The 111,824-nt window shown below is 70.3% G+C and carries 106 protein-coding genes, 1 tRNA gene and 3 pseudogenes (1 of these 110 running past the window's edge); 28 read left to right on the top strand and 82 right to left on the bottom strand.

What is annotated here, in order from left to right; all coding sequences use genetic code 11:
- The 5 genes from FVE25_RS26455 to FVE25_RS26435 form a co-directional block, all read right to left on the bottom strand.
- Positions 1-1,029: the 5' portion of an erythromycin esterase family protein gene (locus FVE25_RS26455; RefSeq protein ID WP_157249778.1), read on the bottom strand. The gene continues 198 nt to the left of window position 1, outside the view; 1,029 of the gene's 1,227 nt are visible here — the first part of the coding sequence; the start codon lies at positions 1,027-1,029; its stop codon lies beyond the left edge, outside the window.
- A 101-nt stretch (positions 1,030-1,130) separates the two neighbouring features.
- Positions 1,131-3,173: a M14 family metallopeptidase gene (locus FVE25_RS26450; protein WP_157249777.1), complete on the bottom strand. Its 2,043-nt coding sequence runs from the start codon at positions 3,171-3,173 to the stop codon at positions 1,131-1,133.
- A gap of 41 nt (positions 3,174-3,214) precedes the next feature.
- Complete coding sequence (locus FVE25_RS26445; protein WP_157249776.1) at positions 3,215-5,206, bottom strand: family 10 glycosylhydrolase; 1,992 nt, start codon at positions 5,204-5,206, stop codon at positions 3,215-3,217.
- Positions 5,172-6,854, bottom strand: coding sequence for a glycosyl hydrolase family 28-related protein (locus FVE25_RS26440; RefSeq protein ID WP_157249775.1), 1,683 nt, complete (start codon positions 6,852-6,854; stop codon positions 5,172-5,174). The genes FVE25_RS26445 and FVE25_RS26440 overlap by 35 nt, the downstream gene beginning before the upstream one ends.
- Before the next feature lie 17 nt (positions 6,855-6,871).
- The gene (locus FVE25_RS26435; RefSeq protein WP_157249774.1) at positions 6,872-9,697 is read right to left on the bottom strand and encodes an alpha-L-fucosidase; all 2,826 of its coding nucleotides are present in this window, start codon (positions 9,695-9,697) and stop codon (positions 6,872-6,874) included.
- Between the two features lie 116 nt (positions 9,698-9,813).
- Between FVE25_RS26435 and FVE25_RS26430 the strand changes: the two genes are divergently transcribed.
- Genes FVE25_RS26430 through FVE25_RS26420 form a run of 3 tightly spaced genes read left to right on the top strand, consistent with a single transcriptional unit; the run spans position 9,814 to position 12,080 of the window.
- A complete protein-coding gene (locus FVE25_RS26430) occupies positions 9,814-10,482 on the top strand; it encodes a TetR/AcrR family transcriptional regulator (RefSeq protein WP_181019723.1) in 669 nt (222 codons plus the stop codon).
- Positions 10,472-11,266, top strand: a complete 795-nt coding sequence (locus tag FVE25_RS26425; RefSeq protein ID WP_219825650.1) for a class I SAM-dependent methyltransferase — start codon at positions 10,472-10,474, stop codon at positions 11,264-11,266. Before FVE25_RS26430 ends, FVE25_RS26425 begins: the two co-directional genes overlap by 11 nt.
- A complete protein-coding gene (locus FVE25_RS26420; protein ID WP_157249771.1) occupies positions 11,259-12,080 on the top strand; it encodes an oxidoreductase in 822 nt (273 codons plus the stop codon). The genes FVE25_RS26425 and FVE25_RS26420 overlap by 8 nt, the downstream gene beginning before the upstream one ends.
- Here the strand turns inward: FVE25_RS26420 and FVE25_RS26415 are convergent.
- Complete coding sequence (locus FVE25_RS26415; protein ID WP_157249770.1) at positions 12,077-12,853, bottom strand: SDR family oxidoreductase; 777 nt, start codon at positions 12,851-12,853, stop codon at positions 12,077-12,079. The two genes, FVE25_RS26420 and FVE25_RS26415, sit on opposite strands and share 4 nt — an antisense overlap.
- 49 nt (positions 12,854-12,902) lie before the next feature.
- Positions 12,903-13,763: a 3-methyladenine DNA glycosylase gene (locus tag FVE25_RS26410; protein ID WP_157249769.1), complete on the bottom strand. Its 861-nt coding sequence runs from the start codon at positions 13,761-13,763 to the stop codon at positions 12,903-12,905.
- 55 nt (positions 13,764-13,818) lie between these two features.
- Here FVE25_RS26410 and recD2 point away from each other — a divergent pair, with 55 nt between their 5' ends.
- From recD2 to FVE25_RS26395, 3 genes are all read left to right on the top strand, one after another.
- Positions 13,819-15,921: an SF1B family DNA helicase RecD2 gene (recD2, locus tag FVE25_RS26405; protein ID WP_219825649.1), complete on the top strand. Its 2,103-nt coding sequence runs from the start codon at positions 13,819-13,821 to the stop codon at positions 15,919-15,921.
- Positions 15,922-16,138: 217 nt separating this feature from the next.
- Positions 16,139-17,734: an MFS transporter gene (locus FVE25_RS26400; protein WP_181019722.1), complete on the top strand. Its 1,596-nt coding sequence runs from the start codon at positions 16,139-16,141 to the stop codon at positions 17,732-17,734.
- A 90-nt stretch (positions 17,735-17,824) separates the two neighbouring features.
- On the top strand, positions 17,825-18,343 hold the full coding sequence (locus tag FVE25_RS26395) for a pyridoxamine 5'-phosphate oxidase family protein (RefSeq protein WP_157249767.1): 519 nt from the start codon (positions 17,825-17,827) through the stop codon (positions 18,341-18,343).
- Here the strand turns inward: FVE25_RS26395 and FVE25_RS26390 are convergent.
- From FVE25_RS26390 to FVE25_RS26350, 9 genes are all read right to left on the bottom strand, one after another.
- A complete protein-coding gene (locus tag FVE25_RS26390; protein WP_157249766.1) occupies positions 18,340-18,771 on the bottom strand; it encodes a hypothetical protein in 432 nt (143 codons plus the stop codon). The genes FVE25_RS26395 and FVE25_RS26390 overlap by 4 nt on opposite strands.
- Positions 18,772-18,869: 98 nt before the next feature.
- Positions 18,870-19,223: a nucleotide pyrophosphohydrolase gene (locus tag FVE25_RS26385; protein ID WP_157249765.1), complete on the bottom strand. Its 354-nt coding sequence runs from the start codon at positions 19,221-19,223 to the stop codon at positions 18,870-18,872.
- A complete protein-coding gene (locus FVE25_RS26380) occupies positions 19,220-19,657 on the bottom strand; it encodes a hemerythrin domain-containing protein (RefSeq protein ID WP_157249764.1) in 438 nt (145 codons plus the stop codon). Before FVE25_RS26380 ends, FVE25_RS26385 begins: the two co-directional genes overlap by 4 nt.
- A 19-nt stretch (positions 19,658-19,676) precedes the next feature.
- Positions 19,677-21,140, bottom strand: a complete 1,464-nt coding sequence (locus FVE25_RS26375) for an alpha/beta fold hydrolase (RefSeq protein WP_157249763.1) — start codon at positions 21,138-21,140, stop codon at positions 19,677-19,679.
- A gap of 141 nt (positions 21,141-21,281) precedes the next feature.
- Positions 21,282-22,610 carry a family 2B encapsulin nanocompartment shell protein gene (locus FVE25_RS26370; protein WP_157249762.1) on the bottom strand — a complete coding sequence of 443 codons (1,329 nt, stop codon included), beginning with the start codon at positions 22,608-22,610 and terminating at the stop codon, positions 21,282-21,284.
- Entirely contained in the window at positions 22,607-24,748 is a 2,142-nt protein-coding gene (locus FVE25_RS26365; protein WP_157249761.1) for a terpene synthase family protein, read from the bottom strand. The genes FVE25_RS26370 and FVE25_RS26365 overlap by 4 nt, the downstream gene beginning before the upstream one ends.
- A complete protein-coding gene (locus FVE25_RS26360; RefSeq protein ID WP_246267473.1) occupies positions 24,748-26,136 on the bottom strand; it encodes a family 2B encapsulin nanocompartment shell protein in 1,389 nt (462 codons plus the stop codon). The genes FVE25_RS26365 and FVE25_RS26360 overlap by 1 nt, the downstream gene beginning before the upstream one ends.
- Positions 26,133-27,077, bottom strand: coding sequence for a 4-hydroxy-3-methylbut-2-enyl diphosphate reductase (locus FVE25_RS26355; RefSeq protein ID WP_246267472.1), 945 nt, complete (start codon positions 27,075-27,077; stop codon positions 26,133-26,135). The genes FVE25_RS26360 and FVE25_RS26355 overlap by 4 nt, the downstream gene beginning before the upstream one ends.
- Positions 27,074-28,162 (bottom strand): polyprenyl synthetase family protein, encoded by a 1,089-nt coding sequence (locus FVE25_RS26350; RefSeq protein ID WP_219825648.1) that lies wholly within the window; start codon positions 28,160-28,162, stop codon positions 27,074-27,076. Before FVE25_RS26350 ends, FVE25_RS26355 begins: the two co-directional genes overlap by 4 nt.
- A 131-nt stretch (positions 28,163-28,293) precedes the next feature.
- On the opposite strand from FVE25_RS26350, the gene FVE25_RS26345 reads away from it, so the two are divergent.
- Together FVE25_RS26345 and ispG are read left to right on the top strand one after the other, a co-directional pair.
- Positions 28,294-30,030 carry a 1-deoxy-D-xylulose-5-phosphate synthase gene (locus tag FVE25_RS26345; RefSeq protein ID WP_157249759.1) on the top strand — a complete coding sequence of 579 codons (1,737 nt, stop codon included), beginning with the start codon at positions 28,294-28,296 and terminating at the stop codon, positions 30,028-30,030.
- Entirely contained in the window at positions 30,027-31,133 is a 1,107-nt protein-coding gene (gene ispG, locus FVE25_RS26340) for a flavodoxin-dependent (E)-4-hydroxy-3-methylbut-2-enyl-diphosphate synthase (RefSeq protein WP_157249758.1), read from the top strand. Before FVE25_RS26345 ends, ispG begins: the two co-directional genes overlap by 4 nt.
- On the opposite strand, the gene FVE25_RS53955 is transcribed toward ispG, so the two are convergent.
- Positions 31,127-31,285: a hypothetical protein gene (locus FVE25_RS53955; RefSeq protein ID WP_181019721.1), complete on the bottom strand. Its 159-nt coding sequence runs from the start codon at positions 31,283-31,285 to the stop codon at positions 31,127-31,129. The two genes, ispG and FVE25_RS53955, sit on opposite strands and share 7 nt — an antisense overlap.
- 172 nt (positions 31,286-31,457) lie before the next feature.
- Between FVE25_RS53955 and FVE25_RS26335 the strand changes: the two genes are divergently transcribed.
- On the top strand, positions 31,458-32,768 hold the full coding sequence (locus FVE25_RS26335) for a sulfatase family protein (RefSeq protein WP_157249757.1): 1,311 nt from the start codon (positions 31,458-31,460) through the stop codon (positions 32,766-32,768).
- On the opposite strand, the gene FVE25_RS26330 is transcribed toward FVE25_RS26335, so the two are convergent.
- From FVE25_RS26330 to FVE25_RS26310, 5 genes are all read right to left on the bottom strand, one after another.
- A complete protein-coding gene (locus tag FVE25_RS26330) occupies positions 32,703-33,137 on the bottom strand; it encodes a VOC family protein (protein WP_157249756.1) in 435 nt (144 codons plus the stop codon). The genes FVE25_RS26335 and FVE25_RS26330 overlap by 66 nt on opposite strands.
- Complete coding sequence (locus FVE25_RS26325; RefSeq protein WP_157249755.1) at positions 33,121-34,434, bottom strand: HAMP domain-containing sensor histidine kinase; 1,314 nt, start codon at positions 34,432-34,434, stop codon at positions 33,121-33,123. The genes FVE25_RS26330 and FVE25_RS26325 overlap by 17 nt, the downstream gene beginning before the upstream one ends.
- A complete protein-coding gene (locus FVE25_RS26320; protein ID WP_157249754.1) occupies positions 34,431-35,105 on the bottom strand; it encodes a response regulator transcription factor in 675 nt (224 codons plus the stop codon). The genes FVE25_RS26325 and FVE25_RS26320 overlap by 4 nt, the downstream gene beginning before the upstream one ends.
- Positions 35,106-35,157: 52 nt before the next feature.
- Entirely contained in the window at positions 35,158-38,337 is a 3,180-nt protein-coding gene (locus FVE25_RS26315; RefSeq protein ID WP_219825647.1) for a bifunctional cytochrome P450/NADPH--P450 reductase, read from the bottom strand.
- A gap of 74 nt (positions 38,338-38,411) precedes the next feature.
- A complete protein-coding gene (locus FVE25_RS26310; RefSeq protein ID WP_157249753.1) occupies positions 38,412-39,317 on the bottom strand; it encodes an NAD-dependent epimerase/dehydratase family protein in 906 nt (301 codons plus the stop codon).
- 104 nt (positions 39,318-39,421) lie between these two features.
- Here FVE25_RS26310 and FVE25_RS26305 point away from each other — a divergent pair, with 104 nt between their 5' ends.
- Genes FVE25_RS26305 through FVE25_RS26300 form a run of 3 tightly spaced genes read left to right on the top strand, consistent with a single transcriptional unit; the run spans position 39,422 to position 41,716 of the window.
- Positions 39,422-40,024 carry a TetR/AcrR family transcriptional regulator gene (locus FVE25_RS26305; RefSeq protein ID WP_157249752.1) on the top strand — a complete coding sequence of 201 codons (603 nt, stop codon included), beginning with the start codon at positions 39,422-39,424 and terminating at the stop codon, positions 40,022-40,024.
- A complete protein-coding gene (locus FVE25_RS53950; RefSeq protein WP_181019720.1) occupies positions 40,025-40,444 on the top strand; it encodes an NUDIX hydrolase in 420 nt (139 codons plus the stop codon).
- A gap of 18 nt (positions 40,445-40,462) precedes the next feature.
- Positions 40,463-41,716, top strand: coding sequence for a D-arabinono-1,4-lactone oxidase (locus tag FVE25_RS26300; protein ID WP_181019719.1), 1,254 nt, complete (start codon positions 40,463-40,465; stop codon positions 41,714-41,716).
- Between the two features lie 4 nt (positions 41,717-41,720).
- On the opposite strand, the gene FVE25_RS26295 is transcribed toward FVE25_RS26300, so the two are convergent.
- The 9 genes from FVE25_RS26295 to FVE25_RS26255 all read right to left on the bottom strand — a co-directional run bounded on the left by FVE25_RS26295 (position 41,721) and on the right by FVE25_RS26255 (position 56,194).
- Positions 41,721-44,621 carry an AfsR/SARP family transcriptional regulator gene (locus tag FVE25_RS26295; RefSeq protein WP_157249751.1) on the bottom strand — a complete coding sequence of 967 codons (2,901 nt, stop codon included), beginning with the start codon at positions 44,619-44,621 and terminating at the stop codon, positions 41,721-41,723.
- A gap of 194 nt (positions 44,622-44,815) precedes the next feature.
- Entirely contained in the window at positions 44,816-47,170 is a 2,355-nt protein-coding gene (locus tag FVE25_RS26290; protein WP_157249750.1) for a serine hydrolase, read from the bottom strand.
- Positions 47,167-48,537, bottom strand: a complete 1,371-nt coding sequence (locus FVE25_RS26285; protein ID WP_157249749.1) for an amino acid adenylation domain-containing protein — start codon at positions 48,535-48,537, stop codon at positions 47,167-47,169. The genes FVE25_RS26290 and FVE25_RS26285 overlap by 4 nt, the downstream gene beginning before the upstream one ends.
- Entirely contained in the window at positions 48,534-50,210 is a 1,677-nt protein-coding gene (locus tag FVE25_RS26280; RefSeq protein WP_181019718.1) for an amino acid adenylation domain-containing protein, read from the bottom strand. Before FVE25_RS26280 ends, FVE25_RS26285 begins: the two co-directional genes overlap by 4 nt.
- Before the next feature lie 60 nt (positions 50,211-50,270).
- On the bottom strand, positions 50,271-51,434 hold the full coding sequence (locus FVE25_RS26275) for an ATP-grasp domain-containing protein (protein WP_157249747.1): 1,164 nt from the start codon (positions 51,432-51,434) through the stop codon (positions 50,271-50,273).
- A complete protein-coding gene (locus tag FVE25_RS26270) occupies positions 51,431-52,555 on the bottom strand; it encodes a lyase family protein (protein ID WP_157249746.1) in 1,125 nt (374 codons plus the stop codon). The genes FVE25_RS26275 and FVE25_RS26270 overlap by 4 nt, the downstream gene beginning before the upstream one ends.
- Positions 52,556-52,811: 256 nt before the next feature.
- Positions 52,812-53,330 carry a CGNR zinc finger domain-containing protein gene (locus FVE25_RS26265; RefSeq protein ID WP_157249745.1) on the bottom strand — a complete coding sequence of 173 codons (519 nt, stop codon included), beginning with the start codon at positions 53,328-53,330 and terminating at the stop codon, positions 52,812-52,814.
- Positions 53,331-53,426: 96 nt separating this feature from the next.
- Positions 53,427-54,524, bottom strand: coding sequence for a GntG family PLP-dependent aldolase (locus FVE25_RS26260; RefSeq protein WP_219825646.1), 1,098 nt, complete (start codon positions 54,522-54,524; stop codon positions 53,427-53,429).
- A gap of 275 nt (positions 54,525-54,799) precedes the next feature.
- On the bottom strand, positions 54,800-56,194 hold the full coding sequence (locus tag FVE25_RS26255) for an MFS transporter (protein WP_281367894.1): 1,395 nt from the start codon (positions 56,192-56,194) through the stop codon (positions 54,800-54,802).
- Between the two features lie 130 nt (positions 56,195-56,324).
- Between FVE25_RS26255 and FVE25_RS26250 the strand changes: the two genes are divergently transcribed.
- Together FVE25_RS26250 and FVE25_RS26245 are read left to right on the top strand one after the other, a co-directional pair.
- Positions 56,325-57,299, top strand: coding sequence for a Dyp-type peroxidase (locus FVE25_RS26250; protein WP_246267470.1), 975 nt, complete (start codon positions 56,325-56,327; stop codon positions 57,297-57,299).
- Positions 57,296-58,090: a family 1 encapsulin nanocompartment shell protein gene (locus FVE25_RS26245; RefSeq protein WP_157249742.1), complete on the top strand. Its 795-nt coding sequence runs from the start codon at positions 57,296-57,298 to the stop codon at positions 58,088-58,090. Before FVE25_RS26250 ends, FVE25_RS26245 begins: the two co-directional genes overlap by 4 nt.
- On the opposite strand, the gene FVE25_RS26240 is transcribed toward FVE25_RS26245, so the two are convergent.
- Positions 58,033-58,710 carry a TetR/AcrR family transcriptional regulator gene (locus FVE25_RS26240; RefSeq protein WP_157249741.1) on the bottom strand — a complete coding sequence of 226 codons (678 nt, stop codon included), beginning with the start codon at positions 58,708-58,710 and terminating at the stop codon, positions 58,033-58,035. The two genes, FVE25_RS26245 and FVE25_RS26240, sit on opposite strands and share 58 nt — an antisense overlap.
- 79 nt (positions 58,711-58,789) lie before the next feature.
- On the opposite strand from FVE25_RS26240, the gene FVE25_RS26235 reads away from it, so the two are divergent.
- The 3 genes and pseudogenes from FVE25_RS26235 to FVE25_RS26225 form a co-directional block, all read left to right on the top strand.
- Positions 58,790-59,587 carry an alpha/beta fold hydrolase gene (locus FVE25_RS26235; protein ID WP_157249740.1) on the top strand — a complete coding sequence of 266 codons (798 nt, stop codon included), beginning with the start codon at positions 58,790-58,792 and terminating at the stop codon, positions 59,585-59,587.
- Positions 59,588-59,656: 69 nt separating this feature from the next.
- Positions 59,657-60,631: a M4 family metallopeptidase gene (locus FVE25_RS26230; RefSeq protein WP_181019717.1), complete on the top strand. Its 975-nt coding sequence runs from the start codon at positions 59,657-59,659 to the stop codon at positions 60,629-60,631.
- A gap of 257 nt (positions 60,632-60,888) precedes the next feature.
- Positions 60,889-61,389, top strand: a pseudogene (locus FVE25_RS26225) (histidine kinase dimerization/phospho-acceptor domain-containing protein); the annotation flags it as partial.
- 335 nt (positions 61,390-61,724) lie between these two features.
- On the opposite strand, the gene FVE25_RS26210 reads toward FVE25_RS26225, so the two are convergent.
- From FVE25_RS26210 to FVE25_RS26180, 7 genes are all read right to left on the bottom strand, one after another.
- Positions 61,725-62,234, bottom strand: a complete 510-nt coding sequence (locus FVE25_RS26210; RefSeq protein WP_246267572.1) for an energy-coupling factor transporter transmembrane component T family protein — start codon at positions 62,232-62,234, stop codon at positions 61,725-61,727.
- Positions 62,235-62,272: 38 nt separating this feature from the next.
- Positions 62,273-62,947, bottom strand: coding sequence for an energy-coupling factor ABC transporter ATP-binding protein (locus FVE25_RS26205; protein ID WP_157249735.1), 675 nt, complete (start codon positions 62,945-62,947; stop codon positions 62,273-62,275).
- Positions 62,948-64,036: a thiolase family protein gene (locus FVE25_RS26200; protein WP_157249734.1), complete on the bottom strand. Its 1,089-nt coding sequence runs from the start codon at positions 64,034-64,036 to the stop codon at positions 62,948-62,950. It abuts the gene before it with no gap.
- A gap of 13 nt (positions 64,037-64,049) precedes the next feature.
- Positions 64,050-65,249, bottom strand: a complete 1,200-nt coding sequence (locus FVE25_RS26195; protein WP_157249733.1) for a class I adenylate-forming enzyme family protein — start codon at positions 65,247-65,249, stop codon at positions 64,050-64,052.
- Complete coding sequence (locus FVE25_RS26190; RefSeq protein ID WP_157249732.1) at positions 65,246-65,815, bottom strand: biotin transporter BioY; 570 nt, start codon at positions 65,813-65,815, stop codon at positions 65,246-65,248. The genes FVE25_RS26195 and FVE25_RS26190 overlap by 4 nt, the downstream gene beginning before the upstream one ends.
- A 97-nt stretch (positions 65,816-65,912) precedes the next feature.
- Positions 65,913-67,052 carry a family 2 encapsulin nanocompartment cargo protein terpene cyclase gene (locus FVE25_RS26185; RefSeq protein WP_157249731.1) on the bottom strand — a complete coding sequence of 380 codons (1,140 nt, stop codon included), beginning with the start codon at positions 67,050-67,052 and terminating at the stop codon, positions 65,913-65,915.
- 32 nt (positions 67,053-67,084) lie between these two features.
- Positions 67,085-67,924 (bottom strand): geranyl diphosphate 2-C-methyltransferase, encoded by an 840-nt coding sequence (locus FVE25_RS26180; RefSeq protein WP_157249730.1) that lies wholly within the window; start codon positions 67,922-67,924, stop codon positions 67,085-67,087.
- 144 nt (positions 67,925-68,068) lie between these two features.
- On the opposite strand from FVE25_RS26180, the gene FVE25_RS26175 reads away from it, so the two are divergent.
- From FVE25_RS26175 to FVE25_RS26165, 3 genes are all read left to right on the top strand, one after another.
- Positions 68,069-68,620, top strand: a complete 552-nt coding sequence (locus FVE25_RS26175) for a TetR/AcrR family transcriptional regulator (RefSeq protein WP_157249729.1) — start codon at positions 68,069-68,071, stop codon at positions 68,618-68,620.
- A gap of 5 nt (positions 68,621-68,625) precedes the next feature.
- Positions 68,626-69,801 (top strand): FAD-dependent oxidoreductase, encoded by a 1,176-nt coding sequence (locus FVE25_RS26170; protein WP_246267468.1) that lies wholly within the window; start codon positions 68,626-68,628, stop codon positions 69,799-69,801.
- Positions 69,802-69,873: 72 nt separating this feature from the next.
- Positions 69,874-70,698, top strand: coding sequence for an ion transporter (locus tag FVE25_RS26165; protein ID WP_246267466.1), 825 nt, complete (start codon positions 69,874-69,876; stop codon positions 70,696-70,698).
- Here the strand turns inward: FVE25_RS26165 and FVE25_RS26160 are convergent.
- The 7 genes from FVE25_RS26160 to FVE25_RS26130 all read right to left on the bottom strand — a co-directional run bounded on the left by FVE25_RS26160 (position 70,652) and on the right by FVE25_RS26130 (position 77,247).
- Positions 70,652-71,281: a S1 family peptidase gene (locus FVE25_RS26160; RefSeq protein WP_157249726.1), complete on the bottom strand. Its 630-nt coding sequence runs from the start codon at positions 71,279-71,281 to the stop codon at positions 70,652-70,654. The two genes, FVE25_RS26165 and FVE25_RS26160, sit on opposite strands and share 47 nt — an antisense overlap.
- Before the next feature lie 196 nt (positions 71,282-71,477).
- On the bottom strand, positions 71,478-71,690 hold the full coding sequence (locus tag FVE25_RS54430) for a hypothetical protein (RefSeq protein ID WP_219825644.1): 213 nt from the start codon (positions 71,688-71,690) through the stop codon (positions 71,478-71,480).
- A 38-nt stretch (positions 71,691-71,728) separates the two neighbouring features.
- Positions 71,729-72,265 carry a dihydrofolate reductase family protein gene (locus FVE25_RS26150; protein WP_157249725.1) on the bottom strand — a complete coding sequence of 179 codons (537 nt, stop codon included), beginning with the start codon at positions 72,263-72,265 and terminating at the stop codon, positions 71,729-71,731.
- A gap of 84 nt (positions 72,266-72,349) precedes the next feature.
- Positions 72,350-73,342 (bottom strand): glycerophosphodiester phosphodiesterase, encoded by a 993-nt coding sequence (locus FVE25_RS26145; protein ID WP_157249724.1) that lies wholly within the window; start codon positions 73,340-73,342, stop codon positions 72,350-72,352.
- Between the two features lie 38 nt (positions 73,343-73,380).
- Positions 73,381-75,609 carry a xanthine dehydrogenase family protein molybdopterin-binding subunit gene (locus FVE25_RS26140; protein WP_157249723.1) on the bottom strand — a complete coding sequence of 743 codons (2,229 nt, stop codon included), beginning with the start codon at positions 75,607-75,609 and terminating at the stop codon, positions 73,381-73,383.
- Positions 75,606-76,766 carry an FAD binding domain-containing protein gene (locus FVE25_RS55405; protein WP_157249722.1) on the bottom strand — a complete coding sequence of 387 codons (1,161 nt, stop codon included), beginning with the start codon at positions 76,764-76,766 and terminating at the stop codon, positions 75,606-75,608. The genes FVE25_RS26140 and FVE25_RS55405 overlap by 4 nt, the downstream gene beginning before the upstream one ends.
- Positions 76,753-77,247, bottom strand: coding sequence for a (2Fe-2S)-binding protein (locus tag FVE25_RS26130; RefSeq protein WP_181019716.1), 495 nt, complete (start codon positions 77,245-77,247; stop codon positions 76,753-76,755). Before FVE25_RS26130 ends, FVE25_RS55405 begins: the two co-directional genes overlap by 14 nt.
- Positions 77,248-77,708: 461 nt before the next feature.
- On the opposite strand from FVE25_RS26130, the gene FVE25_RS56400 reads away from it, so the two are divergent.
- Entirely contained in the window at positions 77,709-80,450 is a 2,742-nt protein-coding gene (locus FVE25_RS56400) for an ATP-binding protein (protein ID WP_157249720.1), read from the top strand.
- On the opposite strand, the gene FVE25_RS26120 is transcribed toward FVE25_RS56400, so the two are convergent.
- Positions 80,447-80,842, bottom strand: a complete 396-nt coding sequence (locus FVE25_RS26120; protein WP_246267460.1) for a response regulator transcription factor — start codon at positions 80,840-80,842, stop codon at positions 80,447-80,449. The genes FVE25_RS56400 and FVE25_RS26120 overlap by 4 nt on opposite strands.
- Positions 80,843-80,959: 117 nt before the next feature.
- Here FVE25_RS26120 and FVE25_RS26115 point away from each other — a divergent pair.
- Positions 80,960-81,031: transfer RNA gene (locus FVE25_RS26115), tRNA-Arg, on the top strand.
- A gap of 146 nt (positions 81,032-81,177) precedes the next feature.
- On the opposite strand, the gene FVE25_RS26110 is transcribed toward FVE25_RS26115, so the two are convergent.
- From FVE25_RS26110 to FVE25_RS25980, 27 genes are all read right to left on the bottom strand, one after another.
- On the bottom strand, positions 81,178-82,542 hold the full coding sequence (locus tag FVE25_RS26110; RefSeq protein ID WP_157249719.1) for a tyrosine-type recombinase/integrase: 1,365 nt from the start codon (positions 82,540-82,542) through the stop codon (positions 81,178-81,180).
- Positions 82,543-82,552: 10 nt separating this feature from the next.
- Positions 82,553-82,747: a helix-turn-helix transcriptional regulator gene (locus FVE25_RS26105; protein WP_157249718.1), complete on the bottom strand. Its 195-nt coding sequence runs from the start codon at positions 82,745-82,747 to the stop codon at positions 82,553-82,555.
- Between the two features lie 190 nt (positions 82,748-82,937).
- The gene (locus tag FVE25_RS26100) at positions 82,938-84,095 is read right to left on the bottom strand and encodes a DUF3631 domain-containing protein (protein ID WP_157249717.1); all 1,158 of its coding nucleotides are present in this window, start codon (positions 84,093-84,095) and stop codon (positions 82,938-82,940) included.
- 23 nt (positions 84,096-84,118) lie between these two features.
- On the bottom strand, positions 84,119-84,934 hold the full coding sequence (locus tag FVE25_RS26095) for a bifunctional DNA primase/polymerase (RefSeq protein ID WP_157249716.1): 816 nt from the start codon (positions 84,932-84,934) through the stop codon (positions 84,119-84,121).
- On the bottom strand, positions 84,931-85,866 hold the full coding sequence (locus FVE25_RS26090; protein WP_157249715.1) for a hypothetical protein: 936 nt from the start codon (positions 85,864-85,866) through the stop codon (positions 84,931-84,933). The genes FVE25_RS26095 and FVE25_RS26090 overlap by 4 nt, the downstream gene beginning before the upstream one ends.
- Entirely contained in the window at positions 85,863-86,696 is an 834-nt protein-coding gene (locus FVE25_RS26085; protein ID WP_157249714.1) for a deazapurine DNA modification protein DpdA family protein, read from the bottom strand. Before FVE25_RS26085 ends, FVE25_RS26090 begins: the two co-directional genes overlap by 4 nt.
- A complete protein-coding gene (locus FVE25_RS26080; protein ID WP_157249713.1) occupies positions 86,683-87,051 on the bottom strand; it encodes a hypothetical protein in 369 nt (122 codons plus the stop codon). The genes FVE25_RS26085 and FVE25_RS26080 overlap by 14 nt, the downstream gene beginning before the upstream one ends.
- Positions 87,052-87,139: 88 nt before the next feature.
- Positions 87,140-87,754, bottom strand: a complete 615-nt coding sequence (locus FVE25_RS26075) for a hypothetical protein (RefSeq protein ID WP_157249712.1) — start codon at positions 87,752-87,754, stop codon at positions 87,140-87,142.
- 121 nt (positions 87,755-87,875) lie between these two features.
- Positions 87,876-88,319, bottom strand: a complete 444-nt coding sequence (gene ssb, locus FVE25_RS26070; protein ID WP_157249711.1) for a single-stranded DNA-binding protein — start codon at positions 88,317-88,319, stop codon at positions 87,876-87,878.
- 77 nt (positions 88,320-88,396) lie between these two features.
- Entirely contained in the window at positions 88,397-88,654 is a 258-nt protein-coding gene (locus FVE25_RS26065) for a hypothetical protein (protein ID WP_157249710.1), read from the bottom strand.
- On the bottom strand, positions 88,651-89,340 hold the full coding sequence (locus tag FVE25_RS26060) for a hypothetical protein (RefSeq protein ID WP_157249709.1): 690 nt from the start codon (positions 89,338-89,340) through the stop codon (positions 88,651-88,653). Before FVE25_RS26060 ends, FVE25_RS26065 begins: the two co-directional genes overlap by 4 nt.
- 284 nt (positions 89,341-89,624) lie before the next feature.
- Positions 89,625-89,903 (bottom strand): hypothetical protein, encoded by a 279-nt coding sequence (locus tag FVE25_RS26055; protein WP_157249708.1) that lies wholly within the window; start codon positions 89,901-89,903, stop codon positions 89,625-89,627.
- 16 nt (positions 89,904-89,919) lie between these two features.
- Positions 89,920-91,992, bottom strand: coding sequence for a P-loop NTPase family protein (locus FVE25_RS26050; RefSeq protein WP_157249707.1), 2,073 nt, complete (start codon positions 91,990-91,992; stop codon positions 89,920-89,922).
- Positions 91,992-92,390 carry a hypothetical protein gene (locus tag FVE25_RS26045; protein WP_157249706.1) on the bottom strand — a complete coding sequence of 133 codons (399 nt, stop codon included), beginning with the start codon at positions 92,388-92,390 and terminating at the stop codon, positions 91,992-91,994. Before FVE25_RS26045 ends, FVE25_RS26050 begins: the two co-directional genes overlap by 1 nt.
- Entirely contained in the window at positions 92,387-92,812 is a 426-nt protein-coding gene (locus tag FVE25_RS26040) for a hypothetical protein (RefSeq protein WP_157249705.1), read from the bottom strand. The genes FVE25_RS26045 and FVE25_RS26040 overlap by 4 nt, the downstream gene beginning before the upstream one ends.
- A gap of 6 nt (positions 92,813-92,818) precedes the next feature.
- Positions 92,819-93,082 (bottom strand): hypothetical protein, encoded by a 264-nt coding sequence (locus tag FVE25_RS26035; RefSeq protein WP_157249704.1) that lies wholly within the window; start codon positions 93,080-93,082, stop codon positions 92,819-92,821.
- The gene (locus tag FVE25_RS26030; protein WP_157249703.1) at positions 93,079-93,330 is read right to left on the bottom strand and encodes a hypothetical protein; all 252 of its coding nucleotides are present in this window, start codon (positions 93,328-93,330) and stop codon (positions 93,079-93,081) included. The genes FVE25_RS26035 and FVE25_RS26030 overlap by 4 nt, the downstream gene beginning before the upstream one ends.
- Positions 93,327-94,640, bottom strand: a complete 1,314-nt coding sequence (locus tag FVE25_RS26025) for a DUF2637 domain-containing protein (protein WP_157249702.1) — start codon at positions 94,638-94,640, stop codon at positions 93,327-93,329. Before FVE25_RS26025 ends, FVE25_RS26030 begins: the two co-directional genes overlap by 4 nt.
- Complete coding sequence (locus FVE25_RS26020; protein WP_157249701.1) at positions 94,640-94,900, bottom strand: hypothetical protein; 261 nt, start codon at positions 94,898-94,900, stop codon at positions 94,640-94,642. Before FVE25_RS26020 ends, FVE25_RS26025 begins: the two co-directional genes overlap by 1 nt.
- On the bottom strand, positions 94,887-95,594 hold the full coding sequence (locus tag FVE25_RS26015; protein WP_157249700.1) for a hypothetical protein: 708 nt from the start codon (positions 95,592-95,594) through the stop codon (positions 94,887-94,889). Before FVE25_RS26015 ends, FVE25_RS26020 begins: the two co-directional genes overlap by 14 nt.
- A 197-nt stretch (positions 95,595-95,791) precedes the next feature.
- Positions 95,792-96,082 (bottom strand): hypothetical protein, encoded by a 291-nt coding sequence (locus FVE25_RS26010; RefSeq protein WP_157249699.1) that lies wholly within the window; start codon positions 96,080-96,082, stop codon positions 95,792-95,794.
- Complete coding sequence (locus FVE25_RS26005) at positions 96,082-96,453, bottom strand: WhiB family transcriptional regulator (RefSeq protein WP_157249698.1); 372 nt, start codon at positions 96,451-96,453, stop codon at positions 96,082-96,084. The genes FVE25_RS26010 and FVE25_RS26005 overlap by 1 nt, the downstream gene beginning before the upstream one ends.
- A gap of 104 nt (positions 96,454-96,557) precedes the next feature.
- Positions 96,558-96,956 (bottom strand): hypothetical protein, encoded by a 399-nt coding sequence (locus tag FVE25_RS26000; RefSeq protein ID WP_157249697.1) that lies wholly within the window; start codon positions 96,954-96,956, stop codon positions 96,558-96,560.
- Positions 96,953-97,126, bottom strand: a complete 174-nt coding sequence (locus tag FVE25_RS25995) for a hypothetical protein (protein ID WP_157249696.1) — start codon at positions 97,124-97,126, stop codon at positions 96,953-96,955. Before FVE25_RS25995 ends, FVE25_RS26000 begins: the two co-directional genes overlap by 4 nt.
- A gap of 203 nt (positions 97,127-97,329) precedes the next feature.
- Positions 97,330-97,488: a hypothetical protein gene (locus FVE25_RS25990; RefSeq protein ID WP_157249695.1), complete on the bottom strand. Its 159-nt coding sequence runs from the start codon at positions 97,486-97,488 to the stop codon at positions 97,330-97,332.
- A gap of 49 nt (positions 97,489-97,537) precedes the next feature.
- Positions 97,538-97,702: a hypothetical protein gene (locus tag FVE25_RS25985; protein ID WP_157249694.1), complete on the bottom strand. Its 165-nt coding sequence runs from the start codon at positions 97,700-97,702 to the stop codon at positions 97,538-97,540.
- 93 nt (positions 97,703-97,795) lie between these two features.
- The gene (locus FVE25_RS25980; RefSeq protein ID WP_157249693.1) at positions 97,796-97,969 is read right to left on the bottom strand and encodes a hypothetical protein; all 174 of its coding nucleotides are present in this window, start codon (positions 97,967-97,969) and stop codon (positions 97,796-97,798) included.
- Positions 97,970-98,543: 574 nt separating this feature from the next.
- Between FVE25_RS25980 and FVE25_RS25975 the strand changes: the two genes are divergently transcribed.
- The gene (locus FVE25_RS25975) at positions 98,544-99,926 is read left to right on the top strand and encodes an NsdA family TPR-like regulatory protein (protein ID WP_157249692.1); all 1,383 of its coding nucleotides are present in this window, start codon (positions 98,544-98,546) and stop codon (positions 99,924-99,926) included.
- A gap of 4 nt (positions 99,927-99,930) precedes the next feature.
- Here the strand turns inward: FVE25_RS25975 and FVE25_RS25970 are convergent, their stop codons facing one another.
- From FVE25_RS25970 to FVE25_RS25955, 4 genes are all read right to left on the bottom strand, one after another.
- A complete protein-coding gene (locus tag FVE25_RS25970) occupies positions 99,931-100,839 on the bottom strand; it encodes a phosphotransferase enzyme family protein (protein ID WP_157249691.1) in 909 nt (302 codons plus the stop codon).
- 4 nt (positions 100,840-100,843) lie between these two features.
- Positions 100,844-101,323, bottom strand: a complete 480-nt coding sequence (locus tag FVE25_RS57075; RefSeq protein WP_157249690.1) for a GntR family transcriptional regulator — start codon at positions 101,321-101,323, stop codon at positions 100,844-100,846.
- A 105-nt stretch (positions 101,324-101,428) separates the two neighbouring features.
- Positions 101,429-101,581 (bottom strand): hypothetical protein, encoded by a 153-nt coding sequence (locus tag FVE25_RS25960; protein WP_157249689.1) that lies wholly within the window; start codon positions 101,579-101,581, stop codon positions 101,429-101,431.
- Positions 101,582-101,639: 58 nt separating this feature from the next.
- Entirely contained in the window at positions 101,640-101,816 is a 177-nt protein-coding gene (locus FVE25_RS25955) for a hypothetical protein (protein WP_157249688.1), read from the bottom strand.
- Between the two features lie 353 nt (positions 101,817-102,169).
- Between FVE25_RS25955 and FVE25_RS25950 the strand changes: the two are divergent.
- The 3 genes and pseudogenes from FVE25_RS25950 to FVE25_RS25940 all read left to right on the top strand — a co-directional run bounded on the left by FVE25_RS25950 (position 102,170) and on the right by FVE25_RS25940 (position 105,568).
- Positions 102,170-103,011, top strand: a pseudogene (locus FVE25_RS25950) (IS5 family transposase).
- Between the two features lie 450 nt (positions 103,012-103,461).
- Positions 103,462-104,340 (top strand): NAD-dependent epimerase/dehydratase family protein, encoded by an 879-nt coding sequence (locus FVE25_RS57070; protein WP_157249687.1) that lies wholly within the window; start codon positions 103,462-103,464, stop codon positions 104,338-104,340.
- Positions 104,341-104,356: 16 nt separating this feature from the next.
- Positions 104,357-105,568, top strand: coding sequence for a hypothetical protein (locus FVE25_RS25940; RefSeq protein WP_157249686.1), 1,212 nt, complete (start codon positions 104,357-104,359; stop codon positions 105,566-105,568).
- A gap of 835 nt (positions 105,569-106,403) precedes the next feature.
- Here the strand turns inward: FVE25_RS25940 and FVE25_RS25935 are convergent.
- The 3 genes and pseudogenes from FVE25_RS25935 to FVE25_RS57065 form a co-directional block, all read right to left on the bottom strand.
- On the bottom strand, positions 106,404-107,303 hold the full coding sequence (locus tag FVE25_RS25935) for a tyrosine-type recombinase/integrase (protein ID WP_157249685.1): 900 nt from the start codon (positions 107,301-107,303) through the stop codon (positions 106,404-106,406).
- A gap of 466 nt (positions 107,304-107,769) precedes the next feature.
- Positions 107,770-107,970 (bottom strand): helix-turn-helix transcriptional regulator, encoded by a 201-nt coding sequence (locus tag FVE25_RS55390; RefSeq protein WP_246267459.1) that lies wholly within the window; start codon positions 107,968-107,970, stop codon positions 107,770-107,772.
- Positions 107,971-108,591: 621 nt separating this feature from the next.
- Positions 108,592-108,978, bottom strand: a pseudogene (locus FVE25_RS57065) (bifunctional DNA primase/polymerase); the annotation flags it as partial.
- 245 nt (positions 108,979-109,223) lie between these two features.
- On the opposite strand from FVE25_RS57065, the gene FVE25_RS25925 reads away from it, so the two are divergent.
- On the top strand, positions 109,224-109,919 hold the full coding sequence (locus FVE25_RS25925; protein ID WP_157249683.1) for a Clp protease N-terminal domain-containing protein: 696 nt from the start codon (positions 109,224-109,226) through the stop codon (positions 109,917-109,919).
- 85 nt (positions 109,920-110,004) lie between these two features.
- Here FVE25_RS25925 and FVE25_RS25920 read toward each other — a convergent pair whose 3' ends face one another.
- Entirely contained in the window at positions 110,005-110,496 is a 492-nt protein-coding gene (locus FVE25_RS25920) for a hypothetical protein (protein WP_157249682.1), read from the bottom strand.
- Between the two features lie 631 nt (positions 110,497-111,127).
- On the opposite strand from FVE25_RS25920, the gene FVE25_RS25915 reads away from it, so the two are divergent.
- The coding region (locus FVE25_RS25915; RefSeq protein WP_157249681.1) for a helix-turn-helix domain-containing protein at positions 111,128-111,824 on the top strand (697 nt) is incomplete at its 3' end.

The raw sequence follows: 111,824 nt of genomic DNA, 5'->3' as shown, positions 1-111,824 counted from the left end.
GTCCCCGAGCGGCCGGTCGTACCAGTCGCGCGGCGGTCTGGGGACCTTGCCGGCCTTCAGGGTGCCGTGGTCGAAGGTGAACCCCATGGACAGGTACTGCCGGCCGTACCAGCGGCGCAGGTGCGAGCCGGCGGTGGCGAAGCGCAGCTCGGGCATGGGCGGCAGGGACACGCGCAGGTCGGGGGCGTTGGCGGTGTGGGCGCTGGCGGCCCAGTAGGCGACCTTGTCCCCGGAGTGGCGCTGCCACCAGCGCAGGTTGCGTGAGGACTGCTGGTCGCGGTAGCCGGTGTCGCCCTTGCGGTGAATGTACTCGTGGAACGAGACGATCTGGCGGGCGTTGTGCAGGGCCAGTTGCTGGGCGCGGGTCTCCGGCAGGCTCTTGACGGCGTTGTAGGCGGCGCGGGCGTGGGCGATGTAGGGCTTCATGTCGCGCCCGCTCTCGAACAGTTCACGGAAGTAGGGGCCGATCTCGTCCGACGGCGGCCGGATGGCGTCCAGGTGGGCCTTGACCTCGTCGAGCTTGGCGGGGGCGGCCTTGGCCACGTAGCGGGCGACGGCGTCGTAGGCGGCGGGACGGGTGGCGTAGAACTCGACGCCGACGAAGCGGACCTTGTCCTTGTGGGTGGCGTTGTAGCCGCGCAGCCAGCGCAGCACGTCCCGGACCTCCTCGGCCTGCCAGGTGGTGGTCAGCTGCCGGACCACGGCGTCGAGGTCGCCCTTGCCCTCGGTGATGTAGCGGTCGACGATCTGGCCGGTGGTCCAGTCCTCCTCCCAGGCGATCGTGCGGAAGCCCATCTTCTCCACGAGGTGCCGCAGCACCCGGTGCTTGAGCAGCGCCTCCTCGTGCGCCCCGTGCGTGGACTCGCCCAGGCCGACGACCTTCGCCCCGCCGACCATGCGGGTCATCGGCGCGAGGTCGTCCAAGGGCGCGGCCGGGTCGATGGTGACCAGCGGGACTGCGGTCCTCCTGACCCAGTCGGGGACGGGCGTGAGGACGAGCGTGGCGGCCAGGACGGCTTGCGTGATCATGGTGGTCTCCTTCGGAGGGCGAACGCCACCACCGTCCTCCGTCCCGGCCGCCGTCGCGTCCGCCGGGGAGCGGTCGCGCCGCTACTCCGGCGGACGTACGCTCACTGCTGTGCCGTCCCCGCCGAGCGGTAGTCGGCGGCGACCCCGATCAGGCTGATCAGCCCGGAGGCGAACTCCATCGCCTCCTTGTGCCCCTCCTCGAAGGGCGGCTGGAAGCCGACCGGCTGCCACGTCTTGGTGGCGGGGTCCCACAGGTCGTTGCCGACCTCGAAGTCCCAGCCGAAGACGCCGTAGTCGTACCAGAGCTCGTCGGCGGAGTTCCCGGCGGCCGAGTACAGCACGTCGGTGACCGGGCCGGTCTGCTGCGGCCAGGTGACGGTGCCGCGCTCGGCGGCGATGGCCTGCTCGATCGTGCGCGCCGACCGCAGGAAGTACGCCTCCTCGGCCGGGCTCGGCCGGGGCAGCGTGACCCGGCCGTCGAACTTGTACGCGCCGGGCGGCCACATGAAGTACCCGCCGTAGCTGTGGACGTTGAGCGCGAACCTGATGTTGCGGAACGTCTTGGCCAGCCAGATCACGTTGCCGCTCTCGGCCTCGGAGTGCTCGGCGGGCCCGGCGTAGACGCTGCTCTGGCAGTTGGCCGAGGCGCCGAAGTAGCCGTCGAACAGCGAGCCGGAGGCGTAGTTGCGGTTGATGTCCACGCCCCACGTGTTGCGCAGCGCCGGGTCGGCCTGTGCGGCGGGGCAGTGGTTGACCATGTTCTTCCGCTGGAGGTTGAAGTCGTAGAAGCTGTAGTTCGCGCCGTCGGGGTTGACCGTGGGCACGATGAAGATCTCGGTGCGGTTCAGCAGCCTGCGGGTGGCGGGGTCGCGCTGGTAGTTGCGCAGCAGCCGCTCGGCCGCCTCGAGCGTGACCAGCGGCGTCACCCACTCGCGCGCGTGCTCCTGCGAGTAGGCGATCACGCCGGTGCGCGAGCCGTTGCGCTTGGTCCCGACGCGCAACGCCAGCACGGTCGCGGGTTTGCGCGACACGCTCGCGGGCGCCTTGAGGAAGTCGGTGAGCGGGGTGCGCGCCGCGGCCGCCACCACGCCCGTCCCCGGGTCGTCGCGGTACGGCGTCGCCTTCAGCAGCGTGCCCGCCCCGGCGTTGAGCGCGGCCACGACCTGGGCGGCGGTGCTGGTGAGCTGCCCACCGGAGCCGGTCGCGAGGCTGACCGTGACGCTCTTGCCACGCACGCCGACCTGGAGCGCCCGGTCGGGCGCGCCGGGGTCCACGAACTCGACGGACACGTCGTTGCCGCCCTCGGAGCCGTAGGCCAGCGAGGTCACCACGACGGTCCCGAACTGCGCCTGGGCGTGGCGGCGGTAGCCGTTCGTCTTGTACGGCAGAGCCATGATCTCGGCCAGGTGCGGGTAGCGCTTCGCCAGTGCCCGGACCCGTTCGTTGATCTGGTCGGGCGGCATGTACTGGGTGATGAAGTCCTTCTGGTAGCCGGGCACCGTCCGGTCGGGCCGCTCGCCGTCCGGCCATTCCCTGACCCGGGCCTGCGTGCTGCCGCCGCCCGCGGAGGTGACCGTCACCCACTGCGGGCGCCGATCGGCCGGGGCCGGGGTGGTGAACTGGTGCCCGAGATAGGCGCCCGCGTCCACGTACGGAACCATGGCGACCGTGCCGCCGCTCCCGTGGGAGCCGCGCCAGGCCGCGGTGAGCGCGGCGGTGCCGCCCGCGCTGCTGGTGGCCTCGACGGACAGGAAGTAGCCGTCGCGGGACTTGAACCAGACCGCCCGCTCGATCACGATCTGGTCGGCTTGGGCGCTGCCCTTCTGCTGGGGCGGCGCGGGCGCGGTCGTGTCCGCCCTGGCGATGCCGAGCGGCTGGAGCGCGGCGAGCTGGCTCGGGGTGAGCACCGCGTCGACCTGGATGCTGCCGTCGGGCTGCGGGCGGACCCGCTCGGTGAGGTCGGCCCCCTGCGCGACCAGGCGGTCGAACGCCGCCCGGCCGGGCACGGAGATCGTCATGAGGGAGGCGGGCTCGGGTTCGGCGGGCGGCGCCGCGGTGACGGCGGCGGGCACCGCCGTGGTGGGTAACAGGGCGAGGGAGAGGGTTATCGCGAGGACACTTGCTGACGCACGTAAGCCACGCATGGCTCCTCCTAGATCAGCCTAGGAGGTCATTGAAACACGGCTCACACCTTCGTGATCCGTACCGCGTCGGCTATCACATAGCCGGTGGCCGAGGTCCATCTGCTGACGCCCACCACGTTCCCGGTCCCGGCTTGCAGGGTGAAGGTGCCGAGGCTGCGCCACGCGCCGCCGCCGCTGCGCTGGTCCACCTTGATCGTCTGCCCGGCCACCAGGTACGGCGTGGCGCTGTTGTAGCCGGGGTCGGCCGGATACCAGACCTCGACCCGGTAGCTGCCGGTGGCGGGAATGGCGGCGCTGAACCAGGCGGGGTCGCTGGCGGCGACCGGCGCGGCGAAGCGGTAGTCGGCGCCGTGTCGCTGCCCGGAGAAGGCGGAGGTGCCCCAGGTGGCGGTGGCGGCGAAGCCGGGGTCCTGGTTGTCGACGACGACGCTGAAGGTCTCGCCGCCGCCTCCGGTGACGACCCGGCCGGCGCTGGGCCCGCTCTCCTGGTGGGTGCGGGTGAGCGCGCTCACGTAGTAGGTGTACGTGCTGCCCGCGGCGGCGCCGGCGTCGGTGAAGGAGGTGGCGCGGGTGGTGGTGAGCAGGTTGCGGGCATCGGCGAAGAAGCACGGGTCGGTGGCGGGCGAGCCGTCCACCCGGTAGACGGCGTAGGCGGCGCCCTGGCCCTGCCAGCTCAGGCTGACGCCGCCGGCGCCGCGGGTGGCCGCGGTGATCGCCGGGGCGCCCGGTGCGGCGGCGGTGCCGTACTCGGGGATGAGGGCGGGTCTGGTGTAGTGGGCGGCCGTCATCGTGGAGATGCTGTTGATGCGGTTGGCCTTGACGTCCTTGGCGCTGAAGAAGATGTCGCCGCGGACCTCGGGGTGCTGGCGGTTGTAGGTGAGGTGGTCGGAGAGTTCGGCGGTGCGCTGCCAGTTGGCGTCGACTCCGGCGCGGTAGGCGGCCTGGCCGACGTACAGCTGGACGCGGGTGCCCTTGACCACGTCGGCCCACCAGGCGGTGAGGACCTTGTAGTCGGCCACGCTGTAGCCGATGTGCCAGTAGAGCTGGGGCGTGATGTAGTCGATCCAGCCCTGTTTGACCCAGCGGCGGGTGTCGGCGTAGATCGCGTCGTAGGACTGCAGGCCGGAGGTGGCCGAGCCGAGCGGGTCGGCGCTCTGGTTGCGCCAGATGCCGAACGGGCTGACGCCGAACTTCACGTGGGCCTTGGCGGCGTGGATGCGCTGGCCGAGCTCCTGGATGAGCAGGTTGACGTTGTTGCGCCGCCAGTCGTTGACGTCGGTGAAGCCGCCCGGGTACTGGGCGAACGTGGCGGCGTCGGGGATCGCCTGACCGCTGACCGGATAGGGGTAGAAGTAGTCGTCCAGGTGCACGCCGTCGATGTCGTACCTGGTGACCGCGTCCATCATGGCGTCCTGGATGAACGAGCGTACCGCCGGGATGCCCGGGTTGTAGTAGAGCTTGCCACCGTAGGCGAAGCGCCAGCCGGGGTTGCGCCGGGCCGGGTGTGAGGAGATCAGCCGGTTGGGGTCGTCGTGGTTGGCGATCCGGTAGGGGTTGAACCAGGCGTGGAACTCCAGGTTGCGGGCGTGTGCCTCGGCGACCATGAAGGCCAGCGGGTCGTAGCCGGGGTTGCCGCCCTGGGTGCCGGTCAGCCACTGCGACCACGGCTCGTGCGGCGAGGGCCAGAACGCGTCGGCCGTGGGCCGGATCTGCACCACGACCGCGTTCATCCGCTTCTGCACGGCCAGGTCCAGCCAGGAGCGGAACTCCGCCTGCTGGGCGGCGGCGCTGAGCCCGGTGGCGCTGGGCCAGTCGATGTTGGCGACACTGGCCACCCACATGGCCCGCAACTGCCGCTTGGGCGTGGCGGGGTTGGTGGCACAGGCGGCGGAGGCGGTGGCGGCCGCCTGCGCCGGGTTGAGGAGGTACGTGAGGAGAAGGGCTAGGACGGCTAAGACACCACGACCTGTCGTCACGAAAGAAAGCTTCTTCGGATGATCAGTGCCTGTCAATAATCTCCCGCTGGGCGGCATAGAGGTCGGCGACCGAGGGCTTGGCGCCGTGCAGGGCGGTGAAGGACTCCAGGTCGCCGGCGAAGTCCGGGGTGAGCTCGCTGCCGGTGCCGTTCGCGCCCTGGATGCCGACCGACACGCTGCGCGGGGCCACGTCGCCGATGGTCAGCGCGTACGGGCTGCCGCTCGTGATGCGGACGTTCCAGTGCGCGATCCGGGCCCCGAACAACGGCCCCGAGGCGCCGGACCCGCCCACCCGGCCGTTGTTGACCAGCGTGATGTCGGTGCGCACGTTCTCGAACGGCAGCGCCCGGTGGGTGTCGAAGGTGCCCTCGGCCATCGTGCCCCGGCGCCAGACGTTGCCCGAGGACAGGCCCTCCAGGTTGAGGCCGTGGTGCACCGCGCCCGCCGGGACGGGCACCGTGAACGCCTCGATCTCGAAGTCCTCGACGAGGTTGTCGTGCGACTGCATCCGGCAGGCGAAGCTGTGGTGGGCGGCCCGGCCGCCGACGCTCACCCGGCTCAGCGTGTTGGACTTGGCCGTGGTGAAGCCGAAGCCGAGATCGCAGTTCTCCACCCGCACGTCGAAGGCCCAGCAGTCGTGGACCGCCTGGAAGCAGACGCCGTTGGCGCCCGGGTGCTTGTTGTGCGCGGTCATCGGGGCCAGGGCGTTGCGGACGGTCAGCCGCTCGAGGCCGCTGTCGTGGACGACCGGGCCGATCGCGCGCAGCCTGGCCGGCCACTCGGGACGCAGGTCGTAGCGGATCGGCTGGGCCAGCCTGACCAGCCGGGGACCGAGGACTTCCTGCACCCGCACGGGCCACTGGAAGCTCGCGTACTGGATGTACTGCCCGCCCGATCCGGTCACCAACTGCGGGGCGCGGCGGGGCCAGTCGTAGGCGGCGGCGCCGGGGACGTCGCCGGAGACGTGCTTCAGCAGCCCCGCGTCGGGGCGGTTCTCGGTCTCCAGGATCACCATGTCGCCGGGACGCAGGCCGGCGGTGCCGGAGACCATGAGCGTGCGGGCGCCCCTGGTGGCCGCGGCGACCGTGGCCAGGGTCTCGCCCACCAGCCAGTTCTCGGTGCCGGCGAAGTCCTCGGCCTCCGACAGCGCCCGGCGCTCCGGCGAGATGAACCAGACCTGGCCGCCGGTCCACGACCAGCGGCTGTTGCCGTTGGACTGGCGGGCCTGGCGGTAGCCGTCGTCCAGGGGCCTGGCGAAGTGCAGGATCGTGGCCTCGCGGCCCGATCCGCGCAGGACCACGTTCGACCAGTGCATGAAGACGGGCGCGTTCAGCAGGTACGTGCCGGGCGGCACCAGCACGACCCCGCCGCCGCGTTGCCCGGCCGCCTTCAGCGCGGCGTTGAAGGCGGGGGCGCAGTCGGTGACGCCGTCGGCCCGCGCGCCGTGGTCGGTCACCCGCGTCACCACCCGGCCCCCGCGCGGGAGCCGGGCGCCCAGCCGGTACCCGGCCCGGGAGACGTCGGGGACGAGCGGGTGGGCGCCGGGCGCCTGGGCCCACTGGCCGAGGAGCACGGCGGAGTCGTCTTGGGGCCGTCCGCGGTCGCGGCCGCCATCTGGGGAATCCGCCCTGGCCGCGGTGCCGGTCAGGACGGCGGTGGCCGCCGCCGCGCCCAGTAAGGCGCGGCGGGTGACGGTCTCGTGCATGGGTGCTCCTCAGGTGCTCAGGACAGCGACAGCCGGTCCAGGTCGGGGGCGGACCCGGTGTCGTTGTGGATCTTCACGGTGTTCGGCCCGGCGCCGAGCGTGATCGGGACGGTGGTGGTGTAGGGCGTGTTGTTGCCGACGCCGTCCACCTTCACCTCGACCGGCGCGCCGCCGTTGACGGTGACGAAGAACGACCGGGGGCCGTTGACGGTGTAGTCCACGACCAGCGTGTACGTCCCTGCCGACGGCACGGTGACGTTCCCGAACTCCACGTACGCCCCGGGCCCGCCGCCGAGGTTGCGGACCTTCTGCCCGCCCGAGCACGCGCCGCAGCCGGTGATGCCCGCGTCGCCGAGCCGGTTGGCCGAGTCCTCCGCCTCGCGCATCCACACCCGGTCGGCCGGGCGCAGCCGTACCCTGAGCTGCTTGGCCGCCTGGGCCGAGCGGCCGAGCACCTGGAAGGCGGCGGTGACGGGGATGTCGGCGGCGCCGACGTCCTGGCCGGGCGGTGAGGTGAGGGTCCAGGTGGCGCCGAGCGTCTGGCCGAGGCGCAGCGAGGCGGCGGTGGCCGGGCCGCCCTGGACCGTCCAGCCGGGCGGGAGCTGGGGCGCCAGCGTGACCTGGTCGAGCTGGTCGTCCACGTCGAGCCGGAGCGTGGCCGACACCTTGAGCGACTGCTGACCGGGGCCGGTCCACTGCAGGCCGCCCGGTTCGACCGTGAGCGTGGTGGCCGGGACGTACCCGTCGGGCGGCAGGGGCGAGACGGCGATGCGGTCGATGCCCGCGCGGGCGACCTCCAGCGTGACAGTGTTCGTGCCCTTCTTGAGCGGTACGGCCAGCGCCGTCGGCACGGGGACGTCCCGGTTGCCCGCCCTGATGGGCACCTCGGCGGCCGGGGCGTCGTTCACGGTGACCTTGACCGAGGTGGCCCGCGCCGCCGTGTGGTCGATCTGGAGGCGGTAGGTGCCGTCCTCGGGGGCGGTCACGTTGGTGAAGGCCAGGGTGCCGGGGCCGGTGACCTGGAGGTTGCCGGAGCAGGTCCGGCACGGCTCGGGGCGGGCGCCGCGCGAGCGGTTCGCGTGCTCGGCCTCCAGGGGCGCGGCCGGGCCGAGGGAGAACGGGTGCGCGTAGGCGACCTTGATCTCGTCGATCTGGAGGCGGCGGTGGTAGCGCGGGGCCTGCGGGCCGCCCCAGGTGTCGAGGACCTCCAGCTTGACGTGGCGGGCGCGGCGCTCGCCGAGGTCGATGAACTGCACGCCTCTGGCGCTGCGCAGGGCGCCTTCGCGGATCGGGCTGCCCCAGTTCCTGCCGTCGTCGCTCAGGTAGACGCGGTAGTCCTTGATGCGGGCGGAGTCCTCGGGGCGGCCGAAGCTCTCGCGGGCGTAGGTGGGCGACCATTCGCGCTGGTTGATCGCCAGGGAGGTGAGGACGCGGCGGTGGCCCAGGTCGAGGGTGACGTCGGCCGGGAGCCTGCCCTGGTTATCCCAGTAAGTCGAGAAATTTCCGTCGACGAGCTCGGGGCTGGAGGCGGTGATCTTGTCGTGGTAGAAGTGCCGGCCCCTGGTCTCGACCTTGAAGACGGTGTCGTAGGGGTCCCAGTCGGTGATGCCGAGGATGGTCAGGTATCCGGCCGACTGGTGGAAGGCCAGGCTCCTGCCGGTGCGCACATCGGTGACCCGGGTGACCCAGTAGCCGTTGTCGCGCAGCCGTACCCGATCGGTGCTCGGGCGGGTCACGACGTGGACGTACTGGGTGCGCGCTCCCGGCTCGACGGTGATCACGCCGTGGGCACCGTCGTTCCAGAAGCCGGGCTGCATGCCGCCGTACACGTAGCCGCCGCCCTCGGTGCCGTAGAGCGAGGAGCGGATGGGCGGGACCCAGCGGGACATGAAGGCGTTGAACGCCTCCTGCTTCGGCGGGAACCTGCCGTTGACCATCGGGGTCTCGGCCATGAGGGACTTCATCGACGAGCCGGCGTTGGTGATGTAGCGGCCGGTGCTGAGGCGGGTGTCGACGGCGTGGTCGCCGCCGTCGTACCACCACTGGCCGGTGGAGGGCAGCTTGTAGTCGGCCTCGACCAGGCGCGGCATCGGCGTCCAGGCGGCCTGCGGGTAGTCGTAGGACGGGATCATGCCGGTCTTCTGCTCGTTGCTGACCGTGTCCATGATCGGCGTGTCCTCGTTGTTGTTGCTCAGCAGCCAGCCTGGACGCCGTTCCCTGATCTGCTCGTAGAGGTTGTTGCGCTCCCAGTAGGCGTTGTCGTTGTCGATCCAGAAGCCGGCCAGGTCCGCGTAGTTCTCCATGACCTCGAAGAACAGGTCGTAGGAGTACATGCCGAAGCCGTCGCGGGTGGTCAGGTCCACCGGCCGGCCCTTGTAGGCGGAGTAGGCGGCCGAGTCGAGCGTCTGCACGCCCTGTTCGCTGTGCCACTGCGGGTCGTCGGTCATGTAGAGGATGATCCGCACGTCCTTGGCCTTGCCCGCGGCGACCAGTTCGCCGAGCAGGTCCCGCTTGGTCGAGCAGCTTCCGGGGATCGCGGACGGCCAGGGCCGGGCGTAGCCGAGGCGGCTGTGGAAGGTGGCCAGGACGATGTAGGAGGCGCCGAGTTTGCGTGCCTCGTCCACCCAGTAGTCGGCGCTCCAGCCGCCCTCGGTGACGTCGCGCTCCCAGGCTGCGCAGTCGAGGTGGCGGGGCGCGGTGAACATGCCCCAGTGCAGGAAGAGGCCGGCGGTGGACGCCCGCAGCCACTGCTGCCGGGGATGCTCCACCTCGGCCCGCGCGGGCGGCGCCCACAGCAGGCCGGATAACAGGATCAGGACGAGGACGAGCGCGCGGGATCGCATGGGCACCTCCAGACATCCGATGATTACAAGCGGTTGCAGGGTGGTCAAGCGTCCTTTCGAGGCGTAGTCTTTTGACCAGATTTGAAATCTGGTCATCCAGTCACAAGGGAGTCCTCGTGCGGGAACGCGCCGATCGCATCCTCGACGCCGCCACCGAACTGCTCGTCCAGCTCGGCTTCAAGAAGGTGACGATCGAGGACGTCGCCCAGCGGGCCGCCATCGGCAAGGGCACGGTCTACCTGCACTGGCGCACCAAGAAGGAGCTCTTCCAGGCCGTGTTCCTGCGGGCGGCCGTCGCCTACACCGACGGCCTGCGCGAGGCCCTGCGCCGCGACCCGGCCACCGTGCGGCCGCACCGGCTGCTGGCCGAGTCCTACCGCCTGGTCGTGACCAATCCGGTGCTGTTCGGGATGGTCGCCGCCGACTCACGCGCCACTCGCGACGCCCTCGCCGACATCGCCGCGCGCAGCTGGGAGCTCATGGCCACCACGCACTTCTTCGAGGTGCTGGGACGCCACAAGCTGCTGCGCGCGGACGTGCCCGACCTGCCCTACGCCATGGCCGCCGTCGGCGCCGGCTTCTACATGATCGACGCCATCGACCCCGTCACCGCCGCCCGCGACCTGCGGGAAAAGGCCGCCTCCCTGTCGTTCGTCGTCCGGCACGCCTTCGAGCCGCCCGCCGAACCCGGCCCGGAGGTCCTGGAGCGGGCGGCGGCCGACCTGCTCACGGCCTTCGACGAGCTCGTCCCGCCCTATGAGAAGTGGATCTACGGTGAAGACTGAACATCTGCACGGCGTGAAGGAGACCCTCCTGTTCACGCTCTACTTCCGCGCCCTCGACTACGCCGGCAAAGATCCGATCGTTGGCGACAAGTGGGCCGCCGACATCCTCCGCCGGATCTCCTACCGCCGCTGGAAGGTCGTCATGGCCTCCGGCGACCGCTACCTCGGCCTGATGCGCGCCAGGAAGATGGACGACTGGACCACCGCGTTCCTCGCCGCCCATCCCGGCGCCACGGTCGTGCACCTGGGCTGCGGCCTCGACAGCCGCGCCTTCCGCCTCGACGTGCCACCGGGCGTGCGCTGGTACGACGTCGACTACCCCGAGGTCATCGAGCTGCGCGAGCGCCTCTACCCCGAGCGCGACGGCTACACGACCATCGCCACCTCCGTCACCGCGCCCGGATGGCTGGAGCGGATCCCCGCCGGCGACGGCCGCCCCGTGCTCGTCATCGCCGAGGGCCTGCTGATGTACCTGCGCGAAGCCGACGTCTACCCGCTTCTGCGGCGCATCACCGGCCACTTCCCCCACGGCGAGCTGATCTTCGACTCGATCTCCCCCTGGCTGGCCGCCACCGCCCGCCCGCTCGGCTACCGCCTGTGGGGCCTGAAGCACCCGGCCGTGGTGCAGCAGCGCAACGTCCGGCTCACCCTCCTGGAACACATGCCGACGATCTGGGACGTCAGCCGCATCCCCGAACCCTTCTTCCGCGCCTTCTACCGCATCCCCGCCTTCCGCGACACCCTGCACCTCCAGCGCTTCCGCATAGGAGCCGACCATGCCTAAGGTCTGCCTGGTCACCGGAGCCTCCTCCGGCATCGGCGAAGCCACCGCCCTCGAACTCGCCCGCGCCGGGCACATCGTGTACGGCGTGGCCAGACGCGCCGAGCGGATGGAACCCCTGCGCCGGGCCGGCGGCCACCCGCTGGCCATGGACATCACCCGCGCCGACGACGTCGAACGCGTCATCAGGACGATCACCGACGAACGGCACCGGATCGACGTGCTGGTCAACAACGCCGGGATCGGGCTCCACGGCTCGATCGAGGAGGCGCCGCTGGAGCGGGCCCGTGCGCTGTTCGAGGTCAACCTCTTCGGCCCGGCGCGGCTGGTGCAGCTGGCCCTGCCGTACATGCGGAGGCAGCGGTCGGGGCGGATCGTCAACGTCTCGTCGATCGGCGGCGAGATCGCGCTGCCGCTCGGCGCCTGGTACTACGCCTCGAAGCACGCGCTGGAGGCGTTCTCCGACTCGCTGCGGCAGGAGGTCGGGCGGTTCGGCGTGGACGTGGTGGTCGTGCAGCCGGGCATCATCAAGACCGAGTTCGAGCAGGACACGCCCCGCGAGCTGCGGGAGATCTCCGGCCGGGGCGCCTACGCCGAGCTGGCGCTGCCGATGGCCGCCCAGGCCGAGGGCGCCTTCGGCCCGGGCAGCAAGGCGTCGGACCCGGTCGTGGTGGCCAGGGCGATCCGCCGCTCGATCGAGACCGGGCAGCCACGGGCCCGCTACGCCACGGGGTATCTGGCCAAGCTGCTGCTGCGCATGAACCGCCTGCTTCCCGACCGGACCTGGGACCGGATCGTCACCCGATCACGCGCCTAAAGGGCTTCCACGAAGCGCGACATGCCGGCCAGCCAGCGGTCTGGGTCCTCGACCTTGCGCCGGTGGTACTCGGGCACCTCGGGGTGCGGGAAGATGAAGAACCGCTCGGCCGCGACGCCGTCCACGACCGCGGCGGCCACGTCGTCCGGCTCCAGGATCGCGCCGGAGGAGCCGACGGCGCGGGCGGTGAGGTGGTCCTCCTCCAGGCCGCGCGCCAGCATCGCGGTGCGCACGCCCTGCGGGCACAGGACGCTGACCTTAATGCCCTGCGCGGCGTGGTGGATGGCGACCCACTCGGCGAAGGAGATCGCCGCCGCCTTGGTCACCGCGTACGGCGCGTCGCCGGGGCAGCTGATCAGGCCGGCCGCCGAGCAGGTGTTGACCAGGTAGCCGCCACCGCGCTCGGCCATCCCCGGCACCACCGCCCGCGCCGCGTACACGTGGGCCATGACATTGACGTCGAACAACGAGCGCCACTCCCGATCGGTGGCGTCGAGGCCGTGCCCCGCGATCACTCCGGCGTTGGAGCAGAACAGGTCGACGGGCCCGAACGGGGTCTCGGCCAGGGCCGCCACGTCGCTCTCGACGGACACGTCGGCGCGGACGCCCACCGCCCGCTCCCCGATCCGCGCGGCGACGGCGGCTGCGCCGTCACCGTCGAGGTCGGCCACCACGACGCCCGCGGCGCCCTCGGCGGCGAAGCGCAGGGCCATCGCCCGCCCGATGCCGCTCGCCGCGCCGGTGACCACGGCGACCTTGCCCTTGATCCGCATACGCCCTCGCTTCTGTACCGACCAGCCGGTATCCAGAAGGTAGTTCTCCTCAGACCCGGGCGTCAATCTCCATCAAAACCTCACAGACCTCCAGCAACCGGGCGCGCAGCGGCGCCGCCCGCTCCGCGAAGCGCTTCTGCAGCCCCGCATACTCCGTCCGCCCCGCCGCCGTCTCGATCGCGATCGGCCGATACCCCAGCTCACGCAGGTCGTACGGGCTGGCGCGCATGTCCACCTCGCGGATCTCCCTGGCCAGCTCGAAACAGTCGGCGATCAGCTCACTCGGCACCAGCGGCGAGAGCTTGTAGGCCCACTTGTAGAGGTCCATGTTGGCGTGCAGGCACCCCGGCTGCTCCATCTCGGCCTGCCGCTCCCGGGTGGGCTCCAGCTGGTTGAGCGGCCGGGCCGCCTCGGTGAAGAACCGGAAGGCGTCGAAGTGGCTGCAGCGCACCCCGCGCGCCTCCACCACCCGGGCGATCTCCGCCGGCGCCATCCGCAGAGGCTGTCCGCCGTGCCGTACGGCATCGGTCCTGTAGACCATCGCCCACTCGTGCATCCCGAAACAGCCGAATTGACCACCGCGCCCCGCGGTCGCCTTCAGCAGCCGGGCCGTCCACTCGACCATGGCCATCCGCCGCTCCAGCAGCGCCGCGTGGTCGAGACGCTGCCCGCCGGGGACGTCGGCGTACTCGGGGCCGAAGCCGCTCGCACCGGCCAGCACCACCCCGGCGCCGGGATGCCAGCGCCGCAACTTCGCCGGGCGGAAGCTGTAGTAGGTGAACAGGAAGTCCTCCACCGGATGCGCCCGGCGAGCCTGCCGCCTGCCCAGGTGCGGGTCGATCCACGCCCGCACCCGCCGCTCGTGCGCCTCGGCACGGCGGCGCCACTCCTGCTCGTCCAGCGTCTCCACTCCGTCATGGTAGGCGTGCGTTTCCCTGTCGGTGCCATGGCCTAGGGTTCATCGCGTGGAGGTCTCCGTCGAACAGCTCGTGTTCGTGCGCGACGACGCCTACACCGTGGCCAGGATGAGCGCCGACGGCCGGCCCGGATTCGTGGCCGCCGGCCGGGCGCTGGGCGGCGTGCAGCCCGGCGAGACGCTCCACCTGACCGGCGACTGGGAAGAGCACCCCCGCCACGGCCGCCGCCTCGCGGTCACCGCCTGCGAGCGCGTCACCCCCTCCACGATCCGCGCGATCCAGCTCTACCTCGGTTCCGGCCTGATCAGAGGCATCGGCCCCCGGCTCGCCCAGGCCATCGTGGGCCACTTCGGCGAGCGCAGCCTGGCCGTCATCGACACCGAGCCCGCGCGCCTGCGCGAGGTCATCGGCATCGGCCCCATCCGGCAGGGCCAGATCGTCGAGGCGTGGGCCGACCAGAAGGCGATCGCCCACCTGATGGTCCTGCTCCAGGGCTATGGCGTCAGCCCGCTGCTGGCCGCCAAGATCTACCAGGTGTTCGGCGCCGACTCGGCCGAGGTGCTGGCCAAGGACCCCTACCAGCTCATCGGCCGGGTCAGGGGCATCGCCTTCGCCACCGCCGACCGCATCGCGCTGCGCTCCGGGGTGCCGGAGAGCAGCCCCCAGCGCATCCAGGCGGCCCTGCTCGACCGCCTCGACGCGGCCGCCAGCGGCGGCGGTCACTGCTTCCTGTCCCCGACGGCGCTGGTCACCCAGACCATCGACCTCATCGAGCAGGACGAGGAGCTGATCCGCCAGGGGCTCGACGCGCTCACCGCCGCCCGCCGGGTGGCCCGCGAGGCCGACGCCGTCTACCCCAAGGAGCTCCACGCCCGGGAGCTGCGGCTGACCACCGAGCTGACCCGCCTGGCCGGCGCCCGCTCGACGTTGCGGCTGCGCGCCTACCAGGAGGACGACACCCTCAACGACGACCAGCGCGCCGCCGTCACCATGGCGCTGACCAGCACGCTGTCGATCCTCACCGGCGGCCCCGGCTGCGGCAAGAGCCACACCGTCAAGGCGATCGCGGCCACGGTCCGGGCGATGGGCGGCACGGTCACGCTGTGCGCCCCCACGGGCAAGGCGGCCAAGCGGCTGTCGGAGCTGACCGGCCTGCCCGCGATGACCGTCCACCGCATGCTGGCCTACGAACCCGACCCCGAGGCGCTGTTCGACGAACGCCCCGTGCGCGCCGACCTCGTCGTGGTGGACGAAGCCTCCATGCTCGACCTCGGGCTGGCCACCCGGCTCGCCGCCGCCCTGCCGTCCGGCGGCCATCTGCTGCTGGTGGGCGACGGCGACCAGTTGCCCAGCGTGGGCCCGGGCAGCGTGCTGACCGACGTGCTCCGCGTCGAGAGCATCCCCCGGGTCCGGCTCACCCAGGTCTTCCGCCAGGCCGAGGGCAGCGCCATCATCCGCGCCGCCCACCGCATCCGCGCCGGCGAACTGCCCGCGCTGCCGGGTGGCGGCGGCTTCTGGTTCGAGGAGCTGGACGACCCCACGGCCATCGCCGACCGCGTGGTCCACCTGGCCACCGTCGCCATCCCCCGCAAACAGGGCGTCGCCCCCGGCCAGGTGCAGGTGCTGGCCCCCATGCGCAAAGGCACCGCCGGCACCGCCGAGCTCGGCCGCCGCCTCCAGGACGTCCTGAACCCCGCCGCCGACGGCAAGCCCGAGCACTGGTCCGGCTCCACCTGCTTCCGGGTCGGAGACCGGGTGATGCCCATCCGCAACAACTACGACAAGGGCGTCTTCAACGGCGAGACCGGCACGATCACCCGGCTGGTGCCGGAGGAGCGCCAGGTGGACGTGCTCATCGACGACGGCGAAGCGGTCACCTACACCTTCGACGAACTGGACGACCTCACCCACGCCTACGCCATCAGCGTGCACCGGGCCCAGGGCAGCGAGTATCCCTTCGTCGTGGCCCCCTTGGTGGCCGAGTCGGGCGGCATCATGCTCCGCCGCCGCCTGCTGTACACCCTGGTCACCCGGGCCCGCTCCTGGGTCGTCCTGGTCGGCCAGCGCGCCGCCCTCGAGCTCGCCGTCCACCGCCTGGACCGGCGCCGCAACACCAGCCTGACCGCCCGCCTCGAAGCCGCGGGCCTGTGATCGGGGGCCTGTTGTAGGGCGCTGGGTGAGTTGCTAGATTCCCTCTTGGCTTCTCACCGTTGGGCACTTCGCCTCGCCAACCAGCTTCTCCGGGTCCCGATGGCCGCGGAAAAGGTGGAAGTCGCACCGCACCTGGGACAAGGGCGTGCGCAGCATGGCGAGCGGGCCGGTTCTCCGACCCCGTCCGTATGCCCCGGGCTCTCACCACCTTGCCCAGGTGACCGTGTTCATGGAGGTCACCCACGTGACAGAAGCCAAGCCGGTCACGCAGCGGCCGTGGCTGGTCCTCGCCGTCCTCTGCGCCGGATTCTTCATGGCGTTGCTCGACGGAACCATCGTCAACATCGCTGTCCCGACCCTGATCCACAGCATCGACGCCTCCTACAGCCAGGTGCTGTGGGTGCTCGACGCCTACCTGCTGATCTTCTCGGTGCTGCTGGTCACCACCGGGCGCCTCGGGGACATCTTCGGCTACCGCCGCCTGTTCCTGATCGGCGTCACGGTCTTCACCGTGGCCTCGGCCCTGTGCGGCCTGGCCACCTCGGGAAGCCAGTTGCTGGCCGCGCGCGTGCTGCAGGGAGTGGGCACGGCGCTGCTGTTCCCGCAGGTCATCTCGTCGATCCTGACGATCTTCCCGCCGCACCTGCGCGGCCGCGCGTTCGGCCTGTTCGGGGCGATCGCGGGCCTGGCCCCGGTCTGCGGGCCGATCGTCGGCGGCTTCCTCCTGGCCCAGGCCGGCTGGCGCTGGATCTTCTTCATCAACATCCCGATCGGCGTGATCACGATCGTGCTGACCCTGCTCCACGCCCCGGCCATGCGCTCCGGCCGTACCCGCCGCCTCGACCTGACGGGCGTCGCTCTGGCCACCGCCGGGCTGACCGGCGTCGTCTTCGGCCTGATCGAGGGTGGGCGCTACGACTGGGGGACCATCGCCGGCCCGATCACGATCGGCTCCGTCATCGTCACCGGCGTCGTGCTGCTCGTGCTGTTCGTGCTCTGGCAGCGGCGCGAGAAGAACGAGCCCCTCATGCCGCTCGCCCTGTTCGCCACCAGGAACTTCACGATCGGCAACGGGGTCGGGTTCGTCTTCTACGCCGGCATGATGGCGATCCCGTTCGCGCTGGTCCTCTACCTGCAGTCGGCCCGCGGCTACAGCCCGCTGGAAACCGGGCTGGTCCTGCTGCCCAGCGCGATCGTGACCGCGATCGGCTCCGCCTGGACCGGCCGGCTGACCGAGAGGATCGAGGCCAGGCACATCCTGATGTCAGGGCTGGGGCTGCTGGCCGCCGGACTGCTCGTCCTGACCTTCACGACCGGCCCGGACACCGGCGCCTGGGGCCTGCTCCCAGGCCTGATCATCATCGGCCTCGGCAACGGCGCCACCTACACCCCGCTGCAGCAGGTCACCATGCACGGCGTGCCGCCCCACCTGGCCGGCGCCGCCTCCGGCACCGCCAACACCATCCGCCAGATCGGCACCGTCCTCGGCATGGCCGTCCTGGGCGCCCTGCTCTCCGCCCGGCTCAACGCCGCCCTCGCGGAGAACGCCGGACGACAGGCCGCTCAGCTGCCCGCACACCTGCGCGACGCGTTCCTGACCGCCACGGCCGGCGGCGCCGGGCGCTTCCGCCCGCCCAGCCCGCCCACCGGCCTCGGCACCGGCGATGCCGCCCTGTTCCAGCGCCTGGGCCACGAGGCGTTCACCGCGAGCTTCACCACCGCCATGCACGCCACCTTCCTGGCCGCCGCCGCCATCCTCATCGCCGCCACCGCCTGCTGCACCCTGCTGGCGAAACAGCGGAAGACCGGCTGACCACCCTCACCCGCCGGCGGACGGGACCGCGATGAGTTCCGCTCCGCCGGCGGGTCTATCCCTGTGTCCGCCACGCGCTAGGAGGATCCGATGAGCGACCAGACACCCGCCGACGTCACCAACCTCGACCGCTACGGCCACGCCCCGCTGCCGTGGGAGCGCGCGCTCGCCCAGCTCACCGCTTCCACGGGACCCGAGATCAGCTGGTTCCTCGGCACCGTGCGCCCCGACGGCCGGCCGCACGCCACCGGGGTCGGAGCCATCTGGTACGGCGGCGCCGTCCACTTCACCAGCGGCCCGCACGCCCGCAAGACCCACAACCTGGAGGCCAACCCGAACTGCACCTTCTCCGTCCGGCTCGAGGGGATAGACCTGAACCTCGAGGGCACCGCGCACCGGGTCACCGACGCCGCCGAGGTCGCGGGCGTGGCCGCCAGGTACGCCGAGCTGGGCTGGCCCGCGAGCGCCGAGGGCGACGCCATCACCGCCCCCTACAGCGCGCCCAGCGCGGGACCGGCGCCCTGGTACGTCTACCGCTTCTCGATGCGGGTGGCGTTCGGCGTCGCCACGGCCGAGCCGCATGGCGCGACCCGCTGGCGCTTCGCCTAGAACTTCCCGCACACCTTGTCGGTCAGCGCCTCCGACTCGTCGATCTGAGCCTGGACGCCGGAGACCGCCTCCTGCACGTCGCCACCGCCGTCGGTCGCCTTCTTGACCGCGTCGGCGATCTCGATGTTGAGCTGCAGCGCCTTGACCAGGTCGGGGTCCTTGGCCTGCTCGACGAGCTTGGCGCTGGACTCTCCGGCCGCGGCGATCAGCCCGGCGACGTCGGGTTCGCCGCCCTGTTCCATCTCCGCCTTGACCTTCTTCAGCTCCTCGCAGACCGGGTCGGCGGAAGCGGGCGCGGAGGTGTCCGCCGTGGACGGGGCGGACGTGGACGGGGCCGCGGACGGGGCCGCTGCGGGCTTGGCCGTGGCGCCGCATCCGGTCAGGGCGATGGCCGCGGACACGGTCGCGAGCAGAAGCTGGTGACGCATATGTGGTCCCTCCGTAAGTCCTCTGAGATACGGAGGGAGCTTCGCGCAGGCCGATAGACGGCCGATGGACAGCGCGTTTACGCCTCGTTGGCGGCTGATCAGCCGGGCGGCAGGGGCGGGGCCTTGCGTGCCGAGCCGCGGTAGGTGCTCACGTCGTAGCGGGCCTCGCTCTGGTCGAGCTTGGCATGCGCGGCCGCCAGCAGGTCGACGCCCAGCACGTCGGCCAGCCGTACCAGATAGCCGGTGACGTCGCCCAGCTCGGCCACGACGCGCGCCCGCGCCTCGGGGTCGAGGTCCTCGTCGGGGCGCAGCCACTGGAACTCGGCCACCAGTTCCCCCACCTCTCCGGCCAGGGCCATGGCGAGGTTCTTGGGGGTGTGGAACTGGCCCCAGTCGCGGGCCTCGGCGAAGGCGCGCAGGCGGGCGGCCAGGTCGCCGAGTTCGGTGCTCATGGCGTGGGCTCCAGATAGGGGCGCCACTCGGGCAGGTCCAGGGCGTCGAGGGCGGCGACGATCTTCCGCTCCTCGAAGGCGAAGTGGGACTCCATGATGGCCGTCAGGCCGTCCAGCTCCGCCAGAGCGGCCTTCGGGTCGCTGCCGTCCAGGGCGGAGATGCGGCGCAGGATGTCGGCCACCAGCTGGTGGTCCTCCTCCAGCTGGGCCAGGACGGGGCGCAGCTCGGGATGGCGCTCGGCCAGGGCCGGGAAGGCGACGGCGTCCTCACCCGTGTGGTGGCGGGTCAGGGCGGAGCAGAAGGCCAGGCAGTGGGCGCGCAGGTCGGCCGGGCGGCCGCCCGCGCCCAGGTCCTCGCGCAGCCGCGCCAGCTCCTCACGCAGCCATTGGTGGGCCTCGATGAGCTGGGTTCCGAACGCGGCGATCTCGTGCATGGGCCCCGATCCTAGAGGGTCAGGGCGTGGTGGTGACTCCAGGAGGCGTGCTCGTGCAGCGCGGGGTGGCGGGCGGGAGCGTCAAGGAGGTCAGGTAGCCGGCCGCGTAATCCGCCTGGCAGCCTCGGTTGTACAGCTTCATGGCATGCGTCCAGTCGGGCAGCACGGTCAGCCGGGCGCGGTCGCCGAGCTGACGGGCGACGTTCTCGGCCCAGGCCGGCGGGGTGGCGTTGTCGTAGCGGCTCTGCAGGAGCAGCAGCGGCGTCACCGCCTTGCTGACGGCCGGGCGCTGCGGGTTCTTGACCGGCGCCGGCCAGCCCTGGCAGGCCAGCACGGCCTTCAGCGCGTTGGGCGAATACCGCATGGTCGGCGCGACGGCGGCCGCGGCGGCCAGGTCGGCCTTGACCGCGGCGGCGTCCCGGTAGGCCATGGCGTAGTCCTGGCAGAGGATGGGATCGGCGTAGTTCAGCCGCTTGGGCATGGTGTCGTCGGCGTCGGTCTTCCAGGGCTTGCCCTTGTCGAGCGCGTTCAGGAACATGCCCGCCGCCGGCCAGGACGGCGTGAACAACATCGCGTCGATCGTCGCCGTCACCGTGTACGGCGTCCAGGGCCGCCCGGCCTCGTCCTCGCCCAGCTTGCCGCGCTCGGCCTTGGCCAGCACCCGCCGGTAGGCGGCGGCCGGGTCCGCGACGGCGCACTCCTTGTCCTTTGCGCACCACTGCGCGAACTGGCCGAAGGACTCCTCCAGCGCCTTGGCCGCCGAGACGGTGAACGTGCGCCGGTCGATGCTGTGGTCCATCACCCCGTCGAGTACGGCCCCGCGCAGCCGCGAGCCGAACCTGGCGGCGTACTCCTGGGCCAGCAGGGTCCCGTAGGAGTGGCTGTAGACGGTCACCTTGTCCGCGCCGATGGCCTGCCTGACCAGGTCGAAGTCCTTGGCGGCGCCGGCGCTGTCCAGGTGGTCGAAGACCGGGCCGGTGAGCTTCCTGCACGCCTCGGCCAGCCTGGCCGACGACTCCTTCAACGCGGCGAGCCGGGCGTCCGAGGTGGGGACGCGCTGCGGGTCCACGGCCATGACCTGGTCGGACGGGCAGGTCAGCGGGCTGCTTTCGCCGACGCCGCGCGGGTCGAGGCTGACGATGTCGTAGCGCTTCTCCAGCCCGCCGAACTCCTTGCTCGCCTTGAGCGTCTCGACGCCCGACTGCCCGGGGCCGCCGGGCAGGTACACGATCGTGCCCTCGGACTTGGGCGCCTTCCGGCGGGCGATGGCGATCTCGATCTGCGCGCCCGCGGGCCGCTCCCAGTCCAGGGGCACCTTGACGCGCGCGCACTCGGCGCCCTCGCCGCCGGCGCAGGGCCGCCAGGCCGCGGCGGGCGGGCTCGGCTTCGGCTTGGCCGGCTGCCCGGCGGGGGCGGCCGTGGTGCCGCAGGCGGCCACGACTACCAGCGGGGTCAGCAGGGCGAGGGTGGTACGGATGTGCACGGAAGACCTTTCGCTCGTGTTCACGAGCATCCTGCTGCACCACCGCGCGCCCGCGAATCGGCCGAAGTGCTCAACGTCGCAGGTCAGGGGTCGGCCGGATGACCGACCCCCGACGTCATCCCCCAGGCTGACGCGCGAAGATCACACCTCGACGTTCTCCAGCACGCCGAGCGCGTCGGGCACCAGCACGGCCGCCGAGTAGTACGTGGTGACGAGATACCGGGTGATCGCCTTGTCGTCGATGCCCAGCTTGCGCACCGACACCCCCGGCTCGCACTCGTCCGGCAGCCCCGTGCGGGTCAGCCCGATCACCCCTTGCTTCTCCGTCCCGGTGCGCATGACCACAATCGAGCTGAGCCCGGACTCGGTGACCGGGATCTTGTCCGTGGGCAGGATCGGCACCCCGCGCCAGAGCATGACCCTGGCCCCGTTGACCTCGCTCACGTCCGGCACGATGCGCCGCGCCGTGCACTGCCTGCCCAGCGCGGCGATGGCCCGGGGGTGGGCGAAGAAGTAGTGCGAGCTGCGCCGCCGCGACAGCAGCTCGTCCATGTCGTCGGGCGTGGGCGGCCCGCTGCGCGTCTGGAAGCGCTGCTTGAGGTCGGCGTTGTGCAGCAGGCCGAACTCGCGGTTGTTGAACAGCTCGTCCTCCTCCCGCTCGCGCAGCGCCTCGATGGTCAGCCGGAGCTGCTGCTGCGTCTGGTCCATCGGCCCGTTGTACAGATCGGCCACCCGCGTGTGCACGCGCAGCACCGTCTGCGCCACGCTCAGCTCGTACTCGCGCGGCCCCCGGTCGTAGTCCACGAACGTGCCGGGCAGGTTCGGCTCCCCGGAGTGCCCGGCGGCCATCGCGATCTCGGCCTCGCCGTGCTTGTTGCTCGGCCCGGTCCGGAGCGGGCGCTCCAGATGGGCGCGCAGGCTCTCCGAGCGTTCGCGGAGCCGGTCGGCGTCCTCCCGGGAGAGCACCAGCACCGTGCAGGCGGTGACCGCCCTGGCCGGTTGCGCGCCCTCGCCGGTCAGGTCGCCCAGGTGGTCGCCGTCGGCCAGCATGCCGAGCACGGCGGCCCTGCCGTACCCGCTGACCCCGGTTTTGGCGATCTTGCCGTGCGCGACCAGGACGATCTGCCCGTCGGGCACGTCCGCGCCCTCGTCCAGGTCGTGCTGGACGAAGCGGGCGGCGAGCTCCCCCAGCGCCTCCTCGTCGTCGAAGTCGTGCAGCGACGGCAGCTCGCACAGCTCCGCAGGGATCACCTGTACGGCGGCGCCGACCGAGGTGAAGCTGACCCGGCCGTCGCCGATGGTGTAGGTGAGGCGCCGGTTCACCCGGTACACGCCGCCGACGGCCTCCTCGAACGGCAGCACGTGCAGCAGGTGGCGGGGCGTGATCTCCCGCATCTGCGGGACGGATTTGCTGGTGGTGGCGAGCTTGCGCGCCGCGGCGGTGGACAGGCTGAGCAGGTTGTCGGTCATGGCGCGCCGATCGGTAGCAGGGACTGGATGCGGGCCGCCGCGGTGCCGAGGCCGGTGGGGCCCTGGGTCCAGCGCACGGCATGGGTGTGGCGGAGTTCGTGTTCCGGATAGCGGATGGTGAGTTCGTGCCAGCGCAGAATGCCGGCCATCCAGTCCTGGAGGCCGGTCACGTGACGGGCGACCGCGGCGCGCAGCCCGTCGTCGGCGCCCCGCTCGGCGAGCATGGCCGGCAGGTCGTCCGCGGCGACCTGCTCGAACTGGGCCAGCCGGGCGTTCAGCAGGTCGGTGACGATGGCGACGGCCTCGTCCACGCCGCAGTCGAAGAAGGTGCGCATGACCAGCACGGCGTTGTGCAGGTCGCCTTCGAACTGGATCTCCTTCTGACAGGAGAACAGGTCGTTGAGCAGGCACGCGTAGTCGGCGGCCGCCCCCGCCAGGGCCAGGAGTTCGCGGCTGCGCCGGATCTCCTCCGGCAGGGGCTCAGGGCACGACAGCCGGACGGTGAGGTCGGCGCCGAAGGTCAGCCGGCGCATCTCGAGGTAGTCGACCGGATCGGGGATCCGGTTCTGCACCAGGTTGGCAAGTTCCCACTCCCAGCTGTCGATCATGCTCTCGACGTCCCGGCGCAGCCTCCGGCGCTCCTCGGGAGGCAGGAGGCCGGCGGTCCGCGGCCACAGGTCGGCCAGTCCGCGTTCCACGGCGTTCACCGGCGCCGTGAGCGGGAGCAGGTCGAGCGGCATGAACGCGCGCAGCCGCCGGTTGGACAGCTTCGCGCCGGTCAGGTCGTGCGCCTTGCCGAAGACCCGGGGGTAGTAGTCGTCGGCGTAGGTGCCCCAGGCCAGCCAGTCGGCCGCCCGCTCGAGGGCGTCGGGATCGGCGTCCGGGGCCGCGCCGGAGGCGCACAGCGCGAAGTCGAAGCCGTGCATCTGCCGCTCGCTCCAGATCGCCGCGGCCGGCAGGCCGGGCAGCCCGGCCCCGAACCCCATCGCGTGACACCAGCGCACGTTGTGGGCGCGCGCGCGTTCCAGGTGCGGGTTGTCGCGGACGGTGTACGGCAGGGCGAGCGGCGGCAGCCGTACCGCGATCTCGGTGTAGGGGCGGTGGGAGAAGCTGCGCACGGCGCTCGCCACGTGGGCCGGGGAGACGTGCACCGGCCCGTCCTCGCGCCGTGACCTGGTGTAGCGGCTGGAGGACAGGTGCCAGGCGTGGCCGCCGGCCTGCCAGTCCTGCAGGCCCTTGACGTAGCGCAGCACCCGTTCCTGCTCGGGCGGGGTGATCGCGTGCTCGGCGAACAGCGGCGGCAGTTCGGTGAGCGTCGTGTGCTCGAACTGGTGCAGGCGGGAGGTGATCATGTCGTTGGTGATGTCGGCGCCGCGCTGGGTGTCGCAGTGGAAGAACCGCTCGCACACCAGCACCGAGTTCGACAGCTCGCCTTCGGCGATCACCTCGCGGTGGTAGGAGAACAGGTCGTTGCGCAGGTGTACGGCGTCGCAGAACGTCTCGGTGAGCACCCGGATCGGCCGGGTGCGCGCGATCCTGGCCGGCAGTTCCGCGTCGGCGGCGTGCTCGACCAGGCAGGCCGACCACCCGGCGCCGCCGACCTTCCTGCGTTCCTCGATGTACTCGATGGGGTTGGCGACCTGGCCGGAGCGGATGTGGAACAACTCCCACATCGACTCCTGGGTGAGGTCGCGGGTGACCGCGACGAACCGGGCCCGCCAGTCGGCGCCCATGGCCGGGACGGTTCTGGCCCACAGGTCCTGGAGAGCCAGTTCGACGGGGTTGTCCGGCTCCGGCGGATCGTCGGCCATGGACAGGTCGAGGCGGTCGAGGTATGCCTGGGCGCCCCTGTGGTCCTGGGTGCGTTTGAAGGCGTGCAGGAAGTGGTCGTCGAAGTAGAACACCCAGACGTACCAGTCGGTGACGAGGTCGAGCTCCCGCGACGAACAGTCGGGGTGGGCGTAGGCGCACATGAGGCCGTAGTCGTGCGCCTCCAGGTCGGCCGGCGTCCACACGTCGGGGTTGTCGAAGAACCCCATCCGCGCCGCCCACGCGCGGCTGTGCGCGCGGGCGGCGTCCAGGTGCGGGTTCAGCCTGGGGGGATAGGGGAGGTAGAAGTCCGGCATCTCATACGGCATCAGCCCACCTCAACGCTCTCCAGGATGCCGAGAGCGTCCGGCACGAGCACCGAGGCGGAGTAGTACGTCGTGACAAGGTAGGAAATGATCGCCTTGTCGTTGATGCCCATGAAGCGCACCGACAGACCGGGCTCGTACTCGTCGGGCAGGCCGGTGCGCGTCAGGCCGATGACCCCCTGGGCCGCCTCGCCCACCCGCATCACCATGATCGAGCTGAGTCCGGACTCACTGACCGGGATCTTGTTGCACGGCAGGATCGGCACCCCACGCCACGACGGCGCCTTCTGCCCGTTGACCTCGACGGCCGTGGGATAGACGCCGCGCTCGGTGCACTGGCGGGCGAAGGCGGCGATGGCCCGCGGGTGGGCGAGGAAGACCGCCGGGTTCTTCCAGACCAGGGCCAGCAGCTCATCCAGGTCGTCCGGGGTGGGCGGGCCGGTCAGGGTGTGGATGCGCTGCTTGAGGTCGGCGTTGTGCAGCAGGCCGAACTCGCGGTTGTTGACCAGCTCGTGCTCCTGGCGCTCGCGCAGCGCCTCCACCGTCAGCCGCAACTGCTGCTGCGTCTGGTTCATCGGCTCGTTGTACAGATCGGCCACCCGCGTGTGCACCCGCAGGATCGTCTGCGCGACGCTCAGCTCGTACTCGCGCGGCGCCAGGTCGTAGTCCACGAACGTGCCGGGCAGCGTCGGCTCGCCGATGTGGCCCGAGGCCAGCGCGATCTCGGCCTCGCCGTGGGCGTTGAGCGCCTGGTCGGGATCGGCCGCCCACGCGTCCACGTGCTCGCGCAGCCCCTCCGCCTGTTCCGCCACCTCGTCGAAGGCCGGCCTGGGCAGGGCGAGGATCGTGCACGCGGTGACCGCCTGCACCGTGTTCTCCCACGTGCCGGTCTCCCCGGCCAGCGACCGGTCGCCGACGTGATCGCCGTCGGCCAGCACGCCGCGCACGGTCTGCTTGCCGTAGGCCCCCTCGGCGAGCACGCTGACCTTGCCGTGGGCGATGAGGATGACCTCTTCCGCCGGACTGCCGGCCTCCACGATCACCTGGCCGGGCTCGTATTCACGCTGGACGAAGCGGTCGGCCAGGGCGGTGAGCACGTCGACGTCGTCGTAGCCGCGCAGCGCGGGCAGCTCGCACAGCTCCGCCGGGATCACCCGCACGGACGCGCCGGTGTTGGTGAACGTGATCCGGCCGTCCCCGACCGTGTAGGTGAGGCGGCGGTTGACCCGGTACGCGCCGCCGATCACTTCGACCCAGGGCAGCACCTTGAGCAGGTGCCGGGAGGTGATCTCCTGCATCTGCGGCTGGGTCTTGGTCGTGGTCGCCAGATTGCGCGCGGCTTTGGTACCGAGGCTGAGGGGGCTCTCGTTGTTCAGGACGGATTCGGTCACTGCACACCACCTATCGGGGATCGGAGTTCGTGCGGGAGGGAGAAGGTCAGGCGTTCCTCGGTGAGCGTCACGGTCTCGACGTCGGCGAAGCCGCGCTCACCCAGCCAGTCGAGGACCTCGGCGACGAGATGGTCGGGGACGGAGGCCCCGGAGCTGACGCCGACGGTGGCCACGCCCTGCAGCCAGCGCTCCTCGGCCTGGGCGACGCCGTCCACCAGGTATCCGGCCCGCGCCCCGGCGGCGAGCGCGACCTCGACCAGGCGCCGGGAGTTGGAGGAGTTGGCCGAGCCGACCACGATCACCAGGTCGCACTCGGGCGCGATCGCGGTGATCGCCTCCTGGCGGTTCTGGCTGGCGTAGCAGATGTCGTCGCTGGGCGGGTCGATCAGCCCGGGGCGGCGTTCGCGCAGCTTCTCGACCGCGCCCATGGTCTCCTCCACCGAGAGCGTGGTCTGCGACAGCCAGCTGATCGGCCGGCCGGCGGGCAGCACCGCCTCGTCCACGCGGGCCGGGTCGACGACGTGGATGCGCCCGGGTGCCTCGCCGAGCGTGCCCTCGACCTCTTCGTGCTCGGCGTGGCCGATGAGCACGATGTCGTAGCCCGCCTCGGCGAATCGCACGGCCTCCTTGTGCACCTTGGTCACCAGCGGGCAGGTGGCGTCGATGGTCCGCAGGCCGCGGCCACCGGCCTCCCGCTTGACCGCGGGCGCGACGCCGTGGGCGGAGAAGACGACCAGGGCGGAGTCGGGGACCTCGTCCAGTTCGTCAACGAAGATCGCGCCGCGCCGCGTGAGGTCGGCCACCACGAAGGTGTTGTGCACGATCTGTTTACGCACGTAGATGGGCGGGCCGTACCGTGTCAGGGCCTCCTCCACGGCGCGGATGGCCCGCTCCACCCCGGCGCAGTATCCGCGCGGGGCGGCCAGCAGCACCCGCTTCACGCCAGCCGGTGTGTCAGCTGTCCGGCCATCAAGGTGAGCGCCTCCCTGGCGTCCTCGTCGATCGCGCATGTCCGCAGTTCCTCCAGTCCGGTTCTGACCCGGCCGTCGATCATCGACTCGACGCGGGTGAGTGCACGGGAGTCGACGATGACCTGCCGCAGGTCGGCGGCGCGGGCATCGTCGAGGTCGGGATTGCCGTGCCAGGTCCGCAGCAGGTGGAGGGCGGATCCGGTGGCCTCGGCGAAGGCGAGCGCGATGAGCACGGTGGCCTTGCCCTCACGCAGGTCGTCGGTGACCGGCTTGCCGGTGATCCCGGGGTCGCCGAAGACGCCGAGGATGTCGTCGCGCAGTTGGAACGCCTCGCCCATGGGCAGGCCGAAGCGGGAGTAGGACTCGAGGAGGGCGCGGGGGGCGCCGGCGAGCGCGCCGCCGATCTGGAGGGGGCGCTCGACGGTGTACTTGGCGGTCTTGAAGCGGATGACGGTGAGCGCGCGATCGACGCTCGGGCCGAGGTGCGTCTGGACGTCGAGGTACTGGCCGGCGATGACCTCGCCGCGCATCTGGTTGAACAACGCCCTGACGGCCGGGTTGGCCGCGCCTAAGAGCTCGTCGGCCCACGCCTGCGTGAGCACGCCGAGCAGGACGGCGGCGCAGTGGCCGAAGGGTTCCGCGACGGGGTGCTTGGTCGGCCGGGCCAGGCTCCGGTGCAGGGTGGGCCGCCCACGGCGCAGTTCGCTGCCGTCCATGATGTCGTCGTGGATGAGGAGACCGGCGTGGTAGAGCTCGAGGGCGGCGCCCGCGGCGACGGTGGCCGCATCGTCCGTGCCGCCGGCGCCGCGCGCTCCCCAGTAGCAGAGCAGGGGCCGGATGCGCTTGCCGCCCTTGACCACGAACTCCTTCAGAAGGCGGTGGCCTTCGGCGAGCTCGGGATCGGCGACGGGGGCGGGATGGGCGTCGATGAAGGCCGCGAGAAGCGCGTCAACGCTCGACCTGACCCGGTCGATGGCCGCCGTGACGGACTCCTCCGGTGGATCCGCGAGCTCCGCCGCCATGATCCGTTCCCCTCGTGCGAGATCGTCGGGCACACACGAGAAGCTAGGTCACGAACACCGAGAGTGAAATCGCTTGTTCCATCCACTGGAACACCCTGTTCACGGACAGGCGGCACGGAGACAGGATTCGACCACGACCGCAGTCGACCCCTCTTGGAGCAACCATGGCGGCCTCCTCTGGCCTGGAAGATCCTCTGCTCCAGACCATCTCAAGCCCCCGCGACCTGCGCCTCCTTCCCTCTGCGCACCTGCAGGCGCTGGCCCGGGAGATTCGCGAGTTCCTCATCGGCAAGGTCATGGCGAGCGGCGGGCACCTCGGCTCGAACCTCGGCATGGTCGAGATCACGATCGCTCTGCACCGCGTCTTCCATTCCCCGGAGGACACACTTCTGTTCGACACCGGACATCAGGCATACGTCCACAAACTGCTCACCGGCCGGCAGGCGGGCTTCGACACCCTGCGCGCGCTCGGCGGGCTCAGCGGCTACCCCTCGCCCGAGGAGTCGCCCCACGACCACATCGGCAACTCCCACGCCTCCACCGCGCTCGGCTACGCCGACGGCATCGCCAAGGCCCGCCGGCTCAAGGGCGAGGAGGGCCGATCGGTGGTCGCCGTCGTCGGCGACGGCGCGCTGACCGGCGGGCTGGCGTGGGAGTCGCTCAACAACCTGAGCGACGGCGAGGGCCGCCCGGTCATCGTCGTGCTCAACGACAACGGCCGCTCCTACGCGCCCACCCACGGCGGGTGCGCGCGCGTCTTCGGCCCGCTGCTGGAGAGCCTCGGCTTCGTCTACCTCGGCCCGGTGGACGGCCACGACATCGCCGCGGTCGAGCGCGCGCTGCGCACCGCCCGCACGCTGCCGAGCCCCAGCGTGGTCCACTGCAAAACCCGCAAGGGGTACGGCTACCGCCCCGCGGAGCTGGATCTCGGCGAGCACATGCACGCCATCCCGGTCAGCGACCCGCAGACCGGCAAGCCGCTGTCCGGCAGCAGCCGCACCTGGACCCAGGTCTTCGCCGAGCACCTGTGCGCGCTCGGCGAGACCCGGCCCGGCCTGGTCGCCATCACCGCGGCCATGCCCGGCCCGACCGGGCTGGACGCCTTCGGCAAGCGGTTCCCCGGCCGGATGTTCGACGTGGGCATCGCCGAGCAGCACGCGATGGTCTCGGCGGCCGGGCTGGCGATGGAGGGCTTCCACCCGGTGGTGGCCGTCTACGCGACCTTCCTCAACCGCGCCTTCGACCAGGTGCTCCTGGACGTGGCGATGCAGGGCCTGCCGGTCACGATCGTGCTGGACCGGGCCGGGATCACCGGGCCCGACGGCCCCAGCCACCACGGCATGTGGGATCTGGCGATCCTGTCGGCGGTGCCGGGCCTGCGGGTGGCCGCGCCGCGCGACGGCCGCCGCCTGCGCGAGCTGCTGGAGGAGGCCGTGGACTGCGCGGGCCCGGCGGCGCTGCGCTTCCCCAAGGCGAGCGCGGGCATCGAGCTGGCCGCGGTGGAACGTTCCGAAGGCATGGACGTGCTCTGGAGCAGCGGGCACGACGTGCTGCTGATCGCGATCGGGGCGATGGCGGAGCCCTGCCTCGAGGCGGCGGCCATGCTGAGCGCGGAAGGGGTGGGGGTGAGCGTGCTCGACCCGCGCTGGGTGCTGCCCGTCACGCCCGGCCTGCGGCAGGCGGTGGGAGCGCACCAACTGGTCGTCACGGTGGAGGACGGGGTCGTGACCGGCGGCGCGGGGGCGGTCATCGGGCAGGAGTGCGGCACCGGTCAGCGGATGCGGCATCTCGGGCTGCCCCCGGCCTTCATCCAGCACGGGTCACGGGACCAGTTGCTGACGGAGGCGGGGCTGACCGGTCCCGGGATCGCGCATGCCGTACGGAAGGAGCTGGCCCGATGATGATCGACCTCGGGATGCCGTCGAAGAGGCGGCGGGTCTCGCGACAGGTGATGGTGGGCGGCGTGCCCGTCGGCGGCGGAGCGCCGGTGAGCGTGCAGTCGATGACCACCACGCCCACGCACGACGTCAACGCCACGCTGCAGCAAATCGCCGAGCTGACGGCGGCCGGCTGCCAGATCGTACGGGTGGCGGTGCCCACACACGACGACGCGGAGGCGCTGCCGGAGATCGCCCGCAAGTCGCAGATCCCGGTGGTGGCCGACATCCACTTCCAGCCGCGCTACGTCTTCGCCGCGATCGACGCCGGGTGCGCGGCGGTGCGCGTCAATCCGGGCAACATCAAGAAGTTCGACGATCGGGTGGCCGAGATCGCGCGGGCGGCGTCGGCGGCGGGGGTGCCGATCAGGATCGGGGTCAACGCCGGCTCCCTGGACCCCCGGCTGCTGGCCAAGTACGGCAGGGCCACGCCGGAGGCGCTGGTGGAGTCGGCGTTGTGGGAGTGCTCGCTGTTCGAGGAGCACGGCTTCCTGGACGTGAAGATCTCGGTCAAGCACCACGACCCGGTGGTGATGGTCGCCGCCTACCGGCAGCTCGCGGCGCGCTGCGACTACCCGCTGCACCTGGGCGTGACCGAGGCGGGGCCGCTCATGCAGGGGACGGTCAAGTCGGCGGTGGCCTTCGGCGTGCTGCTGGCCGAGGGCGTGGGCGACACGATCCGGGTCTCGCTGTCGGCGCCGCCGGTGGAGGAGGTCAAGGTCGGCATCGGCATCCTCGAATCGCTGGGGTTGCGGCAGCGAAAACTGGAGATCGTCTCGTGCCCGTCCTGCGGACGGGCACAGGTGGACGTCTATCGCCTGGCCGAGGAGGTCACGGCCGGTCTGGAGGACTTCCCGTTCCCGCTACGGGTCGCGGTCATGGGCTGCGTGGTCAACGGCCCGGGCGAGGCCCGCGAGGCGGACCTGGGCGTGGCGTCGGGCAACGGCAAGGGGCAGATCTTCGTGAAGGGCGAGGTGGTCAAGACCGTCTCGGAGTCGCGGATCGTGGAGACCCTGATCGAGGAGGCCCTGCGGCTGGCCGGGGACTCGGCGGCGGATTCTCAGTAGGAGCTCCTTCGGGGTGCGGCGGTCGGACGGCGGGACAAGTTGGCGCGGCCGGTGGGCTGGATCTCGCGCACGGCGTGCTCACGCTTGCCGTGCTTGCCCTTGGCCTGCTCGGCGGTGGCGCCGGTGATCGAAGCGGGGAGCTTGATTCGCATCTGGTGATTCCTTCGCTCTGAAGCACTACGTTTGAAGTGCTGTCAACGTAGTACTACACACGAAGTGGTGTCAACCCTCCTTCTGAAGAACCCCTGAAGATCTCCCCCAAAACCCGACATATGGTGATGAGTGGTGAACAATTACTGACTACCGTTTTCGGGAGGTCAGGACGTGAGTCAACTCAGCAGACGCGCCTTCATCGCCGGTACGGCTGCCGCCGCCGCGGTCACCAGCGGCCCGGCGTCCGCGGCCACGCGCCCCAAACGCCCCAACATCCTGCTCATCGTCACCGACGATCACCGGAAGGAGACCGAGTGGGCGATCCCCTCGATCGTCAGCCTCATCGGCGGCCAGGGGGTTGATTTCTCCCACGGCTGCGTGACCACGCCGCTGTGCTCGCCGTCCCGCTCCTCGATCATGACCGGGCGCCTGGCCCGCCATCACGGGGTCGTCGACAACAGCGCGCCGGAGCGGCTCGACCAGGACACCACCGTCCAGAGCCACCTCCGGGCGGGCGGCTACCGCACCGGGCTGTACGGCAAGTACCTCAACGCCTGGGACATCAGCCAGGCCCCGCCGCACTTCGACGACTTCGCCATCATGCGCCCGGCCTACCGGCGGGCCCAGTGGAACGTCAACGGCACCGTCGGCCGCCGCCCCGGCTACACCACCACGCTGATCAGGCAGCACGCGCTGGCGTTCATGCGGGCCAACAAGGACGACCCGTGGTTCCTGTACCTGTCGCCGTACGCCTCCCACGGGCCGAACACCCCGGAGGACAAGTACGCCGACCTCGAGGTGCCGCCCTGGGACGGCAACCCGGCCGTGGCCGAGACCGACAAGAGCGACAAGCCCCCCTACATCCAGCGAGCCTCGGCCGACCTGGCCCGCGGGCGCGAGGTCCGCCAGGCCCAGTTGCGCACGCTCCGCTCGGTGGACGACATGTTCAAGGCGATCAGAGCCGAGCTGGTGGCGCAGGGCAAGCTGGACGACACACTGATCATCTTCATCGGCGACAACGGCTTCAGCTGGGCCGAGCACGGCCACGTCGGCAAGAGCGTGCCCTACCGGCCGGCCTTCCGGGTGCCGTTCTACCTGTCGTGGCCCGCCGGGGGCTTCGGCCAGGGCAGGGCGGACGACCGGCTGGCCGCCAACATCGACATCGCGCCGACGATCCTGGACGCCGCCGGGATCGCGCCGCGCGGCCGCATGGACGGCTTCTCGCTCCTGACCGGCCGCCGCCGCGACCTCGCGTTCCTGGAGTACCACGGCCGCCCCGACGGCACCGGGCCCGGCCTATGGGCGGCGGTCTACACCGGCACCCGCATCTACACCGAGTACTACGACGGAGCCGGCGAGGTGATCTTCCGCGAGTACTACGACCTGGGCAAGGATCCCCATCAACTGGAGAACCTCCTACGCCCCGGCGACCGGCCCCCCGCCGACCTGGCCGCCCGGCTGACCGCCGCCCGCAGGTTGTAGGCAGAACTCGTTGCCCTCCGGGTCGGCCATGACGATCCAGTTCTCGTGCCGGCCCGTCTCCCGCGCGCCGAGGCCGAGCAGGCGCTCCCGCTCGGCCTCGAGGTCGGCCGCCCTGACGTCGAGGTGCACCCGGTTCTTGACCAGCTTGGGCTCGGGGACCTTCACGAAGAAGATCCGCGGCGCCCCGTCCGGCCCTTCGACCAGCACGGTCGGGTCGTCCTCCGGGCCGGACAGGCCCATGGCGCTCAGGCGGCGCAGTTCCTCCTCGTCGTACGGCGCCACCGCGTACCCGTCGAGCAGGGCGGCCCAGAACCTGGCCTGGGAAGCGGGATGACGGCAGTCGATGACGAGGTCATGAAGCTGAGCCATCGGCCCATAGTGGCAGTCTGAGCCGGAACAGCGCGCCCGACGCCGACTCTTCGCAGGTCAGGGTGCCGCCGTGGGCCAGCGCCAGGCCGCGGGCGATGGGCAGGCCGAGACCGGCGCCGCCGGAGGCGGTGTCGTGGCGGACGAAGCGGTGGAAGATCAGCTCGCGGGCCGAGGGCGGGACCCCGGGCCCGGTGTCGGTCACGTCGACCACCGCGTGCACGTCGCGGCGGGCGACCGTCATCGTGATGGCGCCGCCGGGCGGGGTGTGGCGGCGGGCGTTGTCGAGGAGGTTGGCCAGCACCTGGCCGAGCCGCTGGGCGTCGCCGATCACCATCGCCTCCTGCCCGGCCACGCTCACCATGAGGTCGGGATCGCGCAGCCGTACGTGCTCGGCTTCGGCTTCGCACAGGGCACGCAGCTGGACGGGCTCGCGGTGCAGGCCGAGACCGGCGTCGATCCTGGCCAGCGCAAGGAGGTCGTCCACCAGGCGCCCGGCCCGGCGGGTCTCGCGCACCAGCAGGAGCTGCATGCGCTCGCGCTCCTCGGCCGGCATCGCCTGCGGCGCCTGCAGCACCGCCTCCGCCGTGGCCTGGATGCCGGCCAGCGGGGTGCGCAGCTCGTGGGCGACGTCGGCGAGGAACTGGCGGGAGCGGTTCTCCGACTCGCGGGCCTGTCGTTCGGCGCCCTCCAGCGCGTCGAGCATGGAGTCGAAGGCGGCGGCGGTGCGTCCCAGCTCGGTGTCCCTGCGCTCGGGGGTGAGGCGCTTGCCGCGCTCCCCCAGCGCGATCTGCCGGGCCAGGTCCGCCATGTCGTCCATCGGCCGGGTGGCGTGCCGTATCGTCACCGGCAGCACGAAGCCCAGCGCCGCGAGCGCGGCGATCCCGGCTATCAGCATGAGCATGCGCAGCGTGTTCCGGGTGGCGTCGATGGCCTCGGTGTCGGCGTAGAGGGTGAGCAGCGCACCGCTCGGCAGCCGCCTGGTCAGGGTGGGGGTGCCGAGGTTGGGCTGGAAGCCGCCGAGCGTGTGCTGCCGGCCGGCCAGGTCGACCAGCATCACCTCGATCCCGGCGCCGCTGAGCCGCCGCACCAGCCGGTCGGCGCGGACGTTGCGCCGGTCGAGCTGGACGGCGAACTGCACCCGATCGGCCAGCCGGTCCTCGGTCTGGGTGGTGGCCAGGAAGCCGAACAGCGCGTCCACGGCCACCAGCAGCACGACGAGCGTGGCGGCGACGACGAGGAGCGTGGAGCTGGTGACCCTGCCGCGCAGCGAGCCGCTGCGCCAGCCGTACCCTCTCATCGAGGTCCGTCCAGGACGTAGCCGAGGCCGCGCACGGTGTGCAGCACGCGCTCGCCCGTGCTCTCAAGTTTCCTGCGTAACGCGCTGACGTGCACTTCGACGAGGTTGGGATCGTAGGCGTCGTATCCCCAGACGCTGGTGAGCAACTGCGTCTTGCTGAGCACCTGGCCCCGGTGGAGCGCGAGGTGGCCGAGCAGGCGCAGCTCGGTCCTGGTCAGCTCGACCGGACGGCCGTCGCGCAGCACGATGCCCTTGTCCACGTCGATGATCAGGTTGCCGATCTGCAACGTCGAGGGGGTACGGCGCAGCCGCCGCAGCACGGCGCCGACCCGGGCGGTCAGCTCGGCCAGCTCGAACGGTTTGACCACGTAGTCGTCCGCCCCGGCCTGCAGCCCGCGCAGCCGGTCGGCGACGCCGTCCCGGGCGGTGAGCACGATGACGCCGGCGTCGCTGCGCCCGCGCACCACGTCCAGCAGGGCGAAGCCGTCGCGGCCGGGCAGCATGAGGTCGATCACGACCAGGTCGGGCTGGAAGACGTTGAGCTCCTGCTCGAAGCCGGTGCCGTCGGGCAGCCCGCGGGCCACGTACCCGGCCGAGCCCAGCCCGGACAGCACGGCCAGCCGGATGGCCTCCGCGTCCTCGACCACCATCACCCGCGCCGAACTGGTCATTCGGTCATTATCCGGGTCCACCCTTCCGGACAAAACGCCCTTAAGGCAATCTTCAGCCTTCCCAGACGTCCTCAACGTACCGGCCGCTCGCCCGCAGCTCCTCCAGCCACTCCTCGCTCGCGGCCCCGCCGGTGCGCTCGGCATGGATGCGGGCCAGCGCCGCCCGCACCCCGGGAGCCATGCGGCGCCCGTCCCCGCAGACGTACACGCGGCCGCCCGCGTCGAGCACCTCCGCGACCTCGTCCGCCTCCTCGAGCAGCCGATCCTGCACGAACCGCCCGCCGGGGACCTCGCTGAAGACCGGGCGCAGGCTCACCACCCCCGCGGCCTCGGCCTCCTCCAGCTCGGCTCGGTGCAGATAGTCGAGCTCCGGTGCGTCACACCCGAAGTAGCACAGCAGCCCGCCCCGCGCCCCGCGGCGCAACCGGTCCTGGATCACCCCGCGGAACGGCGCCAGCCCGGTGCCCGCGCTGACCAGGATCGCCGGGCTCGCCGCGTCCGCCAGCTCCCGGAAGCCCTCCGGCCCCGGCACGACCCGCGCGAGCACCCGCTCCCCCGGCGCCGCCTCGGCCAGGTGATGCGAGGCCACGCCGTGGAACCACCCCGCCCCGGTACGGCTCGGCCCGGCCACCCGGGAGACCATCAGGTCCACGGCGTCCGGCTGGACCAGCGGGGAGGTGGAGATGGAGTAGTTGCGCGGCCGCAACGCCGGCATGAGCTCCAGGAACACCTCGAACGGCAGCTCGCAGGCCGGATGCCCGGCCAGCAGATCCAGGACCGTGGCGGCGGCCGGATCGACGGCGGCCAGCCTCGCCCGGGTGTGCGGGCATTGGGTGTGGGCGATCAGGACGTCCAACTGGTGCCGGGTCGCCGGACGCTGCAGCTCCAGGAACCCGGTCAGCAGCTCGCGCACCGTGACCGGGGTGTCGAGCGGCAGCAGGGTCCGGGTACGGCGGGCGGCGCGCAGCCGTACCCGCTGGGCGAGGTCGAGACCGAAGCGGGCGGCGGCCCGCTCGGCCAGCTCGGGCGGGTTCTCCGGCAGGACGGCCAGGTGGTCGCCGGTGCGATAGGTGACACCCTCGGGGAGCTGGAGGCGCACGTGCTGCTTCTGGCGGGCGTCCGGGTGGGTGAGCGGCTCGGCCAGCAGGACCTTCATCGGGAGCACCCCGTAGTGCGCGGCCCTCTCCTCGGCCGGGGACTTGGTCACGGTCTCGAGGGTGAAAACCGGTTCGTGCTCAGCGGCCTTCTCCGCGGCCGCCTCCCGGCCAGCCGCCCCCTGTCCGGCCGGCTCTTGGACGGCCGGATCTTGGACGGCGCCCGGCAGCGCCGGCCAGAGCGCGGCAGACCAGGCGTCCACGGCGCCAGAGAGGTCGCCCGAGGCGTCCACCACCCCGCGCTCGGCCAGGCGGACGGCGCCCGCCTCGGCCAGCCGCTCGTCGATCAGCCGGGGCACGCGCTGGAAGGTAGCCGCCCAGTTGCGGTCGCCCACCCCCAGCACCGCGTACGGCGTGCCCGGCAGCCCGTCCTTGACCGACACCCACTCCACGAACCGGGCGGCGTCGTCGGTCGGCCGCCCGTTGTAGGAGGCGGCCACGATGACGACCGGGGTCTCGCCCAGGGCGTCCACGGCCTCGTCCAGCGGGGCGACGGTGGTGGTGAAGCCGCGTTCCTCCGCCTCGGCGGCCAGGTCGCGGGCGATGGCCGAGCAGGTGCCCATGTTCGAGCCGTGGAGGAAGGTGATCGCGGCGCCGGGGGCCGCGCGAACCCCCGTGACGGCAGCGGACGTGACGGCGGCGGACGTGACGGCGGCGGACGTGAGGGCGGCGGACGTGGCCGGAGCGGCCCGCACGCGCCGGTCGGCGGCCGTGCGCGGCTCGACGAGCAGGGTGAAGCCGTCGGGCTTGAGCGTCAGCGTCTCCTTGACCTTCAGCTCGTAGCCGGCGTGGTCGATCAGATGGAAGCGGTGTGCCAGCAGCCCCAGCACCAGGGTCGCCTCGTGCAGCGCGAACTGCCGCCCGATGCAGGCCCGCTCCCCGCTGCCGAACGCCTTGAACGCGTGCGGCGGCCGGGCGTCCTGCCGGTCGGGGGCGAAGCGATCGGGGTCGAACAGCTCCACGTTGCGGCCCCAGACCGGGTCGCGGTGCAGCGCGGGCGTCAGCACGATGAGCGAAGCGCCCGCCTTGACCGGGTACCGCCCGCCGATGACCGTGTCCTCCAGTGGCTCGACGGCGAACGCCGGGGCGGTCGGCCACAGGCGCAGGCTCTCCAGCAGCACCTGCCGGGTGTAGGTCAGGCGGCCCACGTCGGCCCAGGTGGGGTCCGGCTCGTCGGCGCCCCAGAGCGTGTCGGCCTCCTCCTGCACCTTGGCCAGCACCGCCGGGTTCTTGGCCAGGTAGTACAGCGCGAACGACAGGGCGCCCGAGGTGGTCTCGTGCCCGGCGATCAGGAAGGTGATCACCTGGTAGCGGATGTTGAGGTCGTCGAGGGGTTCGCCGGTGACCGGGTCGGTGCTGTGCAGCATGCGGCCGAGCAGGTCGCCGGTGCTCCGGTCGCCGGACTGCCTGCGCTGCCTGATGACCTCGTCGACCAGGTCCTCCATGACGCGCAGGTCCTCGTGGAAGCGCCGGGTGCGCCTGCCGTAGAGGAAGTCGAGGCCGGGGATGAAGCTGCCCTTGGCCTGGCCGTACGACAGCGCGCCGACCAGCGCGCCGATGAACGGGTGGGGTTCGGCACGGGTGAAGGACTCGAAGTCGTGGCCGAATCCGCACAGCCCGATGGTGTCGAGTGTCAGCCGGGTCATGTCGGCGCTGACCTCCACGGGCCGCCGGCCCGCCCGCGCCCAGGCGGTCACCAGGTTCCCGGCGACGCCGAGCATGGTCGCGTGGTAGCCGCGCATCGCGGTGACGGAGAAGGCGGGCAGCAGGATGTCGTGGGCCTTGCGCCAGTTCGGCTCGCCGGAGTAGGCGGTGAACAGGCCGTCTCCGGCGAGCGGGCGCAGGTTGACCAGGTCGGAGTGGACGTTCTTGCGGAAGCGGCGCTCGTCGCACAGCTCGGTGACCAGGTCGAGCCCGGTGACGAGCACGACCTCCTCGCCGAAGGCGCTCATCGTGAAGATCGGGCCCCAGGTGCGGGCCAGCTCGCACAGGTGGGCGACCTGGCGGTCGGCCGGCACGCTGAGCGCGTGGCCGGCGAACGGCAGGGCGGGCGGCGACGGGATGACGGCAGCGGTCACGTGAACGTCCCTTCTTCCGGTGTCACCGCCAGGCTAGCACGCGACTTTGTCATCCGACTAAGTCGATTGAACAATCACAGCTCCTGGGCCGCCACGCCCTCCTCGTAACCCGGATAGACGGGCTTCCAGCCCAGCTCCCGCTTGGCCTTGTCGTTCGAGACCCGCATCCGGGTGTCGAACATCAGCGTGGCGAAGTACGGCGCGGCCATCCGCATCAGCCAGCGCGGCAGCGCCCGCGGTGGCCGGGCGCCGACGGCCCTGGCATGAGCGCCGAGCATCTCACCCCAGGTCACCGGGGTGTCGTCCACGATGTTGTAGGCCGCGCCCGCCGTACCCCGCTCCAGAGCCGCGACCGTCGCGGCGGCGGCGTCGGCCAGGTGGATCCACGGCACCATGCCGCCCCCGCCCCTGGGTGCGGGCAGCTTGCCCGCGCGCAGCATGGCCGCGAAGACGCGCGAGCCCTCCAGCCCGTAGAAGGCGCCGTACCGCAGCGAGACGCCGCCGAAGGCGAAGACCCGCTCCTCGTTGACCCGCATCGCCGCCACCACGGCGTCCCCCTTGGCGCCGCGCTCGACGCCGAACGGGTCCTCCTCGGTGAGCACCCGGTCGCCGTGGTCGTAGTAGCCGTAGCCGGGGACCATCGACTGCGTCACGAACCGCCGGGCCCCGATCGCCGCGGCCACGTCGAGCAGGTGGGCGGTCCCGGTCGTGCGCAGGAGGTTGGTCGTCTCCAGGTCCCGGTACCTGGCCGGGGCCTTGCTCAGCGCGGTGAGCTCGTGGACGACGGCGTCGGCGGCGAGGCCGTCCACGGCCCGCAGCAGTCCCTCGCGGTCGAGCACGTCGGCGACGACCGTCCGGGCGCCGGGCACGACGGCCCCGGGCGACCGGGTCAGGGCCAGCACCTCGTGACCCGCCTCCCGCAGCGCCGCGACGAGCGGCTTGCCGATGGCTCCCGTGGCTCCGGCGACGAGCACCTTCATGTCAGTTTCCCTTCCTCAGCACGCGGTCACCCCCGACGACGAGCGGACGGGGTCCCGTTGTGACATCGCGGCTGCCCGCGAAGGAGAGCCGATAGGGTGCGGGCATGGCTCACGTCCCCGCCGCCGAGCGGCGCCCTCAGCTCGTTGAGGCCGCGATCGGGCTCATGGCCCGGGAAGGCGTCGCCGCGGGGAGCACCCGGGCCATCGCCGCCGAGGCGGGGGTGGCGCAGGCGATGGTGCACTACATGTTCGGCTCCAAGCAGGAGCTCTACCGCGGCGTGCTGGAAGAGCTCATCAGGACGCTCGTCAGCCGGGTCGAGGCGGCCATGCCGGAGGACGGCACGGACTTCCGGGAGACGATCGCGGCGCTGGTGCGGGAGTTGTGGCGCACGGTCACCGAGGAACGGGAGAAGTACATCCTGTTCCTGGAGCTGACCCTGCTCTCCCTGCGGGACCCGGTGCTGCGCAAGGCCGCCTCCTGCTACACGCTGAGCCTCGACGCCATCGCCGCGCGGCTGCTGACGGAGGCGGCCGAACGCGCGGGCCAGCCCCTCGCCCTGCCCGCCGAGGTGGTCGCGCGGTACTTCATCAGCGGGTTCGACGGCATCGTGCTGCGCTTCCTCGAAGAGGAGGATCCGGGACCCGCAGCGGCGATCCTGGAACACTTCCTCGACAGCACGGTCGCCCTGGCCACCGGGAGGATCTGAATGGAACAACCGCGCATCCGGGTCTCCGCCTACGCGATGATCACCGCCGGCGACCGGCTGTTACTGACCCGCCTGTCGGAGAGCTCCCCGATCTTCGAACCAGGCGAGTGGCACCTGCCCGGCGGCGGCATCGACCCCGGCGAGCAGCCGGAGGAGGCCCTGGCCAGGGAGGTGCGCGAGGAGACCGGGCTCGAGCTGACCGGCGCCCGGCTGGTGGGCGCGCGCAGCTACGCGGTGCGGCGGCTGGGCGTGTACTGGCACCTGATCGGCCTGTTCCACACCGCCGAGGTGGCGTCGGGCTCGCCCGAGGTGATCGAGGTGGACGGCACCACGGACGCGGTGGCCTGGCTGCCGATCCCCGACCTGGGCGGCAGTGTGGAGATCTCCCCCGCCGTGACCGACGCCCTGCGCATGCTCTGACGCCGACCGGGAGCCGACATGCCGATCACCAACTGGGCGGGCAACGTCACCTTCGGCGCCGCCCGCGTGCACCGGCCCGCCACCCTCGGCGACCTGCGCCACCTGGTCGCCACCAGCCGCCGCGTGCGCGCGCTCGGCAGCGGCCACTCCTTCAGCCTCGTCGCCGATACCGTCCACGACCTGGTCCGCCTGGACGCTCTGCCCGGGTCCGTCGAGATCGACACCGCGACGTCGACCGCCGCCGTCTCGGCCGGCCTGCGCTACGCCGACGTCGCCGAACACCTGCACCACGCCGGATACGCGCTGGCCACCCTGGCCTCGCTGCCGCACATCTCCGTCGCCGGATCCTGCGCCACCGCCACCCACGGCTCCGGCGACGGCTCCCGCTGCCTGGCCGCCGCGGTCGTCGCCGTCGAGATGGTCGGCCCGGAAGGCGACCTCGTCACCCTCAGCCGCGACCACGACCCCGGCGTCTTCCCCGGCGCCGTCGTCGCCCTCGGCGCGCTCGGCATCGTCACCCGGCTGACGCTGGAGATCGAGCCCGCCTACGAGGTGGCCCAGCGGGTCCGCCTCGACGTGCCGCTCACCGAGGTGGCCGACTGTTTCGACGAGGTGTTCGGCGCCGCCTACAGCGTCAGCACGTTCACCGACTGGCGCAGCGGCCGGGCCGCGGTCTGGCTCAAACACCGCCTCGACGCCCCCGGGCCCCGGCCGGAGAGCGGCTGGGCCGGCGGGCGGGCCGCGGAGCGCCCGATGCATCCGGTGCCCGGGATGCCGGCGCGGGCCTGCACCAAGCAACAGGGCGTGCCCGGCCCCTGGCACGAACGGCTGCCGCACTTCCGCCCCGCCCACGCGCCCAGCGCCGGGCAGGAGTTGCAGTCGGAGTACTACCTGCCCAGGCAGGCGGCGGGCAAGGCGTTCGCGGCCATCGCGGAGATCGGCCCGCTCGTGGCGCCCGTGCTGCACATCTCCGAGGTGCGCACGGTCCGCGGCGACGATCTGTGGCTCAGCCCCGCCTACGACCGCGACTCCCTCACGATCCACTTCACGTGGATCAGGGACACCGCCGCGGTCATGCCGGCGCTGCGCGCGGTCGAGGAACGGCTCCTGCCGCTGGGCGCCCGGCCGCACTGGGGCAAGCTGACCACCGCCCGGCCCCGGCAGATCGGCGCCCTCTACGAGCGGGCCGCCGACTTCGCCCGGCTCAGGCGCCGGCTCGACCCCCCGGGCAAGTTCCGCAACGCCTACGTGGACGCCCTCTTCCCCGCCTGACCGGTCAGAACTTGGCCCGCAGCTCGTCCACCCTGGCCCGCCACGCCTTGGCCTCGATGTCGGTGAAGATGGCTTCGGCACGGTCCAGCCGTACCCCTGCCGCGTCCGGATCGTTCCCGGCCAGCGCCAGCTCGGCCAGCGCCAGCAGCGACTGACCCTCGCACAACTGGCTGCCGCCCAGGCAGGCGGACATCAGGGCGTCGCCGAGCAGGGGCTGCGCGCCCACGAAGTCGCCCTGGGCCAGCCGTACCCGGCCGATGCCGAGCAGCGCGAACGCCTCGCCGATCGAGTCGTTCATGCTGGTCGCGGTGAACAGGGCGGCGTCGAACGACTCCTCGGCCTCCGTCAGCCGCCCGCGCGTGAGCATCGCCTCGCCCAGCCGGTAGCGCACCTGCGCCTCGATCCGGCTCGACCCGGTGCGCACGCAGATCGCCAAGGACTCACGCAGGTACGGCTCGGCCTCCTCCGGCCGTCCGGACTCCAGGTGGATCTGGGCGATGTTGCGCAGCACGTGCGCCTCCCCCACGAGGTCGCCCGCGCCGCGCAGGTCCTTCAGCGCCTGCTCGTACCAGTCCTGGGCCACCGAGTACTGGCCCTTGGTGCGCTCGATGAAGGCCAGGTGGCGCAGGACCAGGCCGCGGCCGTGGATGTCGCCGCTGGCCTCGAACCAGGCGCGGGCCGCCTCCAGGTTCTGCTGCGCCTCGGCCAGCCGCTGCTCGACGAGCTCCAGGCCGCTGAGGGAGTAGCGCACGACGGCCTCGCCGCGTTTGTCGCCGGCCCGCCGTACCGCGCCCCACGCTATCTCGTGGGTCTCGCGCCACGCCTGCCGGTAGGAGCGGGTCTCGAACAAGGTCACGGAGGTGACGGCCAGGTCCCAGCACAACTCGTGCAGGCCGAGCCTGGCGGCCTGGTGCACGCCGGAGACCAGGTTCGTCAGCTCTGTTTGAAACCATTCGATCGGGTCGGCGATCAGGCTCTCGACCAGCTCCTCCGGCAGGGTCCACGGCTCGACGGCGGAGTGCAGGATCGTGTAGTCGCCGCCGTATGCCTGGCGGTGGGCCCGGCCCGCGAGGTGCAGCCAGCAGCGCAGCAGCCGGTGCAGCGCCTCCTCCTGCTCCTCCAGCGGGATCTCGCGGGCCAGCAGCTCGCGCACGTAGGTCCTGGTCAGGTCGTGCAGGCGGTAGCGCACCTGCTGGTCGTCGCGCACGACGATGTCGACCAGCCGCTCCTCGACCAGCGTCTCCAGGATGTCGGTGGCCACGTACGGGTCCATGTCAAGCAGCGGGCCGGCGATCCAGCCGGCGAAGTCCACCTCGTCGAGGGCGCCGAGCAGCAGCACGAGCCGGGCGGCGGGCGGGTCGAGCTCCTGGCAGGAGATCGAGATCGTGGCGCGGACGCTGGCGTCGCCGAGGATCAGCTCGTCCAGGCGGCGCCGCTCGTCGGCGAGCCTGCGCACCATCTGGTCGATCGGCCAGTGCTGGCGCATGGAGAGCTTGGCCGCCACGATGCCGAGGCCGAGCGGCAGGTGGCCGCAGGCTTCCGCCAGCCGCCTGGCGGCCGCCTCCTGGGTCATGACCCGGGCCTCGCCGATCACCTGCGAGAGCAGTTCGAGGCTGGTGTTCTCGTCGAAGACGTCCAGGTCCACGTGGTGGGCGCCGTGCAGGCCGATGACCGAGCGGCGGCTGGTGACCAGGAGCGCGCAGCGCGGCTCGGCGGGCACCAGCGGCAGGATCTGCCGCGCGCTGGCGGCGTCGTCGAGCACGACGAGCACCCGGCGGTTGGCCATGACGCTGCGGTACATGGTGCCGAGCTCGACGATGCCGCTCGGCAGCACCGACGGCGCGACGCCGAGCGAGCGCAGCAGCCGCTCCAGCACCTGCTCGGCCGGGACCGGGTGGCCGTCGGCGTCGCGCAGGTGCACGTAGAGCTGGCCGTCGGGGAACTCCTCGCGCGCCTTGTGCGCGGCGTGTACGGCGAGGGCCGTCTTGCCCACCCCGCCGGGTCCGGTGACCATGACCACCGCGGCCCGGTGGACCTGCCCAGGGTTGACCAGGCGGTCACGGACCTCCCTGATGACCTCGTCGCGGCCGACGAAGTTGGACGGCGCGGCGGGCAGCTGGTGCGGCACGATCTTCGTCGGCTCCGAGGCGGGGGCGGCCAGGGAGGGATCCTGCGACAGGATGGCCTGCTCGAGCTGGCGCAGCTCCTCGCCCGGGCTCAGCCCGTGCTCCTCGACCAGTGTGTACTGCACGTTCCGCAGCACCTCCAGCGCCTCGACCTGCCGGTCGGCGCGGTAGAGCGCCAGGGCGAGCTGCATGTGGAGTTCCTCGCGCAGCGGGTGCACGGCGACCAGTTCCTTGAGCTCGCCCAGCAGCTCGTGGTGGCGCTGCAGGCGCAGCTCCAGGTCGATGCACTCCTGCAGCGCGACGAAGCGTTCCTCGTTGTGCCGGGTCGCGGCGGCCTGCACGCGCCGGCTGTTGATGCCTTCCAGCGCCTCGCCCCGCCACAGGGCCAGGCCCGCGCGGAACTCGTTGACCGCGCCTTCGAGATCCTGGGCACGGGCGGCCTCGCGGCCCCGGGTGATGTGCCGGCGGAAGCGGGTCAGATCGAGGCAGTCCTCCGGAATCCGGATGAGGTATCCGGCGGAATGGGTGACGATGACCTCACTGTCGGTGTATTTGGCGAACCAGCTGCGCAACTGGGAGATGCAGATTTGCACCTGGGCGTCGGCCGTCTTCGGCGGCTCGTCGCCGTACAGCGCCTCGATCAGCCGGCCGGTGGTGACCACCCGGCCAGGCTCGAGTAACAACATCACCAGCACGATCTGGCGTCGGCGGCCCTCGATATCCACCTTGGTTCCGGCGAATACTTCGAGCGGCCCAAGCACCCGAAACTCGAGGATCAACGCCCACCTTCTCACTTGACAAAGAGTTACCGTTGATCTGCAGAGGTCACTATATGCGCGAATTATGGCAATGTGGAGCGCCAGCTTGGCGCACGGGGGCCTAGGCGCGCACCAATGCCAACATACGAGTTAATCTCGCAAACTCAACGGGTGCCACCCGCCGAAACCAGCAGATGGCACCCGTCAGGTTACGACTAGCGCTCCGTCCAGGTGTGGAATCCGGCCCCGAGCTCCACCAGAAGGTCGAAGGCGAACTCCATTCCCGACTCTGCGTTCGACATCAGGACCACTCCGGCGCCCGTTTCGAGACCCACCCCCGAATAGCAGTGATATCCGGGCGCCGTCCCGGTGTGCCCGAACCAGCGCACACCGTCCGCCTCCCGGACCACGGTGCCCAGCCCGTGGACGGTGCCCGGGACGGGGGTCAGCAGCTGGGTGGCCGCCCAGCGGTCGAGCAGCACGCCGGTGCCCGCGTACGCCCGCTGGATCTCCGTGGCCACCCTGGCCAGGTCCTCCGCGCTGGTCCACAGTCCGGCCGGGCAGCCGGACAGCGGCCTGCCCCGCCGGTCGTGGCCCGTGGCCGCCTTCGGCAGGCGCGCGTCGTAGCCGCTGTGCCGCATGCCCAGGGGGTCGAAGACCAGCTCCCGCATGAGCCCGGGCAGATCCCTGCCCGTCAGCGCGCAGAGCACCCGCTCGACCACCTTGCCGCCCTCGGGCGTGCGCGTGAGCAGGACGCGCAGGGTCAGACCGGGGCGCACCCCCGGGGCACTGAGGTAGTGGTTGACGTCCTCGTCCAGATCGGCGACCCCCTCGCGGGCCAGCCGGAGGACGGCCAGCGCGGTGACGTGCTCGCCTGCCGTACCCGCGCAGAAGACCGTGTCCCGGCGCACCGGGAGCCCGGTGGTGGCCGAGGCAAGCCCCTCGCCCCACGCCTCGGCCACCACGCCATCGGCCACCAGCGCGACAGCCGCGCCGGGCACGCGGTGCCGGTGCATGCGCAGCAACGTGGCCGGAATTCCGGGGAAGAACCGGTCGAGAAACGCCCGCCCGCGTGGCGTGTGCCGCCCGGACGGGATGAGCAGCGCCACGACCCGGTCCAGGAAGCGCTCGGCCAGCGCGCTCACGGTCTCCTCTCGGTACTGGGCGGGCGAGTAGGCCCAGGTGACCTGCAGAACCTCGTCCACCACGGCCGCGCGGACCTCGATGAGGTGCGAGCGCCCCGGGCAGGACTCGGGCGTGAGCCGGGTGAACACACCCGATCCCCGCGGGACCACGCCCTCGTAGGCGAAGCTGATCGGGGCCGCCGCGCGCCCGCCCGCCAGGCCGTGGCCGACGCCCTGGCAGGGCGTGGTGCGCAGGACCTCACGCACCGCCTTGACGCAGCGGTCGGTGTCCAGGGCGTCACGCAGGTGCACGTGGAAGGGGTGGACGACGGTGAACGGGCCGACCGTCCTGGACAGGTCCACGCCGGCGAAGGGCGGCACGCGGCCGTCGCGCTCCAGATCCAGGTGGACGTCGGGACGCCCGGTGTGATCGGCGACCGTCTGGGCCAGGGCGGTGACCAGAAGGTCGTGGACCTCCTTGGCCAGCAGGGCCCGCGTGTAAGCGGGGTCGAGGGTGCGCACCAGCGTGGCCGCGTCCGCGTGCGTCACGCCCGGGTGGTCCACGGGGAAGGACGCCGGCTCCGGTCGTGGCGTGCGCCAGTAGGCGGCCTCGGCGGCGAACTCCGGCGCGGCCGCATGCCCGGCCAGGCGCTCGGCCCAGCGGCGGAAGGGGGTGGTCCGGGCCGGAAGCGGGCCGCCCTGGTAGGCCGTGGCCAGGTCGTCGAGCAGGATGTCCCAGGAGGCCGCGTCGACGGCCAGGCGGTGAACAGTGATCGTCAGGTCCCGTCCGTCCAGGCTGGCGCGCAGCATCGGCCCGCGCGCCGGATCGACGCACCGGCCGCCGGGCGGCCGGGGGCCGTCGAGGAGCGGGTCGGCGCTCTCCCTCTCGGCGACGTGCTGCCGCCAGCCGCCCGGCGTCCTGCGCAGGCGCAGCCGCAGGGCGTCGTGGTGGGCGATCAGCCGGCCCAGGGCCGCCCGCAGGCGATCGGGGTCGGGAGGTTCGCCCCAGCGCAGCCGTACCGACTGGGAGTCGAGCCCGCCGATCGTGGTGAAGCGCCGCTGCACCGGCGTGAGCGGCACCTCGCCCTTCACCCGGCGAAGATTGGGCACCTGCTCACCGCGGGCCTGGGCACTCGCCCCGGGCGAGGCCGCCGCCTGTGCCCGGACGAGACTCACCACCGTCCCGGTAGGTGGTTCCCCTCTGGCGGACCCGGCCCAGGTCCGGGTGAGCAGGTGCGTCCTGGTGCCCCCTAGCGCGACGTTCACCAGATGGCCGAGCAGCCGTCTGGCCGTGGCCTCGGTGAACATCCCGAGGCAGTAGCGCAGGACGATCGCGTGGCAGGTCAGCAGGAAGACGTGGACGGCAGGGCGGGTGTCGGCCTCCTGCCGCGTCACCAGGGCGGCCAGAGCGTGCCGCACCGGTGAGAAGAGACTGTCGAGATTCATCGTCGCTCCCTGAGGGCGTCGACGTCGACCTTGCCGTGGGCGGTGAGAGGGAACGCGTCCATCGGCATGATCTCGGACGGGATCATGTAGGCGGGCAGCAGCCGTTCGAGGTGGTGCCGGAGTTCCTGCATGGCGACGGTGGCCGGGGTGACGGCGGCGCTCAGCCGTACCTCCCCTGAAGGGGTCTCGCGCGTGAAGACGAACGCGTCGGCGACGTCGGCGAGCATGAGAATGGTGTGGACGATCTCGGCCGGTTCCGTCCTGCGGCCGTCCAGCTGGATCTGGTCGTCGGTGCGCGAGACGTAGTGGAGGACGCCATCGGCGTCCTGGGTGACCAGGTCGCCCGTGCGGTACCAGCGCTCGCCGTTGTGCTCGACGAAGGAGTCGTCGGCGGCGCCCAGGTAACCGAGGGCGATCGCGGGGCCGCCGAGCCACAGTTCGCCGTCCTCGGCCACGCGCGTGTGCACGTACGACAGGGGGCGGCCGATCGGGGGCGGCTCGCGGCGGGCGGCGCGCGGGTCGAGCAGGTGGCAGGTCGCGGCGACGGTGCTTTCCGCCGGGCCGTAGCAGTTGTAGAAGGCGAACGGGTGGCGCGGCTCCGGCCAGCGGGTCAGCCGCTCGCCGCCGGTGAACAGCATGCGGGTGGGGACGTCCTCCGGCCAGTCCAGGTCGAACAGCGGCGCCACCATGCCGGTCGGCACGAACGCGGCCCTGACCTCGTGCTCGCGCAGGAAGTCCTGGTAGACCTCCGGGTCGAGCACGGCGTCGAGCGGCGGGACCGCGAGCGTGGCGCCGTTGGCCAGCGCGCCCCAGATCTCCAGGACGCTGGCGTCGAAGGTGAGCGAGGCCACCTGGCCGGCCACGTCACCCGGGGCCAGCATGGTGATCTCCCGGTACCACTCGGTCAGCGGGCCAAGCCCCGCGTGCCCGACCATCACGCCCTTGGGCACGCCGGAGGATCCCGAGGTGAAGATCACGTAGGCCGTCGCCGGATTGAGCTTGGCCGGGTCGTCCAGCAGGTGGAAGCCGCCCCAGTCGCCGTCGGCCACGAGCGGGTCGTCCAGGATGGCGGCTGGGCGGGCGATGTCCAGGATCAGCTCGGCGCGGGCCAGCGGCGTCCCGTACGCCAGAGGCAGGTAGGCGGCGCCCACCGACCAGGCGGCCAGCATGCCCGCGATCGCCGCGCCCCGGCGCACGCCGCCGACGGCGACCAGGTCGCCGGGGCCGATCCCGGCCCGCTTCAGCTCGCGGCGGCCGTCCTCGAACACCTCCAGCAGGTGTGCCCAGGTGAAGACGCGCCCCGCCTCGATCACGCACGGCCGCCCAGGGAACTTACGGGCCCAGTCGATCACGTTGTCGTAGATCATGGCGCCCGCCTGCCACAGGCCGCCGCGGCCTCGAGCGAGGGCAGCGCCGCGAGGAGGGCGGCCTGCTCGCTCAGCGGCTGCACCAGCGTGAGCAGGTCGGCCGGGATCGGCGCCCCCGCCCTGGCCGCCACGCGGGCGCGCACCAGGATCAGGTCGAGGGAGTCCGCCCCCAGCTCGGCCAGGTTGTCGCCGGGGCCGCGGACGACCACGCCGCACGCCTCCCGCCAGTCCGCGGCCAGCGCGCGCTCACCCGGGTCGGTCAGCACCGCGGTGTCGGGCAGCCGGGCGGGATCGGGCAGGGCGGCGCGGTCGAGCTTCTGGTTGGGGGTCAGCGGCAGGCTCGCCATCGGCACGATCACCGCGGGCACCATGTGCGCCGGCAGCCGCCGGGCCAGCCAGCGGCGCACCTCGATCGGGTCGAACAGCCCGACCGCGTACCCGGCCAGGCGCGGGTGACCGCGGGCCGGCGTCCACACGGCCGCCGCGGCGTCGGTCACCTCCGGGTGGGCGCGCAGATGCGCCTCCACCTCGCCCAGCTCGATGCGGAAACCGCGGATCTTCACCTGGTCGTCGGCCCGGCCGACATACTCCAACTGCCCGTCGACGCGCCGCCGCACCAGGTCACCGGTGCGGTAGACGCGCTCGCCCGCCCGGGTCAGGAAACGTTTGGCGGTCAGCGTCGGGCGGCCCAGATAGCCGCGGCCGACCCCGGCGCCGCCGATGTACAACTCGCCGGGCACGCCCGGGGGCACCGGCAGCCCGGCGGCGTCCAGCACGAGCGCGGTAGCGCCCGCTATCGGGTGGCCGATGGGCGGCGGCGCCTCGCTGCCCGGGGGCACCTCCGCGCACGTGGCCACCACGGCCGTCTCGGCCGGGCCGTACATGTTGAGGAGGCGATAGCGCGCGCCCGGCGGCGGCGTCACCGTCAGCCGCTCCCCTCCGGTGGTCAGGACCCTCGGCGGGGCGCGATCCAGCCAGCCGTTCTCCACGGCCAGCTGCGCGAGCGGCGTCACCATGTACAGCACGTCCAGGCGGCGCTCGGCCGCCCAGTGGCAGAGCTCCTCCGGCGCCTTTCTGACCGACTCCGGGGCGATGTGCAGTTCGGCGCCGGCGGCCAGCGCGCTCCAGATCTCGCAGCCGGCCACGTCGAAGCCGCTCGCCGCGGTCTGGCCCACCCGGTCGCCGGGCGACAGGCAGGTCGCGTCCGCGTACCACTCGAGCGTCCCGGCGAGGCTCCGGTGCTCGATCATGACACCTTTCGGCAGGCCGGTGGAGCCGGAGGTGTAGATCACGCAGGCGAGGTCATCGGGCTCGACGCGCGCTGCGGTCGCGTCGAGCCCGATCTGCGGCTCGGCGCCGTCGAGAACCGGCTCGGCCCCGGAGTCGGCGAGCATGAACCGCTGCCGTGCCTCCGGGTACGAGCCGTCGAGCGGAAGGTAGGCGGCCGCGGTCTTCAGCACGCCCAGCCAGGTGGCGACCATCGCCGCCGACCGGCCGGTGCGTACCGCGACCAGCGACCCGCGGCCCACGTCCCTCGCCACAAGGCAGGCCGCTATCTCCTCCGCCCGGCGGTTCAGCTCGCCGTATGTGGTCGCGCCCGTGTCGTCCACGATCGCAATCGCCTCCGGCGAGGCCGCCACGCGGGCTTCGACCAGCGCCGTTACCGTCTTCACCGCACCTCCGCTCGCTGTGGTCACGCTCGTCCCGGCGCCTTTCGTCTGCCTATCGCCGCGCTATCGCGTGATGCGCGCGGTCAGCGTGGCCAGCCCCGCGGTGGCGGCGCGGGCCGCGGCCACGCCGGTGCCGGCCACCGCGATCACGTAGCCGATCCGGTCCCGGGGCGAGCCGCGCGGCCGCACCTCCTGGCCGGGTTCGCGGGTCAGCCCGGCCTCGACCACGCCGGGCACGGCCCTGGCCGCCTCCAGCCCGTCGATCCCGGCCAGGCGGCCCTCGCGCGCGGCCACCAGGAAGCGGACGGACGCCGCCCGCCTTACCGTGGCGCGCAGCGGGAGCTCCAGGCCCGCGGCCTTGGCGACCGTGTGCCGGACGAGGTCGATGCCGGTGGCCGCCTCGACCATCCGCGCGACCACGCCGCCGGCCGGTCGCGGGCTGACCTCGACGACGCGCGGGCCGGCCGCGCCGTACCTGATCTCGATGCGCGCCGGGCCCCAGCACAACTCCAGGGACTTCAGCGCGGCGTGCGCGAGCTCGCCGGCCTCGGCGCGGGCCGCGAGGTCGAGGGGCGCGGGGAAGTCGTGCCCGATCTCGACGAAGTACGGCTCCGCGCCGAGGTGTTTGCGGGTGACGCCGACGACCTGGTCGCCGAAGGTCTCCACCGAGTACTCGGCGCCACGCAGGTACTCCTCCACCATGACCGTGCTGCCGGCGCGCAGCGCGTCGTGGGCGGCCGCCTCCGCCTCGGCGGCGTCCCGGCACAACCGGGAGGCGACCGAGGCCGAGCCGGCGACCGGCTTGACGACCACCGGGAAGCCGATGGCCTGAGCGGCGGCGACCGCGATACCGGGCGTCCGGGCGGTGGCGAAGGCCGCGCCGGGCACGCCGGCCTCGCGCAGCAACGCCCGCTGGACCGCCTTGTCGCGGCAGGCGCGGATCGCCGCCGGGTCCGGATGGGGCAGGCCCAGGCGACCGGCCACCTCCGCGGCGGTGGCCAGGTGCCGCTCGGAGCCGCTGGTGATCGCCGCGACCCGGCCGCCGAGCCTCCGGCAGGCGGCCAGCACGACCGCCGGATCGCCGGTGTCCGCCCGCAGGGCCTCGACGCCGTCGGCCGCGTGGCCGGGCTCGCGGGTGAGCACGATCGGCGTCAGCCCCAGCTCACGGGCTCGCGTGCAGAACATCCGGCCCTCGGCGCCGCCCTCGACCAGCACGAACCAGCTCATGGCTGCTCCAGGACGCTCTTCACGGCCGCCTCCAGCGCGGCGTCGGCCTCGGCCTGCGCCTCCCGCCAGTCCACGCACCAGCGGCGGTGCCGTACCCAGGAGGCGTAGGCGCGCTGGTACGGCTCGGCGAAGGCGCCGGGCCCGCCGCCGTAGGAGTGCTCGCGCACCTGCTCGGGCACCTCCGCGGGCGCGGGCGCGGGCGCGTCCGGCCGTGCTCCCCCGGCCACCGTCTGGGCCATCGCCACCGCCTGCTCGGCCGCCGACAGCCCCGGCCAGACGTTCTCCATCGCCTCGGCGCCGACCTCGGCCGTGCCGGCGAACGGCGCCGCCGCCATGGCCGACACCGCCCCTGCCCAGGCGCCGGCGAGCCTGGCGGGCCTGGCCTTGAGGTGTTCGAGCGGAAAAGTGGAGCGCGGCCGGTCAGGGAAGGAGATGAAAGATGACTCGGCCGCGCTCCACGCCTGGAGGTCTGCGGCGAACCTGCTGAGCACGACGGTGAGCCCAGCGGCGGCGCCCAGCATGCGCAGCACGGCGTCACGGCTGGCCACCGCGTCCAGCGCGTGCCGGCCCGCGTCGAGGTAGCCGAGCAGGCCGGCGGTGCGCGACGGGTCGATGGGCAGGTCAGTGCCGGCGCCGGCGCAGGCCCCGAGAGGGCAGGTGTGCAGCCCGCCTGCCGCGGCCACCAGCGCGTCGATCTCCCTGCCCACCGCCCGCGCCACTCCCAGGAGGTAGTAGCCGTAGGTGATCGGCGCGGCCGCCCGGAAGCGCGTGTGCCCCGGCAGGATCACCGGTTCGTAGGCGCGGGCCCGCGCCAGCAGGATCGCCTCCAGGCGGATCGCCTTCTCGGCGAAGCCCAGCAGCCAGGCGCGGCTCCGGAGGGAGGTGAGGGTGGCGTCGAGATCGTCCCGCGCGCGGCCGGTCTCCAGGAGGCCGCCCGCGTCCGGGCCGAGCCGCTCGGCCAGGTACGCCTCGTAGTCCGCGGCGTCCAGGTCGCCGCAGGCGAGAGTCTCCAGGAAGCGCAGCACGGCGACGACCCGCTCGCGCGCCACCAGCCGGCGTTCGGCCAGCATCACGAGGTGGGCCCGGTCCACTTTCACGCGCATCGGGAGCTCGACGTGCACGACCCCTCCCTCCCGTGATGCCGCCCACTACGCCAGCGACCGCTATCGCGGCACTATCGCCCGGCCATCGCGGGTACGCCGCCGGGGCAGGCGGCAAGACCGGCTCGCCGGACCGCCCGCAACACGGTGACGAGCCGGTCCTGGCCGCAGCCCTCCACCACCGCACGGTCGAGGGCTGCGGCCGAGGGGCCGGGCGCGGGCCGCCGGATACACCGAACCCCAGGTGGATCCGGCGGCCCGGCCCGACGTCTGTGATCTATCTACGGCGCCGCGCCCGATGCGCCGCCGCGTGCATGCGGTTTCCGCAGGTACGGCTGTCGCAGTACACCCGGCAGCGGTTGCGTGAGGCGTCCACGAAGACCCGGCTGCACCCTTCCGCGGCACAGGTGCGCAGACGCGTCTGCTCCCCGTGCACGAACAGCTGGGCCAGGGCCAGACCGCAGTCGGCGGTCAGCTGCTCGGCCACCGGCGCCTGCTCGGCCGAGTGGTGCAGATGCAGGGGCAGGCCGTCGTGCTCGGACAGCCGCAGCGTGACCTTGGTCGCGCCGAGCAGCTTGTTGAGACGCTCCACGGCCTGGTCTGGCGTGGTGAAGACGCGGTGGAGCTCGTCCCGCGAGCCGCGCACGGCGTCGAGGTCGGCTCCGGTGACCTCGTCCGGACTGGCGACCTTGCGGCGTTCGACGAGCGCCGCCAGGTCGGCGACGGTGGTGAGCGGCGTGTTGACCAGGTCGACCGCCGTGCCCAGCGAGCGGATCAGATCATGGCTGAACAACATGCGTTTCTCCCGGCGGGGTGTGCCCCCGGCGTCGAATGGGACAGGAGGTGTTCTGGTGGCGTGCTCGGCGTCGGACAGCGCCGCCGGGCCAGGGCGTCAGCCGGCGAGCACGCGTCGGCGATCGGTCCGTCCCCTCCTCCTGGCGTCGGCGAGGATCGATCCGATCACGTCGAGGGCGTAGCCGATGTCGTCGGCGGACACTCCGTTGTGGGTGACCGCTCTGATCCGGTTGTGGCCGAGTTCCGCCAGCCGTACCCCTCGCGCCTGCGCGGCGGCGATGAAGGCGTGAGTGTCCAGCTCGGACGTGGCCACCCGGAAGAAGACCATGTTGATGCCGGGGTCCACGCGTTCGACGGCGAGCTCGGACATGGCGGCCAGGCCGTCGGCGAGCCGGCGGGCGCTCACGTGGTCGTCGGCCAGGCGGTCGCGATTGGCCAGGGCCACGATGCCGGCGGCGGCCAGCACTCCAGCCTGACGCATGCCGCCGCCGAGCATCTTGCGCAGGCGGCGCACGTCGCGGACGAAGGCGGCGGTCCCGGCGACGATCGAGCCGACCGGCGCGCCCAGCCCTTTGGACAGGCAGAACATCACCGAGTCGGCATAGCCGGCGAGCTGGGCCGCGGGTACGCGGGCGCTCAGCGCGGCGTTGAAGATCCGTGAGCCGTCCAGGTGGACGGTCAGGCCGTTCTCCCGGGCGAAGGTGGTGACCTCGCGCAGGTAGGAGGCGGGCAGCACCTTGCCTCCGCGGTGGTTCTGCGGGTTCTCCAGGCAGAGCAGCGCGGGCAGGGCGTACTGCGGATCACCGGGGCTGGCCGGGAAGGCGGCGGCGATGAGAGCGAGGTCCATGGTGCCGTCGGCGCGATTCGGCACCGGGTGGTAGACCACTCCTCCGCACACTGAGGCACCGCCTGCCTCGTACAGGTAGATATCAGATTCCGCACCCACGATGACCTTGGCCCCGCGGGGGCAGTGGGTCATGATGGCGGACAGGTTGCCCATGGTCCCGCTGGGCATGAAGCAGGCGGCGTCTTTGCCGATCACGTGCGCGGCCATGGCCTCGAGCTCGTTGACCGTCGGGTCTTCGCCATAGCCGTCGTCGCCGAGTTCGGCTACGACCATCGCCTCCAGCATCTCCCGCGACGGGAGGGTGAAGGTGTCGCTGCGCAGCTCGACCCGGCGCTCGGGGGAACTCACGTCGGCCTCCTTGCCGGGTGAGCGGTGTGAAGGGCATCCGGCCCCAGGGTTGGGTCCGATCGGCACCCGTTATTCCCAGGGGTTGTTGGCGGTGCGGCGCGACATGAGAAGCATGAACGTACGAGTCAGTTTGGCGGTGAACATGGCCTGCGTCTCCTTCGCCTCGCCCCGGGTGGGGGCCGGTCCTGTGGATCAACTGGCCTCAGGCTCAAGGGGACGGGCATCGTCCCACTACCGTTTCGCTATCGTGCGCTATCCGCGACGATAGTCGCAGGTCAGGGCCGATGTACCGGCCCTTTGCCGCGGCTGCGGGACAGATCGTGGAGGGCTGCGGCGAGGGCGGCGGCGACGAAGACGAGCACCATCACGAGGCCGTTGCGGAAGGCTGCGGGCCAGCCTTCGCCGACCGCGCCGAAGAAGATCGAACCGGTGGCGGCGATGCCGAACGACGTGCCGAGGCGCTGGCCGGTCTGCAGGACTCCGGCGGCGCTGCCGCCGTGCTCGGGCGGCACCTCCGACAGCGTGATGGCCTGATTGGGCGAGATGACCAGGCCGCTGCCGAGCCCGGTCACCAGCAGGGTGGGCGCGGTGTACCAGCCGAGCCCGGCGGCGGGCGCCAGGAAGGTGACGGCGATGGTGGCGGCCAGGCCGGCGAGGACGATCGTCAGGCCGGCCGCGACCACGCGCCGCCCGGCCCGCGCGACCAGGCGCCCGCCCGCCAGCGCCGCCAGCGCGGAGCCGAGGGCGAACGGGGTGATGGCCAGGCCCGCCTCCAGCGGGGTGTACCCCAGGCCGCTCTGCAGGAAGAGGGTGTAGGTGAAGGGGATGCCGGTGAACCCGGCGAAGTAGAGCATGCCGATGGCGGCGCCCAACCTGTAGGAGCGCCGGGAGAACAGGTCGAGCTGGACGAGCGGCTCACGCCCGTAGTGGCGCTCCCAGGTGACGAACGCGGTCAGCGTGAGCAGGGCGGCGGGGACGAGCAGCCACTTGGCCTGGCTGTCCCACTGGTGTTGCTGGATGAACGGCAGCAGCAGCCCGAACACGCCGAGGCCCAGGAGGAACACGCCGACGGGGTCCATGCTCTGCTGCCGGCGGCGCAGGGCGGGGCCGGGCGCGGGCAGCAGTTTCCAGGCCAGCGGCAGCAGGATCACGCCGATCGGCAGGTTGACGAGGAAGACCCACCGCCAGCCGTACTCGGCGCCGAAGAGCGTGACGAGCGCGCCGCCGATCGCGGGACCGGCGGCGGTCGCGACGCCCATGGTGGCCCCGAACGCGCCGAAGGCCCGGCCGCGTTCCTGACCCTGGAACATCTGCTGGATCAGCCCGGACACCTGGGGGTTGAGCAGTCCGGCGCCGATGCCCTGGACCAGCCGGGCGGCGATGAGCAGGTGGGTGGTGGGCGCGAACCCGCAGGCGGTACTGGCCAGCGTGAACAGCGTCACGCCGATCATGAACATCGTCCGGCGGCTGCGGGCGTCGCCGAGCCGGCCCGCGGGCACGAGCAGCAGGCCGAAGGTGAGCGCGTATCCGGACAGCACCCACTGCAGGCCGTCCTCGGTGGCGTGGAGGCTCTGCTCGATGGAGGGGAGCGCGACGTTGACGATGCTCACGTCGAGGCCGGACATGAAGGCGGCTGTCAGGCATACCCCGAGGGCGGGCAGTCGTCTCACTCCTCGCCTGTGTCCGCGAGCGGCCGCCGGAAACCACCCATTCAGACCGTTGGTTGTCCTGTGAGGTTGGCCTTACCGGCGGGCGGCAACGTTCGACCAGGTGAGCCCACGACAGCATGGACTTCAGGCGGTGCTCGGGCCGTTGAGCCGGGCGGCCGTCTTCACCGTCGCCACCGTCCGGCCGGGGGCCGCCGCCCGGGACGCGGTGCGCGCGCTCTGCGGCGACCTGCCCGCGCTGCTGCGCACGGTCGGGTTCCGCAGCATGGACGGCCGGCTCTCCTGCGCGCTCGGGTTCGGCGCGGACGCGTGGGACCGGCTGTTCGACCTGCCGCGCCCGGCGATGTTGCGCCCGATGCCGGAGGTGCGCGGCGTCCACTACGCACCCTCGACGCCGGGCGACCTGCTGCTGCACCTGCGCGCCGAGCGGATGGACCTCTGCTTCGAGCTGGCCGCGCTCGTCATGGAACGGCTGTCCGGCGCGCTGGCCGCCGTGGACGAGGTGCACGGCTTCCGCTACTTCGACGCCCGCGACCTGCTCGGCTTCGTGGACGGCACCGAGAACCCGGACGACGAGGACCTGGCCGCCGCGTCGGTGCTGGTCGGCGAGGAGGACCCGGTGTTCGCCGGCGGCTCCTACGTCACCGTGCAGAAGTACGTGCACGACCTGACCGCCTGGAACGCGCTGCCGGTCGAGGACCAGGAGCGTGTCATCGGCCGCACCAAGCTCGGCAACGTCGAGCTCGACGACCAGACGAAGCCCCCGTGGGCGCACAACGCCCTGACCGTCATCGAGGAGGGCGGCAGAGAGCTGAAGATCCTGCGCGACAACATGCCGTTCGGCAACGCCGCCGCGGGCGAGTTCGGCACCTACTTCATCGGCTACTCCAGGACCCCGGACACCATCGACCGGATGATGACGAACATGTTCGCCGGCGATCCGCCCGGCAACTACGACCGGATCCTGGACTTCTCCACCGCCCTGACCGGCTCGAGCTACTTCGTCCCGGCACCCGCCCTGCTCGACCGCCTCGCCGAGGCCGCCGAGGAGACCGAGGAGCCCGGCGCGCTCGAGATCGGCAGCCTCAAAGGAGTCCCGCAGACATGAACAACCTGCACCGCGACCTCGCGCCGATCTCCGCCGCCGCCTGGGCGCAGATCGAGGAGGAGGTGGCCAGGACCTTCAAGCGCAACCTCGCCGGCCGCCGGGTGGTCGACACCCACGGCCCCTCGGGCGCCGGCCTGTCGGCCGTCGGCACCGGCCACTACACCAGGATCGAGCCGCCGGGCGACGGCGTCGAGGCCCGCCGCCGCGAGGTGGCCGCGCTGGTGGAGCTGCGCCGGCCGTTCGAGCTGAGCCGCGAGGCGATCGACGACGTGGAGCGCGGCTCGGGCGACTCCGACTGGCAGCCGGCCAAGGACGCCGCGACCGCCCTGGCCATCGCCGAGGACCGCGCGATCTTCCATGGGTACGGCGCGGCCGCCATCTCGGGCATCGTCCCGGCCAGCTCGCACACCCCGATCCCGCTGCCCGCCGAGGTCACCGGCTACCCGGAGGCGATCGCCCAGGCGCTGAGCGGGCTGCGCATGGCCGGTGTGGACGGGCCGTACACGGTGTTGCTGGGCGCGGAGGCGTACACGGGCGTGACGGAGACCAGCGACCACGGCTACCCGGTGCGCGCGCACATCGAGCGCATGGTGGACGGCGAGATCATCTGGGCGCCGGCGCTGACCGGCGCGCTGGTCCTGACCACGCGGGGTGGCGACTATGACCTGCACCTGGGGCAGGACCTGTCGATCGGCTACCTGTCGCACACGGATGCCACGGTCAGGCTCTACCTTCAGGAGTCGTTCACGTTCCTGCCGTTCACGGCAGAGGCGGCGGTGCCGCTGGCGTAGGCGGCCAGGAAGACGCGCACGCCCGCGTCGGCGTAGTGGCGCAGTTCCGCGTCGCTGAACATGGCGCCCTCGACCGGCATGGACATCGCCTTGTTCAGCGGGATCGACAGCACGAGCCAGTTGAAGTGCTGGGCGGCCAGCATGGGGTCGGGCGCGTGGAGCAGCCCGCGCCGGTCGAGCGCCTCGAACCATCCGGCGAAGATGGCGCACGAGCGCTCCGGCCCGTTCTCGTACCAGGCACGGGCCAGGTGCGGGAAGCGGTCGGCTTCGCCGATGAGCACGCGGCGCATGCGCAGCAGGGGCGGCTGCATGACCACGCTCAGGTGCATGCGGGCGTATTCTCGCAGGTCGCGCTCCAGGTCGTCGGTGCCGGGCATGGCCAGTTCGAGCGGGTGCGGGTCCACCTCCATCTGGGAGATGTCGAGCGTGATCAGCTCGCCGAACAGGCTCTGCTTGTCCGCGAAGTGCTTGTAGACGGTCTGCTTGGAGACCTCGGCCATGGCGGCGACGTCGTCCATGCTGGTGCCCGCGAAGCCGTTGCGCAGGAAGAGGGTGCGGGCCGCGTCGAGGATGGCGCGGCGTTTCCTGGCCGTGCGCCCGTCCGACTGTGTCTGCTCCATGCTCAAAATCATACTAGACGGTCCAGTACTCACGGCAGTACTGTACGGTCTAGTTCCGAATGCGGAGAGAGGAAACACCATGTATCTCGACATTTCTGATGGCCGGCTGTACTACGAGGTCCGCGGCACCGGCCCCCTGGTCCTGTTGTTCGGCGCTCCCATGGACGCCGGCGCCTTCGCCCCCCTCGCCGACCTGCTCGCCACCGACCACACCGTGGTGACCGCCGACCCGCGCGGCATCGGCCGCAGCGTGCTGACCGACCCCGAGCAGGAGTCCACGCCCGCCCTGCGCGCCGCCGACCTGGCCCGGCTCCTGGACCACCTCGACGCCGGCCCCGCCGTCGCGTTCGGCTCCAGCGGCGGCGCTGTCACCGTGCTCGCCCTCGCGCAGTCCCGCCCCGACCTCCTGCGCGCGGTCATCGCCCACGAGCCCCCGCACTACCACCAGCTCGACGACCGCGAGAAGCTGACGGCCAGGGTCGAGGACATGATCGCCGCCTACGCCGCCGGCGACATCAAGGGCGCCTGGGCGATGTTCATGGAGAACGCCAACATCCACCTGCCCGAAGGCATGCTGGACCACTTCGTCCCCGAGCCGGGCACGCAGGCGGCCGCCGACGACCGCTACTCCTACCTCCAGATGCTGCGCGGCACCGTCCAGTGGGTGCCCGATCTGCCCAACCTGCGCGACAACCCGGCGAAGATCCTCATCGGCCTCGGCGAGGAATCGGCCGGCGAGCTCTGCGACCGGACCTCCAGGGCACTTGCCGCCTCGCTCGGCACCCAGCCCACGATGTTCCCCGGCGGCCACATCGGCTTCGCCGAGGACCCGGGGACGTTCGAACCCCGCCTGCGCGAGGTCCTGCGCGAGGTATAAGGCGCCGTTATGGCGACACGTGGGCTTTTCCCGACCGATCGAGTGGTGTGCCCTGAAGGGGTGAAACTGATGCCCCGGTTGAGCTCCGTCGCCCTCGCCGCAGTCGTTACTCTGGCCGGCGGAACTCTGCAACCCACCGTCGGCTTCGGGCTTCACAACGGAAGGGTCACGATTGACCTCGACCCCGGCCGGATGGTGGACTCCACCCGGCCGGGACTCCGCTGCGGCGGCACCAGCGGCGTCCCCTTCGTCGTCACGGAGCCGGTCGACGGCTCGCCTGCCGTCAGGGCCTGCGTCGACGTGATGTACGGCGCACAGCAGTTGTGGAACATGCTGCGCGACTGGGCGGGCCGCAACGGCTTCGACGGCAACGGCCGGGCCTTCCCCGCCGTCGTCGACGCCAGCACCGTCAACAACTACTGGAACGGCGCGAGGGCCGGCTTCGGCATCGCCGCGCTCAGGCCCCGGACCACCACCCTGGACCTCGTCGGCCACGAGTACGGCCACGCCGTCTACCAGTACACCCCCGGCGGCGCCGGGTCCGGCAACGAGATGGGCGCGCTGAACGAGTCGGCCGCCGACATCCTCGGCGCCGGCGTCGAACACTACGCGAACAACCCGAACAACCCGCCCGACTGGCTGATCGGCGAGCTCCCGGGACTGGGCACCGGGCCGCTGCGCAACCTGGCCAACCCCGCCGCGGTCGGCTTCCCCGCCTGCCACGGCCCCATCGGCGAGGTACACGCCACCTCCGCCCCGCACAGCCGCTGGTTCGTCCTGCTGGCCGACGGCACCAGGGCCAGCCCCCAGCGCTGCGACGGCGGCCCGCCGATCACCGGGATCGGGGTGCGCAAGGCCCTGCAGATCTTCATGGCCTCGCTGACACTCAAGAGCAACCCCTGGAACCACAAGAAGGCCCGCATCGCCACCCTCACCGCGGCCAAGACGTTGCATGCCCCGAGCTGCGCCGAGTTCGACGTGGTCAGACAGTCCTGGAACGCCATCGGCCTGCCCGCCCAGCCGGCCGAACCCACCTGCCCATAGCGGTCCTTTACCAGGGCGACGCTTTGCTGCGAGCCGGTTTCGGCAACGATCTCCCCCTGCCCGCCGAGCTGTCCACCCCGCCCGGCATCGACCTCCTCCAGGTCGTCGCCGCCGACGGCCGGGTGCTCTCCAGCTCGCCGCAGGCCACCGGTCCCGGCCGCTTCAGCACCCTGCCCACCCCGCAGGCCGAGCGCATCTACTCCGCGTACGGCCCGCCGTCGCTCCCCGGCCAGGCCGGCGACTACTACATCGCCGCCATGTCCACCACCTCGCCCCGAGGCCAGGTCACCGTCTACGCCGCCGAGGACGTGGCCGGCACCCGGCAGGCCGTCGGCCTGTTCTACCTCACGCTCGCCGTCTCCGTTCCGACCCTGCTCGTCATGGTGGCCGTCGCCGCCTGGACCGCCGTCGGCCAGGCGCTGCGCCCGGTGGAGCGCATCCGCACCCAGCTGGCCGCCATCACCGCCGGGGACCTCGGGCGGCGCGTCCACCAGCCCGGCACCGGCGACGAGATCGCCGCCCTGGCCGCCACCACCAACGACACCCTGGCCCGATTGGAACGCTCCACCGAGACCCAGCGCAACTTCGTCAGCGACGCCTCCCACGAGCTGCGCAGCCCCATCACCGCCCTGCGCACCCAGCTCGACCTGGCCGTCACCTACCCGGAGGACACCGACTGGCCCGAGGTGAGCGCCCGCTCCCTCGAGGCGGCCGACCGGCTGGCGGGGATCATCGACGAACTCCTGCTGATGGCCAGGCTGGACGCGGGAGCCGTACCGGACGAAGGGCCCGTGGACGTCGCGGAGCTGGCGCGGCGGCAGGCCGCGCGCCGCCCGGCCGTCACCGCCGACCTGGCGTCGGAGGCGTACGTGGAGGGCTCGCCCATCCAGCTCGACCGGCTGCTGACGAACCTGCTGGACAACGCCGAGCGCCACGCCCGCTCCCACGTCGAGGTTGCGGGTCGCGGTGGAGGGCGAGGAGGTGGTGCTGACCGTCACCGACGACGGCAACGGCATCGCCCCCGAGGACCGCGAGCGGGTCTTCGAGCGGTTCACCCGGCTCAAGGAGGGCCGCGGGCGCTGAGCACCGCGCGTCAGTCGTCGAGGCCGCGGGCGCTGAGTGCCTCGCCGAGCGCGTCCGCGTGCCGCAACGCCCCCACCACCAGAGGTACGGCGAAGGCCCGAAGGCTCCAGCTCACCCCGCGCGCCAGCTGCGCCTCCCTGACCCGCCGCGCCAGGTCGGCCAGCAGCGGCACGCTGCGCAGGGTCAGGGTGAGCATGAGCGAGACGCGGAACGGGTCGATCTTGAACAGCCGCAGCGGCGTCAGCCCGCGTTCCAGCGTGGCCATCATCACGGAGGCGGGCGTGGTCAGCGTGACCAGCCCGGCCAGGGCCACCATCAGCACCACCCGCGTCGTGGTCGAGACCGCCTCCGGCAGGCCGGCGAGCAGGAGCTGGGTGGCGAAGAGCACGGCGGCGAACCAGCGCACCGGCCGCACCTGCGCCCAGGCCGCCGCGGGACGGACGCGGGCCACGCCGTACAGCCCGATCACGACGAGCGCCGCCCCCGCCAGCGCCCACGGCGACCGGAGCAGGACCAGCACCGTGCAGCCCGCGGCCAGCCCGAGCAGCTTGAGCCCGGTCACGCCATCAGCTCGCGATAGCGGGCGAGCGCGCTCGCGGGCGGGCCGTCGGCCACGAGCTTGCCCTGGTCCAGGACGAGCACCCGGTCGAAGCCGGTCAGCAGCTCCAGGTCGTGGCTGACGACCACCACCTGCTGCGGCAGTTCGGCGATGACCTGCGCCACCTGGCGGGAGTTGCGCAGGTCGAGCAGGGTCGTGGGCTCGTCCATGACCAGGATGTCGGGTTCGAGCACGAGCACCGAGCACAGGGCCAGCAGCTGCTTCTGCCCGCCGGACAGCTGATGGGCCGGGTGGTCGGCGTGCCCGGCCAGGCCGTACCGGGAGAGCACGTCGGTGACCAGCTCGTTCACCTCGGCCTTGGACAGGCCCCTGCGCCGCAGGGAGAAGGCCACGTCCTCGGCGACGGTCGGCATGACGATCTGCGCGTCGGGGTCGGTGAACACGAACCCCACCCGCCGCCTGATCGTGGCCGCCTCCCGCCGGGTGTCCATCCCCAGGACGCGCACGCTGCCCGAGGCAGGCAGGGCCAGGCCGTTGAGCAGGCGGGCGAAGGTGCTCTTGCCCGAGCCGTTGGCGCCCACCACGCCGATGCGCCGCTCGGGCAGGGTGAGCGTCAGCCCGTCCAGGACGTCGCGCTCGGCCAGCCGTACGCGCACGTCTTTCAGCTCGATCACTCACACCACCTCGAACAACGCGGCGACTCCCAGGCCGCCCCCGACCGCGGCCGCGGCCAGACCCAGGGTGCCACGTGCGACGCCGTGCCCGGTCAAACGGGTGAACAACCGGGTGACGACGACGGCCCCGCTGGCTCCCCATGGGTGCCCGAGTGCCAGCGCGCCGCCGCCGGCGCAGACGCGGTTTCGGTCGGCGCCCAGCGGGTCCAGGCCGAGCGCGTCGGTCACCGCGAGCACCTGGGCGGCGAACGCCTCCACGATCTCCACGGCGGCGACCTGCTCGATCCCGACTCCGGCCCGCGTCAGCACCCGCTCCACGGCCGGGACCGGGCCCCAGCCCGGCAGCTCCGGGTCGCAGCCCGCGACGGTGCCCGCGACCAGCCGCAATCCCGGCACGCCCGGCTGCTCGCGCACGAGCATGACCGCCGCCGCGCCGTCGCTGATGGGCGAGGAGTTGCCCGCCGTCACCGTCCCGCCGGGCACGAACGCCGCGGGCAGCCTGGCCAGCGACGCCGCGCGCAGCACGCGGGGCCGTTCGTCACGCTCCCGCCCGCCGATCGGGACGATCTCCCGGCCGAAGTCGGCCGCCAGCGCCTTGGCATGGCTCTCGATCGCGTAGGCGTCCTGGCGCTCCCTGCTGATGCCGTACTTGACGGCCAGCGCCTCGGCGGCCGGGCCCATGTCGGGGTCGGGCCGGCCGCGCGGGGTGAAGGGCGCTCTCGCGTACGGCCCGGCCGCCCCGGGATGCGTGCGCAGCGGCGCCGTCGAGGCGCTCTCCACCCCGCCCGCGATCACCACGTCCATCTCCCCCGCGGCCACCGCCTGCCCGGCCACCAGGATCGCGGCCAGCCCGCTGCCGCACTGCCGGTCCACGGTCAGCCCCGGCACCTCGTGACCGAGCCCGGCGGCCAGCGCCGACACCCGCGCCAGGTTCCCGCCCGGTCCCATGCAGTTGCCCAGCACCACGTCGTCCACCCGGGCGTCCCCGGCCACGGCCGCGATCACCGGCGCGGCCAGGTCCTCGGCGGTGCGGTCCTTGAAGGCGTGCCCGGCCGTCCCGATCGGGGTACGGCGGGCCGCGACGATCATCGGCCGGCCCATGTCAGACCAGCCGCCTGAACCCGGTCAGCCCCTCGGCGACCAGCGCGCGGGCCGGCTTGCCCGTGGCGTTGCGCGGCAGGCTGCCTGCCGCGTACCAGCGGCGCGGGCGCTGCACCGGGTCGAGCCCGTCGCGGGCCGCCGCCTCCAGCGCCGCCCGCCGTACACCGTCGCCCTCGACCACCGCGGTCACGACCGCGCCCAGCTCGGGGTGGGGCGAGCCGACCACGACCGCGTCCAGCACGCCGGGCACCCGGCGCAGCACCGCCTCCACGTCCTCGGGCACGACGGTGGCGCCGCCGGTCTGGATCGCGCCGTCGCCCCGGCCGCGCACCCGCAGCACCCCGCCCGGCGTGTACGGCCCGGCCAGGTCGCCGACGCTGGCCCACCCGGCGGCGTCCCGGCGCAGCGGCCCGGCGGCCGGGCCCAGGTACCCCTTGGCCACCCAGGGCGAACGCACCCACACGACGCCCTCGCGCACCTCGATCTCGGTCTCGGGGAAGGCGCGCAGCCCATTCCCGTCGGGGTCGGCGGCGACGAAGGACAGCTCGGTGGCCCCGTAGTACGCCACCACGCGCAGCCCCTCGGCCTGGGCCCGCACGGCGGGGTCCAGTGCCGCGCCGCCCACGACGGCCACCCGCAGCGACGGCGGCTTGGGCAGCACCTGCGGCAGCTGGTGCGGCACCAGGTGGACGACGCTGGCCCGGCCGAGGTGCTCCAGCGACCACCGGCCCGGGACGATGGCCGTCGCGCCGACGCCCAGCGCGTGCGCGGCGGCGAAGCCGTACAAGGAGGAGACCAGCGGGCCCGGCACGAGCACGACGTCGTCCTCGCTCACCCCGGCCAGCGCGTTGAGGTGCGGGAAGGAGTCCCGCCACGACTCCCGCGAGCGCAGCACGGCACGCGGGCGGCCGGTGCTGCCGGAGGTGAAGCTCGCCCATCCCGGCCCGGACAGCGTCCATTCCGGCGTGACCAGGCGCGCCGCCGCCGGATCGCAGATCAGCGGGACGATCCCGGCCAGGTCGGCGGCGAGCGCCGTCGTCAGGGCGCGCACCGGATCCCGCGCGGTGATGACGGACCGGGCGGGCAGGGATTTCACCCGGCGGGCGAGTTCCCCGTAGGTGACCTCCTCGTCCGGCCCGACCAGGGCGAGCCGTTCCGGAGCACGTGCGGCGTGCTCCAGGACGAGGTCGGCGACCGTCACGTGTGGTGCTCCCGCCGGCGCCCCGGCGCGGCGTCGGGATAGGCACGCTGCACACCCCGCGCGACCAGGGCGGCGAGCACCGCCTTGATCAGGTCGCCGGGCAGGAAGATCGCGCTGCCCGCCAGCGCCGCCCACAGGGGCAGCCCGGTGATCGCCGCCTGCACCGGCACCCCGATCAGGTAGATGACCCCGATCCCGCCGACCACGCAGGCGATCAGCAGCCGGACGAAGCCGGGCTTGGCCCCGCCCCGCTCCGCGATCCACCCCGTGAGCGCCGCGCCCGGGATCCAGCCGAGCAGGTATCCGGCCGACGGCATCGCGAACACGCCGAGCCCGCCCCGGCCTCCGGCCAGCAGCGGCAGCCCGACCGCCACCAGCACGAGCAGCACGACGACGGCCAGTGCCGCCCGCCACGTGCCCAGGATCACCCCGGCGAGCATCACGCCGAAGGTCTGCAAGGTGATCGGTACGGCGTTGCCGAAAACGTTCAGCGACCCCGGTAGTCCGAGCACGGCGATGAGCGCCGCGAACACGCTGACCCTCGCCAGGTCTCCAGCATTTTTCATGGCACCGATCTCACACCACAACCCGATGATCCAGATATGGAGGGTTGCCACAACTTCCGGCGGTGTTAACCGGTGCCCGCGTGGTGGCGCCGCACAGTTACGTCTCTGTCGTGGAGTACCTGTTGGTGGTGCTGTGCCACTCGAAACTGCCGCCCAGCCAGGCGCCGAGGGCCCACAGGAACTGCCGCAGCTCGAGCGAGGGCGTCTTGGCCAGCTCGCGGCAGTCGGCCTCGAACGCCGCGACGATGTCGTTGTGCAGCGCGACGGCGCGCTCGGCGGCCTCGCGCAGGCTGCAGCCGCGTTCCTCGGCGATCAGCAGCACGAGGTTGCAGTCGGGCCGCTCGTCGGCGGCCTCCTTGAGGGCCGAGTGCAGGTCGTTGACGATCACCGCCGCGGTGCCGGCCCGCATGGCCGCGCGGTGCACCCGCGGCCGGTAGAAGAGGTTGGCGGGCAGCTCGTAGCCGCCCGCGATGTCGATGAGCGTCATCGAGGTGTAGAAGCTGTCGTGCTGGCGTGTGGCCAGGTATCGCCATGCCTCCACCTGCTGCCCGCTCTGCCGCCAGGCGCCGTAGGCGTTCCAGCTCACCCACATCTGGCACGAGGTGAGGTTGACCCGGGCGATCTGGGAGGGCGTGGCGTGCCTCGCCACGTGATCGCGGGCGGAGGTCAGCGAGACCAGGACCGGATCGGCGCCCAGCTGCTCGTCGAGCTGCTCGGTGAACTCGTCGGCGGGCGGCGGCGCGTCCATGGCCGACACGGCCAGGGCCAGCCGTCCGGCCAGGAGTTCCGGGTCGGCGCCCAGCTCGGTCTCGTCGGCGTAATAGTCGTCGCAGGCCCACCAGGCGGCGTTCATCTGGGCGGCCAGCAGCAGCCGGTCGGGGTCGTCGATGTCGGGGTGCGCCAGCGTGATCAGCCGCCCGAACCCGGTCTGCCGGAACTGCTCGATGCGTCCCTCGTGCAGTCCGATCCCTTCGGCCCACGCCACCAGCCGCTCGTTGACCAGGGTCGCGAGCGCGTCGTTCACCCGGACGGTCAGCGGGCAGTACAGCGGCGGCATGCTCCCGTCGGCCCACGGCCGCAGGGCGTAGGTGAGCGGCGGCTGCCGCGTGACCCGTGGTCCGGCGGAGCACCAGAACGGGTCTGGCACGGGGCCGCCGTCCGCCGGATCTGCGAACAGGCGGACGGCGGAGGTGCCGAGCCCGGTTGGTCCGGACAGGAACGCGGAGGGGTCGGGCATGACGTTCCTTTCGCTGGGCGAGGGTGCTCGGGTCAGACGCGGTCGGCGGCGATCAGCAGGTATTGGAAGCTGCCGTCGCGGTAGGCCGTCAGGAACGCCTGCTCGATGCCGGTGATCACGGAGGACTGCGCGCGCAGTTCCCAGTAGGGGATGGTGAGCTCGGTCAGGTCCACCACGCTGATCGGCACCAGGCCGTTGTCGGCCATGGCGCGGAAGTAGGCGCTGCGCGGGTGGATGTCGCAGATGTAGTGGGCGTTGATCTCGCTGACCGCCTTGGAGGGCAGGCCGTAGACGTCGTTGTAGCAGCCGGTGATGGTGACGTACCGGCCGCCGGGCCGCAGGAGCTGGGCGTGGGCGGCGAACAACTTGGCGAGGTTGACGTACATCGTGCTCTCGTTGTTCCAGATGCCGGCGAAGCTCTCGGGTTCGAAGCCGGTCTTGAGCATGTTGCACAGGTGGAAGCGGACTCTGTCGTCCACTCCGCGCAGGCGCGCGTGCTCGTTGGCGAAGTCGACCTGCTTCTGCGAGATCGAGACGCCGTCGACGTGGCAGCCGAAGCGCTCGTGGGCCATGAAGCTGCTGCCGCCGCGCCCGGAGCCGGCGTCCAGCAGCCGGTCGCCGGGCTGGATCGGGCCGAGGTGGTCGAGCAGGAGCACGGCCTGGGCCGTCTCCAGCCGGTGCATCTCGGCGATCATCCGCTCGTCGCGGCCCTCCTCGGGCCCCTCCAGGACCGACCAGTCGACGTCCCCGATGCCGTAGTGATGGTGATAGGTGCCCGAAACCTCGCCGAGGCGGAGGTTGACCGGGTTCTTCTCCCTGTTCCAGTAGTCAGCCACGGAGTTCTGGTACGGGCTGCTGATGACCACGGACATAGGCACGCCTTTCCGGGAAGGATCGCCACCTGCTCCTGACACGCACGCGAAGTTATCGCCCCGCTACCGAAAGCGAAATGCGTTGTTCCGGTATCCGGAACCCTGTATCTTCGTTGAATAAACGTTTACTCAACAAGGATTCCCATGACCACTCGGAAGGAACAGGCAGAGCGCCGGCGGGAACAGCTCCTCGACGCGGCGCTGACCGTCTTCGCGGCCAAGGGTGTGGACGGCGCCTCGGTCAAGGACCTCGCCACGGCCGCCGGCGTCACCCCCGGACTGCTCTACCGCTACTTCGACAGCAAGGAAGCCCTGGTCGAGACCCTGCTCAGGGAACGCGGCTTCCTGCCCCGCCTGCGCGAGCTGCTCACCGCGGGCCACACCGGCCGCCCCGCGCGCGAGGTCCTGATCGACCTGCTGACGGACTTCGACACCCTGCTGGCCGACAACGCCGACCTGGTCGCGCTCTTCTTCGGCGCCACCCGCGCCCGCGCGGCGCTGGCCGAGCTGACCGGCGAGGGACAACACCTCATCGGCGCCTTCCTGGAGTCCGCCGTCGCCGCCGGCGAGCTGCGTCCCCACGACACCCGCACCGCCGCGCGGACGCTGTTCGCCACGGTGGCGGTCAACCGCGCCATGCGCGCCCCGATCGACGTCCCGGCCCTGATCGGCCTGCTCTACCCCGGCGAGAGGTGACGGCCGTGCGAACCCGCGTGCTCGTGGCCGGCGGCGGTCCCGCCGGCATGATGACCGGCCTGCTCCTGGCCCGCCAGGGCGTCGAGGTGACCGTCCTGGAGAAACACGCCGACTTCCTGCGCGACTTCCGCGGCGACACCGTGCACCCCTCGACGCTGGAGGTCATCGCCAGGCTGGGCTGGCTCGACGACTTCCTGAAGCTGCCGCACAGCGAGATGCGCGAGGTGTCGGTGACCATGGGCGGCCGCCGCGTCACCTTCGCCGACTTCACCCGGCTCCGGGTGCGCTGCCCGTACATCGCCTTCATGCCCCAGTGGGACCTGCTCGACTTCCTGTACGGCAAGGCCGCCGCCTATCCCGGCTTCCGGCTGATGCGCTCCACCGAGGTCACCGGGCTCGTCATCGAGGACGGCCGGGTCGCGGGTGCGCGGGCAGGCGACCTCGAGATCCGGGCCGACCTGGTGATCGCCGCCGACGGCCGCCACTCCCGGCTGCGCGCGCAGGCCGGACTGCTGCCCGTGGCCGGTTCGCCGCCCATGGACGTGCTGTGGTTCCGCCTGCCGCGCCACGAGGGCGAGCGGGTGCCGTTCTTCCAGGGCGGGCTGGGCTCGCTGGTCACCATCGACCGGGGGGACTTCTTCCAGCTCGCCTACACGATCCCGGCCGGCGCCTATGACGAGCTCAAGGCCCGCGGCCTGCCGGTCCTCCACGACCGGCTGGGCGCCTTCGTCCCCGGCCTGCGCGATCGGGTCGGCGAGCTGGGCTGGTCCGACCTGCGGCATCTGGCCGTCCGCGTCGATCGGCTGCGGCGCTGGCACCGGCCGGGGCTGCTCTGCATCGGCGACGCCGCGCACGCCATGTCGCCGGCCGGGGGCGTCGGGGTCAACCTGGCGATCCAGGACGCGGTGGCCACGGCCAACCTGCTGGGGCCCGCGCTGCGCCGTACCGGGCCGCCCGCCGAGCGGGAGCTGGCCAAGGTGTGGGCGCGGCGGGAGTTCCCGGCCAGGGTGACGCAGGCGTTCCAGACCATGATCCTGCGCGACCTCTATCCGCGGCGGCTGTCGGACGACACGACGACGCACGTGCCCGCGATCTTCACGGCCTTCCGCGCGCTGCCGCCGCTGCGGCATCTGATGGGACGCTTCGTCGGCATGGGCGTGCGGCCGGAGGTGGTCCGCTGATTTCCTGATATATGCGGACGCCCCTGGGATGATCTTCTCGTCAGTACTCCCCCATCTCCTGGAGCGATGCAGGTGTCAAGGCGAGCGCAGGTGCGCGCCTTCCTCGAACGACGGGCCGTCCAACGGGCGATCATCACGGTCATCGTCGTCAACGCGGTCACGATCGGCGCCGAGACCAGCGCCACGCTCATGAAGAGCGCCGGCGGGCTGCTGGTCACCATCGACCACGTCGCCCTCGCCATCTTCACGGTGGAGCTCGCCCTGCGGCTCTACGCCTACGGGCGCGAGTTCTTCAAGGACCCGTGGAACTGGTTCGACGCGGTCATCGTGCTCGTCTCGCTGATCCCGGCCAGCGGCCCGACGTCCATCCTGCGGGCCTTGCGCATCCTGCGGGCGCTGCGGCTCATCTCGGCGGTGCCGAGCATGCGCCGCGTGGTCCACGCGCTGCTGGCCGCGGTGCCCGGCATGGCCTCGATCATGGGCCTGCTGGTCCTGCTGATCTACATCGCGGCGGTCGTCGCCACGAAACTGTTCGGCGAGATCATGCCCGGGCGCTTCGACGAGCTGCCCCGGTCGTTGTTCACGCTCTTCCAGATCATGACCGGCGACGACTGGGGCAACGTCGCCCAGGAGGTCATGCAGCACAAGCCCTGGGCGTGGATCTTCTTCATCGCCTACATCCTCATGTCCACGTTCGTGGCGCTGAACCTGTTCATCGCGGTCGTGGTGAACGCCATGAACGAGGTCGAGGACTCCCCCGCCGAGGCCCAGACGCGGGCGGAGCTGGCCGCGGTGCGCGAGGAACTCGCCGCCCTCACGGCCAAGCTGGACGTGCTCGTGACCCGCGAGGTCAGCCGGACAGCAGCGTCAGCCCGTACGCTTGAAGGATCGGGATGATCGGCTGGTAGTAGCTGCGCCCGCCGGTGCTGCAGTTGCCCGAGGCGCCGACCAGGATGCCCTGCAGATGCCCGCCGTACATCAGCGGAGCGCCCTTGTCGCCCGGCTCGGCGCAGATGTTGGTCTCGATCAGCCCGTGGAGAGAGCCCTGCGGGAAGGTGACCGTGATGTTGCGCCGGGTCAGCGTCCCGCACCGCCAGCCGGTCGCGCTGCCCGACCGGCACACCGACGCCCCGATCGGGGCAAGCTGGGTGCCCGTCACCCGGACCTCGCCCGTCCCGGTGCTGACCACGCCGCGCGGGGTCCAGGACGAGTTGACCCGGACCCAGCCCATGCTGCGGCCCGGGAAGCTCGCCCCCGCGACGGTCCCCTGCGTCACCCCGTTGAAGCCCTTCACGGTGCTGCCCACGGTGGCGCAGTCACCGGCGATGACGTACCCGCCCGCCACGGACGCCCCGATCGTGCAGCGGGCGCTCGCGCCCACGGAGAAGGCGTCCCCGCCCCGGACGGGGTAGGCGGCGGCGGGCGCGGTGACGAGCCCGGCGCCCAGCACGAGGCTCGCGACGATACTCCGTAAGACCATGCCCCGACGGTACGGCCGGCGGAGCGGCCCGCCTATTCTCAGGGCTGCTATAACCCCCGCGTTATCCCTCGAGCTCGATGGCGGCTTTCAGCCAGGCGGTGAACAGCTCGGCGTCGATCTCGTCGGCGCCGCGCAGCTTGACCACGGCCATCTGCCGGTTGGCCGACTCCAGCCGGCCGGACGGGTCGGCGAGCTCCTACCCGCGCCACAGGCCGAAGGTCACGTACTTCGAGTACGCTTTGAAAAAGGCCACCGGCGTCTTGCCCGGCGCGGGGCCGAGGCTCCAGACCGGGTGGCCGTGGTAGAGGGCGCCCGGTTGGGGCATGGCGGCCCCGATCAGGTCCCCGAGCTTCTCGGCGATCTCGCGCAGCGGCTGGTCGAGCTTGGCGGTGTAGTCGTTGACGGTCATGATGATGCTCCTTTGGGTCTTTTGTGCTTTTCGGGATCTCAGGCGGGCTGGTAGTGGAGGTTGACGACGCCGGTGCTGAAGGTGGCCGAGCCGACGAGGCGGAGCGGCACCCGCCCGGTGCTCTCGTCGAACAGCCGCATGCCGGTGCCCAGCGCGATCGGGTGGACCAGCAGGTGCAGATCGTCCACCAGGCCGGCCTTGAGCAGGGCGCGGGTGAGGGTGACGCTGCCGGTCAGGCTGATGTTCCCGCCGGGCTCGCCTTTCAGCTCGGCGATCCGGCCGAGCACGTCGCCGCCGATCAGGCTGGAGTTGTTCCAGTCGGCGCGCTCCAGCGTGCCGGAGACCACGAGCTTGCGGACGGCGTTGAGCCGGTCGGCCATCGGGCCGCTCTGGTGCGGCCAGACCGCGGCAAACGACTCATAGGTGGTACGGCCCAGCAGCAGCGTGTCGGCGTCGGCCTGAAGGGCGCCGACCGCGGCGATCATCTCGTCGTTCAGGTAGGGGAAGTGCCACTGGTCCGGCGCCTCGACGACGCCGTCGAGCGAGACGAACAGGCCGCTGATGATCTTTCGCATGGGGTGGTTCTCCCGGGGTGTGTTCGCTGTCCTTCGCCTACGCGTCGTCCGGGCGATGTGACAGGGAACGCACCCCGGGACTCTCTAGCCGATCACCGCGCGGGCCAGCCCGGGATCGTCGGCGAACACCCCGTCCACTCCCAGGTCCACGAAGCGGCGCAGCCATCCGGCCGGGTCGCCGTGGGCGCGGGCGAAGGCCGGGTGGCCGGGATCGCCGCGCCGATGGTCGGCGGGCAGGAAGGCGTTCTCGTTGCGCAACGTCCAGATGTGCACCTGAAGGCCCGCCGCGTGTGCCCGTTCGACCAGGCCCGACGGCTCGCCCACGCGCTGGTCCCGGCCGATCGGGAGCACGCACCCGGCCTCCACGCCGATGCCGTCGGCGTACCCGGCCACCTCGGCCAGCCCTTCGGGGGTCATCATCGCGTCGTAGCCGGGTTCCCCGTCGTAGGGGCGGCCGCCCCGGTACATGAGCTGGATGATCGGCAGCCGGGTGCGCTTGCGCAGCTCGCGCAGGTTGCCCACCTCGAACGACTGCAGGAAGACCGGGTCGCTCTCGTGCCGCCGGCCGTACCGGCTGAGGGTGTCCAGCATCGGCTCCTCCAGCGGCAGGCCCAGCTCGGTGAAATAGGTGGGGTGCTTGGTCTCCGGGTAGACGCCGACGCCGTGCTCGCACGCCAGCCGTACGACCTCCTCGAAGGTGGGGATCTGGGCCAGGCCGTCGAAGGCGGTGTTGGCGGGGCGCAGGTCGGGCAGGCGCTCGATCGCGCGCAGCGTCCTGAGCTCGGCCAGCGTGAAGTCCTCGGTGAACCAGCCGGTGTGCGCACGGCCGTCGATGATCTTGGTGGCGTGCCGGTCGGCGAACTCGGGGCGGGCTGCGACGTCGGTGGTGTCGGTGATGTCGTTCTCGTGCCGGGCGACCAGGACATGGTCCTTCGTGGCGACCAGGTCGGGTTCGATGTAGTCCGCGCCCAGCGCGATGGCGGTCTCGTACGAGGCCAGGGTGTGCTCGGGACGCAGGGCACTCGCGCCGCGATGGGCGATGACCAGCGGGCGGCGGGGTCCTGAGGTGTCGGTCATGGCCTCAGATCCTGCTACACCCGCCGGTCACCCCGGCTTCACAGCAGGGATTCGATGGTGATCGGGAAGGATCTCACGCGTTTGCCGGTCGCGTGGTGGACGGCGTTGGCGATGGCCGCGGCCATGCCCACCATGCCGATCTCCCCGATGCCCTTGATCCCGAGCGGATTGACGACCCGGTCCTCCACCTCGACGGTCTCGACCATGACCTCGGGCGCGTCGGCGTTGACCGGGACCAGGTAGTCGCCGAGGCTCGGGTTGGCCCAGCGGCCGTAGCGCGGGTCCATGTGCGTGGCCTCGAGCAGCGCCTGCGACATCCCCCAGAACATGCCGCCCATGAGCTGGCTGCGCGCGGTCTTGCGGTTGAGCACCCGGCCGGGCGCGAAGACCCCGGCCAGGCGGCGCACCCGCACGATGCCCAGCTCGGCGTCCACGGCCACCTCGGCGAACTGCGCGCCGAAGTTCAGCAGCGCGTAGTCCTCCGGCACCTTGTGCTGGTAGCTGCCCAGGTACTCGGTCTCCGGGACGAAGGCGCGGCTCAGCATCTGGCCGTAGCTCTCACTGGCGCCGTCGCGCGCGGACATGACGCCGCCGCTGACCGTCACCGTGGCCGGGTCGGCGCCGTGCAGGGGCGAACCCTCGTCGGCGACGGCCTGGGCGATGAGCTGATCGCGCAGCCCCGTGGCGGCCACGTGGACGGCGTTGCCGCCCGCGGTCGAGCCCGCGGAACCCACCGAGGCGGCCATGAACGGCAGGTCGGTGTCGCCGTACTCCACCCTGACCAGGTCGAGCGGCAGGCCGAGCCCTTCGGCGCCGATCTGGGTCAGGATCGTGGCCGACCCGGTGCCGATGTCGGCGGCGGCGATCTGGATGACCGCCGTGCCGTCGGCGTACAGGCGGGCGCGGGCCCGCTGCGGGTTCATGAGCGGATATACCGGATACAGCGCGGTGGCCATGCCGGTCCCGATCAGCCAGTCGCCGTCCCTCTGCGAGCGCGGGCGCGGGTCGCGCCGCGCCCAGCCGAACAGCTCGGCGCCGCGCTCGTAGCACTCCTTCAGGCCCTTGCTGGAGTACGGCTTGCCGCTGTTCGGATCCACGTCGGTGTGGTTGCGCAGCCGCAGCTCGATCGGGTCGAGCCCGGCCTTCTCCGCCAGCTCGTCCATCGCGCATTCCAGTACGGCCAGGCCCGCCGCCTCCCCCGGCCCCCGCATGAACGTGGGCGTCATGGTGTTGCCCTTGATCAGGTGGTAGGCGGCGTCGAAGTTGTCGCAGGCATACAACTCGCCGGAGCCGCTGAGGGCGGGCTCGGCCCAGTCGTCGTAGGCCGAGGTGATCGACAGCTTGTGGTGGCGGATCGCGGTCAGCCTGCCCTCCGCGGTGGCGCCGAGCGTGATGGTCTGCTCGTTGTCCTCGCGCAGGCCGCAGGAGGTGAACATCTGCTCGCGGGTGAGGGCCAGCTTCACCGGCCTGTTCACGATTTTTGCCACCATGGCGGCGAGTGTCGGGTGTGCCCAGATCATCGCCTTGGCGCCGAAGCTGCCGCCGACGAAGTGGGTGATCACCCGGATCCGCGAGACCGGGACGCCGAGCAGGTGCGCGACCGTCATCTGGGTGGCGGTCGGCCCGTGGGTGGCGTCCCAGAGCGTGAGCTGGTCGCCGTCCCACGAGGCCACGGAGGCCGACATCTCTATGGGATTGTGGTGGTTGGCGGCGAAGGTGAACGTGCCCTCCACGGTGAGCTCGGCCTGGGCCAGGCCCTGGGCGACGTCGCCGCGGCTCATCTGCCCCGGGGCGAGACCGGCCAGGATGCGCTCCGGGATGTACGCCTGGTCGCGGCCTTGGTCGATGACGGTGATGGTTTTTTCGGATTTTTCGTAATTTATGCGGACAAGCTCGGCGCCGCGGGTGGCGGCGTCCAGCGTCTCGCCCACCACGATCGCCACCGGCTGCCCGGCGTAGTGGATGACCGGATCCTGCATCGGGAAGAAGCTCTGCCCGTCGGCGATCGTCCCCGCCAGCGACAGCGTCAGCACCGGCTGGTTGGCGATCTTCGGCAGGTCCTCGTGGGTGAGTACGGCCTGGACTCCCGGCTCGGCCAGCGCTTGCGTGGGATCTATCCCGGTCACCCGGCCCGCTGGGATCTCCGACCCGACGATGACCGCGTGCCGCATGCCGGGCAGCAGGATCTCCGCCGTGTACTTGGCCGCCCCGGTGACCTTGGCCCGGCCGTCCACCCGGGTGACGGGCTCGCCGATCAGCGCGGTCATGACCCGCTCCCCCTCACGCACACCCTTTCCAGGACACGGACGATCGTGCGCTTGGCCAGCTCGATCTTGAACGCGTTCTGCGGCCGGCCCACCGCCTGCGCCATCTCGGCCGCGGCGGCGGCCTCGAACGCCTCCCTGGTGGCGGGCCCGCCCATCAGGTGCCGCTCCGCCGTCCTGGCCCGCCACGGCTTGGTGGCCACGCCGCCCAGGGCCAGCCTGATGTCGGTGATCATCCCGTTCTCGACGGCGGCCGCGACGGCCGCCGAGACCAGCGCGAACTCGTACGACTCACGATCGCGCACCTTCAGATACAGCGACCGGCGAGCCACCGGCGCCGCCGGAACCTCGATCGCGGTGATCAGCTCGCCGTGCTCGATCGGGTGCTCCCGCTCCGGCGTGTCACCCGGCAGCAGGAAGAAGTCCTCCAGCGGCATCGACCGTGTCCCGTGCGCAGCGCCGTTCGCGATGCCGTTGGCGTTGCGGTTCGCACTGCCGTTGGCGTTGCGGTTCGCACTGCCGTTGGCGCTGCCGTCGGCGGTGCGGTTCGCGCTGCCGTCGGCAGTGCGGTTCGCGCTGCCGTCGGCGGTGCGGTTCGCGCTGCCGTCGGCAGTGCGGTTCGCGCTGGACAGGTGAATGACCGCGTCCAGCGCCACCAGCGGCACCGCGACGTCCGACGGATGCGTGGCGAAGCAGGACTCGCTCGTCCCGAGAACCGCGTGCCCCCGATGGAACCCGCCCTCGGCGGCACAGCCGGAGCCCGGCTCCCGCTTGTTGCACGGCATCGCCGTCTCGCGGAAGTAGGCGCAGCGCACCCGCTGCATCATGTTGCCGCCCATGGACGCCATGTTCCGCAGCTGCGCCGAAGCACCCAGCTCCAGAGCCTGCGCCACCATCGGGAACCGCTCCCGCACCACCGGCGCCGCCGCCACGTCACTCATCCGCGCCAGCGCACCCAGCCGCAGGCCGCCGCCCGGCAGCTCCTCGATCTGGTTCAGCGGCAGGTCGTTGATGTCGACCAGCCGCTTCTCCTGGGCCACGCCGATGCGCAGCATGTCCACCTCGGTCGTCCCGCCGGCCAGGAACCGGCTGTCCGGATCGGCCCCCTCGGCCAGCGCCTCCCGCAGATCCGCGACCCGCGCGTAACTAATGCCGTGCACCGTCGCGCACCTCCTTGATCGCCTGCCGGATGTGCGGGTACGCGGCGCAGCGGCAGATGTTCCCGCTCATCCACTCGGCGATCTCCGCGTCGTCACCCGCGTGCCCCTCCTCCAGCAGCTTGATCGCCGACATGATCTGGCCAGGCGTGCAGTACCCGCACTGCAGCGCGTCACAGGCCAGGAACGCCTCCTGCATCGGATGATCGCGCACACCCTCGATCGTGGTGATCTCCCTGCCCTCGCAGCTCACCGCCAGCGTCAGACACGACACCACCCGCCGACCATCCACCCAGACCGTGCACGCGCCGCACGCGCCCTGGTTACAGCCCTTCTTCGTACCGGTCAGATCGAGATACTCGCGCAGCGTGTCCAGCAGGCTCACGCGCGGCTCGATCTCGATCGCGGTGGTCACGCCGTTGATCGTCAGCGTCAGCTTCGCGGGCTCAGGACCGCGCCCGGTTCTCTCCAGTGCACCATCCATCGGTGCTCCCTCTGCTATCTCACTGGCCCTTCCTCCAGCAGTGTTTCCTTTGTCCGGTTTGGCCATGGCAAAGCGTGGACCACTTCGGGGGTATATGTGGGCCGTTGCGGCGGCGCGTGCGTCCGACGTGAGAAGCGATCCCCCCGACCTGCGCCCGCCCGCGTCGGCGGGTGGCTTGGGGGCGGCCTGCCGTACTGGATGGGGGGTTGACGCCACCCCAAGCAGACACCACCCCGCACAACCCACCCAAGCACAACCCACCCGCGGAACCCACCCCCGCACAACCCACCCGCACAACCCACCACGCCACGCACCGCCGCGGAACCCACCACGCCACGCACCGCGGAGTTGACCGCGGGCCCTTCACCCACGACAGCCACAGCTCGGCGATGGCTAGAGCTCGGTGATGGCTAGAGATCGGTGCGATAAATCGCCATTCCTCGACATATAGAGTTGCTGAGGTGAACGGCCTTCTCATCGGGCGCTCGGCTGAGCTGCGGAAACTCCTTCGTGTGCTCGAGATCGCCGGCGACGGCACCGCCGGGGTGGCGCTCCTCGGTGGCGATGCCGGCATCGGCAAGACGCGCCTGGCCTCCGAGCTGGTCGCGCAAGCGCGGGAGCGGGGCTTCAACGTGCTCATCGGGCAGTGCGCCGAGCTTGGCGACGCCCTGCCGTACCTCCCCCTCGCCGACGCACTGCGCGGCGCCGACCCCGCGCTGCGGGCGGCCATCGCCGAGCGGCCCGTGCTCGAGCAGCTCCTGCCCGGTGGGGAGATCGCGCCCTCGACCGGCCTGACGCAGCAGCGGCTGTTCGGGTCGCTGCTGGGGCTGCTGGGGGCGGTGCAGCCTGTCCTGTTCGTCATCGAGGATCTGCATTGGGCAGATCGCTCCACCCGGGACCTGCTGGTCTTCCTCAGCCGCATGCTGCAGACGGAGCGGGTGTGCCTGGTCGGGACATACCGGACGGATGACCTGCATCGGCGGCATCCGCTGCGGTCCGTGCTGGCCGAGCTCAAGCGGCTGCCTTCGGTCACGTCGGTCGAGGTGGGGCCGATGGCGACCGACGAGATCTCCGACTATGTCGCGACTCTGGGTGAGATGGACGGGCGGGAGCTCTGGGAGATCGTCCACCGCGCCGACGGCAACCCCTTCTACGCCGAGGAGCTGTACGCCGCCCTGTCGGAGGGCGAGACGTTCCCCGACGGGCTGGCCAGCCTGCTGATGTCCCGGGTCGAGCTGCTGTCCGAGCCCGGCCAGCGCGTGCTGCGCGCCGCCGCCGTCGCCGGCCGGCGCGTCGAGGACGTGCTGCTGCGCGAGGTCTCCGGCCTCCCTCTCGCCGACTTCGAGGAGGCCGTCCGCGAGATCGTCTCGCGCGGGCTCATGCGCGTCGACGGGTACGGCTATGCGTTCCGGCACGCCCTGCTGCAGGAGACCGTCTATACAGACCTGCTGCCCGGCGAACGTACCCGGCTCCACGCCGCCTTCGCCGCCCTCCTGACCTCACCCGCCGAGCTGGCCCACCACCACCTGGCCGGGCACGACCTGGCCGGCGCGCTGCGCGCCTCCGCCGAGGCCGGCAGGGAGGCCGAACGCCTGGGCGCCCCCGCCGAGGCCCACCGCCACTACGACCAGGCGCTCAGCCTGTGGGAACGCGTTCCCGACGCCGCCGAACTGGCCCGCGAAAGCCGCGGCGACCTCGCCTTCCGCAGCGCGATCATGGCCGCCGACAGCGGCGACAACCACCGCGCCGTGGCCCAGCTCCGCGTCCTGCCGCCCATGTCCCCGGTCTATGAACGCCTGTCCTACTACCTGGCCGAACTGGGCCAGGACGAGGCCGCCGTCCAAGCCGGCGACGCCGCGATCGAAACCGCCACCACCCCCGCCCAACTGGCCCGCGCGCTGGCCACCACGGCCCGCTCCCTCGCCTGGACCGAACGGCACACCGAAGTCGCCCCCCTGGCCCGCCGCGCCCTGGACGTCGCCCGATCCGCCGGCGTGGCCGACGCCGAGATCAGCGCCCTGATCGTCCTCGCCATGCTGTCCGAACTGGAAGGCGACTTCACCGCCGCGTCCGCCAGCTACGAACAGGCCGCCTCCCACAGCTCCGGCGACCTCGCCATGGACCTGCGCGCCCAGTTCGCCCGCGCCCGCCTCCTGTATGAACAGGGAGAGCTCACCCGTGCCGCCACCGTCACGGAATCCGGCATCAGGATGGCGGAGGAAGCCGGGCTGAAGTGGAGCACGTACGGCACCGACCTGCGGTTCCTGCGCTTCCTCATCCACTACGTGGCCGGCGAATGGGACGCCGCCGAACACCTCGCCGCGACCTTCGGCGCCCGGGTCGGCACCCTGCCCGAGGCGATCCTGTCGTCCTTCGCCCTGTTCATCGAGGTGGCCCGCGGCCTGCCCGCCGCCGAATCCCGCCTCGACTGGCTCCGCCCCTTCTGGACCAGCGAACTGGCCACCTACATGTCCCGCGGCATGGCCGCGGAAGACGCCCTCTGGAAGGGCGATCCCGCCACCGCCTGGGAACACGTACAGGCGTGCCTGGCCAAACTCATCCCCGCCGATCCCGGCAACCTGCGCATCTGCGCCACCGGCCTCTGGGCGTTGGCCGAGCTGGGCCGTACCGACGAAGCCGACGACCTCCGCAGGCGCGCCCGCACCGCCGTGGCCGGCCCCGACGGCGGCCGCGGCCCCATGGGCCTGGAAGGCCGCGCCTGGGCCCTGCGCGTGGAAGCGGAGTGGTCCCGCGTGAACGGCCACCACGACGTGCCCCTCTGGCAATCGGTAGTGGAGGCATTCGACTACGGCTTCGTCTACGAAACCGCCCGCTCCCGCTGGCGCCTGGCCGAAGCCCAACTCGCCACCGGCGACCGCGACTCCGCCCAAACCACCTGGACCCTCGCCCGCGACGCCGCGACGGCCCTGAAGGCCACCCCGCTCCTGTCGGCCCTGGACGAATTCGGGCGCCGAGCCCGCTTCACCACACCCACCACAGCAGGCTCACTGACCGCCCGCGAACTGGAAGTCCTCAGCCTGGTAGCCGAAGGACTGACGAACCGGGAGATCGCAGAACGCCTGTTCATCGCCCAGAAGACGGTCAGCGTGCACGTCTCCAACATCCTGGCCAAACTCGACGCCTCCACCCGCACCCAGGCCGCCGCCACCGCCCGCGCCCGCCACCTGATCCCCGGCGCCTAGCCCCCGGGCGTACGCGCCCGAGCAGCCAGATCCCGCACCACCTGAATCAACTCCGCCGGATCGAACGGCTTGGTCAAATAGGCATCGACCCCGATCCCCAAGCCCCGCCGACGATCATCCTCCTGGGCCCGGGCCGTGATCAGCACCACCTTGATGTGGCTGGTTTCCTCCTCAGACCGCAACCGATGCGCCGTAACCCACCCATCCAGACACGGCATCATCACATCCAGGGTGACCACATCGGGCATGACATCCCGAACCCGCTCCAGGCAGTCCTCCCCATCGGTGGCGGTCTCCACCTCGAACCCCTCCAGGGTCAGATTGACCGCGATGAGCTGCCTGATGACCTCGTCATCATCAACCACCAGCACCCTACCCAGAACCTCACCCACGGCCACGAAGCTAACTCCTAGTGGGGTGGTCACGTGCGGTTTTCGATGGATGTGTGCCCGGAGCTTTATCGTGTGCCGAGTGGTGGCGGGATGCTGATAGCCTTGTGACCCGTTGGAGCCCCCTTAGCTCAGGGGATAGAGCACCGGCCTCCGGAGCCGGGTGCGTAGGTTCGAATCCTACAGGGGGCACACCAATCTTGATCAGCTATTTCAGGCGCTGACCAGGGTGAACATATCGGAATCGGGCGGGTCTCCAGTCTCATGGAGTCCCGCCCGTTCTCATTGGCGCTCGCTGGTTGTGGGCCAGCCGTGGGCCAGCGACGGGCCGGGCTAGGTCACGCTTGGAGTGCAGCGGCGATGCGCTGGTTGTTTTGCTCGTCTCGGCCGTCCAGGCATTTGGCGTAGCGCTTGAGCAGTACTCCGACGCTGTTGCCTGCGCGCTCTGCTACCACGGTGGGCTCAACGCCGGCGTTGAGCCATGTGGACAAAGCCGCGTGCCGCAGGTCGTACGGCCGGCCGGCGAGCGGTGAGGCTACCTGCTGCGGCGTCAGGGCGAGGCGTCGCGCTTCTTCCCAGGCGCGCGAGTAGGTGGAGGCGCCGAGTACGCCGCCGCGCTCGTTGCGGAAGAGCCTGCCGTCTTGGGCGGTGCCGAACTCTTCCAGGTGGGCGCGCAGGATGGCCACCAGTTCCGGGGGAATCGGGACGAGTCGAACGGCGCGTTCTTCGCGCTGTTTGAGTCCGCGCTGGTCGTGAACGGTGCCGTTATCGGTCCACTGTTTGCCGCTGCTTGGGCGGGTGATTTCGAGTGTGAGCAGCCCCCATCCCTTCTCTGGTAGATGACAGTCGGACTTTCGGAGTCCAACAGCCTCTGCGGGCCGTACACCTGCGTAGTAGAGCGTGGCGAAGAAGGCGACCAGGCGGCGACCTCGGCCTCGGTGCCAGCTTCCGACGTAGGAGAGGCAGATAAGAAGCTCGTCCGCTTGTCGGGGGTTGATCACGCAGCGACGGTCAACACTGTTGTCTCGCGCGATCTTCTTTTGCTTGACTTGCTCGAGCGGGTTCTCGGACAGTTCGCCCAGATCGATGGCGTAGGCGAGAGCGGTGTTCAGACCTCGGCGGCGCCGGGCTGCGGTATCAGCCGCGGCAGGTCCGCCCTCGCGGGTGAGCGTGAGTTCATCGCATACGCGGCGTGCGACGATGGGGTCGCTCAGCTCATGTACGGCCAGTGTGCCTTTCCGTAGAAGTCGGACGGCGTTTTCTAGTGGCGGCGGCGGAGCCTCGGTGTCTTCTCGTGGGATGAGGGCCCATTGCAGGGCAGCTCTGAGGTTCTTCTTTGGTAGGCCGGCAGCTTCGCCGGTCAGCAGTCCGAAGGTGGCGACGATGAGGCTGTCAACGATGCTCTCCCTGGTTTTTGCGGCGGCCGCCTTCCATCGCATGGCGACGTATTTTCGCGCGAAGTCGTACCAGCTCAGGTTGAGCTTTTCGGGCTTTAGCGTGGACGCGGGGAGCCCGGTAATCGTGTCGAAGGCTTCGCCTTTCTTGGCGGCCTTGAGTAGGTTGGCGCGGAAGTGATCAGCCAGAGCGTGAGTCATGAAGGATTTGGACTTCGGCTCGGTGCCGACCTTCCAACGGAGCTCGTACGGCTTTGCTCGTCCGCTGCGTTGACGGATGTTCCAGATGATGACGTCCAGAGACTCCATGCTGGTCCTCCTAGGCTGCGGATTGTTCGCAGCCGCGGAGCCAGGTCTCTAGGTCGGCGCGGCGGATCTTACGCTTGCCGTTGGGGAGTTTGAGGGACCGGGGGCCACGTCCGGTGTGAAGCCAGCGGTAGAAGGTGGACTTAGGTACGTCGATTTCGTCGAGAACCTCGGCAATAGTGAGCAGGCTTTTCGCACGCGTCGTCATGGTTGTGATGGACCTTCCATGCGGTGTGATCGATGCGGAGCGGGGGCCTCGGCGGGGTGCTTGGCGGCTTGTCGCCGGGGCCTGTTGGCGGGTTGTGAGGGGGGTAGCCGTCCCAGCCGTCCCAGCCTCGTTTTGGCTGGTCAGCCCTGGGACGGCTTTTTGGGTGGGACGGCTTGAGCCGTCCCAGGTTTCAAGCCGTCCCGCGTTGAGCTGGGGAAATGAGGCTGGGACGGCTGGGACGGGTACCCCCCTCGAAGGGGAGCACATCGGCGGTTGGGACGGCTTCGACGGCGGGGCAGTAGCGGGCCCAGGCGTCGAGGAAATCGGCGCGCTGGTAGCCCTTGCCCTGTGGCGCATCTGGGAAGCGGATGTTGCAGGATCGGATGTCGTATTCGCGGAGCAGGGCGCCGAGTTTCATGGCGGTCAGCCCGGTGGGTCCGTAGTCGGCCCACCCTGATTCGGGGTTGGCTTTGAGCCGGTCTAGCAGGGTGGCGGTGGGCAGGGCGGTGTCGGGGCCGAACGCTTGTCGGCAGTCGGTGAGCAGGCGCAAGCCGGTGGAGGGGGTGCCGTTGTCGTCGGCTTCGGCGGTGAGGGCGAGGGCGGCGGCGCGGGCGCGGTCGGGCCAGGTGCCGCCGGCGTGGTCGGCGATGATGACCAGGGGTTCCCAGGTGTCGGCGGCGCGGTCTTCGACGGGCATGGCGGGTTCGGCTTCCTCCAGTCGTTTGAGGTCGGCGCGCAGCCATTGGTTGAGGGCGGTGGCCAGCTCGCGCAGGGGTGGCCGGTCGCGGCGGAAGCGGTAGGGGGCGGTCTTCTCGCCGGGGGCGCGGCGGCGCATGCGCACGATGACGGCGCGGTCTTCGATGGTGTCGGGCATGGCGCCGATGCCGGCGAGGGCGGCCATGGCGAAGGTGGGGATGGACTCCACCCGGTTGGCGTTGGCGTTGTAGCGTTTGGCGGGCCGGTTGCGCTGGTGGCCGGCGTTCAGCAGGCCGCGTAGGTCTTCGTTGCCGTCTGCTTTGGGGCCGAAGATGGTGTCGGCCTCATCGACCAAGATGGTGGGCGGGTCGGCGCCGATGGAGCGGTAGACGGCCGGTGGTGTGGAGTTGACGGTGATGAACGGGTCGTGACAGGTGGCCTCGACGATGTCGAGGAGCCTGCTTTTGCCGCAGCGTTTCTCGGGGCCGCGGATGACCAGGCGGGGTGCGTGGGCCATGGCGGTTTGGGCGTGGCTGGCGGCGATCCACAAGGTGACGGCGTCGGCGACCTCGGGCGAGGGCAGGATCACGTAGCGGGTCAGGGCCTCGCGGAGTTGGTCGAGGAGGGCGGCGCCGTCTGGCGGGTGGTTCATGCGGCTCTCCCCTGGTGTGCGCTTCATGTGGCCCCTTGGCTGGTGCGTAGGGCGTCGGCGGCGGTGCGGTGGGCTTCGTGGGGGTCCAGTCCTTGAGCGGTGATCGCTTCGATGAGGGGGGCGAGGTCGGGCAGGGTGGCGCCGTTTTCCGCGGCGCGGCAGCAGGCCCAGAACAGGCCGCGGTTGCGGTTGCCTTTGGGTTGGGTGGCCAGCCAGCGGGCCAAGCCGGCGACGCCGGCGTCGGGTGCCGTCACTGCGGCCGTTGCGGTCGTTTCTGGGGGGCGGGGGCTGTGGGTGGCGGGCTTGGGTGGAAGCAGGAAGCTACGGATGGCGCTCCAATTGAGTTGGTGTCCTATTGAGGTCGGGCGCGACCGGTGTCGGTAGGGTCGGCCGGCCACGGTGCTGGGTGGGGTGAGCACGTAGCCGCCGGTGGCTTTGAAGTCCAGGAAGTGATCACGCAGCGCGCCGCAGGGCTGGCTGGTTCCGCGGTAGTAGCAGTGCAGGCCGCCGGAGGGAGTGTCTACGACCAGTAGGGGTGGGGGCAGCAGTCCTGCGGCGTGCAGGCGGCGCAGCGCCGGGTAGCCGGTGCCGGCGGGCTTGACATCGACGTCCAGGACGTCGAAGGAGCCGGTTCCGGTGGAGATGGCGAGGTTGGCGTGGGGGCATCGCCGCCACCAAGCCCGCACCAACTCAATGTCGGTGCTGGCGTCGTGGAAGCCGTTGGGAACGAGGTGACCAACGGGCCGCTTGCCGCCCGGAACGCAGGGGAAGACAGCGCGACCCGCCGCGATGTGGTCCAGGGCCGAGGCTACAGCCGCTTGCGTGGTCGAGACGGTCATGCTTCCTTCCTGGTCAGCTCGGTGTCAGCGTTGTGGAGGGGAGGCGTCGTGTGCGCCGGCGGGTGCGACGGCTGGACTTCGGCTGATGCGTCGCGTCCAGCTGGGTGCGACGCGTCGGCCGCGGCCAGGTGCGACGGGTTCGGGGTGGTGGTGAAGGCTGCCCATGCTCGGCTGACGGCGCCGGAGCCGGGAAACAGGTCGTCGAGGCTGTCGCCGGCTTGTGCGCCGAGGAGGTCGAAGACCCAGCGGCAGAACGCGGCCGGTTTGGCGCCGATCACGCGTTCGGGCAGTGTGGTCATTGCGGAGATGCCGTGTACCAGGGAATCGACCCGCCGCGTAGCGCAGGTCCTGCGCGACGGATCGTTCGGCCGGCCCTGGGTGTAGATGACTGGTTCCCAGGCGTTGAGCGGCCAGCGACTGGCGGTGGGGCGTTCACCGCGATGCCAGGCGGCCACGCGTACGCCGGGCGGGCACAGCGCCAGCACCGTGGGAAGGGCGGCGGCCGAGGTGGACAGCGCCCACCCGTCATAGGTGGCCAGGTGGGCGATCAGGGCAGGGTGGTCTACTTCGCCGGCGTAGTCGCGATGCCCGCGATACAAGCGGGCGTTGCCCGGATAGGGCGGATCGGCGTAGGCCAGCCGTAGCGTGCGGCCGGGCGCGACGGCTGGCGTGGTGCCGACCGTGCGTAGGAAGCGGTGGCGTGCTTGCCGGCAGCGCACCGAACAGCACACCGCATCACGCCGGGCGGTGCCGGGGATCGGTTGCTCACACCACGCGCACTGTCGCGCATTCTGACGGGATGCGTCGGCTCGCGCCGCGGTGGAACACGACGCGTTGTGGTCGGTGATGCGTCGCGTTGCGCCGGCGGAATGCGACGCATCACCGGTGAGGTGAGCGGCGGTAGGAACGCTTTCGCGAAGGTCGGTGGTCATGCGGCCTGTCCTTCGGCGAGGAGGTCGAAGAGGTCTTGCTGGTGGGTGGCTGCGTCCAGGTGGGCCAGGACGCGCTCGCGCCAAGCCAGGGCATACGGCAGGCAGTTGGCGCAGTTCTTGTGGGGGTGGCCGGTCAGCGGTGGTTGGCGGCGGGCGGCGTAGCTCCAGGCGAGTGAGTCGGCTGAGGCCAGGTGCTTGCCGTACTGGTTGAGGCCGCCGGTTTTGACGCCGAAACCGTGCAGGCGCAGACCGCGGCCAGCCAGGATGGCGACGATGAACGCGATTTCGGCCGTTGACTGGCGACGGCAGATCGAGCCCAGGCCCACGCGGGGTAGGTCGGCCAGCCGGACGCCGGCTGAGGCGTACAGATCGATGCAGGACAGGTAGTCGGTCAGATGCCAGCCTTGCAGAATCGGGATGAACGGCAGGCCGGGTGCGATCTGGCGTAACAGCAAGTAGTTGGCGACGGTGCGTTCTTGATGCTCGGCCACGCTCAGGCCGGTGCGTTCCAGCATGACCGGCTCGCACATCCAATCTTGGGGCGCGGCGAAGTCCAGGCCGCCGATGGTTTCGGCGTAGGTGGCGACGGCCTCGGCGTAGACAGTTGGCGGGGTGATCCATCGTCCGTGCAGGGCCAGCTCAGTGAAGCCGCCGGAGTCCAGCGCCCAGCGGCAGCGCGCCGCGAGCTGACGGCGGCGCGGCCGGCGGGCGAGTTGGCGGTGGCTGACGAACAGCGGGATATCGACCCGTTCTAGCCAGTGGGGTTGATGGGTGCCGAGGTAGAAGCGGGCGCGCGGCGTGCTTTGGCTGGTCAGGTCAATGCCCCCCATGGGACGTCGTCCTTCGCTCGGGTTGCCACTGTCCGGTGCCGTGGCAGTGGTGGCACTGCCAGATGCGGTAGAGCGCGGCGCCGTGGTGGGTGAGGGCGTCCAACGGGGTAGTCGGGTGCACGATCAGGGACAGGCCGGCCCAGCCGAGCCGAACCGCGATCAACGGCGCCGCGACCGGGGCCGCGGCTGCTGCCACGGGCAGGGTTCCGTAGCCGGCGATACGGACGGCGTGCCCAGGCCGCAGATCGGTCGCACGCGCCGCAGTGCGCAGTGCGAGCGGGGCGGTGGCGGGGGGTTGGGGCGGTAGCGGGGTGTGGTGGTGGCGGGTCTGGTTGCCGGGGTGGGTGGCTGTCATGCTGGGGTCGCCTTTCGCTGTGATCGGAAGGGCGCGGCCTCGGCGGGGTGCTTGGTGGCTTGTCGCCGAGGCCGCATCCGGCGCCTGTTCATGCGCTTCGGCCGGCGGCGATCTGTTCGACCACGGCCAGTACGGCGTGCGTGAGCGCGGTCAGCGTGTCGCAGATCTCAGCGACGTCCAAGGAAAGGGCCGGTTCGTTCGACAATCGGGTGGGGCTCAGGACCGCGGTTGCGAGTTCGTAGTGGGTGGGCGGCGGGTCCGGCTGCTCGTCGTCGTTCCAGGGGTCGTGCATGAGGGCTTTGCCGATGGCGGCCAGGAGGTCGTCATCGGTGGTCAGCTCGCGCCATTCGGGGCCGAAGTCGGTGCTGAGGCGGGCGCGCCAGATCGGGGTGGCGGCGGTGCCGGTCAGGATGCGCAGGTGGCCGCGCTGGTTTTGCACCCAGACGCGGCGGGTGAGTTCTCTGCCGTCGTCGTCGCTGTCCGAGACGAGGTCGGCGATGAGCGCTGAGACGGACTCGGCGGCGTCAGCGCAGATGCCGCCCACGGGGGTGAGGTCGATGCGGGTCAGGACCTCGCGCAGCTCACCGCCGAGGCGGGCGAGGATGGCCATGTCCTGGTCATGGTGGTGCTGCTGGCGGCGGCGGTAGGCGTCCAGTGCCGCGGCCAGCGGGTGATCGTCGCCGAGGTGACGAGTGGCTGTCATGGCAGGTCCGTTCCTAAAAGGGTCGAGGGATGGGAGAGGGCGGGGCGGGAGGAGCGGGAGGGGTCGCGGCCTCGGCAGGGGTGCTTGGCCGGCTTGTCGCCGAGGCCGAGTCGGTGTGGGGTCAGAACGGCGGCTCGTCGTTGGCCCACGGGTCGCCGGGTCCGACATCAAACCCGCGGGCGTGGTTGTTGTTGCCGGTGCGGGCTGCCTTGTGGGGTTGGGCGGTGGCGAACTTCAGGGAGGGGCCGATGTCCTCGACGGTCATCTCGGTGACGGTGCGGCGCTCGCCCTCGCCGGTTTCGTAGGTGCGGGTGCGCACGCGTCCCGAGGCGATGACGCGTGTGCCCTTGGTGAGGGATTCGGCGGCGTGTTCGCCGAGGTCGCGCCAGGCGCTGCAGGGCATGAACAGGGCATCGCCCTCTTCCCACTGCTCTACCTGTTTGTTGTAGCGGCGTTCGCTGGAGGCGATGGTGAAGCTCGCCACCGCCGCGCCGGTCTGGGTGTAGTGCATCTGGGGGTCGTCGGTCAGGTTGCCGATGATGGTCATCACGGTGGCGCCGGACATGGGGCGGCGTCCTTTCAGAAGGTGGGCCGGTCAGGGGCCTTGCTTTCGTAGGTCGCGAGGGTCTGCCATGCCGGTGGTTAGCGAACGTTGAGCAGCCGGGCGCCCAGCCGCAGCCGGTGGCCGCTGCCGTCGCAGTTCGGGCAGATGCCGAAGGAGTGGGCGTAGATGCGGCTGCGGCGCGCGCCGGTGCCGTTGCAGCGGCGGCAGTAGACGTAGGGGTGGCGTTTGAGGCTGTAGCGGTAGCCGAGTACCAGCCCGGCGACCACGAGGCCGACGATGGTGGCGGTGGTGGCGATGAGGGCGAGGAGGTCGAAGACGGATGATGCGCCGGTCATGACTGCACCTGCAGGTGGCTGGGCAGGGCGTAGCGGTAGCCGAGGCTGGTGAGCGCGGCCAGGGCGGTGGGCGCCTGGCCGGCGTTGCGGCGAGCGCAGGGGTCACAGTGCAGGTCGCCGTAGCTGTTGACCCAGATGGTTGCGCCCTGCGGCGGGGGGTTGCCGCAACTCAGGCAGGGGTCGCAGCCGTAGCGGCCGGCGGTGCGTGGCGGCCCGTACAGGTGGGGGTAGCCGCCGGTGTTCCAGGCCAGGTAGGGGCCGGGGGTGATGTCGAGGTGGCCGTGCCGCTGGAGGTGGGTGAGGGTGTCGGGATGTGTGCCGGCCTCGCCGTACAGGCTGGCCAGGGGCAGCGCGCGATCGGGTGCGAGGCCGTAGGCGTACAGGTGGCGCAGGGCGCGGTAGCAGGCGTCCAGCGTGGTGGCGGCCCTTTGGCCGGGGCGGGTGAGGTGGATGCGCAGTTTGCGGGGGTTGCGGGCGGTGATGACGACGCTCGGCACCGGGCGGGCGTTGTCGCCGTGCATGTGGCCGGCGATGTGGCCGGCGTCGGCCAGCACGATCAGGTCCGCGGGGATGGCCTGGCACATGTCGTGAAGCACGTCGGCCCGGATGCCGGCCCGGCTGGTGCCGTGGGCGGCCAGGTAGGTCAGCACGCGCCATTGGGCGGGGTTGAGTGTGAGTGGGTTCATGGTCAGGGTCCTTCCGGACTGCTGGACGGGGGTTGCGGGCAGGCTTACGCGCGGCTGCGCGTGGGATGCGGGCCGCGAAAGTTTTCGATCTTGCAGGTGGGGCCACGACAGGGGCCACGGCCGTCGAGCGAGGGGGCCGAGGGAGGGCCACGACGGGGGGCCACGCGGGGGCCACGGTGGGGGCCACGGGGCGTGGCCCTGGCTTTGACCTGTATATCCCTCCCCCAGCCCCCGCCCGTGGCCCCAACGAGGGGGCCACGAGATCATGAAAGGGGGTGCCGGCGTTAGGCGGGTGGGAGCGCGCGCCGGCGCGGCGTACGGCGTGGTGGCCGGGCGCCTTGGTTGTCGATGCGTTCGGCGCGGACCTGTTCGGGCCGCTCGGCGCTCGCGGGGCGGGTGGTGGCGTTGACGTCGAAGACGATGCGCCCACCGCCGCCGCGATGGTGTAGCCGGGTGGGGTCGCCGGCGGTCAGGGCAGGTGCGGAGTTGATGAGGTGCAACAGCAGGGTGACGACCTGTTCGACATGGTGGAGGTCGTCACCCATGACACGGACTTGGGGCATGCGCTCTCCTGCTCTGCTAGGGCAGTTCGGGACGGGCAGGCATGGTGTAGCGGTTGCGGTCGTCGTCGTAGGGGCCGATGACGTCGGCTGCGGACAGGCGCTTGAGCTGCTTCTGGAACCAGGCGCGGGAGATATCGGTGGTGTCCCAGATGGTTTTGAAGTCGCCGGTGCCGACATCACGGGCGCCGCCGTCCCACAGCTCGTGCAGGCGTTGCATCAGTACGGCGCCGCGCTGCTCGGGGGTCATGGTCTGGGCGGGCGGGGCGAAGGTCAGCGGCGGCTCGCCCTCGGGGAAGTCGGTGATCTCATCGTCGAGGCCGGCCGATACCTGCGGGTCGGGGTCGTCACTGGTCAGATACTCCGCGGCGACGTTGCGCACCTCCTCATCGTCGTCATCGGTGTCGGTGTCGGTGTCGGTGTTGGTGTCGGCGGTCGGGCTGTTGATGGCGGGCAGCGGCGTGGGGCTGGCCAGCGCTTCGGCGGCCAGGCGCGACAGGGCCGCGGTCATCGCATCCACCTTCTTGTGGATGGCGGGGAAGGCCGCGGCGTGCGCGCGCATCTGTGCGTTGGCCATCTCGTCGTCGAACTGGCCGGTGGGGGTGAGTCCCCAGGCGTAGGTGCGCAGGGGCATGGCGATGCGCTCCTCGGGGATGGACGGGGCGTCCAGGTAGGCCATGCCGGGCTGCTTGTTGTCCCACAGTTCGGGCCGGCAGCCGGCGTCTTGCTGGGCCTCGGTCAGGCCGAAGCTGGCATCGCCGGGCGAGTCCACACCGAAGCACATCTTGGCGAGCTGGCCGCGGGCGATGGTGGGCATCTGGGTCCAGTCCGAGCGCTGCAGCGACAGCACGACGGTGCCGCCGGCGGAGCGGATGGCCTTGATCAGCGAAAGGAATTGGTCTTGCTGCTTGTCGGTGAGGGCGTCGTAGATGTCGGGGAACTCCTCCAGCCATAGCACCCAATACGTGAGACCGCAGCCCTCGACCCACTTCTGCAGGCCCTTGCCGGCCAGCAGATCGGTGCGCGGCTTGATCTTCTCGAACATCTGCGAGATGAGGGCGCGGGCGCCGTCTTTACTGGTCTCCAACCGGTGCAGGGCGGCCTTGAGCGGGCCGAGGGTCTGTTCTCCCTTGGTGATGTCGACGGCGAACACCGCCACGTCGCGGCGGGTGACGATCTCGGCCAGGAAGTTCCAGGCGCCGCCGATGGACTTGCCCGAGCCGGTCTTACCCATGAACTGCAGGTGGTGACCGATGATGATGTATTCGACGTCGTCGAGGTCTTGCCACAGGCCGGGGCGCAGCGGTTCGGCGATGCTGACGCCGACGCGGGAGGGGCCGGGCCAGGCGATCGGATGCTTCATCACCCGCGCATCGGAGATGATCACCTTGGCCTTGCTGGCGTCGTCTGGATCGATCGCGGTGGTGATCGATCCGGGCGGCAGGCCGATGCCAGACTCGATGTAGGGCACCTTCTTTTGCAAGTCGTCGGCGATCTGCCGGCCTTCCGCCATCTGTACTTCGCCGGTCACCTTGTGCGCGGTGGCCTGGATGGTGCGCGCCTGTACGGCGGGCATGCCGGCCTTTTCGGCGCCGCGGTTGAACAAGAACGCCAGCGGGTCGGCGACGGCCGCGTTGACGTCGATGTTCTTGACGCGGATGACGGTGCGGATGTTGAACGACAGCGCGAACGCCACCCCACCGATCAAGATGGCGCGGCCGGTCACGGTCGAGGTGGGGCCGTCGATGGTGGCCGCGCACACCCACAACCCGGCGGCCAGCGTGGTCAGCGTGGTGTGGGCACGGCCGGTGAGGCTGCGGGCGTGCGACTGCTTCCACGTGTACGCGGTCAGCACCAGCACGCACGTGATGATCGCAGCGGTGGTCCAGGCGCTGACCTGCGGGTCATCGCTGGCCAGGGTGACGTGGAAGACGAAGCCGAGACCGAACAGCAGCAAGCCGACCAGCCAGGGCGGGAAGTACAGCAGCGCCTTGGAAACCTCGCGGGTGGCCACCTGCTCCCACGAGGAGGAGTCTGGGGTGGCGGGCAGCACCGCGGGCGGCTGCGATGTGGTGGATGCGGGGCGGGGCATCAGGTGTCCTCATTCCAGTTGAACTCCGAGCGCCGCTTGTCCGGTTTGGCCTGCGGCAGCATGTCCACGAACTCCTTGCGGAACTGGGCGTGGAACTTCACCAGCTCCACCCCGGCGCCCTTTTGCAGTTCGGCGGCGCGCTGCAGGCGCTTGACCACGCGCCGGGCGCGCAGCTTGACGTCCGGGGCGCCGAACACGGCCAGCACCGGGTGCCCCTTGAAACTGCGGACGAGCACCGCATACAGCTCATCGCTGCCCACGGCGAACTCCTCGGCCAGATCGCGGGCGAGCTGACGGCCCACCTGGGCGTAGCGGGTGATCGCCGAAGGGCCTTGCCAGGGGATGGCCGACAGCTCGGGAATCCGGCTGCGGCCGGGCTTGGCGGGCTGATCGCTCATGACGTTCCTTCCGTCCGGCGCCTCTCGGCAGGCGAATCAGGAGCAAGGTCGGGGTTGGGCTTGGGGGTGGGGGGTGTGCGGGTGGCCGCGCGCAGCAGCGCGGCCACGTAGCCGAGGCGGCGGGTGCCCAGCCAGGCCGAGATCAGCGCATCCGCAGCGCCGAACACCAACCCGGCAACCCGCCAGGCGCCGGCCAGCCACGGCCGGCACAGCCAGGCCAGCAGGGCGGCGCCGATGAGCCAGCGCCAGCCGTCGAACGCCTCAGCCGTCAGTAGCCAGCGCGCCACCACCAGCGCGAACACCGCCACCAGCGCACGGCCGGCCAGCCGCACCCCACGGGCGAACATCGAGGTAGAGGCGGCGAGGGCGCGGGGCGGTGGGGCGTCGGTGATCACGTAGACGGGAGGTTCGGTGTCGGTCATCACCCGTCACCGCCCCCGCCGTACAGTCGTGCGGCCGGTACGGCGCCGCGTCATGGCGGGCTTGCCGGCCAACCGGGCAGCGACCAGGGCCAGCCACCCGCGCACCGGCGGACCGGCCACCAGACCGGCGACCGCGCCTGACAGCCATAGCGCAAGCTCACGCGGCCACGGCGTCATGGTGGCCACCAACAGGCCGGTTGCGACCGACAGCGCGGCCACCGTGAACAGTGCGCCTACCAGCGCTTCGGTGAGGGTGCGGCGCCGGCTCATCGCGGCCCCCGCTCGGACAGGTCCTCCCGCAGCCGACGCCCGGCACTGGCGTTGTCGATGTTGCGGCGGATCTCGTGATACCTGCGGCACAGCTTCCACACCGCGGCCAGGAACAGCGTGACACACAGCATGACGGCCATCGGGTCGTCGTTCGCGGCCATGTGGACGACCCATCCGGCGAAGCTGATCAGTGCCGCTACCGGGAAAAGCGTCCAAACATCAGGCTTGGAGGCTTGGCGACGGCTCATCTGCTCACCTCCTGGGTGAGTTCCTTCTTGAGCGCCGCGGCGGTCCTGGGGGCGCACCGCAGCGTCTTGCGGATGTCTTCGGCGGTGGATTGCGCGGTGAGCACTCCGCGCCCGATCAACCGCTGCAGGATCGTGCGATGCTCGGCGATCGATCGACGGGGAGCCCGATCGCTATCACCTCCCACGGGCTCGATCGATGCCCGTACGGGTCGATCGATCGACGCGGGCCGCCGCTTGGGCGATCGACGGGCGCCAGGATCGATGCGAACCACGTCGATCGACACGGCGGGCACCACCGGGGATGCTGTCGCCGGGGTGGGCGTGCCGGGGCGGTCGGGGATGATGATCGGGATCGCTCGTCCGAGCACCAACCCGCCCACCATGGACAGCCGTCCCGCCTTGACCGCTTGGCGATCCTTGCGGGCTTGACGGCGGATGATGCGGCGGGCGAGGCGGCGTTCGGGTCGGGATGCGTCGGGGCCGAGGCCGTAGCGGTCGATCCAGGCCGCCAGCCACGCCTCGTCCGCGCGGCAGGCCGGGCCGCGGGCGGCCAGGATGCCGGCGGCCTGCCAGGACAGGCGCGGGTAGCGCAGCCGCCGCCACAACACCGTGCGCAGTTCGGCCAGCGACCGGCCGGCGTTGCGCTGGCGGCGGGCCATCACGGTCAACTCCCACAGCCCGACCCCCAGCAGCGAGGCCAGACCGCGCACGATGCCGACCTGCAACCCGTCCGCACCGAACTCCGCACCGGTGATGCCGTGCCACAGGTTCATGGACGCGGCCATCAGCGCCAGCAGCCACGTCCACAGACGGAGTCGGCCGGTCGGCCGGTCAGCCTGCACCGCCTTGTGGGTCAGCCAGGCCAGATACCAGGCGCTGCCCTCCAGCGCGACCGGCACCGCCGCAGCCAGCGCCCCCAAACGCATGACGGCCTGACCGAACTGCAGTTGGCCATCCCAGGCAATGGCGATCGGAGCGCCCATCGCGACCCCACCGACCAGCAACGGCGCCCACTCGCCCACGGCGCCGGCGACGGCCTCGATGGTGTGCCGGCGCCGCTGGCGGCCTTCCCTGCGGCGCCGCTCACGCTCGGCGCGACGTTCCCGCCGCGCCCTGGCTTGCGTCTCCAGGCGGCGCGTGCGGGCCTGGTCGGCGTGCTCATCCTGCTGCGCCTGCAACGCCAGGCGCTGCGTCTGGACGCGCAGCATCGTCTCGGCGCGCGTTGCCTCGGCTTCAGCCAGCCGGGTTTCCGCGTCGGCCGCTGCCACCGTACGAGCGGCTTTGGCGTCCCAATAGGAGGAGGTGGTCATCAGGGTGCCACCCCCACATCCCAGGCAAACCAGTGCTGGTCGCCGGTGTTGACAGCCTGCCGGTAGGCGTCGTTCTCCCCATACGCCTCATAGGTGTAGGGGCGGCCGGCCGCGTCGGTGGCGGACCGGGTGATGATTGGGCAATCGGTGAGGATGCGGAGCATCTGATCGATGACCCACATCTTGTGATGGCTTCCGTCGAACCGGCCGCACTCGACGGCTATCTCGATGGCCTTGCCGATGCGTTCAGTCGTGTTCATGCGGCGCTCCCTTCAACGCAGTCAAGGCAGGCGCCCACGCGGCGCGGCAGCGCGTAGCCGCCGACGTCACGTGAACAGTGCGGTCAGGCGCGGCCGGCGGCGTTGGCAGGCACGCCTGCAGCAGGCGCGCAGCGAAGTAGCGGACGGTGTCGGTGAGAATCGGGTCGGCCAGCAGGCCCAGCCACCAGTCGGGCGCGGTGCCGGCGGCCAGGCCCATGGCCTGGCACAGATCGGCGAAGCTGCCGGCTCGAACGCGCGCCGGCACGCCGTAGGCGACGGTCAACAGCGCGCTCAGACCGCCCCGATCGTGGCAGCCGCGGATGTCCAGGAACCGGTCGCCGGGGGTGATCACCCCGGCGTGCGTCCACTCCCAGCTGCTCTCCCGCTGCCGTTCCACCAGCCCGTACGGCCAGCCGCTGGCCTCGTGCAGGGCCGCGGCCAGCAGCCAGCAATACCCCCAGGCGAAGAACTCCTCAGCGTCGTCGTTGATCACGCCAGGGTTCAACACCACGCGGGACAGGCCGCGGCGGGTGGTCGGTCGGGACGCGATGAACTCCACCGCCACCTGCTCATACGGGCGGCCCTCGGCGACCTTGGCCAGCGTGGGATACGCGCCGGCGTCGGGCAGCCGCAGCGGGCGCCGGTCGCAGTCGGACGCCGGTTCTCGGCAGCGTGTGGAGGTGTGCGACGGCATTTCGGTTCACCTGCCCTTCCGGGCGGCCGGGTGCTTAGGCTTGACCAGCGCGCCGCCGGGCACACAGGTGAAGGTGTGGGTGGCGCTGGCATGAAACGGGCCGTGGAAGCCGGTCCGGACACAGTCCATCTCCGGGTGGCCATCGGCCGGCACGAACGTGATCCGACAGGCCGGGCGGGCAGGGCGGGGGCTCGACATCACGCCGCCTTCTGGCGTGCAGCCGCGTGCTGGGCGCGGAGCTTGTCGGCAGCCTCGGCGGCCAGGGCGGACAACCGCTGCATGGCGGCGATCTCGGCTTCCAGGTCAGCGCTGGCCAGGCCGAGGCAGAACCACGCGGGGGCCTGCGACAGGGTCAGATACAGCGCGTTCGGGTCGCTACTGCTGGTCTGCAGGCTCATCTCGTCGGCGCGCGGGTGGTGGATGCTGACGACGGCGTTGACTCGACTGTGGCGCCGCGGCTCGGTGGTGTGGGTCGGTGTGCTGGGCATCAGGCCACCTCCAGGGGTGATGTGCTGGCGGCGCTTTCGGGGGCGGTGAGGGCGGCGATGTCCGCGGGGGTCAATCCCGCCAGCACGCCCTCGGCGGGGCGGGCGTCCAGGGCGTAGAACAAGCACGAGACGCGTACCGGGCAGTCGGCGCACACCTCGCGGGCCACCTGCTCCCGCGCCGCGCGCTCTTCGGCCGGTTCCTCGGTGAAGGCGTCGGGGCCGGTGTGCAGTTCGGGGTCGAACCTGCAGGCCGCCTCATCGGCCAGATGCCGCGGCAGGCCCTCGGTCAGTGCGGCCAGCAGGGACAGGAGGGCGCGCTCACGCGCCGGCGTCCGCGCCCGCCGGGCAGGTACGGACAGGTCGTCGGTCATGATGGGGGCTACTCCTTCTACGGGAGTGGAGGGGGCGGCCTGCAGTCTTGGCCGATCAACGGCCGCCCCCAGTCGGGGATGGGTGAACAGGTCGCAGCGGAACCTCAGCCGGGGCAGTCGCGCTCGGGCAGGCCGTAGCGGGCTAGGAACCGCCGATAGATGCGCAGCGCGCCGGCGTCATCCACATCGCCGGCACCTTTGCCGGCGCTGGTGAGGGTGGCGAAACCGCGCTCGGTTTCGTACCGCTGGTCGATCATGTAGCGGCCGGGCGTTTCAAGGCTGTCGATGTACAGCGCGACACTGTGGCCGAACCAGACGATCAGCCGGGCCGTCTCGCCGTAGGCCATCGACGCGATGACCTCCAAGCACTCGCCGGACAGCCCGATACGGACGTCGGCCGGGTGGCCCAGGGCGATGAGCTGATCACGCAGACCGGCGAGGGCATCCACACGCGCCTGATGCTGCCTACGCTGCTCTGCGGAAACCCGTGGCAGCGCCATCACCGGCGCTCCTGGCCGCGGACGGGCATCGTCCTGGCCAGCTCGCGGTCGTAGGCGTCACGGGCGCGCGGGTCCTCCGCGCCCCAGTCCGGTTGCTGGTAGCGGCGCGCGGCGTCCCTGGTCAGCCGCGCCTGTGCTCTGTCGTATGCCTGGTCATGCGGGGTTTGTGCCATGCTGGAGGTCTCCTGCTCATTGGAGCCGGCGGCGCGCTCTGCTCTTGGTCGGGTCGGGCGCGCCGGCACCGGCGAACGGCATGGAACGAAACGTGGTTCTGTTTCCTTTGATCGGGGATGCGCCCTGAAGGGCGGCCCCGGTCGTCTCCGCCCAGGCCGCGCACATCGGGTGCCTGCCCAGCCGGGCATCGAAGGGGGGCGGGTCAAGCGGCGGGGTTCACCTCGACGTAGACCCGGACGCTGGACTGGGCGGGGGCCGCAGAGAACAGCCCCTTGACGTCGGTGATGGAGAACGTCTCGTGCAAGGTCATTACGGCGTCGGCGACCTCGGCGGGCGCGCCGATCAGACGAATGGACAGCATCAGTACTCCCAATGGGGGTGGATTGGCAGGAAGAGGAAGAGAGGCGGGGTCAGCAGTCCCAGCAGGGCCACGGGCCGAGGCCGTAGACAATGACCGTGCGTTCGCGCAAATCGCCCCGGCACCGGCGCATGGCGGCGATCCAGTTCGGGCAGTCACCGACGTGCCTTTCGGCACCATCCGGGCTGTAGAACTCGACGGCCTTACGACGCTTCATAGCCAAACCTCCAACAGGTTGGCATCCGCGGGCAGGGGATCAGGGGTCGGCCGGCCGCAGCGATGACCGCGGCCAGCTCGCACGTGCGGGGGTTCAGCCGAGGCCGGTGAAGAAGTTCGCGAATGCGTCGATCACGGTCACCAGCCAGGCGAAGAGCTGCGTCGCAGCCGTGGCGGCGCTGTCCGGCTGCCGGATCACGTAGATGATCACGAAGGCGATGAGCAGATACAGCAGGAACCGGCGCAACGGCCGGCGGTCGGAGTACACGGCGTTTCTCCTCGGGGAATCGAGCCATGATCTGCCCTGCCAGCAGGGGTAGCGCGTGTGGCGCTCTCACGAGCCGAGGGCAGCGATGAGGGTGGATGCTTCCGAGTGCCGAGCGCTCCCGTGCACAAGGGCGTGCAGGGAGATGGGCAACCGTGGCGCAGGGCCTTTGCTGCGCCGACCGCCTTTTCCGGGAGGCGGTAACCCTCGATCCCACTGTTGAGTTCTCAAGTCGTGCCAGGTGCGACAGCCCATTGGGACGCTGGATCGCGTCGCCCTCCCTAAGGGCGTAGAGCCGTGCGGGGTGTGGCGCGAGCGGTGCCGGCCAACCACCGTCCGCCGCTCCTGTACAGGTATAGAACAGGTTAGGACTTCCGTCAACGGTTGCCAGCGAGGAGCTCGCTGTCTTGCTGGTCACAAGAAAACCGCGCGGGTCAGGGGGTGCGGCAGCGTTCAAAAGCCGGTGCAATTCGGCATTGAGGGGTGCACAAAAGGGTCGAGGGGTGCACACTGGCGATTGCTGACTGTGATGGCCTAACAAGCAAGGCCGATCTCCCTCTGCGCAGTAGGGGAGGCGATGAAGGTTCGAGAGGCGAACCACCAGCTCGCTGCAGTGATGACACGCGCCAGCGTGTCAAACAAGGGGCTCGCCAGGCGGGTGCAAGATGTGGCCACGAGTCACGGAGCAGACATCCGATGCGATCACGTGTCCGTTAAGCGCTGGCTGGATGGAATGCACCCCCGTGGAGTGACTCCCCACTTCATCGCTGAAGCCTTGAGTCGCAAGCTCGGAGAGCGGGTTAGCGTCCGCGATATCGGGATGATCTATGCTGAAGCCGCGCCGCTTAAACCCTTATCGCAGCAGCACGCCCAATCCGACCACTTCGATGGTGATGTCACCGTTCTGGTCGCAGGGGATTTGTCTGCCAATCCCCAGGTCATTGACTGTGACGTATCGCCAGATGCCTGGAACAACTCCATGGTCACGTGGTTGGTGAGCCCTATGCCAGCCCCTCGGAAATCCTCCAATGACGGGCTGATCACAGCGACAAGCGTGGAGGCCATCCGAGAGACAACTGCGATGTTCGCGCAGCTTGACTATCGATTCGGCGGTGGGCACGCACGGTCAACTGTAGTCCAGTACATAGCCATGGAGATCGAGCCACTATTGAAGTCCGTCTCATCAGAGACCCCAATTGGAAAAGCATTCCTCTCGGAGACGGCAGCCATGCTGCGGCTTGCCGCATGGATGGCCTACGACACCGGCCGGCACGGATTGGCGCAGCGATACATGACCAAGGCACTGTCCTTGGCTTGTGAGGCAGATAATCGAATGCTTGGAGGCCGCATACTTGCTGGAATGAGTCACCAAGCCAACTACCTTGGCCAGTACGCGGCGGCGGCGAACCTCGCACGGGCGGCACAACAGGGGGCCAATGGCGCCGCCACCCCTACGGCTATGGCGTTGTTCCATGCGATGGAAGCCCGTGCGTTGGCGTCGCAAGGCGATGAGGCCGGGTGTAGCCGAGCGCTCTCGAATGCGGAACGGTGGTTCGAGAGTCGCAACCCTGATGAAGATCCCACCTGGTTGAAGTACTTCGACGAAGCCGAACTTGCGGCGGAATTCGCGCATTGCTTTCGGGACCTCGGGCACGCTAATCGGGCACGTGACAAAGTTCTTGAAAGTATGGAGCTCTCGGAAAGTCTCTATGTACGGAGCCTCTCTTTCGTCCGCACGATCCTGGCTTCCAGTCATGTCATTGAAGGAGACCTTGAGCGAGGTATTGCAGTAGCCTGCGAAGTCGTGACAACGGTGGCGGATCTCCGTTCGGCTCGGACTCGCCGATACGTGCGAGATTTCATGAAGGAGCTTGCACGCTACCGCAACGATCCGGTCGTGCGTGAGTTTAGAAGCTTTGCAGAGGCCCGGCTTGCCCAAGGACGCTGGGACGCTCGGTAGGGTGCTAGAAAGCTCGCCACCGGCGTGGTAGGTCGTTGTTCCGCAGTGAGATCATACGACGCTCAAACTCAGCTTGAATTTCGCATGAATGGCCTACATTCTGCATGAGCCATGTTGTCATGGTAATTTCACGAATTCTCCTAAGAGTATGAAAGCCTGGCCACTCAATGACATCGAAACCATAAGCGCGAGACGCTTGGACGTAAGTCTCTCTATCAATCCATCGAAATCCTTCATACGGCATACCTACGCCCGTCACTAGGTCCCACTCCCTAGGCCCGAACGCGAACATTTCAAAATCAAATATGATTGTTCGTCCATCCTTGAAACGAAGGAGATTTCCCTTGTGGGCATCGCCATGAATGTGACCTTCCGGCAATACGAAGCTAAGGGTGCCATACTCCGCATAGAGGTCCTTCGTGTGGTTACGAAGAAATTGAAGATCTACATCTCCAACATTGACAGCCTTATCCAGTCTTGCGGATACACGAGCTAGCGGATCAAGCGGCGGCAGAGTCAAATTTGCGGGCTTGGCAAGCGCATGCAAACGGCGGAGGATATCCGCAAGGTCAACGGAGTCGGGATTGGGGGCTTTGCTTTCTATATATTTCCAGAAAGTCACCACCCTGCCGTCATAGACCGCAGCCTGAGGATAATCCAGAAGAAGGCGCACACTGGGAAAGTCGGCAGATTCGAGCCATCGCGCTACCGCTACTTCTTTTTCGACATCGCGAAGTTTGTCGGCATTCCGCGCTATGCGCACAACAATGGGGGCCGACTTAAGGCGATACAGCGCATTCTCCCCAAACCTAATAGGCTCGGCGTCTCTGTGTTCCAGGTCAACATCCGTGCAAGCGGCGATCAGGGCACGATGGGCGTCGTGGGGCGTGAAACCACCAGCGGAAGTTGTCATATGATTAGTCCTCGCCACTCTGTCGAGGGCTCTGGTCGGCGACGAAGCGTCCCTTGCTCGGGATAGCGATAATTAGGCCCTCATGCTGGAGAATTTCGAGAGCCTTTCGTACGGTGACGCGGGCTGCTTGGAATCTCTGCGCCAGGGCTGGTTCCCCGGGAAGACGTACGCCTGGCGCAAATTCGCCCCCGTTGATGTCTTTGCGCAGTTGATGGGCCACATCTTCATAGCGAGTGCTCGGTGGGGCTTCCTTCAACGACTCCCCACATACCTTGCGGCCTCTGCCCGTTTGGCTAACCACCAGGCCCTCACGCTCCAGCTCAGCCAGAGCTTGCCGTACCGTACCTCGTGCCACGCTGTACCGACGGATGAGGTCGGCTTCAGAAGGGAGCATGCCTCCTGGAGGTGGGTCTCCTCGACGGATACGGGCGCGAATGTCTTCGGCAATGCGAACGTAGGCGGGCGTGTCCTTCACCTGACTCATTGTGCTCCCTTAGCGGCGGCACAGTGCTCTCTAGGCTAGGGTGTTCAGGGCATCCCGCGAAAGGATCGGGATGTGGTCCAGCAAGCAGCCAGGCGGGCCGCGTGGTCAGGTGTTGGGCCGTAACAGCCAGGTCCACGCCTCATCTGGGTAGACACCGCAAACCATCGTAAATTCGCTGGCCACGACCTGATAGCAATCGGGGACGTCGAGGTCGGGGATGGCATTCGACGGGATCTGGCCTGTGGCCAGCTCGGTCACAAGGTCAGGCACCTGGTCTTGCAACCTGGCGGGCAATGCCCGCATGACCAGCGCAGCCTCAACGCTCCACCGGATTCGCCGGCGGGCGGCGGTCACTCGTTGACCAGGAAGGCGCGCCGCATCTGCTCAGGTATTCGGCCACCTTGGGATACTCGGCCTGAAGCAGCTGTTCATCCTGCAACAGCGCAGTGAGTTCATCCCATCGCTTGGCGGTCATCGCCAGTTCGCCAGCCATGGAAGAGAGTCTCTCGCATTGAGTCAGCCTATGCCATGCTTCCCAGCATCTCCGATGTCAGGCGCGGCGCGACCAAGACCTTGGACGGGTGTGGAACGGGTGGTCGCGCGGCAGGGGCTGGGCGCCTGCGATGCGACCCCAACGCAGGGCATCGACCCGGGGCGCTCTGGTACATGATGGCGGCCATGGAAGTGTTGACGTGGTCGGCGTCAGGGCGCATTCGAGCCATTCTGGGGACAGCAACGAGGCTGTAGGCCCCGCTCGCTCAGACCACGTAGGCGAAGGCGAAGCCGGCGGCCACTCTAGGGTCTGTCTTCAAAATGATCTAGATTGTGCGGGATCATGCTCTGGTGATTCGCCGTCATGAGTTGACTGATCAGGAGTGGGACGCGCTCAAGGAGTTACTGCCCGCGGGCCGGCGTGGTCGTCCTCGCGAGGATGACCGGCGGCTGTTGAACGGCATCGTGTGGAAGATCCGCACGGGTTCGGCCTGGCGGGATGTGCCCGAGCGGTACGGCCCCTGGCAGTCGCTCTACACCTGGTTTCGGCGCTGGGCTCTGGACGGCACCTTCACCGCGATGCTCGGCGCGGTTCAGGCGCGGGCCGATGCCGCCGGTGACATCGACTGGCTGGTCGCGGTGGACTCCACCATCGTGCGCGCCCACCAGCACGCGGCCGGAGCCCGAAAAGGGGGCGCCACCGGCAGGAGACCGATCACGCCCTCGGACGATCCCGGGGCGGGCTGACCACCAAGATCCACTTGGCCTGCGACGGGAGCGGCCGCCCTCTCGCCTTCGTGGTCACCGGCGGCAACGTCAACGACTGCACCCGCCTGCCTCGGCTACTCCAGGCCATCAACGTGCCACGCCTCGGGCCGGGACGGGCCCGCACCCGCCCCGACCACGTGGTGGCCGACAAGGGCTACAGCTCCCGCGAGATCCGCTCCTACCTACGCCGACGCGGCATTGCCCACACCATCCGCGAGCGGGCCGATCAGAAAGCCGGCCGCCGGCGGCGAGGCAGCCGCGGCGGTCGACCACCCGGGTTCAACCGTGATCGCTACAAGCGACGCAACGTCGTCGAGCGCTGCTTCAACCGCCTCAAGCAGTTCCGCGGCCTTGCCACCCGCTACGACAAGACCGCAACCTCCTACACCGCCACCGTCACGATCGCCTCACTCCTGCTCTGGCTGTGATCATTTGAAGACAGACCCTAGGAGCGCTTCCTTGGGTTCTTGCGTCCGGCAGGTAATGCCCGCATGTCCACCCAGCCGGGTGGTCAGCACATGAAGGCACGTGATCCGCTGAGTGACTACGGGTCGCGAACCCATCCAGACCGCCAACAAGGTGCCAAACATCTGCCTGCAGGATAGGTCACAGCGGGGTCCGGCAAGAGATCACCGAGGGTGTCCACCCGACGGCGCCTGTGCTCGCACCCGAGCCGGTGCTCGCGGAGAAGTAGGGCGCATTCCGAAGGCTGGTCAACCGAGCAATGCACAGGTCAGGAACTTCTTGGTATGAGAACGACTGAGACCATTGCACGAGACGCTGCGATGTGATGGCGTGTCGATAGGTAGTGCACGCCGGGCATTCCGTCACCGGCGGCTATTGCTTCGCGGCTTATACCGAACTTCTGGAGCGTTTCGTTGATCCAAACTATACCAGACTTCACCAGCCTTGAGGGTAGAAGCGTTCTCGTAACGGGAGCTGCTGGATTTATAGGAAGACGTCTTACGGCCGCGCTTGACGCCCTTCGCATTGAGACGATAGGAGTGGGGCGTCGTGGACATGATTCCAGGTCACCTGGCCTGCCATATGTCTGCGGCGATATTACGTCTAGCGAGATCTTGGACAAAATAGACGTGCCCATCAGTCAAATCGTCCATCTCGCGGGAAGAATAAACGCACAAACTCGGCATGAGTACGTGACAGACAATGTTCATGCCACCATGGTGGTGGCCGATTGGGCGAGCAAGCATCAAATTGAGAGAATTATCTACGTATCAACGGTTGGGGTATACGCGCCAGCCCCGCTGATAGCCGAATCGAGCGCTATTGGGCCAAGCTCGACGTATGCGCTCACGAAGTATCTCGGTGAGCAGGTTATCGTCACCAGTGGTATTCCATATGCAATCTTGCGCCCTTCCTTTATCTATGGGCCTGGCGACCGAAATGGCTTCATCGCTAGACTCTATGAATCCTTGGAATCTGGCTCCAGGATCATGGTCCGCGACGAGTGCCGGGATTTCATTCACGTAGACGACGTCGTAGACGGCGTAATCCGCGCTCTGGGCTACACGGGAAAGAATGAGATATTCTGCTTTGGTTCAGGCAGGCTTACCATCCTTCCTAAGCTGGCTACGTCCATCGCTCACGCTTGCGGAAAGGAGCTATCACACGTTTCCGCGCAGGGGCGCTCTAATGGGTGCGTTGACTGGGGTTTGGCTCGGAAGGAACTAGCGTGGACTCCGGCCGTCTCCTTGGAGGATCCCATTCTAGCTGAAGCAGCTTATCAAGAGGAATAATTCGGACATTGGTAAAATGGACAGGGCGAGCCTCACTGAGATGCGTGAAGCGGAGATCGAGAAGGCGCACCAAATTGCGACCAGGCTCTCCGCTCAGAGGGATATTGCTTCATCGCGAGACCTATATCCCGAGCTAGCCCTCACGTCCCCCTACACCTACTGCGTAGGGTCGATAAGACCGGTAGATCTATTGCCGTTCTTCAATACAGTAATTACCGACTTGCGCCCCCTGCCGACATCGGAGCACTTTGAATCCAGGTATGGCCTTACTGTCCGCCAATTTATCGACCTCATAGAGCAAGGAAGGTTGGCAGTGCGGCTTCGCGCTGACCACTTGCAGTTCTCTGCTCTAGAGTATCTTGCCCCGCTGTTTTCCGAGCACCTGCTACCAAGGTCGGATCGCTACAAGGTTCTGTACCATGACAAGATGCTTATGCATAGAATCCATGCTCGCGAAATTTTTGCCGGAACTGAAGCGAAGGGCCGGCGATGGCTTCGGGAGTATCTAGACTGGCTCACGCCTCCACAGTTCGCAGATGTTGTCTCGGACAAATTTGCACTAGTGGCTACATACTGCGGCGTAGGACAAGCGGAGAGAATAGTCGAACGGACGCTCAGTTTAACTGGCGATCCAGCAGTGTCATACGACTGGCTTCACATCTATTCACGCTTCCGCATTTACCCTTACATGAATTCGCTTGACGGCATTAATGTTCTGCCTGCCAAAGAGGTCGACCTGCTTCCCGTCGAGCTTAGACCAGATAAGAGTTCCTATTTGCCCTATGAAGTCGGGAGGGCTCTTCTGTGCAACCTCCCGATAGATCCCCGGACTGACCTGAGCCAAGCTGGCTGCGTTTCAGCAGACGACTGGTTGCGGACGCTACGAGAACTTGATTCCGCCTTAGCAGCATCGGCGCCGGGAGCTATTCATGAATGGACAGCGCGTTTGCATGAACTGGTAGCGTCCACCAGAAGAGAAGTGACTAGAATGAGGCAGCGCAGAGAAAGCCTAGAGCAGAAGTTCCTTATTGTGAGTGGCATTGGAATTGCTGGGGCGCTATCGGAGTATGCGCCGCCACATTGGAAGCCGATAATTGGTGCGGGGTCTGCCGCGATTTTTTCCGCTCGCGCCAAGATTGCGGATACGATCGTAAAATTTCGCAAGCAGAGTCATGTCTTGGCATGGTTCGATCTGCAGAACGAGATACTTTCGAATATGCCTAAGTAGATGCGACAAGGTTTGCAGCTGAGTCCAAACCGAAATGCGCCACTCAAGCTCACGCTTCACGGCCGCGGATCTAAGGTTGGCAGTGCGGCTTCGCGCTGACCACTTGCAGTTCTCTGCTCTACAGTGTCTTGCCCGCTGTTTTCCGAGCACCTGCTACCAAGGTCGGATCGCTACAAGGTTCTGTACCATGACGAGAGGCTCAGGCATAGAATCCATGCTCGCGAAATTTTTGCCGGAACTGAAGCGAAGGGCCGGCGATGGCTTCGGGAGTATCTAGACTGGCTCATGCCTCCACATGAAGGTATGTGTACGCAGGTTGGCGCCACTGAGCGGCGGCTATGTGGTTCGGACTTCTAATCCGGCGCTCGCCGGCTCGAATCCTGCCGGAGGGCGTTTGCGTCCGATCCGCTATCGGGCCGTCTGTGGGCCGTCCGAGGTTGGCCTCTACTGACAGATGACAACCGACGACGACGCTTCTTGGGCAGCTCAGCGCATCCGGTAAGGACCCCTTGGCAGGTCCCGTTACCCACATGCCCGGAAGCAGAAGGAAGGCGTGCCGGAGTTGGAACCATCGCAAATCTTGTGGGCTGGCTGTGGGCCATAGGAGTCGATGTCGAGCCGTTCAGGCTTGTTATGCCTGGTCAGGGCCTAGCAGCTACGGGAACCTGCAATCCTCTCCGGAGCCGGGTGCGTAGGTTCGAATCCTACAGGGGGCACACTTCAGCAGCCAGGCCAGACACCGTCTGACCTGGCTTTTTGCTTGATCGGCCGGGATATCGGTCATGCCACCCCGTGACAGCCGCAGACGCTAAATGACGGCCGCCACGGGCAGAGATCAAGCCCGGTCGTCACGGGCCTGGTTCATGCGGTCGATCCAGACGTCGTCGTAGCCCGCCATGCACAGGTGATAGATCCGCTGCAGGATCTCCACGCTGTTGCCGGCCCGCTCCGCGACCTGAGAGGCGGGGACGCCGGCCGACAGCCGCCACGTAATGCCGGCGTGCCGGAGGTCGTACGGGCGGGCCATGAGCGGGGAGGTGACCTGTCTGGGCGTGAGCGCGAGTAGCCGCGCCTTCGCCCACAGCCTGGAGTAGGTGGACTTGGGGATGGGCTTGCCGCTCTCGGAGCGGAACAGGCGGCCGTCGGGGGCGACGCCGTAGCGTTCGATGTGCCGGCGCAGCAGGGCAACCAGCTCGGACGGGATCGGAATGGCCCGGACGGTTTTCCTGGGCCGGTTCTTGGGCCCGCGGTCATCGTGCAGCCGGCTGGTGTCGGTGAAGTCCTTGCCCACCTCGGGTGTGGTGGCCTCAAGCATGACCTTCCCCCAGCCGCTCTTCGGGAGAGTGCAGTTCACGTCACGCAGCCTGCTCACCTCGGCCAGCCGCATCATCGCGTAGTGCATACAGCCGAAGAAGGTGACGAACCGGCCGCCCTGACGCCGGCCGACGTAACTGCAGGCGATGAGTGCCTGGCCAACCTGGCGCGGATTGCCGACGACGCGTGGATCAACGGCGACGTCCAGGTTGGGTTGGCCCCATTCCTGTTTGATCGTCGCAGAGTCGAGCGGGTTGTCCCGCAGCCGCTCCCGGCTGACCGCGAAGCGCAGGCTGTTGTAGAACACGCGGCGCAGCCTGCGGTGGTACTCGAGCGCCGCCTGGCTGCCGTCGAGCTTGGTGCTGCAGGCGGTCAACGCGTTGTCCAGGGTGCGGCGGCTGTTCAGCTCGGTGATCGCCACCGAGTTCCGGCGCAGCCACAGCCGGGCCGTCTGCAGTTCCTCTGGCGCTTGCTTCTCGTCTCGGGCGGGGACGAGAGCCCATTTGAGGGCGGCTCGGAGAACCTGAGGGTGGGCGCGCCGCGCTTGTCTCGAACGAGCGCGGGCGTGACGGTCTGCATGGTTCGACGATGGAGCGCCGGGAGTTGGGTGATGCCTTGGGCCATTTCGTCTCGACGTAGTCGACCGCATGCGTCAGCCACGTGACGGCCTGCTTTTCGCGGTGCATCGAGTCGGGTAAGCCGCTTTCGGTGTCGAACGCTTCTCCGGGCGCGGGCGGCGGTGACGAGCTTGGTGCGGTAGGAGTCGGCCAGGCCAGAGGTGGTGAAGGCCTTATTGAACTCGAAGCCTTCCACCACCCAGCGCACGATGTGGGGACGGCGACGGCCCTTCCTGACCTGAATGTTCCAGATGTTGACCTGGTAACTCTTCACGCAGCCGCCTGGGCTTCAAGCCAGGCGTCGAGCCAGTCCCGGCGGACGCGGATCGGCCCGTTTCGCGCGAGCCGGACGGCCTTGGGACCGGTGCGCCGCTCACGCCAGCGATCCCACGATCGACGTGAGACTCGCAGCTCCTTGCACACCTCCTCGACCGTGAGCCACTCGTACTTCGCTGATCGCGTTCCGGACATGGTGGGTACTCCTTCAGGCTGCGGGGGCCGTGGGCGGTGACAGAGGTGATCGCGTCCCTCGGGCGAGAGCGCGAGTGACGATGCGGGTAGCCAGGCGGGCGGGTAGGCCGCTGGCTTCTCCCGCGGCGACGAGCCAGCCGGTGATCTGGTGTTCGGGCAGGCCGGATCCGGCGGCGCCGCGGTTGATGACGGTGGTGAGGTAGTTGGCGGGCCCTCGGCCCGGCCGGTGTCCCTGGGCGGGCTGGTAGGGGTGGCGGCGCTGGGCGGGGCGTGGGGGGCGACGCGGGTGACTTCTTGGGCGAGCCAGTCGGCATGCGGCCGGGCCGGGTGATGTCGCCGGAGCACGGCACGTAGGGGCCGGCGGGTGTGTTGGCGCCGGGGGCGATGCCGTAGTTCCAGCCGGCTTGATGTCGATATGCCAGCCGAGTTCACCGATGGCCTGACGGTGGTGGCTGCCGGGCGGCGCCTGGTACCACAGGTGCCGGCCGCCGCTCCGGGTGGCGACGACGATGGGCTGGTGGCCGGGTCGGTGGGCCAGGGTGCAGGTCCGCCGCGGAGGGTGGCGAGCAGGGTGAGGGTGTCCATGCCGATGCGCCACTGGCCGGGGTCGCGCCAGGCCGTACCTGGTGGGAGGGGCTCTTGTGTCAGGTCGATGCCGGGCAGCAGGCCGGTGGCCAGGTCGGCCGGTGGGGTCGGGCTGTGGGTGCCGAGGTCGATGAGGATCAGGCCGGAGGGGCCGGCGGCGACGCCGGGTATGGCGTGGGGGTTGTCGCGCCACCAGGTGGTCAGCAGCTGCGGCTGGGTGGTGGCGGCGCGTACGCCGTGACACCAGCGCCCTGCGGGCAGGCATGGGCAGACGTTGATCGCGTGGGGTCGACCAGGCGTTCGGCATCGCCGACAGTTGGCAAGGGGGCGTTTGCTGGTTAGTGACAGAGGCAGGACGTGCCAGCCGTGGACGGCCAGGCGCAGGGCCAATTCCAGCTGGCCGGTCAATAGGTGGTGAGTCATGCCATGGTCTCCCTGAGCATGCGAGCGCCCCGGCACCGGAGGATGAGCAGGCGCCGGGGCGGAGCGGAATGGGTCAGGACAAGCGCACGACGGGTTGCGGCATGCAGGTGAATGGGCCTGGAGCCTCGCGGCCAAGGTGCTCCAGGGCGGTTTGACGGCCTCGTCGCCAACGCGGCCAGTGCAGGATTCACCCGGATCGTCAATTCCAACTTGACGCAACTCCGGTTTGGAGCGACTATCCACACGTGGACACGCGGCCACCGAACGTCAACGAGCTCGTTGCCTACCTTCGGGAAATCACCAAAGACACCGATCCACTAGGCCGGGTCGCCGCCGCCCAGCAGTTTGCTCGCCAGCTGGAGGTCACGGGAGATCAGGTTGTCGGCCTTTTCGTGGGGGAGGCACGTGCCGAAGGGTGCTCATGGAGCCAGATCGGAGACGCCATGAACAGAACAAAGCAAGCCGTACAGCAGCGCTGGCAGCAGCCAAGCCTTGACGGATTCAGCAATCAGGCTCGTCACGTCGTCTCGGCAGCACGAGAGGCCGCGCAACTGTCTGGTCGGATCATGCAAACGGGCGACCTGCTACGTGCCCTTTTTGACGAACAGATGGGCGGCCACGCCGAACGAATTCTTGACGGCCACACATCGATCAGAGACGTCGAATCCGAGCTCGCATCTATTGATGTCGAAGAGCCGTCTGCCGGAGAGAACTCCCCGTTCAGCATCTCGGTTGCGGAGGTTCTCCGAGAGACCCCCCGTCAGGCCAGGAAGATCGGCCACGTGCACATTGGATCAGAGCACATCCTGCTGGCGCTCGCCTCGCGTGAAGGAGGACATGCCTACGGTGTGCTGAGTCGACTCGGACTCACACCTGCGATGATCAGAGACGAAATCATCGAGCGTCTCGATGCGATGGGTGTACTGAGGAATCGCCCGTAGCCGATCATCCCAAGAGCTGACTGGCTGGGTGTGTGAGCGACATCCAGCCAGTCGTTTTCTCTATCGGATTGCCGACGTTGATGTGCTACGAAGAGATATTAACGCAGGCTACCCAGAGCCCCTCAACGGAGCCACACACCTTGTCGCCGTCGTACATGGACAGGTTGATTTCCTTGCGCCAGGAAGACCCTTGCGGCAGGCGAGGGCCGACATAGGTTGATCCAGTGAAGGTCTCCGAAATATAGCCCCTACCCGCTGGAGCCCTGTGGTTGCTTACGGTGGCGTAGCGGACGACCAGGCGTTCGCCGTTGACGTAGATGCACACGACCGCCCGGCCGATGGCATCGCGGGTGCATCCGGTCGCGCTGAGGATGCCCGGCTCGCTTTCGTGGATTGTTACAGTCGTCTCGGCGTTGCCGGGCGTCACCTTCAGGCTCGGGTTGTCGGCCATGGCGGCACCGGGTAACACCAGCCCCAGCAGCAGCGCGACCATGGTGGTCACGCAGCCTAGAATGAGTGTTTTGAGGACGGACATCTTTCCCCTTTTCGCGTAGAGGACACTGGCGATGGCGCGCATTGGGTGGACCAATGGCCCTACGCCCCAGAATTAATGCGCGCCAGACGTTATGAAACACAATCTCGCGAATGCCGTCAATGGCAAATTCTTGGCGGCGGCGAATAAGCGGTCGCGGAGCGCGACTTGCCGCATTGTCTTGGTGAACCCGGCCTGCGTGTAGAATAATACGGATGCATGCGCTTTGGCTTTCGAAATAACCGAGCACAGTGCTCCGGCCCGGCCATATCATGATCCATTTGCAAGTTCGAGAAGGCAGCTGATTGATCCTCGCTCGGAGACGCGATCAGGCGCGGTCGGCGGCGCCGAAGGGGTCAGCAAGGGCGGCGCATGCGGAGGCTGCTCCACCAGTGACAGCGGCCAGAGCGATCCGAGCGGTGATGACGACATCGCACAGTTCGTCGGACACATCGCTGAGGTCGTGGGTGTTCTTTTGCGCGTTTCTGCCCGCATGCCGGGGTGGGTGCCAGCCCTATCACCCGCTTCCTTGACCAGCTTGAGCAGGCGCATGGCTAGTGCGGTGACCGCATAGGTTCACCGGGTTGAGGAACGGTGCTGTACTGCTTGCGCTGGCCGTCCTGGGTGCCCTCCACTGTCGTATCGGCACTGAAGCGATCGATGGAGGAGGAGCACCATGGCCGAGCCTGTGCGGGCGCGGCGGTTGTCCGACCATGAAGGACAGACGCTGGTGCGGCTGGTGCGGCGGGGAAGGCACGACTCGGTCCGCGTGCGCCGCGCGTTGATGGTCATGGCATCGGCCAGTGGGACACCGGTGAGGGCGATCGCCCAGTTGGTCGCGGCCGATGAAGACACCGTGCGTGATGTCATCCACGCCTTCAACGAGCGAGGCCTGGCCGCGCTGGACCCTAACTGGGCGGGAGGCCGTCCCCGCCGCATCACCTCGGGCGATGAGGACTTCATCGTCGCGACGGCCGCCACCCGGCCCGAGAAGCTGGGCCGGCCCTTCACCCGGTGGAGCATCCGCAAACTGGCCGCCTACCTGGCCGACAACCCGACCCGCGTCGTGGTGATCGGCCGGGAGCGGCTGCGTCAGTACTTACGCGAGCACAAGATCTCCTTCCAGCGCACCCGGACCTGGAAGGAGTCCACCGACCCCCGTCGGGAGGCCAAGCTGGACCGGATCGAAGAGGTCACCACCCGCTTTCCGAACCGTTGTTTTGCCTTCGACCAGTTCGGGCCACTGTCGATCCGACCACACGGCGGCTCGGGCTGGGCGCGCGAAGGAAGACCCGAACGCCGGCCGGCCACCTACCGGCGCGACCAGGGCGTGCGCTACTTCCACGGCTGCTACAGCCTGGGCGATGACCAGC

Origin of the sequence: Nonomuraea typhae (assembly GCF_009760925.1) — a bacterium.
Classification (GTDB): domain Bacteria; phylum Actinomycetota; class Actinomycetes; order Streptosporangiales; family Streptosporangiaceae; genus Nonomuraea; species Nonomuraea typhae.
The sequence above is the reverse complement of the archived record's forward strand: the minus strand, read 5'-3'. Positions and strand labels throughout refer to the sequence as shown.

Excerpts from the sequence above, each read along its gene's own strand:
- FVE25_RS25995 (WP_157249696.1), bottom strand. The coding sequence starts at position 97,126 with ATGGCACAAACCCCGCATGACCAGGCATACGACAGAGCACAGGCGCGG.
- FVE25_RS26390 (WP_157249766.1), bottom strand. The coding sequence starts at position 18,771 with ATGCGTCACCAGCTTCTGCTCGCGACCGTGTCCGCGGCCATCGCCCTG.
- FVE25_RS26190 (WP_157249732.1), bottom strand. The coding sequence starts at position 65,815 with ATGAAAAATGCTGGAGACCTGGCGAGGGTCAGCGTGTTCGCGGCGCTC.
- FVE25_RS26100 (WP_157249717.1), bottom strand. The coding sequence starts at position 84,095 with ATGAACCACCCGCCAGACGGCGCCGCCCTCCTCGACCAACTCCGCGAG.
- FVE25_RS26200 (WP_157249734.1), bottom strand. The coding sequence starts at position 64,036 with ATGATCGTCGCGGCCCGCCGTACCCCGATCGGGACGGCCGGGCACGCC.
- FVE25_RS26075 (WP_157249712.1), bottom strand. The coding sequence starts at position 87,754 with ATGACAGCCACTCGTCACCTCGGCGACGATCACCCGCTGGCCGCGGCA.
- FVE25_RS26380 (WP_157249764.1), bottom strand. The coding sequence starts at position 19,657 with ATGCACGAGATCGCCGCGTTCGGAACCCAGCTCATCGAGGCCCACCAA.
- FVE25_RS26420 (WP_157249771.1), top strand. The coding sequence starts at position 11,259 with ATGCCTAAGGTCTGCCTGGTCACCGGAGCCTCCTCCGGCATCGGCGAA.
- FVE25_RS26065 (WP_157249710.1), bottom strand. The coding sequence starts at position 88,654 with ATGACCGGCGCATCATCCGTCTTCGACCTCCTCGCCCTCATCGCCACC.
- FVE25_RS26185 (WP_157249731.1), bottom strand. The coding sequence starts at position 67,052 with ATGCCCGACCCCTCCGCGTTCCTGTCCGGACCAACCGGGCTCGGCACC.
- FVE25_RS26140 (WP_157249723.1), bottom strand. The coding sequence starts at position 75,609 with ATGACCGCGCTGATCGGCGAGCCCGTCACCCGGGTGGACGGCCGGGCC.
- FVE25_RS26265 (WP_157249745.1), bottom strand. The coding sequence starts at position 53,330 with ATGTTGTTCAGCCATGATCTGATCCGCTCGCTGGGCACGGCGGTCGAC.
- FVE25_RS26045 (WP_157249706.1), bottom strand. The coding sequence starts at position 92,390 with ATGAGCGATCAGCCCGCCAAGCCCGGCCGCAGCCGGATTCCCGAGCTG.
- FVE25_RS26370 (WP_157249762.1), bottom strand. The coding sequence starts at position 22,610 with ATGACCGACAACCTGCTCAGCCTGTCCACCGCCGCGGCGCGCAAGCTC.
- FVE25_RS26025 (WP_157249702.1), bottom strand. The coding sequence starts at position 94,640 with ATGACCACCTCCTCCTATTGGGACGCCAAAGCCGCTCGTACGGTGGCA.
- FVE25_RS26055 (WP_157249708.1), bottom strand. The coding sequence starts at position 89,903 with ATGCCCCAAGTCCGTGTCATGGGTGACGACCTCCACCATGTCGAACAG.
- FVE25_RS26020 (WP_157249701.1), bottom strand. The coding sequence starts at position 94,900 with ATGAACACGACTGAACGCATCGGCAAGGCCATCGAGATAGCCGTCGAG.
- FVE25_RS26310 (WP_157249753.1), bottom strand. The coding sequence starts at position 39,317 with ATGAAGGTGCTCGTCGCCGGAGCCACGGGAGCCATCGGCAAGCCGCTC.
- FVE25_RS53955 (WP_181019721.1), bottom strand. The coding sequence starts at position 31,285 with ATGCGAATCAAGCTCCCCGCTTCGATCACCGGCGCCACCGCCGAGCAG.
- FVE25_RS26050 (WP_157249707.1), bottom strand. The coding sequence starts at position 91,992 with ATGCCCCGCCCCGCATCCACCACATCGCAGCCGCCCGCGGTGCTGCCC.
- FVE25_RS26080 (WP_157249713.1), bottom strand. The coding sequence starts at position 87,051 with ATGACAGCCACCCACCCCGGCAACCAGACCCGCCACCACCACACCCCG.
- FVE25_RS25990 (WP_157249695.1), bottom strand. The coding sequence starts at position 97,488 with ATGCTGTCCATTCGTCTGATCGGCGCGCCCGCCGAGGTCGCCGACGCC.
- FVE25_RS26015 (WP_157249700.1), bottom strand. The coding sequence starts at position 95,594 with ATGCCGTCGCACACCTCCACACGCTGCCGAGAACCGGCGTCCGACTGC.
- FVE25_RS26415 (WP_157249770.1), bottom strand. The coding sequence starts at position 12,853 with ATGCGGATCAAGGGCAAGGTCGCCGTGGTCACCGGCGCGGCGAGCGGC.
- FVE25_RS26300 (WP_181019719.1), top strand. The coding sequence starts at position 40,463 with ATGCCGATCACCAACTGGGCGGGCAACGTCACCTTCGGCGCCGCCCGC.
- FVE25_RS26285 (WP_157249749.1), bottom strand. The coding sequence starts at position 48,537 with ATGATCTACGACAACGTGATCGACTGGGCCCGTAAGTTCCCTGGGCGG.
- FVE25_RS26395 (WP_157249767.1), top strand. The coding sequence starts at position 17,825 with ATGAGCGACCAGACACCCGCCGACGTCACCAACCTCGACCGCTACGGC.
- FVE25_RS25975 (WP_157249692.1), top strand. The coding sequence starts at position 98,544 with ATGAAGGTTCGAGAGGCGAACCACCAGCTCGCTGCAGTGATGACACGC.
- FVE25_RS26095 (WP_157249716.1), bottom strand. The coding sequence starts at position 84,934 with ATGACCGTCTCGACCACGCAAGCGGCTGTAGCCTCGGCCCTGGACCAC.
- FVE25_RS26105 (WP_157249718.1), bottom strand. The coding sequence starts at position 82,747 with ATGACGACGCGTGCGAAAAGCCTGCTCACTATTGCCGAGGTTCTCGAC.
- FVE25_RS26160 (WP_157249726.1), bottom strand. The coding sequence starts at position 71,281 with ATGGTCTTACGGAGTATCGTCGCGAGCCTCGTGCTGGGCGCCGGGCTC.
- FVE25_RS26145 (WP_157249724.1), bottom strand. The coding sequence starts at position 73,342 with ATGACCGACACCTCAGGACCCCGCCGCCCGCTGGTCATCGCCCATCGC.
- FVE25_RS26110 (WP_157249719.1), bottom strand. The coding sequence starts at position 82,542 with ATGGAGTCTCTGGACGTCATCATCTGGAACATCCGTCAACGCAGCGGA.
- FVE25_RS55390 (WP_246267459.1), bottom strand. The coding sequence starts at position 107,970 with ATGTCCGGAACGCGATCAGCGAAGTACGAGTGGCTCACGGTCGAGGAG.
- FVE25_RS26005 (WP_157249698.1), bottom strand. The coding sequence starts at position 96,453 with ATGACCGACGACCTGTCCGTACCTGCCCGGCGGGCGCGGACGCCGGCG.
- FVE25_RS26035 (WP_157249704.1), bottom strand. The coding sequence starts at position 93,082 with ATGAGCCGGCGCCGCACCCTCACCGAAGCGCTGGTAGGCGCACTGTTC.
- FVE25_RS26450 (WP_157249777.1), bottom strand. The coding sequence starts at position 3,173 with ATGCGTGGCTTACGTGCGTCAGCAAGTGTCCTCGCGATAACCCTCTCC.
- FVE25_RS25955 (WP_157249688.1), bottom strand. The coding sequence starts at position 101,816 with ATGGCTGGCGAACTGGCGATGACCGCCAAGCGATGGGATGAACTCACT.
- FVE25_RS26230 (WP_181019717.1), top strand. The coding sequence starts at position 59,657 with ATGCCCCGGTTGAGCTCCGTCGCCCTCGCCGCAGTCGTTACTCTGGCC.
- FVE25_RS26150 (WP_157249725.1), bottom strand. The coding sequence starts at position 72,265 with ATGCGAAAGATCATCAGCGGCCTGTTCGTCTCGCTCGACGGCGTCGTC.
- FVE25_RS26290 (WP_157249750.1), bottom strand. The coding sequence starts at position 47,170 with ATGAATCTCGACAGTCTCTTCTCACCGGTGCGGCACGCTCTGGCCGCC.
- FVE25_RS26060 (WP_157249709.1), bottom strand. The coding sequence starts at position 89,340 with ATGAACCCACTCACACTCAACCCCGCCCAATGGCGCGTGCTGACCTAC.
- FVE25_RS26040 (WP_157249705.1), bottom strand. The coding sequence starts at position 92,812 with ATGACCGACACCGAACCTCCCGTCTACGTGATCACCGACGCCCCACCG.
- FVE25_RS26010 (WP_157249699.1), bottom strand. The coding sequence starts at position 96,082 with ATGCCCAGCACACCGACCCACACCACCGAGCCGCGGCGCCACAGTCGA.
- FVE25_RS26320 (WP_157249754.1), bottom strand. The coding sequence starts at position 35,105 with ATGACCAGTTCGGCGCGGGTGATGGTGGTCGAGGACGCGGAGGCCATC.
- FVE25_RS26345 (WP_157249759.1), top strand. The coding sequence starts at position 28,294 with ATGGCGGCCTCCTCTGGCCTGGAAGATCCTCTGCTCCAGACCATCTCA.
- FVE25_RS26235 (WP_157249740.1), top strand. The coding sequence starts at position 58,790 with ATGTATCTCGACATTTCTGATGGCCGGCTGTACTACGAGGTCCGCGGC.
- FVE25_RS25940 (WP_157249686.1), top strand. The coding sequence starts at position 104,357 with ATGGACAGGGCGAGCCTCACTGAGATGCGTGAAGCGGAGATCGAGAAG.
- FVE25_RS26305 (WP_157249752.1), top strand. The coding sequence starts at position 39,422 with ATGGCTCACGTCCCCGCCGCCGAGCGGCGCCCTCAGCTCGTTGAGGCC.
- FVE25_RS26275 (WP_157249747.1), bottom strand. The coding sequence starts at position 51,434 with ATGAGCTGGTTCGTGCTGGTCGAGGGCGGCGCCGAGGGCCGGATGTTC.
- FVE25_RS26365 (WP_157249761.1), bottom strand. The coding sequence starts at position 24,748 with ATGCCGTATGAGATGCCGGACTTCTACCTCCCCTATCCCCCCAGGCTG.
- ispG (WP_157249758.1), top strand. The coding sequence starts at position 30,027 with ATGATGATCGACCTCGGGATGCCGTCGAAGAGGCGGCGGGTCTCGCGA.
- FVE25_RS26445 (WP_157249776.1), bottom strand. The coding sequence starts at position 5,206 with ATGCCGCCCAGCGGGAGATTATTGACAGGCACTGATCATCCGAAGAAG.
- FVE25_RS26090 (WP_157249715.1), bottom strand. The coding sequence starts at position 85,866 with ATGACCACCGACCTTCGCGAAAGCGTTCCTACCGCCGCTCACCTCACC.
- FVE25_RS25970 (WP_157249691.1), bottom strand. The coding sequence starts at position 100,839 with ATGACAACTTCCGCTGGTGGTTTCACGCCCCACGACGCCCATCGTGCC.
- FVE25_RS25920 (WP_157249682.1), bottom strand. The coding sequence starts at position 110,496 with ATGCGCGCCATCGCCAGTGTCCTCTACGCGAAAAGGGGAAAGATGTCC.
- FVE25_RS53950 (WP_181019720.1), top strand. The coding sequence starts at position 40,025 with ATGGAACAACCGCGCATCCGGGTCTCCGCCTACGCGATGATCACCGCC.
- FVE25_RS54430 (WP_219825644.1), bottom strand. The coding sequence starts at position 71,690 with ATGACCGTCAACGACTACACCGCCAAGCTCGACCAGCCGCTGCGCGAG.
- FVE25_RS25985 (WP_157249694.1), bottom strand. The coding sequence starts at position 97,702 with ATGAAGCGTCGTAAGGCCGTCGAGTTCTACAGCCCGGATGGTGCCGAA.
- FVE25_RS26330 (WP_157249756.1), bottom strand. The coding sequence starts at position 33,137 with ATGGCTCAGCTTCATGACCTCGTCATCGACTGCCGTCATCCCGCTTCC.
- FVE25_RS26245 (WP_157249742.1), top strand. The coding sequence starts at position 57,296 with ATGAACAACCTGCACCGCGACCTCGCGCCGATCTCCGCCGCCGCCTGG.
- FVE25_RS57075 (WP_157249690.1), bottom strand. The coding sequence starts at position 101,323 with ATGAGTCAGGTGAAGGACACGCCCGCCTACGTTCGCATTGCCGAAGAC.
- FVE25_RS26130 (WP_181019716.1), bottom strand. The coding sequence starts at position 77,247 with ATGGATGGTGCACTGGAGAGAACCGGGCGCGGTCCTGAGCCCGCGAAG.
- FVE25_RS26325 (WP_157249755.1), bottom strand. The coding sequence starts at position 34,434 with ATGAGAGGGTACGGCTGGCGCAGCGGCTCGCTGCGCGGCAGGGTCACC.
- FVE25_RS26435 (WP_157249774.1), bottom strand. The coding sequence starts at position 9,697 with ATGCGATCCCGCGCGCTCGTCCTCGTCCTGATCCTGTTATCCGGCCTG.
- ssb (WP_157249711.1), bottom strand. The coding sequence starts at position 88,319 with ATGTCCGGCGCCACCGTGATGACCATCATCGGCAACCTGACCGACGAC.
- FVE25_RS26085 (WP_157249714.1), bottom strand. The coding sequence starts at position 86,696 with ATGGGGGGCATTGACCTGACCAGCCAAAGCACGCCGCGCGCCCGCTTC.
- FVE25_RS26030 (WP_157249703.1), bottom strand. The coding sequence starts at position 93,330 with ATGAGCCGTCGCCAAGCCTCCAAGCCTGATGTTTGGACGCTTTTCCCG.
- FVE25_RS26240 (WP_157249741.1), bottom strand. The coding sequence starts at position 58,710 with ATGGAGCAGACACAGTCGGACGGGCGCACGGCCAGGAAACGCCGCGCC.
- FVE25_RS26180 (WP_157249730.1), bottom strand. The coding sequence starts at position 67,924 with ATGTCCGTGGTCATCAGCAGCCCGTACCAGAACTCCGTGGCTGACTAC.
- FVE25_RS26385 (WP_157249765.1), bottom strand. The coding sequence starts at position 19,223 with ATGAGCACCGAACTCGGCGACCTGGCCGCCCGCCTGCGCGCCTTCGCC.
- FVE25_RS26440 (WP_157249775.1), bottom strand. The coding sequence starts at position 6,854 with ATGCACGAGACCGTCACCCGCCGCGCCTTACTGGGCGCGGCGGCGGCC.
- FVE25_RS26175 (WP_157249729.1), top strand. The coding sequence starts at position 68,069 with ATGACCACTCGGAAGGAACAGGCAGAGCGCCGGCGGGAACAGCTCCTC.